The sequence below is a fragment of the Acinetobacter sp. BHS4 genome (assembly GCF_018454425.1).
GTDB classification, from domain to species: Bacteria; Pseudomonadota; Gammaproteobacteria; order Pseudomonadales; family Moraxellaceae; genus Acinetobacter; species Acinetobacter pittii.
Genome location: NZ_CP075323.1, coordinates 1,671,744 through 1,787,086, shown reverse-complemented (window position 1 = coordinate 1,787,086; position 115,343 = coordinate 1,671,744). Strand labels below are relative to the sequence as shown.

Sequence of the window (115,343 nt, the reverse complement as noted above, 5' to 3'; positions counted from 1 at the left end):
CCAGAATGGTCAAGTTCACCGTCTCCAGCAGCAAGCATATTTTCAAATAACTGACTCACTTGTTGGGCAACAGGTAAATTTAACTCTAAGGATTTAGCATAGCTAACGGCTGTATGAATGTCTTTATGCTGGTTTCGAGCTGTACCTCCTGGTTTAAAATTTCGACTTAGCATACGCTCGCCATGTTGCTGTAAAATTGGAGAATCTGCAAAACCGCCTGTGAGCGCTTGTTTGAGCTTAATAGGATCAGCTCCAGCTTTACTGGCCAGTAATAAGCCCTCGCTTACAGTTGCAATGGTAGTTGCTACAATCATTTGATTCACAAGTTTTGCGAGCATTCCGCAGCCAACCCCACCCACTAAAATTGGTCGGCCCATTGCACTTAAAATAGTTTCAGCTTGTGAAAATGTTTTAGCTTCACTACCTACCATAATAGCAAGACTTGCATTTTGGGCACCTTTTTCGCCTCCAGAGACTGGAGCATCTAAATATTTAAATCCTCTTTCTCTGCATTTTTCACTTTGTGCTTTTGCAACATCAACGGGTATTGAACTCATGACAATGACCGTACTTTCAGGTTTTAGCTGTGAAGTCGCGCCGTGTTCTTTAAACAGGATTTCATCACAGATTTTTCCATCGCTAAGCATACAGATTAGAAACTCTACATCTTTCCCGACTTGTTCAAGGTCAGAGCAAACTTGGGCACCAGCTTCTTTTAAACTATCTGCTTTAGATAAAGTTCTATTCCAAACCTTAATGTGATGGCCTGCTTTGAGTAAATGCATAGCCATCGGCAGCCCCATAATGCCTGTCCCCACAAATCCGATGGTCGCCATTATTTCATCTCCGTAGCAGTTCGAACTTTAAGTTGCTGTTGTTCTACTTTTAAACTATTCGATTTTAACTTTGCTAATAACAACAAGCCCAAACCACCCATTGCTACAAAGCCAGCAATCGCAAGGAATGCCACTGTATAGGTGCCTGTGGTGGTATATAAATATCCGGTTAAATATGGACCAGTAAAACCACTTAAATTACCCACCGAGTTAATTAATCCAATTCCAGCTGCGGCACCAACACCTGTTAGAGTTTGCCCAGGAATGGTCCAGAAAATGTTAATTGCGCTAAATACACCAATCGCAAGAAGAATAAAGCCGACAATAATTGCCCACGGTTGATTCACAATAAGAGCAATCGCAATAGCTAACGCCGCCATAAGTGCAGCACAAGCACCGTGTTTATAACGCTCTTGTTTACGGTCAGAACGGCGGCTCCATAGCACCATTCCAACAGCTGCAAATGCATATGGAATTGCGGTAAGTAAACCATTTTGAATAAGGCTAATCTGCATACCAAATGTGTTACGGAATGACTCTAAAACACTTGGTAAGAAGAAGAACATTGCATTTGAACCGGAAGTAATTCCAAAATAAACAACCGCCATAATCCAAACCAAAGGATTTTTAAATACTTGTTTAATGAGTTCACCTTTAGTTAAAGCAGCATCGGCAGATTGCTTTTTTTCTCTTTCTTCACGCTCTAATGTGGTCATTAACCATTGACGTTGCTCAACTGTTAACCACTCTGCTTCTTTTGGGTTATTAGTTAAATATTTAAGGCAAATTAGTCCTAAAATAATGGATGGGATCCCTTCCAGCACATACATCAAACGCCAGCCTTCATAGCCAATGGTATTGCCCCATTGCATGAGCCCGACTGAAATTGGTGCTCCAATAATTTGAGCAATTGGCAATCCAAGATAAAACGTGGCAAAAACACGGGCACGATATTTTGCAGGAAACCATAAGGTTAAATAAAAGATCACACCGGGAAAGAAACCTGCTTCAGCAATACCCAGTAAAAACCGTAAAACAATAAACTGCGTACCGCTATGAATAAAACCCATGAGTGCGGCAATGATTCCCCAAGTAATCATGATTCGCGCAATCCAGATTCGCGCTCCAAACCGATGAAGCAAGATATTACTTGGAACTTCTGCAATAAAATAACCTAGAAAAAATACACCTGCACCTAAACCAAAAATGGTTTGAGTAATTCCAAGTGCATCATTCATATGTAACGCAGCAAAACCAATATTGGTTCTGTCTAGGAATGCCATAATGAATAGAATAATGAGAAACGGGATAATTCGGTTCGAAATACGTTTAATTGTCTGCTCTTCGAGAGCAGTTACATTCTTGATATCTTCCATAATAAATCTCACATCAACTGGCGATCACTGCCATTAATTTTGGGTATCTTCTATATGTGCCTGAATCACGCTTTCAAAATTTTCGTCTGCTTGGAAACCTAAAGATTCGGCATATTCAGCTTTCACCTGAACAGGCCAACTTTGAACAATACGTTGAATGGTTTTATCTTCTTGCCATTGCACCAAATCAGTTGCTTGTTTGCCTGCAACTTTTTCAAGAGCCTCAAGCATTTCGTTAACGGTGACTGTTAATCCCGGTAGAGGAATAATTCGGTTATCTTGAAGTACATCTGAAGAAATTGACGCAGCTTTAATCATTGATTCAACACAACGTCGTGGTGAAGTAACAAAAACAGGTGTATCTGACTGGACTGGGCAAACAGCTGTTTCACCTTTTAACGGTTCGCGGATGATTGAACTAAAAAATGTTGATGCAGCTTTATTAGGTTTACCTGGACGAACCACAATAGTCGGTAATCTTAAAATACGGCCATCAATAAAGCCTTTTCTTGAGTAATCTGAGACCAGCAATTCTCCTACTGCTTTTTGCATGCCGTAAGAAGACTTTGGTGTAACCACTGTCTCATCTGTCACAACTTCTGGTAATTGGCCACCAAATACAGCACAGCCGCTAGCAAAAATAACTCGAGGCGTGGTTTGTTTCTTTCTTAATTCTTCTAATAAATTTAAGAGTCCATACAAATTAACATCCATACCTAAATCAAAATCGGCCTCTGCTGCTGAGCTCACCACAGCAGCCAAATGCCAAACGACATCAATATTTTCTGTAATATGAGCAACTGTAGTTTTATCGGTAATATCACCGACAATCACTTCAACTCTTGGATCTTGCGGTAAATCATCGCCAGCAAATGCATCAAACAGAATAATTTTATCGATGGGTTCAGGTTTATTGTCATCTAAAGTCAAACTGCCAGATTTTAAGATCTCTTTAGCAATTTGTTTTCCAATAAAACCTGTTCCACCAGTGATTAGCACATTCATACAGAGGTCCTTTCCTAGTTTTTATTCACTTAAAAACTTTTGTAATTGTCGTGAATTAAACGATAAGGACTCCTTTCAATAATTTCCAATGAATAATTTCTAAATATTGATAACTTTTTAATATCAGTTTTATATTTATAAACTTACTAAACAAAGTAGGTTTTTCTTTTAATTTTAAAGCCTCAAATCTCATCATGGTTTGAGGCTCGGCCGTTTATTTACGTTTCGCATTTTTAAGCAAGATATTAATAAATGCCGATGCAATATCAGAAACTGGTTCATTTTTACGCGTCAAAATACCATAATCCTGTGCATCTAAAATTAGATCTGTTTCTAAAATCTGTAATTGCCCTTCTTTTACCTGATCAATCACCATCGCTTCGGGCAACATCCCCACCATAGGTGCCCCTTTTAATATCTGTAAGAAGGTCTGCATCGACATGGTATTGACTGTATTTAAGGGAATTTTGACTTTTGCTCGGGCAAATGCGCCTTCCATACGTTGTCGAATTGGCGTGCCTTTAGGATAGAGTACCCATGGCCAATTTAATAATTCTTCTAATGTACAAAACTTTTTCTTGGCACATGGATGAGCATTATTAACAACAATACAAAACGGCTCCGGGCCTAAAGGTTGGAAATCAAAAAACTGGCTTTGCGTCACATCTGTAAAACGACCAATAGCTAAATCTAAAGTATGCTCACTTAGCATTTCCATTAAATGGTCACTGGTTTGCTCAACAACATCAATAGAAAGTAACGGCCATTGTTTTTTAATCTCAATAATTGAATTTGGTATCACCACCGCGGTTGCTGCAAAAATACCACCTACTTTTAAAAATCCGTGACCGCCTAACCGTAAAATTTCAATATCTTCGACAAAATGCTTTGCATCATTTAACACACGCTGCGCATATCGAATTACATGTTCGCCCAACGCCGTGACTGGCATATTTCGAGGCAGACGTTCAAAAACAGGAAAGCCCAATAAACCTTCTATTTCCTTTAGCATTTTACTCACCGCGGGCTGACTTAGGTTCATCTGCTCGGCGGCCAAATGCATGTTATTGGTTCTAGCCAAAGTTTCTAATAGCACTAAATGTTTAAATTTCAACCAATTATTTAAGCTTGTATAAGTCAAATCCGCCATTTTCAAAAATCCCTTTCGATAACTTTTCGTTATTAATAATTAAATTATTACGATTGGTGTTTATTAAATAAGAAACATATCATGATTTCAAATAAAAGAAGGATGCTTTGAATGAACTTTACGTTAAATTCCCAGAACTCATTACCAGACGACGCTACCCAAGGATGTTTAATTGGTCGCGCGTGGATTCCAAATCAAATTTCCGGCCCATCTCCGATTCTTTTAAAAGGTGATCAGGTTTTTGATATTTCTGAAAAGTTCCACACTATTTCCCAGCTACTTGAGAGTTCAGATCCTTTAAAAGCTTTAGCTGAAATTGAAGGAAAATTAGTTGGCTCAATTGATGAGTTGTTTGCCAATACTGTCGCCGAGCCAGATACAAACAAGGCATATTTTTTAGCCCCTATTGACCTGCAAGTGATTAAAGCAGCTGGTGTCACCTTTGCAGCAAGCATGTTAGAGCGTGTGATTGAAGAACAAGCGGGCGGCGATGCACAAAAAGCTCAATCAATCCGTGAAGTTGTACAAGGCGTAATTGGCGATAATTTAAAAACAATTGAACCCGGCTCTGAAAAAGCGCTACAACTTAAAGAATATTTAATTGAACAAAAAATGTGGTCTCAATATCTTGAGGTGGGTATTGGTACCGACGCTGAAATTTTTACCAAAGCACCTGTTTTAGCAGCTGTGGGAACAGGCCAAAATATTGGTATTCACCCAAAGTCTGAGTGGAATAATCCAGAACCAGAAGTCGTTTTGGTTGCAAATAGCCTCGGTAAAATTTTAGGTGCGACTTTAGGTAACGATGTGAATTTACGAGACTTTGAAGGTCGAAGCGCCCTACTGTTGAGTAAAGCCAAAGATAACAACGCATCTTGTGCAATCGGTCCGTTTATTCGTCTTTTTGACTCTACCTTTAGTTTAAATGATATCCGCGCTTGTGATGTTGAACTGCAAATTCAGGGTACAGATAACTTTGTGCTCAATGGCATTAGTTCTATGTCTCAAATTAGTCGTGATCCCGAAGATTTAATTCAACAAACCCTCAATGAAAACCACCAATATCCAGACGGTTTTGTTTTGTTTTTAGGTACTTTATTTGCCCCCACCCAAGACCGTGAGCAAGCTGGGGCTGGCTTTACCCATAAAGTTGGAGATGTGGTCCGTATTCATTCACCTAAACTCGGCACATTATACAACACGGTCATGACCAGTGACAAAGCAACACCGTGGAATTTTGGAATAAATGCTTTGATGCGTAATTTAAAGCAACGTGAATTACTATAGTTTTCACGTATTATCGATCGTTTGAATTGCAAAATTCATCTCGTGAATAAACTAAATTTCAAAAAGTATGAGTGAAAGGATCAAAAAATGAATGATCAAAATAAACGGATTTTTTTACGTAGCCAAGAATGGTTTGATGATCCTGAACATGCCGATATGACAGCACTTTATGTTGAGCGTTACATGAATTATGGGTTGACCCGCACCGAACTACAGTCGGGTCGTCCAATTATTGGTATCGCACAAACGGGGAGTGATTTAACCCCATGTAACCGTCACCACAAAGAGCTTGCCGAACGGGTTAAAGCAGGTATTCGAGATGCGGGTGGTATTCCCATGGAATTCCCTGTCCACCCGATTGCAGAACAAACCCGTCGTCCAACTGCTGCACTTGACCGCAACTTAGCCTATTTAGGTTTAGTCGAAATCTTACATGGTTACCCACTTGATGGCGTGGTGCTAACCACAGGTTGTGACAAAACTACTCCTGCCTGTTTAATGGCAGCCGCAACAACAGATTTACCAGCCATTGTTTTATCTGGCGGGCCAATGCTAGATGGTCACTTTAAGGGTGAATTAATTGGCTCAGGCACGGTGCTTTGGCATGCAAGAAATTTACTTGCCACGGGTGAAATTGACTATGAAGGGTTCATGGAAATGACCACTTCAGCATCGCCTTCGGTCGGACATTGCAACACCATGGGCACAGCACTTTCCATGAATGCTTTGGCAGAAGCTTTAGGTATGTCTTTACCGACATGTGCAAGTATTCCGGCGCCGTATCGTGAACGTGGGCAAATGGCCTATATGACCGGTAAAAGAATATGTGAAATGGTTTTAGAAGATTTACGTCCATCTAAAATCATGAACAAACAATCATTTGAAAATGCCATAGCAGTAGCTTCAGCATTAGGCGCGTCGAGTAACTGCCCTCCTCATTTAATTGCAATTGCTCGTCATATGGGGATTGAGCTGAGTTTAGAAGACTGGCAACGCGTTGGAGAAAATATTCCGCTCATTGTGAACTGCATGCCTGCGGGTAAATATTTGGGTGAAGGTTTTCACCTTGCTGGCGGTGTTCCTGCTGTTTTACATGAATTACAAAAAGCGGGCGTTTTACATGAAAACTGTGCATCAGTCAGCGGCAAAACGATGGGAGAAATTGCTAAAAATGCAAAAACTTCAAATGCAGATGTCATTTTTCCATATGAGCAACCATTAAAACATGGTGCAGGTTTTATTGTGTTGAGTGGCAATTTCTTTGACAGTGCAATTATGAAAATGTCTGTTGTTGGTGAGGCATTTAAGAAAACATATTTATCTGACCCAAATAGTGAAAATAGCTTTGAAGCACGTGCAATCGTTTTTGAAGGACCCGAAGACTACCACGCACGAATTAATGATCCAGCCTTAGACATTGATGAGCATTGTATTTTGGTCATTCGAGGCGCTGGAACAGTTGGCTATCCGGGTAGTGCGGAAGTTGTAAATATGGCCCCACCCGCAGAATTAATTAAAAAAGGAATTGACTCTCTGCCTTGCCTAGGCGACGGCCGTCAAAGTGGAACATCTGCTAGCCCTTCTATCCTAAATATGTCACCTGAAGCTGCGGTAGGGGGCGGCATTGCTTTATTAAAAACCAATGATCGTTTGCGCATCGATCTAAATAAACGCTCCGTAAATGTCCTCATTTCAGACGAAGAGTTAGAAAAACGCCGTCAGGAATGGAAACCCACTGTCTCTACATCTCAAACGCCTTGGCAAGAAATGTATCGCAACATGGTAGGTCAATTATCTACTGGCGGTTGTTTAGAGCCTGCAACGTTATATATGCGTGTGATCAATCAAAATAACCTGCCACGGCATTCTCATTAATTTCAGGATTCTATTATGACCATTATCGGACACAACTTTATTGACGGTTCACGTAGTGCACAAAGTTCCACTTTACTAAAAAGTGTGAATGCAACAACTGGCGAAGCTTTGCCTTATGAGTTTCACCATGCAACCGAACAAGAAGTCAATCAGGCCTGTGAAGCGGCCAGTCAAGCGTTTAAGACTTATCGCCATACTTCACCTGAACAGCGTGCTACTTTTTTAGAAAATATTGCCGATGAACTTGATGCCTTGGGTACAGATTTTCTTGAGATTGTCTCACAAGAAACCGCTTTGCCGCTGGCACGTTTGCAAGGTGAACGTGGCCGTACCAGTGGACAAATGCGTTTATTTGCCAAAGTGCTGCGCCGTGGCGACTTTTTAGGTGCTCGTATTGATACCGCTTTACCCGAGCGTCAGCCTTTACCGCGCCCAGACTTGCGCCAGATTAAAATCGGTGTAGGCCCTGTGGCAGTCTTTGGGGCAAGTAATTTCCCCTTAGCATTCTCAACTGCGGGTGGTGACACTGCTTCGGCACTGGCAGCAGGTTGCTCTGTAGTGGTGAAAGCCCATAGTGGACATATGGCCACAGCAGACTTTGTAGCTCAGGCTATTGAGCGTGCCGTAGAAAAATCAAATATGCCAAAAGGCGTATTTAACATGATCTATGGTAATGGCGTGGGTGAGCCACTAGTGAAACATCCTTTAATACAGGCTGTAGGTTTTACAGGTTCACTTCGTGGTGGTCGTGCTTTATGTGACATGGCCGCAGCCCGTCCACAACCGATTCCCGTATTTGCTGAAATGAGCAGTATTAACCCGATGCTGATGTTGCCAGAAGCCTTAAAAAACCGTGGTGAAAAGATTGCACAGGATTTGGCAGATTCAGTGGTTTTAGGCTGTGGTCAGTTTTGTACCAATCCGGGTTTAGTCTTGGGAATTAAATCAGCCGAGTTTACTCAGCTCATTAGCAATCTAACCGAAATTATGGGTGGCAAACCTGCACAAACTATGCTGAATGCCGGAACCTTAAAAAGCTATACCGCTGGTCTTGAGCACTTAACCCAGCATCAAGGCATTGAACATTTGGCAGGTCAAACCCAGCAAGGCAATCAAGCACAACCTCAACTTTTTAAAGCGGATGTTGAACTCTTATTAGCAGGCGACCAACTTTTACAAGAAGAAATCTTTGGGCCAACCACAGTCATCATTGAAGTTGAAGATAAAGCCCAACTCATTCAGGCCTTACAAAGCATGAATGGTCAGCTGACCGCGACTTTAATTGCCGATGAGGCAGACTTAATCGAGTTTGCAGATGTGGTTCCTGTGCTAGAGGAAAAAGCTGGACGATTACTTATAAATGGTTATCCAACGGGTGTTGAAGTTTGTGATGCCATGGTGCATGGCGGACCATATCCAGCGACTTCAGATGCAAGAGGAACTTCTGTTGGAACCTTGGCAATTGACCGTTACTTACGCCCTGTGTGTTACCAAAACTATCCGCAAAGCTTATTGCCAGAAGCTTTAAAAGATAGCAACCCATTACAGATTTTAAGACTTGTGAATGGTGAGATGACCAGAGAAGCGATCTAATCAATTAAAAAAAGAGCCCCCTAGTGGGTCTCTTTTTTAATTTCTACATCCAGAGCTTATAGATAGAATAGAATCCCCTAAATCAACTTGGTTTGTAATTGATATTTTTTAAAAATAAATCAACTGCATATTCAACCCAAGTACTAATTTCATTCTCTGATATTAAATAATCAGGATGTGTCAGACATTTTAGATGAGCATCACTTCTTAATAACGATAAAAATATATTCGCTGCAATTTCCGAAGAAGAAGTTAATTCAATTTCGCCCTGTTTAACGGATTTTTCTAGATATCCTGCAATGATATTTGCTAGACGCTGTGGACCCAATTCAAAGAATTTTTCAGATAACTCTGGGAATCTTACCGCTTCTGCAATACAGACCCTAAAAAAAGCCAAACCTGAATGCGATAATATAAAACACAGATAGGTCTTCCCGATTTCAGTTAGTGCTGAGCGTAAATTGTCGGCTTTTGTTTCAACTAAAATAATTTGTTTTTGCATGTTGGTACATTGACGTTCAATCACCGCTGCAAACATCGCTTCTTTATTTTTATAGCACCCATACATCGTTGCTTTTGAAACACCCGCTTCCTTTTGAATCATGTCTGTCGTTGTTCCACTAAAACCGTGAATCAAAAAAAACTTGGTTGCCGCATCCAGAATTTTTTGATCTTTTTCATGAGCTTTAGTTGAAACTGACATATTGACCTTATAAAAATTTTAGCGATTTCATTCTAAGTGTAACTCATCGAAAAGTTCAAAATCGAGAATTGACGGAAATTTAATTAAAGAGTAGAGTACCGATCGGTACAGTACAGTAAATATCTACTCCGTGCAATGAATTGATGTTTAAGATTTAAGGTAAAAAATGAATACAAAGCCACTCATCGGTTTAGCAGGTGCAATATTTGCTGCAATGACTGTTGAATTTAATAACCGAATCACCAGCATTACCTTAGTCGACATTCGTGGCGCGATGGGAATTAGTGTTGACTCTGGCTATTGGGTCAACAGTATTTACGCAAGTGCCATGATTATTGGCATGATCCTGTCTACGAGTTGGGCAGTCATTTTTTCTATGCGCAGAGTTCTGCTTTTTGCTATAGGACTTTGCCTTTTTTCTAGCGTTTTAATTCCTTTTAGTCCAAATATCGAAATCTTTTATTTATTGCGTGGCTTACAAGGGCTCGCCAATGGTTTAACTATTCCTTTGCTCATGGCCTGTGCGCTTAGATTTTTAGGACCTGACATTCGGCTATGGGGTCTCGCCTGCTATGCATTAACTGCGACGTTCTTTCCCAACTTAAGTGCTGCACTCTCTGCGTTTTATTTAGATGTAATTGGCTGGAAAATGATATTTTTCCAAACCATTCCTTTTTGTGCGCTAAGCGCTGCACTGGTTTATTTTGGTATTCCTCAAGATCCATTGAATTATTCAAGAATAAAAACTTACGATTGGATGGGTGCCATTTTAGCGATTATTAGCTTAGCGAGCCTGAGCACCATGTTGTTGCATGGCAATCATTTAGATTGGTTCCATTCTCAATTAATTTGTGTATTGGCCTTAATCAGTGCGATTACTTTACCTTGGTTTTTCATACATGAATGGCGTTATCCGTCACCATTAATTAAACCGCAAATGCTCGAAATCCGAAATTTTGCTTATGCTGTTTTCGCACTCTTTTGCTTTGTCATTATTGGTATGTCTACCAGTACATTACCACTCAATTACTTAAGTGCTGTACATGGCTATAAACCCACTCAGACCATGTGGATTGGCTTACAAATTGCGGCATTGCAATTTATCTATATTCCTATTGTTGTTAAGCTTCTAAATCAAGCTTGGGTGGATAGCCGATACGTACACGGGTTTGGTTTACTTCTGGTCATTGCGGGTTGCCTAGGTGCAAGTCAACTTGATACCACATGGAATCAAGACCAATTTTATTTTTGGCATGCAATCTCATGTCTGGGACAAACCTGTGTCGTGCTCTCGCTCTTAATGATGGGTACAAACAGTGTTCACCCAACCATGGCAATTTATGCATCCCCTATGATTAATACCCCGCGTGCTATTAGCGGTGTACTGGGTGTGTGTATTTTGGACTGGGTCAATCGAGTTCGCGGTGAATACCATTCAACACGACTGATTGAAAATACTGCTCAACATGTTTTCCAAAATATTCAAGGCCCTGTTATTAACCCACTTACTCCACCTGTGCTCACCGCAAATGGTGCAGATCGTGTTTCAGGTGGTTTATCTGCCCTAAATTCTGCGATTCAAGCGCAACAATCAGTTTTAGTTATTAGCGATCAATATCTCATCTTAGCTGGCCTTACCGCTATTTTGTTCATCGTGATGTTGATTTTGCCAGTTCGAACTTATCCGCCACGTATTGCTCTCATTAAGTTAATGAATAGTCATAACTCAGGAAAATCTTTATGAGTACTCTCGAAGCCCAAGACACCACCCATACCGAACCACCCAAGTTAACCAAGGTGCAATTTCTCAAAAAGCATTGGGTTATGGCTATTGCGTTTATTATTGTCTTAGCATCTATTTTATGGGTTTTAAAACTTATATTTTTACCCTCTTCGGTTGTTGAAACAGACGATGCACGTGTAGATGTAGAGTACTCAACCATTGCCCCTAAAGTGTCGGGCAATATTGAGAAAATTTACATTAAAGATCACCAGACCGTAAAAAAAGGCCAACTTTTAGCACGGATTGATGCACGTGATTATCAAGCTGCTTTGGCTGAGGCTGAATCTAATTATGCAAAAGCGCAAGCTGACCTGAGTGAAGCAATGCTCGCAGTGGATAGACAACCCACTGTTATTCGAGAAACTGAAGCACAGCTGAGAAAAGTAGAAGCTGGAATTAAACTCACAAAAGATAATACGGCGCGTTATGAGCAACTACAGGCACTTGGAGCGGAATCTCGATTAATTACACAGCAATCTAAGACTACTTTGACTGAACAATATGCTGACTTAGACAGCAGTAAAGAAAAAGTGATTGATGCACAGTATCAGCTCAACCAATACAAGATTCAGGTACAAGCCAAACAAGCAGCCCTTAAACAAGCCCAAGCGGCGCTTGATAAAGCAAAACTGAATTTGAGCTATACAGAGGTTCGTGCACCTATTGACGGAATGATTGGTCAAAAGTCAGCTAATGTAGGTAACTTTGTGAGTGCTGGTAATCCACTCATGGTGGTTGTTCCTTTAGATCAGGTTTATGTTGAAGCCAACTTCCGTGAAATTGAATTAAAGAAGATCAAGATCGGACAACCAGTTAATGTCTATGTAGATGCTTATAACGTTGAATTAAAAGGTGTGGTAGACAGCTTTTCTCCTTCTACTGGCGCATTTTTTTCTCCGATCTCGGCGACTAACGCGACTGGTAACTTTACCAAGATTGTTCAGCGCCTTCCTTTACGAATTAAGCTTATTGAAAATCAAAAAGACGTTAAATTATTACGCCCAGGTTTATCGGTTTTAGTCTCTATTGATACGATTAAATAGTTCGTCTAAATCTTGGAATATGAGAGAAAAAAGAGACCTTTTATGGTCTCTTTTTTAATTAATCCAGATTCATGGCAACCGCTCTGGTTGCTTTACGCTTTCGCGTGACGAACAACCCACAAACAACCACAAGCGAAGTTACACCTAAAGATAAAGTCGTTTCATAACTATATGCTGGCGAGAAGAACATATAAGCCAACACACTTAAAATAATAATAATCACAAACCAAGTCAGCCATGGGAATAACCACATTTTAAATGGTATTTCCGCTCCAGCTGCCTCGAGCTTATGTCTTAAACGTAGTTGTGAGAATGCAATAACTAAGTACACCAGTAAAGCAATTGACCCTGTGCTTGAAAGCAATAAGCCAAATACTTTTCCGGGGAATACATAGTTAATGACACAACACACTAAACCAATGAAAGTTGAAGAAAACACTGCAATTGCAGGTACACCTGCATAATTGATTTTAGTTACTGCTTGAGGCGCCTCACTACGAGTGCCCAAACGAAATAGCATACGAGAGGACGTATAAATCGCAGCATTCATACAACTCGCAACGGCGATAAATACGACCGTATCAATGATGAGTTTAGTGCCCGGTACGTTTAAGCTCATTAAAACGTATTGGAATGTCCCGTACTTTTGTAAGTCCGGTGAACGCCAATCGACAAGTGAAACAGCAATAAACATTGAGACCACAAAGAAAAGAATAATACGATACAACACCAAATTGGTGGCACGTCTGATTTTCTGTTTAGGGTTTGATGATTCCGCTGCTGCAATTGAGACAATTTCTACACCAAAGAATGAAAATGCCGTAATTAAAATGGCAGATAAAATGCCTCCCATACCGTGCGGCATAAAACCGGCGTTATTGTATAAATTGGCAACGCCGCTAACATTTTTAGCTAAAGGCCAAATACCTGAAATTGCCAAAATACCAATAATAATGAAACCGATAATGGCCACCACTTTGACCAAAGAAAACCAGAACTCAAACTCACCAAAACTTTTGGTACTAAAAAAGTTAGCCAAGCTTAAGAACACAATAAAACAGAACGCATAGATAGAAACAGAAACGTTCGGAAACCATGAATGTAAAATTTCAGCACCTGCAATGGCTTCAACTGGAATCGCAAGCACCCAAAACCACCAATATAACCAACCAATGGTAAAGCCTGCCCAAGGGCCAATCGCTTTACGGGCATATGTAGAAAATGAACCAGTGTCTGGTTCTAAAACGGCCATCTCACCCAACATTCGCATGACCAGAAATACCATAATGCTGGTAATCAGGTATGCAAGAATCACCGCTGGGCCAGCCTTAGCAATTGCAGAAGATGAACCGACAAATAAACCTGCACCAATAACACCGCCAATACTAATCATTGTGATATGGCGATTTGAAAGTCCTTCGCCTAATTTTTTTGTTGTATCATTATTCATATTTCAATCCTTAAAAATATATCTATAAAAACAATCTATTACATGTTTAAAATCCTACGGTAATGAAAAAGGGAAAACCTGATGTTTTCCCCTTGTTGCAATAATTAATTTAAAGTTGGCATTGAAAATTGTTTTGCTTCACGGACCTGAGCAGACGGCCAACGTTGCGTAATGGTTTTACGGCGTGTGTAGAAACGGACACCATCTGGACCATAAGCATGTAAATCACCGAATAATGAACGCTTCCAACCACCAAAGCTATGGTAAGCAACAGGTACCGGTAAAGGCACATTAATACCAACCATACCAACTTGAATATGACTGCTAAAATAGCGTGCTGCTTCCCCATCACGGGTATAGATACAAGTACCATTGCCATATTCATGGTCATTAATCAGTTGCATCGCTTCTTGCATGGTATTCACACGCATAACTTGCAACACAGGACCAAAAATCTCTTGCTGATAACTGGTCATATTTGGTGTGACTTGGTCAATTAAAGTGGGCCCCACAAAGAAACCTTTTTCGTAGCCTGCCGGTTTTGCATCACGACCATCTACCACAATTTTTGCGCCTTGCTGTTCTGCACTTTGAATATAGGCTTGTACCTTGTCTTTATGTGCTTGAGTAATCAATGGGCCAAAATCATTGCTTGCATCTGCATAGTTGCCGAACTTCAATTTTTTCATTTCTTGAGTCAGCTTATCAATCACGACATCGGCAACTTCATCACCAATGGCAACTGCTACTGACAATGCCATACAACGTTCACCAGAAGAACCAAAAGCTGCGCCTAGCAATGAAGTTACCACGTTATCAATATCGGCATCCGGCATAATAATCGCATGATTTTTTGCACCGCCTAATGCTTGGCAACGTTTGCCCGTAGATGTTGCAGTACGGTAAATATATTCAGCAATTGGTGTTGAACCCACAAAGCTAACCGCCTGAATACGAGGATGATGCAATAAGGCATCTACCGCTTCTTTATCACCATTCACCACGTTAAACACGCCGTCAGGTAAACCCGCCTGCTTTAATAATTCTGCAAGGTATAAAACCACAGAAGGTGCTTTTTCAGAAGGTTTTAAAATAAAGCAGTTACCGCAAACCAGTGCCATTGGGAACATCCATAAAGCTACCATGGCTGGGAAGTTAAACGGTGTAATGCCAGCCACAACACCTAACGGTTGGAACTCGCTCCATGAGTCGATATCTGGACCGACATTTTTTGAATATTCCCCTTTTAAAAGCTCTGGTGCACCGCAAGCATATTCAACGTTTTCAATACCACGTTGTAATTCGCCTTGAGCATCATGAGAAATTTTACCGTGCTCTTGTCCAATCAAAGCACAAATCTTTTCAGCATTTTGTTCTAATAGTTGTTTGAACTTAAACATGACACGCGCACGTTTAATGACTGGTGTATCGCGCCATGCAGGAAATGCTTGCTCGGCTACCTGAACTGCCTCATTTACGGTTTGAGCATCTGCAATTTCGACTTCTTTACTAATTTCACCCGTCGCAGGATTGTAAACTGGCTGTTTTCTTGCCGTTTTAGATACAATTCTTCCTTGAATGAAATGCCCTAGCACTTTTTTGGCTTGTTCACTATGCGTACTATTTTCAGTCGAAACTTCTTCATAGCTAAAATCTTCTAGGCCATTTGTCATTGTTGTTACTCCTTACTACAATTAGTTTTCAGATCAAACTGTATTTTTCATTTAGTTTTTAAAGAACATCTATAACGCTACCAATGCTCTTAAAATGTCTATAAGCCTTAATTCAATTGATAAAGTGCATCGCCCACGGCATTCATTAAGCGGTCAATATCAGCCTCAGTGCTGTTAAACATTGGACCGAACTGAAGCGTGTCGCCTCCAAAGCGAACATAGAACCCTTCTTTCCAAAGTTTCATACCAAGCTCGAAGCCTCGGATGGTGGCGTCGCCATCACGTGGTGCTAACTGCAAAGCACCAATTAAGCCACAGTTACGAATATCTAAAATATGCGGTGAGCCTTTTAAGCCATGCAGCATTTTTTCAAAAGTTGGTGCTAACGCCGCAGATTGAGCTAACAGGTTTTTCTTTTCTAAAACCTCAAGCGCAGCTAAAGCAGCCGCACAAGCAACCGGATGTGCCGAATAGGTATAGCCGTGGGTAAATTCAATGGCATGTTCCGGCAAGTCTTGTTGCATAAAGGCAGAGTAAATTTCATGGCTTGCCACCACGCCACCTAAAGGTATGGCACCATTGGTCACCTGTTTCGCAAAGTTCAAAATATCTGGTGTTACCCCAAAATACTCTGCTCCCGTCCATGTTCCTAAACGGCCAAAACCTGTAATTACTTCATCAAAAATTAACAAGATGTCATGCTGATCACAGATCTCTCTTAAACGCTGTAAATAGCCCGTTGGCGGTACAATACAACCCGCCGAACCAGAAACAGGCTCCACAATGACGGCTGCAATATTTGAAGCATCGTGTAGCTCAATTAACTTAAGCATTTCATTGGCAAGTTCTATCCCACCTGTTTCTGCACAGCCTTTGGTAAAAGTTAAATTCGGCTGCAAGGTATGCGGTAAATGGTCTACATCCATAAGCTGACCAAACATTTTACGGTTGCCACCAATACCGCCTAAGCTTGTTCCAGCAACGTTTACACCATGATAGCCACGGGCACGACCAATCAATTTTGTTTTGCTCGGTTTACCTTTAATACGCCAATATGCACGCGCCATTTTAATAGACGTATCTGCCGACTCTGACCCCGAGTTTGTAAAGAAAACATGTTGTAATTTTTCAGGCATGTGCTGAACAATTTTATCTGCCAGCTTAAAAGAAAGCGGATGACCAAACTGAAAAGCTGGCGAGTAATCGAGCTGACCTAATTGTGCACTTACAGCTTGTTGAATTTCAGGCAAGGTATGACCAGCACCACAAGTCCATAGGCCGGAGAGTGAATCGAATATTTCACGTCCTGAATCATCAATTAAGTACGACCCTTTTGCACCCACAATCATACGCGGATCTTTAGCAAAGTTTCGATTTGCTGAGAAAGGCATCCAGTGTGCCTGATAATTTATATGCATATTATTATTGGTTTGAACCGCATCCAAGGTATGCTCAGAGTCGCTAAATTTATCCGTATCAAACATAACCATTCCTGTTTATTTTCAAATTATGGTTTGAGTGTACATAGCGTGATAAGTTTGATAAATTCAAATTATCTTGAGTTTAGATTTAAAAAAACAAAACTAAATGAAACCTAAAAAGTTGAATCAAGTCACTGATTTTGATATTAAATTACTAAAAATATTTAAAACAGTTTGTGACTGTCATAGCTTCACATCTGCCGAAAGTATTTTAGGTATTAGCCGCTCTGCAATCAGTTTGCATATGAGTGATTTAGAAAATCGTTTGGGCATTCGACTATGCCAACGTGGTCGCGCAGGTTTTGCCCTGACCGACGAAGGACGGGAAATTTTAGAATATATAGAAGTGCTTACGGCAGCGATTGAAGACTTCCGCTCTAAAGTTAACCAAATGCATAACCGCCTTAAGGGTGAGTTTAATATCGGGATTATTAACAATCTTGTGACGATGCCTAGAGGCTATATCACCAATACGTTGACACAACTTGCAGAGGAACATGCTGAGGTTATTATTAATATTAGTATGAGTACTTTGTCAGATATTGAATGCCGTGTGCTCGATAACCGTTTACATGCAGGTGTTATTCCACTTGTTACGCCTTTGTCTGGTCTAGACTATTTCGATTTATATAGCGAAAGTTCATTTTTGTACTGCGGCAAAAATCATCCCTTGTTTAGCCAGTGCAGCAATATGAATCTAGATGAGTTAAAAACATGGCAAGCGGTTCTCCCTAATTATGCCATCACACCAGAAGCGGCAAAGTTGCATCAGCTTTTAGACTGTAAAGCGACAGCAAGTGACCGTGAAGGCATCGCATTTCTGATTTTAACTGGAAAATTCTTGGGTTTTTTACCCGACCACTATGCAAAAAAATGGGTTGAAGATGGTTTTATGCAAGCTGTTTCAAAGGAGAAAATGTATTACAGCACCCCTATATGCTTAATTACTCATAAGGGTAAAAACCACAATAATATTTTAAAAACTTTTATGGAGATGCTTGAGAAGCGGATTGTTGGGGGTTAAAAATCTTTGTTTTTTAATTTATTGAGCTCAAACATTGCATTTTTATATTCAAGGTATGCTTTTTCACTGATTAGAACCACAGCATCTTTCTCTTTTCGTGTAATTTTTACGGCGTAACCTAACAGCACTCTTTCCATGACTTTTGAAAATTGTGATCTTGCATTTGCATAATTAATTTGTTCCACAATATTAGTCCTAATCAGATAAAAGAAAGCCACTTTTGATATTAAAGTGGCTGTTGTTACATTAAAAATTGTATCGACCTAATAAATTGATTCGAGATAATTTCCCTTCTAAATCTGAAAATGTTTCTCTCTTTCCATAGGTATATTCAACGCCAAGATCGACTTTCTCAACAGGCGTCCAAAATAAATTGACGCTTGCATTGATTAGCCTTTTATTTTGATCAGGGTTATTTTCTGAAAAATTTGAATCTTTATAGATAAGGCTACCAGCGGATAAAGACGAGCGTAAATTTTCATTCCATTTGCGCAGATACCCTAACTCAATAGAATCAAATTCACTTAAATACATCCGATTTTGATCAAAGTAGAACGCATCATTATCTTTTGAATAAAGCATGTAACGGTTATCGCCAGCGATGTGATAATAATTAAACACAACTAAGTCATTTTCAGAAAGCTTATACTTTGTGCCTAATCCAGCCCCCCAAGCAAGTTTAGTTTGCTCTTCATTCCTGTCAGAAACTGCTCGATTTTCATGAAGCATGCCGTGCAATTGAACCAAGAAATCTGGATTCTTAAATTCATATCGCATAGTTAATGCAGGAAAACGGCTTCCACCTTCTACATTTTTATTTTCAACATCACCACCTTCCAAAGCGACTAATAATTTTTGTTTGGCATCAACGATGTGCTGATAACGGATTTGGATATTACGCTGAGTTCCAGTACCCATTGCTCCTGTAAAATCAACCAAACTTGGAGCTGTATCACTATTCACAAAAGGTGAAGTCGTCTGACCAATTAACCAATTTTCTAGTGAAATATAAGCGTGTCTAACCCGAACCGAACCATTACCGTTATCTCCACCACTTCCCATGAAATCGGCTTCTAGCTTTCCAACCAAGTCTCCTTTCGAGGTGGGCTTAACGATATCCACCCCTACACGTGAAGTCGCGGCAGAAACATTTAATGATTTGCTTGTTGAGTTTGAATTGTCTAATGGTATTGATCCTGTCTTATTCGCAATTGAACGCGTTGAACCTTCAAAATCATATGCAGTATCAACACGTATATTTCCATAAAATTTAATTTTAGTCTGTTCAGCCGAAACAGGCTTGTCAGTGTTTGATGTTTTGTTTTGACTCAATTCAGGTGCTTTATTCAATCCGCTATTTTGATTTAAATTCTGCCTCTCCATGAGATAATCTATTTGCTGTTGTAGTTTAATTATTTTTTCATTTAGCGCTGAGTTATCTTCGCTTTCAGCTTTGGCTTGCTGCAAAGTCATACTCATTAATAATGATAAAGAAATTATCCCTTTATATTTCATGTCCTTTTCCTTTAGACGAAATCACATAGACCGAATTGAAATTTCCTATTTTTCAATCAGTAAAATAATGATTATTGAATTAACTTTAGATAGGCTAACGAAGCTCAATCATTGACTTCGCTAGTTCCCTTTGTGTTTGAATGGTTTTGAATAACCTTATTCCGGTAATTCACATCCTTTTTGTTTTAAGCTGTTAATCACCCAACTACGATCATTTTCACCTACGGCGATTTGCTCTAATTGCTTTTGTTCAGCGGTATGTTTGGCGCTTGCTTTCAGATAAACTTCTTCAACTTCTGCATAAGGCACGCTTAAAAGTCCATCTTCATCACCTAAAATCAAGTCTCCAGGTTCAACCACCATTCCATTAATCGCGATAGGAACATTAATTTCCCCAGGTCCGTCTTTATAAGGTCCTCGATGTGAAATTCCTGCCGCAAAAAGTGGAAAATCTCCCTCTCCAATGACAACCGAATCACGAATAGCGCCATTAATAACGATGCCAGCTATACCTTTCTTAATGGCATACGCAACCATCATCTCTCCAATTAATGCATTGGTTAGATCGCCACCAGCATCAACCACAATGACATCTCCTGGTTGGGCGATATCAATAGCATAGTGCAACATCAAGTTGTCACCCGGACGAGCCTTAACTGTAATGGCAGGCCCACAAAGATATCCCTTTTTATGCATTGGTCTTAATTGAGCCCCACCTGAAGTCATTCGATTCATTGAGTCACTGACATTAGCGACTGGTAGATCTCGATATTGCTCAATCCATTTTTGCTCAACTTTTCTGTCGTTTTTTAGCACTCTAAAACCAATTGCCATAACTTTTCCCTTAGATCAGTTTTCTTGTGCAAATTAATATGACAGCATTTTTTTGAAATGTCATTTCATTTTTAATTAAATTTAAACTAAAATTTACTCAATTTTTAAATTTAATTTTTGCTATTGACTATTTTTTTGAAATGACGTTTTAATAATATGGATTATTAAGGACGTATTTTGCTCGAAATACTTAAATGGAGTGTAAGTCAAAATGAAACGTAAAGTTCTTATCACGGGGCCAACATTAACTTCAGATGCGTTACTGTATGCTCAGTCCCATGATATTCAGTTGATTCCAACTGAACCCTACATGGCAAAAGATGAAATGGAAAAACTCATCCATGATGAACAACCTGATGCAATCATTGTTCGAACAGGCAAACTTTCTAGAGATATGATTTTTGCTTCTGATAATTTAAAAGTGATTGCAAAACATGGTGTTGGGTTTGACACAATCGACACTCAAGCTGCTGCTGAACGAAAAATTCCTGTCACTATTGCAGTAGGCGCGAATGCACAATCTGTTGCCGAACACGCTTTTGCACTCATGTTTAATGTTGCTCGACAAGTCACATGGTTAGACCAACGTATTCGAGAAGGTCATTGGGACAAAGCAAGTGCAAATGGTGTGGAGCTTTATGGTAAAACACTGGGCTTAATTGGTTTAGGGGCAATCGGTAGCATACTCATGAAGTTAGTGGCTCCCTTAAACATGAAAGTAAAAGTATATGATCCGTTTTTACAAAATTTGCCAGAGCTCGATTATGTAGAACAGGAACACGACTTTGAAAAACTTTTAGAAACCAGTGACATTATTAGCCTACATTGCCCACTTACAGCAGAGAATAGACACTTATTTTCACATGTCCAATTTGAAAAGATGAAACGCTCAAGCATCTTAATCAATACAGCACGTGGTGAATTAATTGATCAAGCTGCATTAGTTGATGCATTAAAAAATAATAAAATTGCTGGTGCAGGTTTAGATACCTTTTCTTCAGAACCACCAGAAAAAGATAATCCACTATGGGAATTACCTAACTTGGTTGTGACTCCCCACATAGGAGCAAACACAACAGATTCGCGTAATCGCGTCGGTCTTTTAGCACTTGAACAGATTGTGAGTATTTGGGATGGCCAATTACTAAACCCACGAGCTATCGCTAACTGGAAGTTACTCAATAGCTAATCATGGAACTCAATTGTTTCTAAGCTTTTAGATGCGAGAACAATTAAAATACTGAATATAAAAAAGGATTTTTTTATGTCTACAGAATATTCTCAAGTAAGTGCGATTGAACGCGAAACGATGCGCAAGGTGGCGTGGCGATTACTGCCTTTTTTAACACTTTGTTATGTCATCGCTATTATTGATCGTGGAAATATTGGTATGGCTTCATTACAAATGAATGAAGACCTTGGATTAACAGCTACTGCTTTTGGTTTTGCCAGTAGCTTATTTTTCTTTGCATATTTTCTATTTGAAGTGCCCAGCAACCTCGCCATGCAAAAATTTGGAGCAAAAGTATGGATTGCTCGAATTATGGTGACGTGGGGAGTGATTACAGCCGCAACAGCATTCGTTGAAAGCTCCACATCATTATATATTATGCGATTCTTACTCGGCGCTGCCGAAGCAGGCTTTTTCCCTGGTGTAATTTTATATTTAACCTATTGGTTGCCTGCAAACTATAGAGCCAGAATGGTTGCAATATTTATGGTGGCAATTCCAGGTGCAAACTTTATCGGTTCACCACTATCGGGACTTTTATTATCGCTAGATGGCTGGATGGGCATGCGTGGGTGGCATTGGCTATTTATTTTAGAAGGTATCCCAGCCATTTTATTAGGTATTGCCTGCCTATTTGCACTCACAGATCGACCAGAACAAGCAAAATGGCTCAATAGCGAACAAAAAGCTTGGTTAGTTGAAAGATTACAGTTTGAACGCCAACAAAAAACCCCAATTGGCCATATTTCACTATGGCAACTTTTAAAGAATAAATATATTTGGTCTATGATCATTATTTATTCTGGTGCTTCTGCTGCTGGAAGTACAATGAGTGTTTGGGCACCACAATTAATTAAATCATTTGGTTTGAGTAATTTAGAAATCGGTTTAGTAAATGCGATTCCTTATGGCTTAGCTTCTATTGCAATGATTTTTTGGGGTCGTAGTTCTGATCGTAAAAATGAACGCCGTTGGCATACAGCAATCACACTATTGATGATCTCATTTGGTTTATTAATTGCTTTGTTCACGTCTTCACTTATTGGCACAATCTTTTTACTCAGTATCGTATTAATTGGTGCTTATTCTATGAAAGGTCCTTTCTGGGCTTTAGCATCATCATGGATGTCACCGACTACAACGGCGGCAGGTCTAGCAGCCATTGGTGCATGTGCTAACCTGATTGGTGGCGGCATGATGGTAAATATCTATGGCGCAATTCATGATGCAACAGGAAGCCACGCTATTGCCTTACTTCCACTTGCAGCCTTAAATCTCGTGTCGGCTATCATGGTTTTCGTTATGTCTAGAAAGAAAGCTGTTTTGTTTAGCCAACCACAAAGTACTTCATAAACAACATACATAAAAAGGGGCTAACGATTTAGCCCCTTTTTTATATCTACAATATTAGAATTAATTACGAATACTCTTACCACCTAAACTTTTCGTTAAATCATCTGCAATTTTGAAGAAAAAATCCCCCACAGATTTTGCAATTTCCGCAGTAAAACGACTTGATGGTCCCGAAACGACTAATGCTCCAACTACATCATTTTGAGCGTCAAATACTGGCAATGCCATTGAAGCAGCATGTGGCTCCGTTACACCCGTTGAATAAAAAGGTTCAGTTCTTGCTAAAACTTGTTCGTGTGTTGATCGCAATGCTTGAGCGCCTGCTGCCCCATCCATTGGTCGAACTTCGCCCGGCTGAATATGAACACGCAGTCGATGGGTAGAGTTCACTCTATATTGGCAAAGACGATATGCCCCATGTTTAACGTAAAATGAAGCAGTTTCACCAGTTTCATCAACAAGTTGCTGTAAACACGGCACCACATGTCTTTCTAGATCTAAAGCATCTTGATAAATTGTATTTAAACGCATAACTTCGCTGGCAAGCGTATATCTGCCATCCGAAAGACGGTTAACAAAACCAAAATCTTCTAGCGAAACGATTAAGCGCATGATGGTTGCTTTATTTAATTCTGTTCGTTCTGCGAGTTCTGCTAGGGTTAAAGATTTATCACCTATTCTAAAAGCAGTTAACAAAGTTAAAAGGCGATCAGCCGATGCATTTCCGCTTGTTGCTGGGTGAGGTTTAATTTTAACCATGTTTTTCCTACAATAGCTTGATATCAATTTTAATGTATAGAATTAGGTTTTTAACTTTACCATATTTCTTATATTTTAATTCTATCTCTCGACAGCAACTTCTTTCATTTATCAAAGTACTTAAAATATGAAGTATAGCCTCATTATTAGTATGCTTTACGACTAACAATGAGAGCTATATTAATTTCAATTTTAAGCGTGTATTACGCTTCTATCTTTTTGGCTTTACTACTTGAATAGATAAAATATAAAGCAATCCCTAAGCAGATTAGCGCTCCTAAACGATACGGTGAAAAAGAGAGCATTTCATTACCAAACCAGCCAAAGTTATCAATCAAGATACTCATCAAAAGTTGCCCAAAAATTACCGCTACCGTAGCAACCGCAGCTCCAATTCTTTGCACAGCCAATACCATAATGACAATATAAGGCACTCCACACATAGCACCTAACAACTGCCATTTAGGAACATCCAACAAGGTTAAGGTTTGTTTTGGTTCAAAGTAAAAAATAAGGAGTGCTGTAATTAAAGCACCGACTGAGAAAGTCAAAAAAGCACTACGGAATACACCAACTTTTGTTCCAAGTTGACCATTAATTGCGGCTTGCACACTCAGTAAAGCACCACCAATGATAGCGAGAAGAATCATTAAAATTGTCATGCGGGTCTCCTATGCTTTTGCGACAAGTACAAGTGCAGCAACAATAAAGATGAGTGCCAATATTCGTTTACGGTCAACCTTTCGACGCGGAGTCCCCAACAAACCATAGTGGTCGATAATCAGACTTTTAGACACCTGACCCGCTAAAATGCCTATCATCGTCATGGCAATGCCAATAATTGGAGTGGTAATGGTCAAAATAATGACGTAAGCAGGACCCAAAACGCCACCCAGTAATTGCCAAGATGGAAGTGTAAAAAATGAAGGACTATTACGTGGACTAAAAAACAGCATGAGTAAAAAGGTAAGTGCTGCACCCACACCAAAAATACTAAAGGTGGCCCATAACTCACCTACTTCCTTTCCTAACGGTCCTAAAAGCCCTGCTTCGACCGATAGCCCCATCCCCCCTAAAATGGTTAGGAGTAGTAATAGAATTTGCATCTATATTGCCTCATCTGTATCTAGGCAACGAATACTAAGATAGCCAATTCATCAGAAAAACAGCATAATCCATGAATCACTTTTGCAGAAATTGCACAAATGAATTTAACAAATTCGATTGATATCCGCACGCTTCGCTTCTTTATTAGTGTTTACAATGCTCAAAACTTCTCGAATGTAGCACGTAAAGAAGATGTTTCTGCCTCCATGATTTCTCGAACCATTCAACAACTTGAAGATGCGTTGGGGCAACAACTTTTCTACCGAAATACGCGAGCAATTACTCCGACCGAATCGGGCAAATTATTTTTTGAATATGCAAAAAGAATTACTGAACAATTTGAAGAAGCTCAAAAAGCTTTACAAGATAAAACTATAGAGCCATCGGGACTCGTCCGCATTAATGCCCCTGTGTTTTTTGGTCAACGGCATATTGCGCCGTGGTTGGCGGGTTTATCAGAGCGTTATCCAAGACTTTTAATAGAATTGATTCAAACCGATGAATTTATAGATCCGTTACGCGAAAGCACTGATTTAATATTTCGGATTGGAACGCTAACTGATTCATCATTTCATGCACGTATTTTTGCTACACAAAAATATCATTTAGCAGCATCTCCTCAGTATGTTGCCAAATACGGTACGCTTGATCAGCCGACAGAACTTAATCAACACAAATGCCTAGTCTATAAAGGCTTTGAAGGTCCTAACCGTTGGTTAGTGCGGAAGCCTGCTGAAGAATGGGTACATTATCCAATTACCCCCTTACTTTCTTCAAACAATGCCGAGAGCTTAATGACAGCTGCGCTTCATGGCATGGGGATTGTTTTATTTCCTGATTGGTTGATTGGCGAAGCTTTAAAACAAGGTGACTTAATAAAGCTTTTACCTGAATATGAAGTCGCGATTAAATCACAGCCCCAGCATATTGCAGCCATTTATCCAAATGTCCGTCATCCACCACTTAATATTAGAGCAGTGATAGATTATTTTTCAGAAATCTATGGAGGCACACCGTATTGGCAGAATTAATTTTTTCTTTATAAGAAATCTTAAAGACTAAGATGTATCAATATTTTCCTATTCGTATACGAAAACTATGAGGATTTACATCCGTAATTTTAATCGTATATAGATATTTAAGCTGTTCTTGCTCTTTTCTCATATCAATTTCAACTATCCCATCAGCTTTCTCACCAGTTATATCAACCTTATAAGAGTAAGCTGGTCGCTTAGGACTAGAATAATGGTCCGACCCAAAACTACGGATACTATAACTTTTAATTTCTCCAAATTTCTCACTTATAGTTTTATCTGTATATATCACTGATTCAACTCTTTGAATATTTCCCTTATTGTTAACAACTAAATACCCACCACTAAAAATAAGAAAAACTATAGTTAGTAAAGCAATGTACCGTTTTTTCTTTAAATCTTTAAATTCTATAAACATGTATTTTTATCAATCTTTAAGAAAAAGTATTCTATCAAAATTTCAAGAACTTATATTAATTTTTAAGAATTTACTTAATCCTTATTAGTATTTGAAAGCTAATTTTATTTTTCATAAATTTCACTCATTAAAAGCCCTCCATTAGAGGGCCAGCTCAAAACTACTTAAGTAAACTTACAATATTGCTCCAACCCATCTTATGAGCCAAATCTAAAGGAGTCATTGATTTATTATTCACTTCCAATTTATTAGTATTCAAACTTAAAAGTTCTTGAACAAATAAATAATTCCCCGCTATAACTTCACGATGTAATAATTGATTACCACTTTCATCTTTTTCAGTAATGATTGTAGGATCTGTATTTATAATATTTATGAACTGATCCAAAATATTCTTACACATGGGATGTTCGTCTAGATTTTCGGGACAATTTTTCTGGTCATAAACTAGAAAAATTTCATCAGGATTACCAAAATCAATCCCCCACGCCTCGTCATATTCTTTACGACCTGATGTATTTAAAGTCTTACGATATTCTTGAATCGTAAACGCACCATGAACAGTGCCATTAGATAAGAACATCCAATCGACTATAGACTCAAATTGAAGCCTTACTGTTTCACCAGCTTGCACATTATCAATAATATAAGGTTCGTTTAACAAAGTTCCTGAAATTATACTGCCATCAAAATCAACTTGATCAATCCACATATACTCAATTAAAGGTTGATTTTTATCTTCAAGGTTTTCTTGGATAAATGCACATTTCACATAAGCCAGTTCTAAAGCTGGAACAATCCGTCGATATTCCCAATAAAGTTCACGCCAAAAATATTTAAATGTACTTATAGCACTCTCAAAAGCTAGAATCATTTCTGGAGATTCATTTTTATGCAATTTATTCATATAACCCATATTACAGTTAATTAATATTAAACTTTCTTATAATAACACTATGATAAATTTAAATATCTTTAAATTTCTTAACTATGACACCAATGTTCAAAGATAAAAAGACCAAGACTAAATAAAAGTAAGCCTCTTGAACCGTAAGAAGTTCGGCAAATTAAAATTACCTTTAAAAAAACCCACCGAAGTGGGTTCAATTGCAATCTGTAAAAGTGGTTAATTACATTTAATCGTCTTATTGAAAGTCTTATAGGTACCTGTTGTAATTACTTGAGCTGTATAAATATGTTGGCTATGAGTTTGATGATTATTATTTATTTCACTAAAGCCTTTACCAGCACAAATGGTTTCAGCTTTTTTGTTTACTTTGTTTTCCATTGCTTCATTAGAACCTAAAATATTAGAAGTGGTTTGAATCATATAGTTTCCATTTTCAAGTTTAGTAGCTTGAGCTGGAAACATTTGTGCACAACCAGTCAAAGAAAGAGTAGAAGCTGCAAGAAGAGTTAGCATAAGATATTTATTCATAATTTCTTAGTTCGTTGAATTAAAAAACAAAAAAGACAAAATATATTTTTAAATTTTAACAGTCAACAACAAAATAAATAAAAACCACTACAATAAAAAGCCCACCTTCCGATGAGCTTTTTATTTAATTAAAATTAACGATATGTATTAGGCGTTAAATTCTGCTAATACAAAGTTTTTTACTATTTCATCGAAATTTGGTTTTAGAAGAGTTGGCTTGCTATCTTTTATAGTTTTATACCAATAACTCGCTGCAACTCCCATACTAATCAAAGCTAACAATTTCATTGCTCACCTCACTTATTGGGAAGAGTGAAACTTAAAGTATCATTCGCGTTTGTAGCGTTCCAACTCGTTTTAGGGAGGTTTCTGTATATTTTTTAAGCACTATGTAATAAATAAAGCCCATATCTTTGTGAGCTTTCTTTAACAACAATAATAAATCAGTACTCAATAAATTCATGTAATGAATTTATAAAATGCACAAAGTTATCTGCTAGATACAGAACCTTTCTTTTACCCTCATTCATTCCAAAATCATAGAATTCATCATGTAAAACAAGCACAATCTTAGGTTGATCTTTGATCCAAGGAAATCTGTAATCGAAACAAATAAAATTTCCACCAGGTGTAGCTCCAAAGCTAATTAACTTTCCCTCATAGTCATCATCGCCTTCGGGAAATTGCATCCCTTCTATTCTAGGTTCATGCAAGTATCCTCCTAACTCTACTGTACTGATATTTAGCTCACCGTCAGTATCAACATAGTTAAAGCTAGAAATTTCAGGATAGATGCCATCATGTTGAGAAATAAGTTCAACATATTCTGGCGGAAATACTACCTCTAAGGTAGCTGCAAAATTTTCAATAATTTCTTTATTAATTGTGCCATTTGGATACTGATCCCCAATATCTTGTAGCATTTGATGGTTCTCCACTATTTAAAAAATTTGCCTAATATTCTTAAGTGTTATAACTCACACAGTGCTTTATTTGTACTTTAGAGCACTTTTTTGTAAGTAATTTTCCCAATTCTTCATTAAGCGATTAATATTTTCTGCATAAGAATACAATGATGGATTATATCCATCTGTAGGAGGCATATATTTAATAAAACTATCCATTTCGGCTGGACAGTCAAAATCTGTGTAAATACTTTCCACCTCATCTAATGGATCTTCAAAGTTTTCTCGATTAATCCAGAGCCAACTAAGAATTACATATAACCATTTTTGACTAATGTTCTCATATTCATCTTCTTTAAAGTTAGGACATAGTTCATTAATGAAGACAGTAATGTCATTTGATTCACTCGGGATAAGGAATGACAACTCAAGTTCAGCGTTAGTATAGTTTTCCGTTAATAAACTATTCTCTGCTTTTTTTATTGGTATTTCTAAAGTAAGAAGATTATTTTCATAGCCCCATTTGATATCACACCATGAAAGGTTCACCTTTTCATTAATAAAATCAGCAGGTATTGGAAACAACTTCATCTCTTTGTGTCTCGTTTGTTAATAAAAAGACTATAATTCTACTATGTGCAAAATCTTAATAAGTAATAGTTTATTGATTATCAAGCATATATTTAAAAATATTATAACAATTTCAAACTCAGTCTTTTAGCCTCGGCTTCATCACCATACCACCACACTGATATATCTTTGACTTTAGCTGACATTTCTTCATTAGGACCTAGATCACTTTCTAATGAATAGTAGTCCCCATTTTGATATCTCGGCATAATTGTACTATTTATAAATAAATCATAGGCTTGTTGATAGCAATGTGGACATGAAGGTAAAGAGTTTAAAAACCTTTTAGTCTTATTCTCAATATAATTACGATAAAGAGAACCACCATTAACAGCATATTCTGGCAACTCTTCATTTAAAATAGGATCATTACGTCCAGTTATCCAAACAATCGTATTACAATTTGCACATTGCGCCCCCATCGCCTCCGATGGGTGGTAATGATTTGGTCGAATAAACAAAATACCATTTCGTTCAAATCCTTTCTGGTACCATACTCCTATACCCAATTGACTAGCTGCTACCTGATGTAAAGATCTCACAGGTACTCCTTTTAGAATTCATTTTTAGAAGAAAAGATAGAATAAAAACATAAAGCAACTACCAAGTCCTATTGCTATCCATGATATTAGTTTAGATATAAATCTATCTTCTTTAAAAAAGAATGGTAAAACCCATTTATTGATGTCTATTTCTCTTAGCCAAAATAAATACCAAGGAAAAGTTAAGGCGAATATAAGAGAACTTGTGAACATAGCAACAGATGAAGGTCTCTTGTAAAATTCAGACTTACTCATTTTAAAAAACATTACCCAAAAAATTACTTCTAGAGCGCATAGCAAGACACATAAATAAATATAAAACTTACTCTTCAGATTAGTGATAAAAATTGGAGTTAGTGTCCAGAATGGAAAAACGAGTCCAAATCCAAGTCTAAAACCATATAAATCATCATGAATTTCAAATAGAAAGAACCGTAGAGGTATTATTACATAATAAAGAGCAAAAAATATAAGGCTTAAAAACTTAACTCGATTAAGAGTGTTTGAGTCAAGGTCTGCAACAATAGGTTTAGATATTAAATATCCAAAAAAATAATTAGCATAGAAACTAATTAGATAAATAAATAGGGAAGAATATGACTCATAGTCAAAAACACTATACAAGAATAAAGATAAAATCCAAAGCAATCCAAAAATAAGGAAATTTTTAGCAATAATAAAAAATGGAGATTTGGTTCTAAGAACTGATGGCTCAATCATAATTTGCACTGCGGTATACCCCATCTATACATAGCCATTTCTAAGTAATGACTATAATTAATTCAAATTTATCAATATATTCGGTAGATATATAAATTCATGCCATTGTATCCTCCTGTACCCCCATCTGTTTGCAACCAAACTTTTGAGTGGGTTGATTCAGCTACAAAAAATTTATCTGTATCGTTTCAAGCAAATCATCACTTATCACTTCAAATTCTTTATTTTTTGCTGAATGAGTGTTCATTAAAGGATGATTTAAAGATATTTCATCTAATTTATCTAATGCACGTAATTTATTAATCACATGAATTTCAAGTGGCAATAAAGTGAATGGAGGGTTAATAAATTTTGGAGGATACTTACGTAAATCATTATCTATTAATTCTTCGCAGTGTAAATTTGCTATATCTATGAGTAATGGTTCTAAAAATACTGTGTCACATGACCAATTATTTATCAAATCTTTAAATTTTCCATCTATCTTTGATTCTAATGTAAATTCTTCATTAATCCATTTGTAATAAGCCCATAATGAAAAATAGTCATAACTTAAAGGGAAATCAGATAGAAATTTTTGTTGTAAACAAAACTCCACTTGGCGCGCTAATTTCTTTGCTAAATTTTTATTATTCAATAGAATTGCCCAAAAAAGTAGTGCAGAAAATTCTGAAAAATACTTCTTTAACTCATGTACATTCATTTTATCTAAAGGTTTTATTTTAAAATCATTTAATTGTAATGCTCTTCCCACCTCTGCATACATCAAGGCAAGATTTAAACTATTTAAAGCATCCATATCAGCCTTATTATTTTCAATTTTTAAGAATGCCAATTGGGCATAAGATATAGACATACTAACTATATGATGAGGAAAAAGTATATCTTCCCCATCTAAGGTATCTAGTATGTATTTTTGATCAAATTTTAATGAATGAATTAAACTTACAATACTATATTTTTTATAACATTTTAATAATTTATTTAATTCTCTTATTTCTTTCATCAGGCAATCTCAATAGGTTTCACAATATAAGAAAATATTTCTTAAGAATATTTAACTTAATAATTATAAATTTAAAAACCAATATTTCGGAATAAAATTATTTAAAATTCATAAGATAGTTTTAATATATATCTTGTAAAACTTTTTACAAATAAAGTTGTATTATTTCTAATTTAGCTAGAAAGCAATAATCTTCCTGTTGTTAACTCATCGAATAAAGTAGGATCTTCATCACCTCGAATTGTGCCTTGAGACGAATATGAACCTAATCTCTTTCTGTATCGAATTAAGTACTCAAATAGTGTTCCAAATCTTTTTACTGTATTGCTATTTTCATCCCACTCATAAACAATATCATTAATATCCTTTGTATACATGAAGAAAATATTAGCATGTTCATTCTCACCACAAATCTCAAAATATTGTTCTTCAGCTAAATCTAATTTCTCACCACCCTCTCTATAATTGATAGCAAGTTCTTCATCAGCCATTAAATTTTTTTGCCTTTGTATATTAAATCCCGCATTTCTATAATATCTGTATATGTAAAAATCATCACCAAAAATCAACCCTCCTGAACATTTACCCATAGTTGTTAGCAACTCTTTCAATTGACCATGCACAGAAATATTATTTAATTTCTCAATTTCAGCGATTTCTTGTTCTGAATATCCATTAACCTTTTCTAATTTTTCAATAAAATAATTTTTTTCAGCTTTAATAGAAGAAAGCATAGTCACCAAATTACTCATATAAAGTACCTTATAGATTGGGAAGCCTTAAAATAGATCTATAAATATTCACAACTTAGTATACCAAATTAAAAACTTTTACACATAATTACCATTCTCATCCAGCTCGTCTTTTGGCCTATTATGATAATCAGAAATTAAAAAACTAAAATAATCCATCATATTAGCCATAATGCTTCTTGAAAAATTCAAGTCCATATAAATTCCATATTTTATCTTTTTATGTACATCAAAAAATGTTTGCATAATTATACTAAAGAAATCCAACCAATCATCATCAACATTTTTATTTCTGTTATTGGTTATAGTTATTGATAAAATTTCATTTCTTTTTTCTGAAAAAATACCGATCAAATACCCTCTTAAATAATCATGAAATGCTGACAAATTCCTTCCAAATTGTTTTGTATTTGGATGAATATCATTCAAATATTCTCGATTATTTCCATATATTTTATCACCAAAAAAATCATAAACTTCTTGAATTCCTTCAAAATCAGATATATCAAAGCAAACTTTAATAACTTGCTTACTTGTAATATCTTGCTCAGTAAAAAAATGACATGAGTCATCTTTCATTTTAATATTCTGCACAATAAAACTCCAACACTATGAAAAGATTAACGTAGTTTTCATTCATACTTTTCACTGCGGTATATCCAATCTATACATAGCCACTCCTATGTTAAATTAACAACTATATTTTTGAAAAGTTAATTCATATAGACTCAATAATTAATATTTCCAAGTTGTTTTTTAAATATTTTTAATGCTTCATGTCTAGTTTTTTGTGTATATCTTTTTGTCATACTTGCTATTTTATTAAGTATTAAGATTATTTCATCAGAAATATACTCGGATTTTTTATTCAATAGGTTTAGAGCTAATATTGTCCAATATTCTGAAGTACTATCTGATAGAGCAAAAATAAGTATTTCTCTAATTTGTTCAAAAGAATAGACTTCAGCAATATTATCAACTTCTTTATTTTCAAGTATTAATAAACCATCCCTCACATCTTGCATTAAAATCCCCTCAATTATTTGTTTAGTTTTCATAGTCTACAGTTATAACTTTAAATTAATCTCTAACCTTTAGTGAGTAAAATTTAGAATTAAACATTATCAAATATTACCCCAAAAAACCTCCCTACTACCACATCCCTTTCCTCCAAACTTTTTGAGCTTAAAATCTGGAACATCAAGCCATCAATTAAGTTTAAAACCATGTTAGCACTTGGTTTTAACGCATGGGTGTCCAAACTAAAAACCAAATCAAAAAGTTCTTTAAGCAGCCATTTTCTATATTCAAGCGCTATACGGTAGGCTTGCGGGTAAATCTGTTTAGTTTCAAAAATGGCTTTGAGTAATAGATAGTACAGGCTATTAAAATTGACATGTAAAACAATAATCTCTTTGAGTTTATCGTTTGAGGTTCGGTAACGGCTTGAGTAGATAATTGCCAGCACTTCTTCTTTGAGTTTGCTTTTTTGAAAGGATACGCACATTTCAATAAGTCGCTGTTTTGAGTGAAAGTAGTTATAAAAAGTGGCTTTAGGAATTTTGGATTTTTTGACAATTAAGTCCACACCCGCATTGTGAAGTCCATAGAGATTGAACAACTCTATTGCTGTATGGATAACCTGTAATTTTTTGGAAGATCTTTCTAAAGTTGGCATCGTTTTACCGTTGTAAATTCTTGTTGTTGCTAAAAGAGATTAAAAAGCCTGTGCCTTTTCTGGGAGAAAAAAAGGCACAGCAAAGCCGTAAAGACTGTGCTTGGCACATCTCAAGTTTTATTGTTGCTAAGTTTTAGACGTAATGATTTAAAGCCTGAAAAGCCTATAGCTCATCAAACTGCTTTAAAGTGATTTAAGTTGTGTCGAGATAGTTTTTGACAGTGACTGCCAATAATTTATGAATGTGCATAGCCAACTCCTTCTATTGGGAGTTCTGCCAAAACATTATAAATTATGGTGGCAGAACGGAAGCGGGTTGACGGACTGGTTTCAACTCCAGCACACTCGAAAGTGTCCCACTCCCGTCCTACCGCTACGGGAGGGAACGAGGTGTGCACACAAGACTACTCCTCAGAAGAAATAATCCTGATGTGGTTGAAATAGCGGTCCGTCAAAACCGACTGGCAATGTAGGCCAGCCCGCAAATGGTAATCTTCAATATTTGAGCTGTCAATGTGAAATTGGCTAGAAATTATTTAATTAAATTATTGTTTTTCATAGTATTAGATACTTTAACTAAACAACTTATACAGTAATACTGAACAGCGCTTTGCAAAATGAGGCCTGTCAATATGCCCCATTTTGGTTAAGCCTTTCTATTTACTATTTTTTTATTTAAAAATTCCAAGCCATAGATAAGGTTGCCTTCAACGGTTCACCGGGTTGTACCCATTCATCTGTATAACTTGAAACGTAATAATCTTTATCAAAGACATTATCAACATTCAACTGTACTCTTAAATCTGGGCGTACTTGCATATATCCACCGACATTAACCACTGTAAACTCAGGCAAACTTGTTCCATTATCGATATAGTTAGCACTACGTTTACCAAAGTAATTGATGTTGCCTACTAAGCCAGCTGCCCTTCCAAATAATTCAAACTGATAATCTGCGTTTAAGTTTGCAGTGTGCTTAGGAATATTTTTTAGGCGAGCGCCTTTCGCATCGACTTCACTTTCTAAAACAGAAGCTTTCGTTAAAGTATAATTCGCGCCCACATTCAAATGATCGCTAAACTTGTGCTTTAACTCAATTTCAACACCATGACTTTGGACGCGACCACTATCTACATAACTGTCGGTTATACCTTCAGTCAGCAAGTGTTGTTTATCTAAATCAAAATAAGTTAAACCAAACCAGCTTTGCGGTAAAAATTGGTATTTTGTCCCAATTTCCCAGCTCTTGGTTTTTTCTGGGTCATACAGTCGATTCTCTTTATTAAGGCCAGTATTTAACTCAAAAGATTTCCCCCAATTACTATAGAAAGAAAGCTTTGTTGTAGGTTGATAGTTCAATCCAACACGTGGACTCAAGGGTGTAAATTTTTGCTGAGCCGATATTCCTGTTCTGTAGTCATCAATTTGTTGCTCAAGGCGATTAAAACGCCCTCCAAGCAACAAATTCCATTGATCATTCAAAAAAATCTGGTCTTGTAAGTTCAGTCCCAGCATATTTTGAATTTCTTTGGTATTTTTGGTTGTTCTGGTCAGAGCTAAAATATTTTGTCCGTAAACTGGATTATAAATATTAATCGGGCTAGATGTACCGACTGCATTACGAAGCTGAATTTGGTCAATGGTATAGTGCCCAGCTTCAATGTTTGCGACTACTTCGTGCCGAATTGTTCCTGTATTTAGTTTCCCGCGTAAAATCGACTGGAACTGAAATGTATCTGTTTCAAATTGACGATAACGTCTAAATCGGTTTGCAGTTTGACCATCTGCTGAAATACTCGAAATTTCAGTAGAGGTTCCTTCACGCTCACCATGACCATAGCTTAAAGCAGTCGTGTTATTCCAGTTTTCATTAAATTGATGATTTAACCGTAACTGGTACAGTTGGTCTTTAACCTTAATGTCTCCATCTGAAGGCTCACCCAAAAAGGTCTTTTTGTTGACAACAAATGCCCCGTTTACCATTGGAACACCACGATCAAACACGCCTTGATGTTCAGAAAATTCTGTATCTAAATTAAGCTGTGTCTGATCCGAAATTTTCCATGCAAGTTGTGGAGCAATAAAATAATGTTGACTGTCGACATGGTCTCTGAAACTCTGATTATTTTCATAAGCCAGTCCAAGCCTATAGGCAACAGCATCATTTAATGCGCCTGTGCTATCTAATGAAGCTCGATATTCTTCTAATGTACTACCACTTAAGCTTACTTCATTTTTTGGCGTCCATTCTGGTTGTTTGGTGGTAATGTTCATAATGCCACCTATAGCTCCTTGCCCATACATGGCTGCCATAGGTCCTTTTAAAAAATTGATTGCCTGAACATTCACCATATCTCTTGCAGTATGAATACCACTTAAAGAACTCAAACCATTACGTAAATAGTTTGTTCCCATGTTGGGGTCAGTACTAAAACCACGAAAAGAATAGTTATCCCAAAAACCACCACCATAACTGTCTTGATACACCACACCATTAACTAAAGCTAATGCATCACTCACACGTTGAATATTATTATTTTTAATATCTTGAGCCGATACATGAGACTTAGTAAATGGAACATCTAACAAACTATGATCAAATTGGGTTAATGCTATTGAAGAATTAGAATTTTCGCTGCTATGTTCGGCCTTAACCGTAATTTTTTCCAACTCGGCAATCTGGTTTTCAAGTTGGCTTTGTGCCATGACTGACGTAGAAAATTGAGCAAATAAAATGCTCCACGCGAGTGGATGAAATAAAAATTTAGACATGACAAACTCTGTTTAGTAATTAAATAGGAACAGATACGTACCTAGTAATGAATTAAGCAAAACAAAGTTGTTTAGGAGGAGCTCGCCCTTGCGGTGAAAGAAATAAGCGTCTTAAATAAAATAATATATAACTTAGCGTTGCCAGCATAATGAAGCGAACAACGATACCAATTGCAAACAAGGTTAACTTGAAGCCATCAATAGTCGCAATGTGGCTATAGAGATAACAAAAATTACAGCTTAAGCTTAAGTCGTGCTGAACGTTTTTGTTTAAGAGCTTTTTATGAGAATCATTTTTTATATGGTGAGATAAATGTGGTTCAGACTGCATACTTGAATGATTCATCATTTCACTAATTTGTTCACATACCATTTGCTGATGCATTTCGCTGGGCAATAGGCTTTGCCAGAACACGAGGTTCTGTAGCAATATTGCTAGTAAGCCGATTAAAAGCCCAAACCGATACATGAAAAATTAGTCTCACCAAAGTGCTGTGAAAAATAGCATATTTTTTAATATATTCAGCAATCTTCGACTCTCATCTTCATTGTTTTTAAAAATTGTGAATAATTTTGTACTTCTACACAAAAGATAACTTGCTCTCTTTCATTTTTCATATATGATTGAGCAATCACTCAATTAACATGTTTATATATGGCTCGTCCTCGTAGTGAAGATAAACGTAATGCAATTTTAAGTGCTGCTATCGAAACATTGGCAGAGCTTGGCGAGCGTGCGTCTACCTCAAAAATTGCCAAAGTTGCTGGCGTGGCAGAAGGTACTTTATTTACCTATTTTAGTAATAAAGAAGAACTGCTGAACCAGTTATATCTTTCGCTAAAGGCTGAGTTACGTCAGGTGATGATGCTTAGTTACCCTGCTGATTCTGACCTACAAACACAAATGTCGCACATTTGGCAAAGCTATTTGGACTGGAGTTTAGAAGCTCCCCTTAAACGTAAAGTGATGGCGCAGCTTTCGACCTCAGAACAAATTACTGAGCAAAGTAAACAAATTGGTATGCAAACCTTTTGTGATTTTACTCAAAACATTCAAGAACGTATTAATGACGGAAAATTAAGAGATTATCCGCCGTTATTTATTGCTTCAATTTTAGGTGCGCTTGCCGAAGTTACACTCAATTTTATTGCCCAAGACCCTACTCAAGCCGAGCGTTATCGCAAATCTGGTTTTGAAGCCTTTTGGCATGCAGTTTCAATATAGATAAAAGTAAGGATGCACGGCGTCCTTATTTTTGAACGAATTAATGAGTGAGTAAATACTCATTTAAATAATCAAAATAAGCACTTAGCCCAAGTTCTTATTTGTACATATAGGTTGGTTCCAATAAGGAAAAACAAAATGACTATTTCAAACACAACAGACTTGCCTGCTCCCTTAATGCCATCACAGCAACACAATGGCAAATTTAGAAATACGCGTCCTAACCAACACCAGCCTTCTTTTGGTAAAACGCTTCAACTCATGTGGAAGTTTCTATTTAACAAACCTAAAGACACTGTTCCAAACAAAGCAATTCCAGTTTTAAGTTTGTCAAAAGAACAGCTTTTAAGTGCGCCTGACCGTTCTCTATTTCGTTTGGGCCACTCAACTATCTTGTTAAAACTTCAAAATGAGTTTTGGTTAACCGACCCTGTTTTTTCAGAGCGTGCATCACCTTTTCAATGGCTTGGACCAAAACGTTTCCATCAGCCCCCAATTAGCATTGCCGAATTACCATCCATTAAAGGCGTGATTTTGTCGCATAACCACTACGACCATCTCGACTACCATGCAGTCATGCAGCTTAACCATAAAGTTGAGCATTTCTTAACTCCGCTTGGTGTGGGTGACACACTCATTAAATGGGGAATTCCAGCAGAAAAGGTTCAACAACTCGACTGGTGGGATACCGCACAGGTAGATGGACTAAAATTGGTGGCTACCCCTGCCCATCATTTTTCAGGCCGTGGGATGGGCGATAGCAATGCGACACTTTGGGCATCGTGGGTGATTATTGATAATGATTTACGTGTATTTTTTAGCGGTGACACGGGATATTTTGACGGGTTTAAAGAGATTGGACATCGTTATGGACCTTTCGATCTGACCATGTTAGAAACTGGCGCTTACGACCCCGAATGGCCTGATGTTCACATGCAGCCAGAGCAAACTTTACAAGCGCATATCGATTTAAAAGGTCGTCATTTGTTGCCTGTGCACAATGGGACTTTTGATTTGGCACTTCATGCTTGGGATGATCCATTTGAACGTATCGTGGCTTTGGCTCAACAAAATGAGTTAGCGATTAGCACACCGCAAATGGGTGAACTTTTAAACTTAAATGAGCCGAATGTTGAGAATTATTGGTGGCGTTCGTAAGTTTGAAGAAATTATTTGGAGAGTAAAAGAATGCTTTTACTCTCCAATTTTAAAATTTTAACTTGTGTGGTGTGCCTTCCACGGAAACTTAATTGTGCACAAAACAAAAACCAGAAATAAAAATTGGGAAATATACATATAGTTAAGCAAGTCTCGCCCCACTTTTAATGTAATCCAAGTGTTGTGAATGACATCACTAAATATAATAAGAAAAGTTAGAATTAAGCCGATACGAGGTCTATAAAATAGAAGAATTGCTGCAAGTGGATCAATAAACGTTAAAGATGTCCAATAAATACAAGTAAATAAAGGCGCATTGTTATAGTCCCAAAACAAACCATGGATCAAAACTGTTTGTAAATGGTTGAACCCTGCACCGATAAGGCAAAGTGCATAAATACATCTAATAATAAATTCAGTTTTCAAAACAACTCTCTTATTCATTCATCATGCTATGTAAAAAATATTTTTATTTGGATAAAGCTATTCAATATTTTAATTGCAACAATCTACATAAATATAATTTAAAAGACTCTAAAAATAAATGATAAATGGCTATCCCCTTTCATCAATCTTACTTATAAGTTGTGAACTATTTGATTAAGCATCTATTAGACATTCATACGATTAAAAGAACTCAATAAAATATTTTTTATAAATTATTAAAATTTTTTTATTTAATAAAATTTAAATTATTCAGTTAGATATATTCACAATTAACACTTTTAAATAGCTCGCTTAAAACTAGGACTGGTTTTGTCTTAGTTTTATTATTGACTTAAAACGCAGACTGCATTAGTCTGTGTTTTTAATTGATCAATTATGAAATTAAATGGCTTATATCACTAGTAGCGTTGAGTATGCGATTCACTGTCTTCTTTTTCTTGTGAACAATGAAGATAAACCTTTGAGTAGTAAGGACCTTGCTGAATTACAAGGAGTCTCTCCAAGTTTTATGGCCAAGATTTTTCCTAAACTTGAAAAGGCAGGACTTGTGGTCGCACAAGAAGGTGTTCGTGGTGGATATTTACTCGCCCGATCTGCTCACGAAATCAGTTTTTTAGATATCGTGAATGCAATTGAAGGTGAAAAACCACTTTTTGAGTGCCAAGAAGTGCGTGGTAAATGTGCAGTCTTTAACAATGCCCCGCCAGATTGGGCAACCAGTGGTGTATGTGCAGTACATGCTGTCATGCTACAAGCCGAAAAAGCTATGCGAGACGCTTTAGGTGCTCATACACTTGGCGATATTGCAGACCGTTTTGGCCGTTATGCCCCCGACGTATTTTTTAGTGATGTAAATGGTTGGATCAATGAACGCATTGAAGGAAGAACAGCAAAAATGCGGAAAAATAAAATATCGCGGGATACTCCCGACTAATGAGCTAATAAGCCCCAAATACTAAAGTAAAACATCCCTAATCTGTTTTAAACGCCTTCTCAGATTTTTTCGGACAATCAGAGAATGGATTCGCTCACCCAAAATTTTGTGATGAGCTGGAATGTGTTGTCCGAAAAATTGATCAAAAGGATAATCAAATGAGTAAGCGTATTGTTATTGCAGGTTCTGGCTTTGCTGGTTTATGGGCGGCACTCGCTGCACAAAGAGCAATTCACTTGGCTTCACAAGAACAAAACATTGAGGTGCTGATGGTTTCCCCTAGTCCAAATGTTGGGATTCGTCCTCGCCTTTATGAAGCCGTGCTTGAAAACATGAACCCTGATATTTCAGAGTTATTAAGTGTGGTTGGGGTTAAATTTCTGGCAGGTTGGGTAAATAAAATTGATGGCGACCAACAGACAATCGAAGTTTCAACCACCGATGGCAACAAACAAACCTTAAGCTATGACCGTTTTATTCTGGCAACAGGAAGTACTACGTTTATGCCACCGATACCGGGTCTAAAAGAATATGGATTTAGCGTAAGCACTCTAGAAGATGCTGAAAAACTAGATCAGCACCTTAAAAACTTAGCAAATAAACCTGCAAATGCAGCGCGTAATACGGTGGTCGTTGCAGGTGGTGGTCTTACCGGGTTAGAAACTGTTACCGAAATGCCTGAACGTCTGCGTAGCATTTTAGGTGAAACTGATGCCCGTGTAGTTTTAGTGGATTCCTCAACAGAAATTGGCGCGGCGATGGGTGACCAAGCTGCGGCTGTCATTCGAGAAGCCCTTAACGAGCTAGGTGTTGAAGGTAAAGCTGGGCTACGAGTTACGGCGTTAGATGCATCAGGTGTAACGCTTTCTAACGGAGAAAAAATTGAAACAGAAACCGTGATCTGGACTGCCGGTATGCGGGCCAACCCACTTGCCTCTCAAATTGCTGGTGAAAAAGATAATTTGGGCCGTTTGATTGGGGATGCTTATTTACATGCACCTGAAGCAAAAAACATTTTTGTGACTGGCGACACTGTAAAAGTTCCAACCGATGATTTGGGTAATTTTAACGTGATGTCGTGTCAGCATGCTATGAGCTTAGGCCGTGTGGCGGGTTATAACGCTGCGGCAGAATTGGTTGATTTACCCCTTTATCCATACAGCCAACCAAAATATGTAACTTGTGTTGACTTAGGTCCTTGGGGTGCACTTTATACCGAAGGTTGGGATCGACAAGTTCAATTTGTGCGTGAAGAAGCGAAAAAAATTAAACAGGAAATTAATACTGTCTGGATTTATCCACCAGTTGCAGACCGTGAAGCAGTTTTTGCAATAGCAAACCCTGATTTTGTGATTGTTCCTTAAGGTTAATTTTTACACGAATTCATTTATTTAAAACCCTAAAAGCAAGCCCATCGCTGGTTCTACTTTTAGGGTTTTATATTTGAATCATTAAATTACGACTTTTCTAGCTCTTCTATTATCGCTAAAGCCGTCTTTTTAGCTGAAAAAGGGTTTTGACCTGTAATTAATTTGCCGTCTTGAACGACGTATGGTGCAAAAGGAATAAAAGCTTTTTCATAACGAGCGCCATATTCTTTCGCTAACTCTTCGGCATTGTACGGCACTTTTTTTGCCACCCCTGCCAAAACCTCTTCACTCCATGCAAAGCCTGTTAATTTTTTGCCTGTTATAAGTCGTTCACCATTTGAAAGTCTGACATTGAACAAGCCACAATAGCCATGACAAACACTCGAAACAATGCCGCCTTTTTCATAAATGTTTTTGGTGATTTCTTGCAATTCAGGGTTATCTAAAAAATCCCACATCACCCCATGGCCACCTGTGTAATAGATCACGTCATAGTCTTGCCAATTAATATCGGAAGGCTTAAAGGTATTTGCCAGCAGTGTAATAAAAGCCTGATCTTTTTCTCGGTCTTTAACAGATTTATCTGCCACTAAAGGCACAAGCGATTTTGGTTCAATTGGAGTTTTTCCACCATTTGGACTCACAATATCTTGCACATAACCTTGTTTTTCAAACTCATCATAGGCATGGGTAAGTTCACCTAACCACAGTCCTGTTTGTTGATCTACATCCTTATAGCGTGAAACATTGGTCACGACATGTAATATGCGTTTAGACATTTTCTCACCTCATTTTCATATTTATAATTCTATTCTTTCGTCTATCAAAGCATAGAAAGTTGTTACTGAAAGTGTGTGCTTGGTAAAGTTATGAACCTTGCTTTTATGTTACTATAAGTCTAAAGTTAGCTTGAATGTCAAGAGAGTATGTAGCTATGAATATTAGCGAGTTATCGAAATTAAGTGGTTTAAGTACCCCTACTATTCGTTATTACGAGCAAATTAAACTCTTGCCTAAAGCAAAAAGAAAATCGAATGGCTATCGTGAATATACTGATAACGATTTGAAACAACTTTCTTTAATCCAGCAAGCTCAACAAGTCGGGTTTTCTTTAGCAGAAATTAAAGCATTTTTGCCATCGAAAGTTGTCGCTTGGGACCATGATGCTCTCATTCAAACGATTGAAACCAAAATTCAGGAAATAGAAATTTTAGAACAAAAGCTAAAAGTCAGTAAGCAAAACTTACATACCATGATTGAAGCTATTAATAACAAACCAGATGAAATTACATGTGAGCAAAATGCAGAACGTCTGATGAATCTCTATTTTGACAACGCAAAAACACCATAATTTCAATTAGAGTTAATCGCTCTCGCGTTGTATAGATGGGTACTGGTATCAACTAAGTAACCACAGCATTTAAGTGTCATTTTATAAATCTAAAAAAACGAATTACGGACCCACCCTGTAATTCGTTTTTTCATACAAATACTATAGAAAAAAATCAGCCAATCTTTTGATAGTAAAAACCTTATTCGGGACCATCAATAAATGTGCTGTTTTAATAAATGCTTTATTAATTAATGACCAGTGGACCAGAACCCGGTAGTTCAGTCACTAGCTTATAACCCATCAGTTTTGCAGGTGTGTATGTACCACCCTTAACGGTATTTTTGAGTAAATAATTCACCACAGTCAGTGAGCCATTTACGGTAAGGCTATAAGCGTTTTCCGTTTGGATGCGGGCGGTTTTGATTTCTCCACGTGAATTTCTTGCTTCACCCCAAACATAGGTGGGTACTTTTGCGCGGAGTTCCTCATTTGGCCCAACAACCGTTTTTTCAATACGCGATTTAATAAACTTCTGTACAGCATTTAGTTTTAATACTGGACGTAAATAGTTCATCATTTTCGCACCCATAATCATTTTGGGAAATGCAGGTACAAATACTTCAATGTTTGGAATACCTGTTGTATAGAAAGCTGTAGATACGTCTCCCCACGGAACACTCATGGCACTTTTTTTACCATCACCAAAATCAATGGTACGCACATAATGGGCTAATGGAACGGTAGTAATTTTTCCGTTTTTACGAATTTTTCCGCCTTCAGCCATGCCTTCTGTACTTGTTTTGGCTGTATCTGGAGAAAACCCTGTTCTAGAGTCAAAGCCAAGCGCTAAATGGGTGGCATCTGGCAATGCTTCTTTCAGTGCAGCGGCAACACAATCTGTCGGGATCACATCGAAACCGACACCCGGACAAAGCACAACATCGGCTTTTTCAGCTTGGCTGTTAAGTGACTGTGCCAATTCAAATACGGCGATTTCACCAGTAATATCTAGATAGTGAGCACCAGCCTTTATACAAGCTTCCATCATGGGTTTTGATGTTGCTGAAAATGGCCCTGCACAGTGCATCACCAAGTTAAAGCCTTGGAGTTGTTCACTTACCGCATCTACGTTATCAAGCCCAAAAGCTTTATAGTCGAGCCCCAACTCTTGAGCAAGTGCAGCAACTTTCGCTTTATTACGACCAGCCAAAGTTGGTTTTAGACCTTGGCGTACAGCTTCACGAGCGATTAACTCGCCCGTGTAGCCATTTGCTCCATAAATTATCCAGTTTGAATCGTTAGGATTTGTCATAACACAACTCACTTATTAAGAAGCAAATGAATAGTCACGCATGCCTTTTTTGTATTGGCGGGTACGGCATGACATCGCTGATTGTTGCAAAATTAAAGCCCAAGCTGGTGAAACATTTGGTTTTGTTTTTTTACCAGAGCTTAAATTACGTAACTGGAATTTGACCACCGCCATATTGGCAAGTGAAGCAAGTGTTTTGTTCTTCCAAGTAATCGGTTTTAATTCAGGAGTAAGATTCTGGCCTTGTTTCCAAGCATTTGGCAAATTAGGTTCAATCGCTAAAGCTGTGGCAATACCGACCATATCTACACCACTTTCAATCACTTTCTCTGCCACTTGTTTACGACGTATGCCACCTGTCACCATAACAGGCATTTTGGCAACTTTACGAATTTCTTGTGCAAATTCTAAAAAGTAAGCTTCACGAGCAAGTGTACGGCCATCACGTGCTTGACCTTGCATGGCAGGTGCTTCATAGCTACCGCCTGAAAGTTCAACCAAATCTACAGCGTGTTCATTTAGCATTTTAACCACTTGTTGAGCATCTTCAGCACTAAATCCACCGCGTTGGAAATCGGCTGAGTTCAGTTTTACTGCAACAGTGAACGTAGGCGAAACGACTTTACGAACTGCTTCCACAATCTCAATTAAAATACGAGCGCGATTTTCTAAAGAACCACCCCACTGATCTTGGTGTTTATTGCTGAGTGGTGAAAGAAACTGGCTTAATAAGTAACCATGTGCTGCATGAATTTCTACACCAGTAAACCCTGCTTTTTCACCTAAACGCGCCGTGTTTGCAAAACGCTGAATCACCTCGGCAATCATAGATTCAGTCATTTCAATTGGCGTATTAAAGCGATTTGACATTTTGCCAAGATCAAGTGAAATAGCCGATGGCGCCCAAGTCTGCTGACCAAGGTTCGCTTGCATTTGACGCCCCGGATGGTTAATTTGAAGCCAAATCTGAGCGCCTTTTGAACGACCAATTTGTGCCCATTTTTTAAAAGTATCCAGATGCTTTTCATCTTCAAGCACTACGCCGCCCGGTCCAGTCATCGCTCGGCGGTCTACCATCACATTTCCAGTAATAATTAGACCTACGCCACCATTTGCCCAAGCCTGATATAAACGCATTAATTCTTCTGATGGTGCATGATTTAAATCAGCCATATTTTCTTCCATTGCCGCTTTAGCAATACGGTTAAGAACATATGAACTATTTGGGAATACTAATTTTTCGAACACTTTCATTGGAATGACCTCATTCAGAATGGCTTTACTCTAAGATTAAAGCTAACTTTAATGTCAATATCTTTTCTTATTTCTATATTGAATCAATTGAGTTCATTATTTTTATATAAAAAAGAGGCACTCAATGTGCCTCTTTTTAAAAGATTAAAGCTTGAAATTATTCGCGAATAAATGCCAATAAGTCAGCGTTAATCACTTCATGGTTTACAGTTAACATGCCGTGAGAAAAACCTGGGTAGATTTTGAGTTGGCTATTTGGGAGTAACTCAGCAGATTTTACGCCAGAAGTTTTATAAGGTACGATCTGGTCGTCATCGCCATGCAACACCAAAACAGGAATGGTGATTTTCTTTAAATCTTCGGTGAAGTCAGTTTGTGAGAATGCCACAATACCATCGTAATGCGCTTTTGCACTGCCCGTCATACCCTGACGCCACCAGTTAGCAATAATACCTTCAGATGGTTTCGCATCTGGTCGGTTAAAACCATAGAACGGGCCAGATGGAAGATCTCGGAAAAATTGCGCACGGTTTGTGAGAACCTGATTTTGCAGATCATCAAAAACTTCTTTTGGTAAACCTTCAGGATTATTTTCAGTTTTAACCATCAGTGGCGGAACGGCACTCACAAGAACAGCTTTCTTAACATTTTCCTGACCATGACGCGCAATATAGTGAGCTACTTCACCGCCACCTGTTGAGTGGCCAATATGAATTGCATTTTTAATATTCAGATGTTTAACTACTTCTGCAACGTCATCTGCGTAGTGGTCCATATCGTGACCATCCCACACCTGATTTGAACGTCCATGCCCCCGTCTATCATGAGCAACTACACGAAAACCTTCTTTAAGGAAAAAAAGCAACTGTGTGTCCCAATCATCTGAACTTAAAGGCCATCCATGATGAAAAAATAAAACTTGGGCATCACGTGGTCCCCAATCTTTATAGAAAATTTCTACGCCGTCTTTTGTGGTTACATATCCCATCTTTGTTCTCCTGGTGAAAAACTGCTTGTTGATTCGTTATAAAGGATTGAATATTTATACTAATCTTAAAGTTAACTTTAAGGTCAACTATATTAATCATCTTTTAAAAATAAAATTTATATGAAGACGCTCATCAAGTTTGTATCTTTTTAATCTTCAATTGTTTTTATTTTATTTCTTTTAAATGTCAAAGATTTGACATATCAAAATTAAAGCCTTGACTTTAAAGTTAGCTTTAAACTTATAGTGCCCATATTGGCTATTAATTAACACGTCTTGATAAAGACACGGTAGCTACTCGGTCAATTAATGTAAAGGTGAACTCCAATGAATATAAAACAACAATTTACTGAGGTTGAATTTGGGCAACAAAAAGTCAAAGTACCCAAAGGTGGTTATTATGACCGCTTTAGAATGAATCCTGACCTAGACAAAGTGGCTCAAGATCCAGCTGCTGGCAATATCGACTTTTTCCGCAATATTCCTAAAAAAATCGTGGAATCCCGAGTAGGTCCTGTTTGGGCACCCAACTTTTATTATCGTAGTGCAAATGTTCAGTTGTTAATGCTTGCTCCGATTAAGCAAATTAAAGCAAAACTTCCCGCTGCTTTAACGCCGTTACAACCATTTCCGGGCTATGGTTTGGTCGCCGTCACATTCTTTACCTATTCAGTTTGTGACAATGACCCTTATAACGAAGTATCGATTGCGATTATCGTACGTCAACCTAATGCTCGTGGTTCACATATTGCAGAGTTAATGAAATCGATGCGTCAACGTCATTTTTATGCGCATGTTTTAGCTTTGCCTGTTGATACTGAAATCGCCAGAGTCCGTGGTGTATATGGTTACCAACTACCAAAATGGTTAACTAAAATTGATGTCGACATTAATTCAAAAGAAGCTCAAGCCAATATTTTTGATCTTAATGGAAAACTAGATTTAAGTTTAAAAACTGCTGTTCCTACTTTAAAACATGTCGATTCTGAAACACATATTAATAAAGCAACCATGCTACATGTAGTTGATGGGAAGTGGCATCAAACCGAATTTCAGTCCAACATTCTTTCTTTTGCGCAAAAGCTTTTTCCAAAGAATGTTCAACTCGAGAAAAATGAGGGGCCTTTAACTACGTTGCTAAATGAATTAGGAGCTTCAAAAATTTTACGCTTAGATGTTATTGAGGATGCTCAGGTGGCCCTTAATTTGCCTACTCCACTATAGGTTTATTATTCGAAATATCAAAAAGAGACCAATTTATGGTCTCTTTTTATTTTTAGATTGCTTTTCTGGTAATTTCACAATTCAGGAGTCATAAAAAATAGCATGTTTAAAAAAATGTAACATCCAAATCTGTGATAAATCAGAGGTTGATATCTCTTCTAGTACTGAGTTTTATACTTTTACGAAAATAGTTAGATGAAAATAATGGTAAATGAAAAGGTTGATTAAACGTCGCTCTCAATCTCCATGCAATAATATATAATTTAAAACAATGATTGGATTAAAAAAACCTATTACAAAATAATGAAAAAACATTTAAATACAATGTATTAAAATAAAAAATGTATACATTACCCTTCAAAAAATCATCTTATTAAACTATCGATTAAATTTAGCTTTGTTTCAATTTTGATATTAATAAGAAAACTTGATAGTAAGGGATATTTACTGTGAATCAGACTCAACATCACACCACGGAAGTTGCAATTTTAGGTGCAGGCCCAGTTGGGTTAACAATTGCAAATTATTTAAGTAAACAAGGTGTACAAGTTACTGTTATTGAACAACTAGACCAACTCATTGATTATCCAAGAGCGATTGGTATTGATGATGAATCATTACGCACGATTCAGTCAGTAGGTTTAATCAAACAAGTTTTACCGCACACTACCCCTAATCATGCTATGCGGTTTTTGACCCCTAAAGGTCGCTGTTTTGCGGATATTCAGCCTATGACTCGCGAATTTGGCTGGCCACGTCGTAATGCATTTATCCAACCCCAAGTTGACCGTGTTTTACTGGAAGGTTTAGAAGCCTATCCAACCACAGAGGTGCGTTTTTCACGTCAATTAAATAGCTTCTCTCAAGACAAAGACCATGTAACGTTAAATTTAACGACTAAAGATCAAAAGCAGGAAACTGTTCAAGCGCAGTATTTAATTGCTTGCGATGGTGGAAATTCATTTGTACGCCGTACACTTAACATTAATTTTGAGGGTGAAACTGCTCCAAACCAATGGATTGTTATTGACCTTGCCAACGATCCACTGGCGACGCCTCATGTATATTTATGCTGTGATCCAGTACGTCCTTATGTATCGGCTGCTTTACCACATGGTATTCGTCGTTTTGAGTTTATGGTAATGCCTGGAGAGACTCAGGAAGAATTGAGTAAACCCGAAAATATTAATCGTTTATTGAGTAAAGTTTTACCTCATACGGACAATATCGAAGTGATACGTCAACGTGTTTATACACACAATGCACGCATTGCAGACCGTTTTCGTGTAGACCGTATTTTATTAGCTGGAGATGCAGCACATATTATGCCTGTATGGCAAGGTCAAGGTTACAATAGTGGCATGCGTGATGCTTTTAATCTTGCTTGGAAAATGGCATTAGTCATTAAAAAAATTGCAAAGCCAGAGATTCTAGACAGTTACCAATTAGAAAGAAAAGACCACGCTCAGGCCATGATTAATTTATCTGTTTTGGCAGGACATGTTCTTGCTCCACCAAAGAAATGGCAAGGTGTTGTTCGTGACGGTATTGCTTATGTATTAAATTACATACAACCGATAAAACGTTATTTGTTTGAAATGCGTTTTAAACCCATGCCGAAATATCATCAAGGCATATTGGCACCTTTTCCAGAAAAGAATACACCTGTCGGCAAGATGTTCATCCAGCCTCATGTTCAGCTTGAAAATAAAGACAAAGTTTTACTCGACGAAGTGATTGGTAATAACTTTGCCATTCTTGCTTGGGGAGTTAATCCTACTTGGGGGATCTCACCAAATAGTATGAAAAAATGGGCTAAATTAGGTATTAAATTTATTCAAGTCATACCTGCGATTCAGTTAGACGCTCCGAATCGACCTTCTGACGAACATGTAATTACTATTGGTGATGTAGACACTGAAATTCGCTCTTGGTTTAGCCAAACAAATCAATCTATGGTGATTTTAAGACCTGACCGTTTTATTGCAGGTCTCGCTATTCCTCAAACTGTAAATAGTATAAGTGAAGAACTGTTCCAAAAAATGCATTTGATCAACTAAGTATAATTAAGCCATTCTTTAGAATGGCTTTTTAAAAATGCAAAATTTAGATGAAACTGTTTTTTAAGTACATCCAAAATTAAATCTATAGCTTTGTTTACATGGTCTTTGCGATAAGAAACGTGTAGACCTATCATTGGTAAAGGTTCTACCGTCTTTTTAACTACAATTTTATCCCCTAATAATGGGATAACATACTGAGGAACGAGACTCCAACCAATTTCCATTCCAACTAAATTAACATTGAGTAAAATGTTGGTTGAATGCTGCACAATATGAATATTAAGTTTAGATTTTTTAAAAAAACCATCAATAATTCGATAAAGCTCAGGTGAAGCTTCTTCATTACACATCACAAAATTATGATGCTCAAAACTTTTTATACTAATGCGTTCTTGCTGTGCTTCTGGCGAGTTTTTAGGAATAATTAAAGTGAGTGGCTCTTGGAAGATTTGAATAGAAACCAGTTCATCTGTATTTGCACCATAACGCGTAAAAGCAATATCTATTTCCCCCTTCTTCAGTGCCTGTAGTTGAGCATCATCAGTTAAACTTTGAAAATCAATTTTAAGCTCTGGGAAATGCGCTCTAATATTCGGCATGATATAAGGAAAAACTTTCATCTCAGCGACTGGAACAAAGCCAATATTTAATTGTTCTTGTTCAACTTTTGCAGTTTGTCTAGCCAAGCTAATGGCTTTCTCGGTGTGTTCTAAAATAATAAGCGCTTCTTTAAAAAAAACTTCCCCTGCTTTTGTAAGCTCGACTTTTCGTTTGCTGCGTATAAAAAGCTGAACACCAACTTCATCTTCTAAGTCTTTAATCTGTTGACTGAGCGAAGGCTGTACCGTATGCATTCGTAATGCTGCTTTCGTAAAATTTAGCTCTTCAGCGACCGCAACAAAATAGCGTAAGTGACGTAATTCCATGTCATATCCCAATTTTTGTCTTTGTATCTCGATTACATAGCCAACGATATAAAAATAAAGTCATTATCGTTAGCCATGCACATAACTGGTAAGTTTTCTCATAGCCTATATGGGCAATAATAAATCCTACCATAAGCGAACCAATCGCCATCCCTAAATCAAATAAAGTAAAAAAGGTTGAAACCGCATACCCAATTCTGTTTTTCTCGACCGTTTGTATAGCCATGGTTTGAAAAACAGGAAAAAGTGAGCCATACCCCGCACCGATTAAAGCAGCAGCAAACCAATATTCCCACTGGGTCTGCATTTGACTCACCAAGAACAATCCTACCGAAAAAAGAATAAACGAAGGATAAACGACTGAGTTAGCCCCTCTTTTATCGTATGAATAACCAACCCAAGGACGCGCCATAATCATTGATATTGCAAAAACAATAAAAAATACACTTGTTGCAGGGAGTAAGTTTTTAGTTTCACTATAGATACTTATAAAGCTCATGATGCTTGAATAAGCCATTGCAACGAATAATGCAATCAAACCAATAGGAATTACTTTTCTTTCAATAATATCGTTTAAACTAATTTTCTTCTTTGCTTGTACCCACTGCCTATCTTGTAACGATGTCACTGGTATAAGAAAGCAAAAAACTAAACCCATACATACAATTAAAGTGAGAAGAATAAATAGGTTATAAAAACTAGTGTAACGTAGGGTAGCTAGTGCAATCATTGGCCCAAATACAACCGCTAAATTTGTAGACATGACGAAATATCCCATGCCTTCGCCTTTCCTCTGCTCTGGGATGAATTCATTCACAATAGGTACGGTGACCGTAGTTAAAATACTAAACCAGATTCCATGCACGAACCGGATCATCAGTAATATCCATAGTTGATTTACACATAAATAACCAAGGGCCAAAAATGCAAACAGTAATGCTGAACCTCGCAACACTGTTTTTTCGCCGAAACGTTCAATGATCAAACCAGCAAAAGGACGAATGGCAATCGATGAAATCAAAAATAAAGTTAATGCCAAACCTGCCTGACTAATTGAACCTGATAATTCTTTTAAAATATAAAGGGGTAATATGGTGAGCAAAGCATAGTAATAAATGAATAAAAAAAGGTTGTTTAATACACAAAGGATAAATGAACGATTCCAAAGCTTTTGCTGGGCATCTGGGTACATTACTCTTACTCAATTAAGGTTCTTTTTAAAACACGAAGTAAATTCAGCTGACATTTACAATGATTGATTTGTTTTTAAGCTTGCAGTGAATAGGTTTGAGGTTTCTTGAATAGTTTCATAAATGAAAAAAGCTCCGAAAATATGAGCCTTTTTCATTGTTCTATTTGAGTTATTTAGTCTGCTGATGTAATCGACGAATCACCAAAAGCATCAGTAATGCTGAAATGACAATTCCAGGAATAGCAGCGGAAATAACACCTGTAGCACCACTTCCCATAGCAAGTAACTGACCAGCAATTGCAGGACCCAACATTGCACCAATACGGCCAACTGCTGCAGCACTACCTACGCCAGTTGCCCGGATTTCAGTCGGGTACACAATACTTCCAAAAGCATATAAAACGCCTTGACCACCAATGGTAAATGTTCCCATTAAGGCTGCGGCTGCATACATTGCAGTTAAATTTCCAGCTCCATTTAAACTAAATAAACCAGCTAAAATACCTATGTACATAAGTATAATCACATAAGCTTTATTCCAGCGGTCAATCAAGATACCCAATACAACTGTACCAATGGCAGCTCCCATTTGGAAAAATACTTGAGCTAAGCTGCCCTGTTGACGAGAGAATCCTAACTCCATAAATAGAGACGGTAACCAACTCAACATGATGTAGACAATCATCAAGGTAAAGAAATAGCTTGCCCACAGTAATAAGGTCTGCGAAGCATAATTATTTTGAAAAAGGTTTTTAAAAGAGCTTTGTATATGTGTAATCGATTTATCTTGAAATCTCGTTTGTAAAAACTCTCGAGATTCTGGTAAAAATTTGATCATAAGAGGAATCACAAGCAATGGAACAATTCCTCCTACATAAAAAATCGTTTGCCAGTGACCGCTTACATCATAGGCTGCTAGCAAAGATACTAAGATAGCTCCTATTGGCATACCACAATACATTAGGCCAACGGCACGACCACGATTTTCGTTAGAAACAGCTTCTGAAACAAGAGCAATCAAATTCGGCATTGCAGCTCCTAAACCAGCTCCAGCAAGAAAGCGTACCAATAGCAAAGTATAGAAAGTATTTACCCAGACTGTAAAAAGGGTAAATACAGCAAAAATAGCCACAGCTCCGATCAATACCATCTTACGACCAATACGATCGGCATAACGTCCACCAATTAACGCGCCTGGTAGTAAACCCAATATTCCTGCACTAAAAAAAATACCGAGTTGAGAGCTATTTAAACCAAAGGATTCTCGAATACCAACAGCCGCAATACCAGCTGCCTGTATATCAATTCCCTCAATCACAGCGATTAGAAAACAAATGGCGATCGTAATAATAGAGTGCTTTTTTCCTGCACGGTTCATAGAAAAATCCTTTTCTATCAGTTTGAAAAATCACAGCACATCATTTATTAATCACTTTGATTTCGACATTAGCCTTAAGTTTTATTTATTCGTAAAAACAAAAAATAAAAAAATTGTATTTTCTTTAATATATTTTATTCTTAGACAATTCATTTATAGTTAAGCATAAAAATTAAATTAAATTTCAATTACTTATTAACAAATTAGCAAGCTTTTTAAATTTATATATCTAAAAAACATATTAATCTCGATGAAACAAAACTGTTTTTTCAATAGTTAAAAGTTATTATACAGTTCAAATTAAGTATTAATGCTTTCAATTTTTATGTGATATCTATAATCAGGCATAAAAAAACCGTCATATAATCATGACGGTTTTTCTTTTCAACGTTAAATAGGTCTTTAGTATAACGACTTTATTTAAATTAATTTTCGCAATTCAATTGAGACATCTAGCAATTTCTCTTTATCAAAGGCGATAGAACTAGAAACTATTTTTTTCAAATACCGAACATCTCGTGCCTGATTAACTGCAATACCAGCAACAACAATGCCTTGATCTAATCCAAATAAGGTAAATCCCACTTTTTGATTTTCTTGCGGATTCATATTGCCTCGAATATGCCACTCTTTTGCCGACATATCTCCAACAAATTGAAAGTTCAGGTCATATTGGTCGGTCCAAAACCATGATGGATTTACTTTAGGATGCTCTACCTGCATAACATGACGAGCAAAAGTACCCGCTTGGTTATTAGCATTTTCCCAAGTTTCTATACGAATATAATGACCATTATTACGTAGTTGTGTTGCTACATCACCAGCAGCATAAATATCTGGATGGGAAGTCTGACAATTTTCATTCACTTTAATAGCAAAATCTACGTCTAAACCAGCGTCTACGGCCAATTGGGCATTTGGTACAATTCCAATGCCATAAACAACAGCATCGGCAATGATCTCTTCACCACTTTCCAATAGAATGACAATTTCTTCGCCGCGCAGTTCGGTATCAGCAATTTTCACATTGAGTCGAATATCAACACCTCGACTACGGTGCTGATCAAGTAAAAATTCACTAATTATGGCTGGCGAGCGCCCCATAATCATTGGGCTTTGTTCTAGCACAGTTACATGACAGTCTCTAAAACGAGCACTAGACGCTAACTCTAAACCAATAACTCCACCGCCCACCAATACAATCCGATTCTTTGGCTGAAAAACTGGAATTAAAGCTTGTGAATCGTCTAGATTCCGTAGGGTATAAACCTTTTTACCCAACCCATCCAAAACCGGAAGACGGCGAGGTGAACCACCAGTTGCCAATAATAACTTGTCATAATAGACATGTTCACCATTTTCCAAAATCACTTGATATTGTTCAGGTACAATCTTTACAACGGCATTACCTTTAATAAACTCAACACCTAGGTCTTCTAGTTTCTGTTGAGACAGAATCTCAATTTTAGTCTGTTCAGGTCTGAGAATCATATCTTTAGACAAAGGCGGACGCTCATAAGGTAAATGGGGTTCATCACCTATTAAAATAATTCGACCTTCATATTTGTTAGCACGTAATTCTAAAATAGCACTTGCACCAGCTTGCCCGGCACCAATAATGACAATAGTTTGAATATTCATTGCTTACCCTTTATTTCAGCTCGGCAGAGACTATGCCAAAGCCAGCAATCCATTCACTGATTGGTTCATAGCAATGTAAGGTCATTTCATAATCACCCACTGTGTGTAGTGCAGCAAAAGCAGCCATCCAAGTTCGGACTTCTTGTCCCCCGCGCCCACCTTCACATCGTATTTCGTCTTCAGTCATCGCTTCAAGCGCAGCAAAGTCTGCATTTTTGAATTTTTCCAATAACCGCTCGTCCCACTCTGGATTAAGTGGAACAGATACGCTCTTGTCACCTGCCGCTAAACGCTGTCCAACTGAAATGATTTTGGCCTGACGTGTATTACGAGCTTCAACAGTTGGGTTACGTCCGGCAATTAGAAACTCTTCAACTTCTGGTGGTGCAGAGCCCATTTGAGGAGTGGGTGGATCATGTGAAAGTCCACCTGTGCCCAAAATTAATATACGTTCATTTTTTAGATTAATTGAGTTGATGAAAGCCCCAACCGCTCGTCCTAAAGCAATAGTTCGTTTTGTCGTAGGCATTGGCGCAGCAGCACCATTAATAAATATTGGAATGGTTGGATAGCGATTAAGTTGGCCGTTACATAAAAAATGCAGCGGTTGGGTTACACCATGATCCGCTTGCATACGATATGAATAAGCAACATCTACACCTTCATCAAGTACACGTCGAATTAAACCCAATGCTGTGTTTTCTGGCACATTGAGCTCACCCGGACCATAATTCCAGTCACCTGCTGCTGTTGCACGGACACCCACACAGAAACTCGGCATTAGATCATAAAAGAAGCCGTTAAAATGATCTGGTCCAAAGGCAATTATTAAAGTTGGGTCGTATGCTTTGACCTCTGCAGCGAGCTTTTCAAACGTCTTACGTACCGTATGTTCTTGGTGTTGTTCTGCTGGAGACGCAAATTCCATTAGCGGGCTATGAGAAGCGCAAATAAGTTTAACAGTCATGATTAGCTCCGAAATAAGACAGTTTTTAGCTGTCTTATTAGTCCATTAATATCGGATTAAAATTAAGCATCAAAAAAACCAGCGTTCGCTTGGCGTAAGCCACGAATACCCAAACCACAGTCTGCGTTAATGAAAACACCCGATAATGGTCGGTTATTTTGACGAGATGCGAGTAATACATAAGAGCCCGTCATATCTTCAGGTTCTGGTAAAAATTTCAGTGGCATGCCTTGCCCAATTTTTTCTGGGTCACGTGCATCAAGAAGCCCTAGATTTTCTTGCCCAAGCGAAGCAGCGCCCTTTACATTGACATTCATACCAGAGGGAGAAACCGCATTCACGCGGATTTTAGGTGCTAATTCATAGGCCAGTTCACGCACTAAACCTACACCAGCATGTTTTGAGGCAGTATAAATTGGCCCACCACCAGATGAATAAAAAGCCGAGTTCGATAAGGTAAAAATCATCGAACCTTCGGTTTTAAGTAGCTCGTCTAAAGCAGCTTTGGCACCCAACAAATAGCCTTTTGTATTGATGCCCATAATTTCATCAAAAGCAGTATTTAACTGTTCACCGCTCATGTTGACGATGTCAGCATAATGATCCCAAATACCAGCGTTCCCAATGAAACAGTCTAGTTTTCCAAAGCGTTCTACAGTAGCTTGCACGGCACGAACGTTATCTTCAAAACTAGCCACATCTCCTGTCATTGCTACAATTTTGTCACCATAGCGTGCGATCAATTCATCTACTTTTGATTGAGACCGTTGCAATACACCCACATGGGCGCCCTCTTGTAAAAAGCGCTCAACCAATGCAAGTCCTAGTCCTGAACCACCACCAGTAATCAGTGCGACTTCACCCTCTAGCCAGCCCATCATTACGCTCCCATCATTTCAACATAAAGTGCGCCGTCTTCAATTACCACTGGAAATGTCTGAATTGGATCGGTCGCTGGTACACATTGTGGTACACCTGTTTTTAAACAAAAGCGTGATGCATGGAGTGGGCATTCAACCGTACCATCATCTTCTAAGTAGCCTTCAGACATGGAGGCATTACCATGACTGCATTTATCATTCATGGCAAAAAACTCACCGTTAAAGTTAAACACTGCAACTGCTGCAATATCCCCGACATTACAATCAACTTTTAGGGCTTCGCCTTCATCTAACTCATCAATCTGACAAACGAAAATCTTACTCATTAGAAAAACACCGTAATATTGTGGGAAGTCAAAGTTGCTTGATCGAGGGTGATATCGCGTTTAGCAATTTTCCAGCCTAAGCTACTGCTATCGTCTTTTTGAATCAGATCAACCCGTTTACCCACATAAATCAACACATCTTTTTCTTTCTGCGAGCGATAAAGCAAATAATTACTAAAAACTTGATATTCATTTGCTTGCGCAGTTGCTTCGACCCGAATATTAGTAATCAAATGACGAGTACGTGATGGAGGTTCTTCGGACCACGACATCCCTGTTTCTAATTTTGCTACACGGCGCTCTAACACAAATTTGTCATCGTGATAAATCCATGTGGACGGTGGTGCAATACATTTACGACGATCGCGAGTTTGCGCATTTGTCGTTGTTTTGAGCGTATATAAAACATCTTCGCTTAAAATATCCAACCAATCTCGAAACTTCCAATCATCTAACAATTGTGCTTCTGCATATAAAAACTGACTAATGTCGTGATGCAGTTCTAATCCGATAGAACGCCACACTGGCTGTGGCTTCAATGAGTCAACGATCTGGTTCATTTCACAAGCTCCTTCTTGTCTTTTTTAACTGCTTTTTTCAAAAGTTCTTGTTCATAAGCCTCATCTGCACGTTGCACATCTTCCCATTTTTCATGCATCAATAGGTTTGCCCAGTGGCGATACATGCCACGCGCTGCTGTTTCAGAGAAAACATGATTGGTAATACCCGGAATACCATCCTCACGGTATTTTTCGTTGCCAAGACCCATTTCCATAATGAGCTTGCTTTTACGCGCTTTATAACCACGTAACACTTTCTGGATCTCAATCCAGTTTTCACCATCATCTGCTTCAGCAAAACCAGCTGGGCCAAATGCTCGACAAGCATTCAACTCCATCGCTTCTTTGATGTGCTGTGGTGCTGCTTTATCTGTAATACAAAAAGCCCAAACTTCGGTTTTATCTGGTCCACGTGGATGCCAAATACGCATCGTCGTCATACCATTCAACCAAGACAAAGTTGGGAACATGGTGTTATGTCCAGCCAAGCGTAAAGCACGTGTGTCGCCCAAACGCTCTTTGGTTTCTTCATAGGTTTCACGGAAGTAATCTGCTACTTGGCCATCTACCCAGAAATTGGCATCTGGTTTTTCAGTCAGGAAGAAACCGGAACCATGACCGCGTTGTCCATATTGCACACAGCTTTCTGCTGTTTCCCAAACTGGTCGTGCAGTTTGTGCGCTACCTAATGCTTTAGATGCATCATCATTTGGTTTACCACCTAGAACTTGTACTGCTGAGGCATGCGAGTACGGCGCGTGGTATTGATCAGAAGCAAACTGTTCTGCTGCAAATTTCCAGTTACAGTTAATCTCCCATTTATGAATGCCACCAATAACTTCTGAACCCCCTTCACGGCGGTCAATCATTGCATCGAGATACCAAGCAATATCACCCATATAGTCGAGTAATTCAGGTGTGTCATCAGCCCAGCATCCAAAAACCAAACCTTTGTAGCTAGCAACACGTGGAACTTCTTGCAATCCCCATTTCTCTTTACAAGCACCATGTGGGAAGGCAACACCTTCTAATGGAATATCTTTAAGCGCACCATCAATCCCATAAGACCAGCCATGATATGGACAAGTAAATGCACGTGTATTACCACAATCAGCGTAGCTGACTCGCATAGAACGATGACGACATTGATTTAATAACGCCTTGATAGAACCATCTTTTTGGCGAGTAACAATAATGGGATCTTCACCCATATATGTGTTGAAAAAGTCCCCTGATTTTGGAATTTGGCTTTCGTGGCAAAGAAATAGCCAGCAACGTCCAAAAATACGTTCTAACTCCAATTCGTATAATTGTGGGTCTGTGTAAATAGATGGCGAGATACGTCCATTTTGTGCGTCGACTAAAGCATCGATTTCACACACTTCAATTTTTCCATTCATGAGAAGCACTCCTGCTGCCGCCAAAAAAAGCACAACATAAAATTCAGTTTGAATGGATAATGATTTTTTAAATGTTTTAAGTGAAATATTTTATTTGTTTCAAATTAGACTTTTTATGAATTATTCATTATAGATTTTAAATATTAAAATTAAGTTCGACTGATACTGATCAGTGGTTTTATAAACGGATTTATGGTTTTCAAGCATTTAGCATATTTTATTAACTATCCAACGTTAATAATAGGATTTTGGGATCACAACTGATATGGAATTACGTCATCTACGCTACTTTGTAATGGTGGCTGAAGAACTCAACTTTAGTAAAGCTGCACTTCGCCTCTACACAGCTCAACCATCATTAAGTCAACAAATTAAAGACCTTGAGGATGAGGTTGGCGTTACATTACTACATCGCACTAAACGTAAAGTTGAACTCACTGAAGAAGGTAGTGTATTTCTTGAACAAGCCCGTCTGACTTTAGCTCAAGCGGACAAAGCAATTGCTATGGCTCGTCAAGTTTCAAAATTAAAAAAACAACAACTGACCATTGGTTTTGTCCCAGTAGTAGAAATGAAAGTTTTCCCGTGTGTTCTTCCAAGTTTACGCATACAAAATCCAAACTTAAAAATTGAATTACGGAGCATGAATAATACTGAACAAATGGAAGCCTTAAAGAAAGGTGAAATTGACATCGCCTTTATGAGAGATAACTTAAATAACGATGAAATTCAGAGTCAGTTTGTATTACGTGAACCTCTAATGCTATTGCTTCCTCGAGATCACCCACTTGCTCAGTACGAGCGTATTCCAGTGAAGCTTTTAAATAATATTGATTTTATTATCCCATCGTCAGAACAGTCGTCGATTTTACATAATACAATTCTTAATTTTGCTGAACTTCATAAAATTAAATTTAATATTGTGCAAACTGCTCATAATATTTTATTTAACATTAATTCAATAGGGATGGGATTAGGTTGCGGAATCTTGCCTAGCTATATAGAGCCGCTCACTTTAAATAATATTGTCACTAGACCTGTTGATGTCGATCTACCTTTTTTAGATTTATTTGTAAGCTATCGCAAAGACGCAGAATCTTCTGGAGTTAAAGAATTCATGGATTTATTAAGTAAAGTTTTTTACTTAAATATTAACCAGATCTAACTTATCTTATTTAATACAAAAGTCTAAGATAAAATGACAGGGCTCAGCAAAAAACCAAAATTTTTAATTTAAATACAGGAAGAATAATAATTTATCCTTCCTGTATTTTTTTATATTTTATTTCACATCATGTACTGCTAAATATTGTTTAATAATCTGGTTAAATTCTTGTGCTCTTTCAACTTGTGACCAATGACCACATTGACTAAAAATATGAGCATCAGCATAAGGTACAATATTCAAAATATCCCATGTACGAGATACAGGAATAACTACATCTTGCACACCATGAATGAGTAGTACAGGAACTTGAATCTCTTTCATCTTTTCAAAATCAAGCGGGAATTCAAAGCGGTCACGGTCTCGTGCACCAACAACATCCATCAATCGATCTGATGCGTAGTCATTTTTTGCTGAGTCAAAACGAACTTTAACCAATTCATCTGTGATTAAAGACTTATCGACCACAAACATTTCTAAAGTTTTACGGATACCAGCTTCTGTCAATTCAGGATTAGCATGTGCTTTAAGTGCTGCCGTCTGCTTAGCACCACCCGTTCCCATTGATACAATACCCAGTACACGCTCTGGGTAATCCAATATAAACTGGAATGCTAACCAACCTCCTAAAGAATTACCTACTAACCAGGTTTTTTCAATTCCTAAAGCATCTAATACACGGACTGCATGATCTACCCATGCACGGATACCGTAAGCTGTGCCTTCTGCAACAACAGTTTGTCCATAACCAATCGAATCAATTGCGATACAACGTCCTTGCTCAGCAATTTGTGGTAAGTTCAACCACCAGTTTGCTGCTGCTGAAACACCCGTACCAGAACCATGTAAAAATAAAATTGGAGTACCTTTTCCAAGTTCATGATAATGAGTAAGCTCGCCTGCTGCTGTTTCAATCCATTTATCTTCCAAACCAAAAAATGGATCTGTTTTATATTCGGGGATTTGTACTGTTCCCATGTTATTCCTCTTACAATCTGTACAGCCCAACCCAAGATTAGGCCGATTTAATACGCCAAATTTCAAATGTTTTACTCACCTATATTACCCGTTCAGCAAGCCCAAACTTATAGTTGTTTATGATGAGGTGATATAAAATAAGTATTAATAAACCAATGTTATTTAAAGAAATTTTTAAAACCTATAGCTATAGGTTGTCGCAATACGATTTTCTTGCAAATCACTCTTTTGGCCAGCAATATTGTCAAAATTGACATCTATATACATCCACTGGAATCCCAAACCTTTTAACTTCCCTTCTGGCAATACGTAATTCAGAATAAAGTTGAATTCATCTTCTTTGCCTTTGCCTGTTAATGCACTTGATTCATATGCTGAATCGACACCCCAGCCATGCCAATATTTGGCAGTAGTTTTCAATCCTTTAATGCCTAGTTCACTAAAATCGTAGCTATAGGTTATACCAACGGATTTCTCATCTTTACGGATAAAACTCGCAACTGACCAGTTATCTAAATAAGGCTGTGGTACCCAACCTGCAAGTGTTGGAAAATACGGAGCGCCTGTTGCTGCACTCGGATTACTACCATAGTCGCCAAACATTTGCTGATAAGACAAACCTACGCTGTGCGAGCCATAAGTTAAGGTTGAGCCTACAGACAATGCCTGATTATCAATATCACCATACAAGGCATCTCCCGACTCTGCATTGTCGAAAAAACGTATGTGTGAATCGACTTTTAACTTGTCATAATTATTTTTATAGTTCACACCCAAGTAATTTTGACGATAGATATTCGTCACATCGCCATAAAAGTAACTTGCAGACCAGTTTTTATTTAATTGGTAATCTATGCCCGCAACATACATCCCATCAGTTTTACCATCATTATTTAATGCTTTAGGCCATAGACCAAAATCCATTGGCTGATTTTCATAACGGGCATTGATACTATCCAAATAACCTAACGTTAATTTGGTGTTTTTAATATCTTTTGACTCTAGCCATACGCCATTATAAGTGGTCAATAATTGACGTGATGGATCAAAATGAATTACTGGTGTTACAGATAAAATTTCACCAATTCGTAATTCAGTTTGGCTGATTTTCGCTTTAAGAGTTGCTCCTATTTTACCAAACTGGCGCTCTTGTTTTCCTGTGCCTGTACCAGAAATTCCACTGTACGGCAGAACCCAATCGGCATTATGGTCACGACCATCCAGACGCACAGCATACTGTGCCAACACATCAACACCAAGTTGTAATGCTCCAAACTCTGCATAGCCCGATTTTGCATCCAGTGTCGCAGCTTGTGACCAACTACCCCAGTTTTTTGCAGGGGTGTCATCATACTGGCGATCTAAATAGAAGTTTTTAAATTTCAGCTGAACCTGACTATCTTCAACAAAGCCAGCATATGTGCCAGTAGCTCCTATTGTTGCTATTGCGCAAGCCATTGCGATCCATAACGTTTGACGACGCATTGCGTACTTCCTTTCAATCAATCCATGAAAACAAGCACTATCATGCTCAACTCTTTTTTTATGAAAAATTCGACTAGAGTATTAAGATATTTTTCTTTTTAAACTCAATGCTTTAAAAAATGTTACTTTTCCAGTAATAAGGATTTTTAACAGATCATTAAAAACGATTAATCATTACCTAAAAACCAGAATAAATATTTGTTATATATCTATTTTTTATTAAAATATCTTTATTTGAATTTGCTATTTTTAATTTTCTAATCGTTTTTTTATTTAAATAGAAACTCATCCAATCAAAAATGATGTCCATCCATTTATAGAAAATAACACTTATATCCAAGTTATTTCATCTAGATCAAATCATTAGATGTAAAAAAGCACTCTCGTGGAGTGCTCTTTTTCATTTGTAAAAAACTTATGCGCTCATTACTTTCGCTTTTGACATGGTCAAGGCAAGATCTTCAATCATATCCTCCTGTCCCCCAACCGTACCACGGCGACCAAGCTCTAATAAAATTTCACGTGCAGAGACACCATATTTAGCTTCAGCACGTTTTGCAAACAACAAGAAAGAAGAATATACACCTGCATAACCTAATGTTGCTGCATCACGATCGGCACGAATTGGATTTAGCATCATTGGTATCACAAGATCTTCTGCAATATCCTGTACTTTAAACAAGTCTACGCCTGTTTCTATTTGCATACGATTTGCAACCGCAATAAATAATTCAAGCGGCGTATTGCCTGCTCCTGCTCCTAGACCAGCTGCCGCCAAGTCGACTCGAATTGCACCAGCTTCAACCGCAGCAACAGTATTGGCAACGCCCATACCCAAGTTATGGTGACCATGGAAACCTAACTCAATATTGCTATCAAGTTCTTGGCGGAGTAACCCAATCCGATCGGTAACATCTTGTGGCAACATGTACCCAGCTGAGTCTGTAACATAAATACAGTTAGCACCGTAAGACACCATTTTTTTTGCTTCTTGTAGCAAATGTTGTGGCGATGCCATATGAGCTAACATTAAAAAGCCTACTGTATCCATTCCCAATTTACGGGCAGCAGTAATATGCTGTTCAGATACATCTGCTTCTGTACAGTGTGTTGCAACACGAATGGTTGAAACACCAATTTCATGTGCCATTTTCAAATGATCAACTGTTCCAATGCCAGGCAATAACAACGCTGACACTTTGGCATTTTTCATGCGTGGCACGACGGCAGATAAATACTCTTCATCTGTTGCAGCAGCGAAACCGTAATTAACGGAACTACCCCCTAAGCCATCACCATGAGTTACTTCAATTAAAGGTACTCCCGCCTCATCTAACGCACTTGAAATGGCAATCATTTGCTCAACTGTAGTTTGATGGCGTTGAGGATGCATACCATCACGTAAAGTCATATCATGCACAATAATCTTAGACATACGGTTTCTCCTTAAACAACTTCAGCTTTTTGATTAGATAAAACACGTTCTGCAAACATTTCTGCAGTACGTGCAGCTGCCGCAGTCATAATGTCAAGATTACCTGCATATTTCGGTAAATAATCGCCTAGGCCTTCTACTTCAAGAAATATAGAAACACGATTACCATCAAATACAGGGCCATTCACCAGTTTGTAGCCCGGAACATATTTTTGGACTTCTTTGATCATGGCATTGACTGATTCCGTAATTGCAACTTGGTCAGGCTCTCCTTCAACTAAACAATGTACTGTGTCACGCATCATTAATGGTGGTTCAGCTGGGTTAATAATAATGATGGCTTTACCTTGTTTGGCACCACCAACCTTTTCAATTGCACCAGCCGTAGTACGAGTAAATTCATCAATATTTTTACGCGTACCTGGGCCAACCGATTTTGTTGATACAGTCGCAATGATTTCAGCATAGTTAACTGTCTGTACTCTTGAAATCGCTGCGACCATTGGAATAGTTGCTTGCCCACCGCAAGTCACCATATTGACGTTAGGGACTTCACCTGCGTCTAGCAGAGCTTCTAAGTTCACTGGCGGCACACAAAATGGACCAATTGCCGCAGGCGTTAAATCAATCATTAACACGCCAAGCTCATTAAGCTTACGGCTATTCTCTGCATGTACATAAGCAGAAGTCGCATCAAAAGCAATTTTGATATCATCTTCAAGTACATGAGGTAATAAACCATCAACTCCATCCGATGTAGTCTTTAAACCCATTTTTGCAGCACGGGCCAAGCCTTCAGAAGTAGGATCAATCCCTATCATCCATACAGGTTCTAGCACTTCACTACGCTGTAATTTATACAACAAATCTGTTCCAATATTTCCCGGACCGATTAAGGCACATTTGATCTTATTCATTTCCCTATCCTTTATTCAGTAGCAAAGCATGCGGTAACTGAGTCGAAGCCTTCAATTTTTACTACGAACTCATCTCCGGCATGAGCTACAACCATTGGACCCAATGCCCCTGTTAAAACAATATCTCCAGCCTGTAACGGGCGCCCGCGACGTACCATTTCATCGGCCAACCAAATAGCTGCATTCAACGGGTTGGCCAAACAAGCTTTACCCACGCCCTCTGAGACAATTTCACTACTACGAGTCATGACCATTTTGCAGTTCACTAAATCAAGTTGATCAAGCTGTACTGGACGCGAACCTAAAACAAAAGCCGCACTAGAAGCGTTGTCAGCAACAGTGTCAATTAATGAGATTTTCCAGTTCTCAATACGGCTATCGACGACTTCAATAGCAGGCAAGGCATAGTCTGTAGCACTAATAATGTCTGCATATGTATGTCTGGTTTGGGTTAAATCATGTTTGAGTACAAGCGCAATTTCAGCTTCAACTTTTGGCTGAATTAATTTACTTATTGGAATTACATCACCATCACCGTATGCCATATCGGCAAATAGCATTCCAAAATCAGGCTGATCCACCCCAAGCTGAGCTTGTACGGCTTTTGAAGTCAATCCAATTTTACGACCTACTAAACGGCGCCCTTCCGAGAGTGCACGTACAGTATTGATTTCCTGTACTGCATAAGCGATATCCACACTTGCCTGTTCACCACCGAGTTCAGCACGTATTGGAACAATCGCAGTTTGTGATAGTTCAGCCTGCCTTAAAGCCAAAGCAACTGAATCGACAACAGCAGAATTTGACATCAATATTTCCTTAAACTGCAAAATTGAATGTTTACTGCGTACGAAAGGTATAGAACGGAATACGAAGTTCAGGCAAAGTTAGAAACAACAAATCCCTTGTATTTTCCGAGACAGCTACCTACGGGAACGTACATATAAAACACAGCTTAAGAATGGGAAAATCCCTAATTAAATGCCAATACTTATTTTGTTTCATATAATAGTTTTTATTTATAATCAACCCCAAAATGCTGTTTAAAAATTTAATGCTAAGTAACTATAATAATTTTATTAATCAATATATTTTTTTAGAGGTTAGAAAAATACTAATTTTCAGATTTTATATATTACACTAGATAGTCTCACGTTTAGTTATTGTTGAAGATGCTTAAGTAGTCCTTAATTTACCTACTGCAATTCATTTTAAAATATAAATAAAAAGTCCATCTTAACTACGTTTAAAAGTTTGGATTTACTAATATCTTTCAAGCGTAGTTAATCAGACAATATTAATAAACTTAACTTAGAACACCTTTTTTACAGACACTGTAAATGTCGAATCAATCGGATTTGAAATTGGCGCGTCTGGTTCACCATTACTATACTTTTTATAAAACCCATCTTTATCCCAAGCTTTGGTATAGGCTAGTCCTGTAGTCCAACCCTCACCTAAATCTTTAATCAGCTCGACTTTCATATCTTGAAAGTTAGCTTTCGAGAAATTTTTAATTCTTTCATAGCCATAGTGAGCACCAAAAGTCCAAGACTCATTAATAGGCTGAGTAAAAGTTAAATCTAAATAAGTTGTTCCTCGTGAACGTTTACCCTCAGGTCCCTCCGTCGTATCTGAGTTATAGCCTGCATAATCTGGGGTATAGGTAATATAATATTTAAGAGTCAAAGGCCCATAACCAATTTGAGGCACAATTTCGCCATAGTTATAACTGGTACTTCCCGTTTCAGGCGTACTTTTAGCTCCCGGATAGTAGTAATAAAAAACCGTCATTCCAGCCGAAAACTTATCAAAAGTTTTTATATAACCTGTGTAAAAATCCCACTCAACTGAAGCATCACGAAGATAGTTAGAACTTACATTTGAAGCCCAAGTCCCCACAAATAATCCATTCGGATTTGCATAATCTAGACCAATTTGTAAAGCAGGCTTGCCCCAAGTTTGTTGAAAACCACGTGAAATATATTGACTTGCGAAGGTTACATTAGCACTGTATGGAGAAATTTGTTCTTGTTCATTTAATTGTTCAGCATGTACAACACCAGTAGACATAATAAGAGAAGCTATCCCTAAAATTTTTCTCATCTAATAATCCTTTTAAATATTACGTATAGGTTTAAAGTTTTAAAATAACATGATAATTCAATTTAAAACGTATTAAAAAGTTATAAATTCAAATTTCTGGACACTTCTTCTTCGCTATAGATCTCTTCAATACAATCTAAGATTTTAGGAATATATGAACTTTGGTCCATATTGCGCATCGATAGAGAAATGGGACTATAGGCTTCTAAGTCTAAAATATTTAAATAAGTTAGATTCTTCATTCCAATATCACAGGCGCTTTCCGGAATAATACAAATACCCTCCCCAGATGCCACTAAGCCAAGTGCCATATGAATTTCTCGGACTTCAGTTAGTTTGGCGGGAACAAGACCTAATTTGGTAAACAAAGCTTGAATAGTGGTCGAAAAATTCGGTTTAGGTGTTGTGGGATAAGAAAAAATTGTTTCATTGATAATTTGAGATAAATAAATTCCTGATTCTTGGAACTCACTTAAAGGATGTTTTTTATGGATAGCGAGTTTTAATTTTTCTTTACGAAGTAGAAGTCGCTTAATGGCAGGATCACTAATCGGCAATCGGCCAAAACCTAAATCAATTTTTCCTAACTTTAAGGCTTCGACCTGATCCCGTGTACCACATTCAATAAGCTCGACATGAATGTCAGGATTTTTTTGTCTAAATAGATAAATGACCTGCGGTAATCGCCCGTAAAGAAGCGAACTCACATAGCCAACTTTAACAACATTCTCGACCAGCTTCATTTTTTTAGCCATAGAAGCTGCTTGAGCCGTATGCGTTAGAATTTGTACTGCATGTTGGTAAAAAAACAGCCCAGCTTCTGTCACTTTTAAGGGACGTGAGCCTTTCACAAATAGATCAATTCCTAACTCTTCCTCTAGTTTCTTGATTTGACGCGTGAGTGGTGGCTGAGCAATAAAAAGCTTCTCAGCGGCTTTAGTCAGACTTTGTTCTTCAACAACGGTAACAAAATAACGTAGATGTCTTAATTCCATTAATATACCTTTTTAGTATCTTAAAATACCGTTCTATATCTATTTTAGGCTATTACATTCTTCTATGGTATGTAAACAAGTTTGAAATAGTTGAAACTTCATGTATAGAACCATAGAAACCATACTTGTGGATATTCCAACTATCCGTCCTCACCAGCTGTCTGTGACTACAATGCGTACTCAGACTTTGGTGCTCGTTAAAATTACGACCACGGATGGTATTGTAGGTTGGGGTGAAGCGACCACCATTGGTGGACTGAACTATGGTGAAGAAAGTCCTGAAAGTGTCAAAGCCAATATTGATACTTACTTTGCACCATTACTCGCATCAGTTAAAGATTTAAATGTTGCTCAAACACTAAAACTGATTCGTAAGAATATTAATGGTAACCGTTTCGCGAAATGTGCCATTCAGACTGCTCTACTTGATATTCAGGCAAAACGTTTAGGCGTGCCATTAAGTGAAGTTTTAGGTGGCCGTCTGCGTAATAGTTTACCTGTACTTTGGACGCTCGCGTCTGGTGACACAGAAAAAGATATTGCTGAAGCTCGAAAAATGATTGAGTTAAAACGTCATAACACGTTCAAACTCAAAATTGGTTCACGCCCTTTGCAACACGATGTTGATCATGTAATTGCAATTAAAAAAGCACTCGGTGCAGATATTAGTGTACGCGTTGACGTAAATCGTGCATGGTCAGAGCTGGAATGTATTCAAGGTATTCAACAGCTACAAGATGGCGGGATTGATTTAATTGAACAGCCTTGTGCTATTCAAAATACTGAAGCACTTGCGCGTTTAACACAGCGTTTTGATGTCGCAATCATGGCGGATGAAGCTTTAACTGGTCCTGACAGCGCATACCGTATTGCAAAAAGTCATGGTGCAGATGTATTTGCCGTGAAAATTGAACAATCAGGTGGTCTGATCGAGGCATGTGAAGTTGCCAAGATTGCAGGTTTAGCAGGAATCGATCTTTATGGCGGCACTATGCTTGAAGGCCCTGTAGGTAGCATTGCTTCTGCTCATGCATTTGCAACCTTTGAAACATTAGCGTTTGGTACTGAATTATTTGGTCCGTTATTGCTTACCGAAGAAATTTTGAAAGAACCGCTGCGTTACGAAAACTTTGAATTGCACTTGCCAACGGCTCCGGGCTTAGGCATTGAAATTGATGAAGATAAAGTCGGGAAGTTACGTCGTTAAGGCAACAGGATAAGGAGTTTCCCATGTTATTTCATGTACGTATGGATGTGCATATTCCACTTGATATGCCAGCCGACAAAGCAAATGAAATTAAGGCCGTTGAAAAAGCCTATTCGCAAGACTTACAACGTCAAGGTAAATGGCGTCACATCTGGCGAATTACAGGCCAGTACTCAAACATCAGTATTTTTGATGTCGAGAGCAATGAAGAGTTGCACAACATTTTACAAGGATTACCACTTTATCCTTATATGAACATTGAAGTGATGGCACTTAATCGCCACCCTTCTTCTGTTCGTGATGATGATTCGTAAACCAAAAAAATTTTTTAAATGTGATCTCTGAAGTCCATTTAAAAACCAAGCAGATTATTCAGAAGGTAACAAGGAACATGGCGGCAATTATTCGCTAGCAAGACAAAATGCCCGCAGCGCTGCCACCCAAAACCGTATTGCATACTTAAGGAGTTTTAGTATGAACCGTCAACAAATTGATGCGCTTGTAAAACAAATGAATGTCGACACTGCAAAAGGCGAAGTTGATGCACGTGTTCAACAAATTGTAGTGCGCCTTCTCGGGGATTTATTTCAAGCCATTGAAGATTTAGACATCCAACCATCAGAAGTATGGAAAGGTTTGGAATATTTCACAGATGCTGGTCAAGCAAACGAACTTGGTCTTTTGGCAGCTGGCTTAGGTTTAGAGCATTATCTTGATTTACGTGCAGATGAAGCTGATGCCAAAGCTGGTGTTACGGGTGGCACACCACGTACCATCGAAGGCCCACTTTATGTAGCTGGCGCGCCTGAATCTGTTGGTTTTGCACGTATGGATGATGGTACAGAATCTGGCAAAATTGATACCTTAATTATTGAAGGTACTGTAACTGATACTGATGGCAATATCATTGAAAATGCTAAAGTTGAAGTATGGCATGCTAACAGTTTAGGTAACTATTCATTCTTTGATAAGTCTCAATCTGACTTCAACTTACGTCGTACCATTTTGACTGATGCTGATGGTAAATATGTTGCATTAACCACTATGCCTGTAGGTTATGGTTGCCCGCCAGAAGGTACAACTCAGGCCCTTCTTAACAAATTAGGCCGTCATGGTAACCGTCCATCTCACGTTCATTACTTCGTTTCTGCACCGGGTTACCGCAAGCTGACTACTCAATTCAACATTGAGGGTGATGAGTACTTATGGGATGACTTTGCTTTCGCAACCCGTGATGGCTTAGTTGCAACAGCAGTTGATGTAACTGACCCAGCTGAAATTCAACGCCGTGGTTTAGATCACGCTTTCAAACACATCACATTTAACATTGAACTTGTTAAAGATGCCGCTGCTGCTCCTTCAACTGAAGTTGAACGTCGTCGCGCTAGTGCTTAATTGAAAATATATGTGAGTTAAAAGTTCGCTTTTGACTCACAAAATTTATTCCATTTATTACTACCATTAAGAATTTAAATAAATTTTTAGCGGTAGTAATACATCACGTTACCTCATGCTCTAAGGTTTCTCACATGATTGACAAAAGTAAGTCCTCACTAAGCGAGGTTCTATCGCAGATTAAAGATGGCGCGACCATCCTGATTGGTGGTTTTGGTACCGCAGGACAACCCGCTGAACTCATTGACGGACTAATTGAAGTGGGTATTAAAGATTTAACAATTGTCAGCAATAATGCCGGTAATGGTGATTACGGTCTGGCTAAACTGCTTAAAGCTGGTTCGGTTAAAAAAGTGATTTGTTCTTTCCCACGTCAGTCAGACTCTTATGTGTTTGATGAACTTTACCGTGCCGGAAAGGTTGAGCTTGAAGTCGTACCACAAGGTAATCTGGCATGTCGTATTCAGGCAGCTGGTATGGGCCTAGGTGCTGTATTTACTCCAACAGGCTTTGGAACACTTTTGGCCGAAGGTAAAGAGACCCGTGAGATTGATGGGAAAGATTACGTACTTGAGTATCCGATCAAGGCTGACTTTGCCTTGATTAAAGCTTACAAGGGCGACCGCTGGGGCAATCTGGTTTACCGTAAATCTGCACGTAACTTTGGCCCGATTATGGCGATGGCTGCTGATGTCACCATTGCTCAGGTCTCTGAAGTGGTTGAACTTGGTGGATTAGACCCAGAGCACATCATCACCCCAGGTATCTTTGTACAGCACGTTGTGCAAGTAGCGCCAGCACAGTAAGCAATAAGGAGAAATAACATGAGCTACCAGAAACTCAGCCGTGACCAGATTGCACAACGTGTGGCACAAGATATTCCAGATGGTGCCTATGTGAACTTGGGCATTGGTTTACCAACCAAGATTGCCAGCTACTTGCCTGACGATAAAGATATTTTTCTTCATTCTGAAAATGGCCTGTTGGCATTTGGCCCGCCACCGGCAGCAGGTGAAGAAGACCCTGAACTGATTAATGCGGGTAAAGAGTTTGTGACCATGCTTGAAGGCGGCAGCTTTTTCCATCATGGTGATTCTTTTGCGATGATGCGTGGTGGTCACCTTGATATTGCAGTGCTTGGCGCGTTTCAGGTGGCAGCGAATGGCGACTTGGCAAACTGGCACACGGGTGCTCCCGATGCGATTCCTGCCGTAGGTGGTGCGATGGATTTGGCGGTTGGTGCCAAGAAAGTATTTATCACCACAGACCATGTGACCAAACAAGGTGAGCCAAAGATTGTCGCTGAGCTGACTTATCCGGTGACGGGTAAGCACTGTGTTGACCGTATTTACACGGATCTTTGTGTGATTGATGTGACTAAAGATGGTTTAAAGGTGATTGAGAAAGTTGAAGGTCTTAGCTTTGATGAGTTACAGGCTTTAACCGGTGCGACTTTGATTGATGCGACTCAAGGTTAAGGTTTACACAGCATAACCAATGCTACTACCGTCATTGCCTGTAAATGATAGTGGTCTTCGAAAGCCCTTTGTATAGGCAACACCTTACTTTTTAAGGATAAAAAGTAACAAAAATCCTTTGTTACTCAGACACAACATCCCTGTTGTGCTGAGCAACGAGGCGACATCCATGTCGCCACCGCGAAACACTGAATGGAACTCTTTGAATACGGTTCTTGCTTATTAATTTGGATTTTACCGTAATTCGCTATTGTGACAGGCGACATGGATGTCGCCCGTTGGACAGGGAGGCATGGAAGCTTCCTCTGTTCAACAAAGGTTTTTGGTTACTTTTTTAAAAAAGTGACAAGAATTAGCTACTGGCATTTGACTCAACACGATAAGACTCTGTCATGACTACTTTTAACTTAGTAACCATGATGATCGCCAGCAAAATCTGGAAAAGTCTAACAATGTGGCAATGACAGCAACAGATTTCAAAATGGAAATGTAAGAATGAAAAACGCTTATATCATCGATGCCATCCGTACTCCATTCGGCCGTTATGCCGGTGGCCTTGCACCCGTCCGTGCCGATGACCTTGGTGCTGTGCCGATTAAAGCGCTCATGCAGCGTAACCCAGATGTAGATTGGGAACAGGTCGATGATGTGATCTATGGCTGTGCCAACCAAGCCGGTGAAGACAACCGTAATGTTGGCCGTATGTCAGCACTGCTTGCAGGTTTGCCGTATCAGGTGCCAGCAACCACCATTAACCGTTTGTGTGGTTCTTCACTTGATGCGATTGCTATTGCTGCCCGTGCCATTAAAGCAGGTGAAGCAAACTTGGTGATTGCAGGTGGTGTGGAAAGCATGAGCCGTGCACCCTATGTGATGGGTAAGTCTGACAGTGCTTTTGGCCGTAGCCAGAAGATTGAAGACACCACCATGGGTTGGCGTTTCATTAACCCAAAACTTAAAGAATTGTATGGTGTAGACACCATGCCCCAGACTGCCGAAAACGTCGCTGAACAGTTTAACGTTAATCGTGCAGATCAGGACCAGTTTGCCTTGGTGAGCCAACAACGCACCGCAAGCGCGCAAGCCAAAGGCTTTTTTTCTAAAGAAATCGTGGCAGTTGAAATCCCTCAGCGTAAGGGTGATGCTGTTGTGATTGATACCGATGAACATCCACGTGCATCAACCACGCTTGAAGCTTTAAGCAAACTTAAACCTGTGGTTAAAGCAGAGGGTTCTGTGACTGCGGGGAATGCTTCAGGCATCAACGATGGCGCAGCAGCTCTACTGATTGCATCTGACGAAGCAGTTCAGGCTTATAACCTAAAACCGCGTGCCAAGATTATTGCTTCAACAGCAGTAGGTGTAGAACCACGCATTATGGGCTTTGCTCCAGCACCAGCCATTAAAAAATTACTTAAACAAGCCAATCTGACTTTAGATCAGATGGATGTAATTGAGCTGAACGAAGCTTTTGCTGCACAAGCTTTGGCTGTGACCCGTGATTTAGGTTTGCCAGATGATTCTCACAAGGTGAATCCAAATGGTGGTGCCATTGCTTTGGGCCATCCACTTGGTGCATCAGGTGCACGTCTTGTGACCACAGCCCTAAACCAGCTTGAACAGACAGGTGGTCATTATGCCTTGTGTTCAATGTGTATTGGTGTGGGTCAAGGCATCGCATTGATTATTGAACGTGTTGAAGCACTTTAAGGAGAAACAAATGCCATCTTTTCAATCTGCCGATGCACAAATTAACTATCAAACTTTTGGTGAACCGTCTTCCCCTGCTCTGGTGTTTTCCAACTCTTTGGGCACCAATTATGGTATGTGGCAAAAACAGTTTAATGAGTTAAAAGATCAATTTTTTGTGATTTGCTATGACACACGTGGTCACGGTTCATCCTCTACACCTGACGGTCCATACACTGTAGAACAATTAGGTGAAGATGTTGTCCGCTTACTGGATCATCTGAATATTAGCAAAGCTGCTTTTTGTGGTATTTCTATGGGTGGTTTAACCGGTCAATGGCTAGCGATTCATTACCCTGATCGTTTTAGTCATGTAGTTGTTGCAAATACTGCCGCTAAAATTGGACAAGAACAGGCATGGCTTGACCGTGCAAAATTAGTACGTGAACAAGGTTTACAACCGATCGCAGCTAAAGCAGCTTCGCGATGGTTTACAGATCCCTTTATCCAAAGTCATGCTTCAATCGTCAACAACCTATGTAACGACTTAAGTGCTGGCAGCGCAATGGGTTATGCCAATTGTTGTGAGGCTTTGGCTAAAGCGGATGTCCGTGAACAGTTAAAAGACATTAAAATTTCTGTATTGGTGATTGCTGGAACTCAAGATCCTGTAACGACTGTTGCAGATGGTGAGTTTATGCAGCAACGCATTCCACAATCAAAACTTGCAGAAATAGATGCCTCTCATATTTCCAATGTAGAGCAACCAGAAGCTTTTAATAAAATCTTAAAAGATTTTTTATTAGGTTAATTTAATGATTCAAAAAAAATGGCCTATAAAGGCCATTTTTTTATATCTCGTAGAAACTTAATATCGAATCATCACCGATTTTAATTCGGTGTAATCTTCAATAAATGCATCTGAAAACTCTCTGCCAATTCCTGAAGCTTTAACGCCACCAAATGGAACTGATGGATCTAAGAACGTATGCATATTGACCCACAAGGTTCCTGCTTCAATTTTAGGAATTAAACGGAAAGCTTTAGATAAGTCATTTGTCCAAATACTTGCGGTTAAACCAAAACGAGACTGATTCATAAGTTGAATAAGTTCTTCATCAGTGTCGAACGGCATTACACCGACTATCGGACCAAAGGTTTCTTCTGAAAATAAAGGATCGTCCGTATTTTTGAAGGAAATTAAAGTCGGCTGTACAAAATATCCTGTCTGATCTAGAGCCTCACCACCGGCAATAATCTGGTTGTTGGCTTTAGCCATATCTAAATAATGTTTCACTTTATTAAAATGTGGCTGATTAGAGAGTGGACCAAACATATTTCCCTCATCCATAGCCGATCCAATTTTGAAACTAGAAAGTGCTTTCGAGAGTTTCTCGACCAGTTCATCATATTTTGCACGGTGTACAAAAAAACGCTCTGGGGATGCGCAAACTTGACCTTGATGTACAAAAGTTGCTTGCAACAAAGTCGGTAAAATCTCATCAATATTTGCATCGGCCAAAACAGCTATGGCATTTTTACCACCCAGCTCCAGACTTACACGGGTTAAATCACTGCTCATTGCAAGTTTACCAATCGCAATGCCTGTTGGTACTGAACCTGTAAACGAGACTTTCTTAACGAGCGGCGACTCAATTAAATATTGTCCTGTATCGCCCTTACCCGTAACCACATTAATCACACCTGCCGGAATACCTGCCTCGATGGCAAGTTCGGCTAAACGCAATAAAGATAAGCTGGCAAACTCACTTGGTTTAAGCACAATGGTACAGCCAGTTGTTAAAGCTGAACCGATTTTCCATACACCAATCATGAGTGAAAAATTCCAAGGCACAATACCTGCAACTACCCCCACTGGTTGTCTTAAAGTAAAGGCTGTATATTTTTCACCTTGCATAGAAGGAATAGACGGTTGCATGGTTTGACCATTAATTTTGGTTGCCCACCCTGCAAAATACCTTAAGAAAATAACGGATTGTGCGACTTCAAGATGACGGGAAATATTAATAAGTTTTCCAGTAGACAACGATTCGAGCTGTGCAAGTTCTTCACCATATTGCTCGATTAAATCGGCTAGCTTGTTCAGTTTAACACCACGTTCATACGGCGTAGTTTCAGCCCAAGCATTTTGAAAAGCATGTTCAGCACTTTTCACCGCATTTTCGACATCTTGTTGACTACCAATACTAATTTGAGCAACAACTTGTTCAGTCGATGGATTCACAATATCCACTTTATCTAAAAGCTCGGCAGCAACTAACTTTCCATCAATAAAATGTCCATGTTGACGTGCCATAAATTGTTGCACGCTTTGTAAAATCTGAACTTCACTCATTTTTATTTCTCTCAATTCATTTAAAAGGATTTATTAATAGATGTATTGCAAAATTAACTGCATATAGACATTGGTTTTGTCATCGTAGTTTTGAGTACCGCCACTATAGATATCGTGTTTTGGTTTATAGAGTCCCACTAAAGGAATAACATTGAATTTTTTATTAACCGACCAGACCGAAAAAACATCCAGCTCATGTCCGTCTACATTAGTTAAAGACTTATTTACTGTTTTGAACTTATAGGCCAAAGCACCCAACATAAAATTTTCTTTCAAGTTCATCATGTAAGAGACTTGATGAATATCTGCATTTTTATTGAATGGGCCTGCATAGTTTCCGGCGACTTCGCCCTGAAACCATGTGCCAAAGCCGACTGTATTTCCATAAAACATAGGGTCGTATTGGTCTGAAAAATGGCTAAAACGGTAGCCTAATGAGGGTGTATATTTTGAAGATAAGAAGTTATAGTTCAGCGCTAAGTAGCCAGCATTTTCGTGGCCATCTTTTTTATCTTGAACCACAAACTCAGTTTTAACTTGCAGCTCTGGCAAAGGTTGATAATTCAAACGTAAAGCATAATTTTTTAGATCTTCGCGTCCTGAAACGTGTTCAGCATCTTCAAGGTCTAATACATTTAAGTAAGTGAACCCAACGCCCTTATCTTTAAGCTGATACATCAGATCAGTCACAAACAGTTCAGGTGAAAATTGTGCTTTGTTATTTGATTTTAAATAAGCCAACTTTAGGGTTGTATTCTCTTGCGGTTTGTATTGAAGCAAACTTGTAAAATCAAAGCTTCGACGAGCTGCTAAATAATATGCCCCGCCCCGATCTAATGTGCCATCCGCAGGTGTTTTACCGAGGTTTAACGCATCACCTGCAATGAAAAACCCATCACCAATCATGATATTTTGTCGACCGATACTTAAGTCATAAGTCGTCAACTCATCTTTATTTGTGCCATCTTTAAAACCAATGATCCATTCATTCACATCCGTTTTACGTTCTTTACCATTACTATTTTGGCCTGCGTCACCATCACCAAATGTTGCCGAGCTAATGCCACTTAAGCTTGCATAGAGCTGATTGTTTTTAAAGGTATATTGTCCTTTAGCACCATATTTAAGGTGGCCTTCTTGCCAATTGATTCTTTCATCATCTAGGTTTTCGCCGTTATAGCTTTTACCGCTACTAAAAGCCCCAAAAGTTGCTTCAAAAGTCGGTTTAATTTCAAGCTCACCAGCATGCACAGTTGAAAAAAATGAGACAAAGAGAGTCCCTCTCATAACCTGAGAAAATAAATTTTTCATTGAGAAATTCCTTTTTTTGCGAACGACTTACCCATGCTCAGCTATGGGTAACTAACTAGTTACCCATTCTGGCTTATTCACATTTTTAGTGATGGTCGTGCTGTGTGTTTTGCTCTTCTTCACCCAAGTTTAAAGTCGGGGTGTTGTCAAAGAAGTTCCAAGGTTTGATGAGTGTATTCACCCATTCTGTTGGCATGATTGGCCACTCTTCAGCACGTGCCACATGGGTTGTACCTGTTGTCATCCAAACCACGAGGTCTTTATTTTCAATATTTTCATTGTTGCCAATGAATTGTCCTAACCCTGTGTCATGAGTCGAACGGTTTGAATATTTCCCTTCAGGATAGCGTTCATCTGGATTGTATTGAGTCACCCAAATTTGCTTATCCATAAAGTTCAAACGTTTAAATAACCATTCATCTTTAGAAAAATTGGCTCCTTTTGCCACAGGGTGTGTTCCACCTGCAAATGGAATTAATTGGTAAGAAACTGGATTACCTAATTTATTTTCCTTGTTGAAATTCGTGAGTAAGCGAATCGTAGATGGGTCAAATTTTTCAGCCGCATTTTGCTCATTCGTAATGACTTTACTATCAATTTGCATTGAGCTTGTACGAACACCGCCTTTGTCATTGGCTTTCACCACTGGGTCCATATGCATAAAGCTGTTGTTTTCCCCATCTACATCCATGTCTAAGCGGAAGTTATAGATGTGCTGATGCGTTGTACCCACAATATTATGGTCAATTAAAGTTCCATATTTGGTGTCTTCTTTGGCAGTACTGTCATGCATGGTGCGTGCTTTAACACCTTTAACAGCTTCAATACCCGTTGCACCCGCATTAATTCCAATTACACCATTTTGGGAAAATACCCAGTCAAACATGTAATCGTAGTTTCCAACTGTACTAATCCAGCGCACGACAAGTTCACGGCGTGCTTCACTGGCATCCTGATTGCCAAAAATTTCGTGATGTTTATATTCAGGTCCTGCATAACGTTCAAACACAGCAATGGCATTTGGAATCACTTGTGGCTGGCCTTTATAGTCTGCAATCACGGCATCAAGTAAAACAGCGTTGTCGGGTGCATCTGTTCCCGGAAGAATAGATGAGGTAAGTGTTCCCATACCATATTCGCCAGAGTCTAAATAAGATTTGAAGTACCAACCGATATCAGGGTCACCATATGGAACCACCATTCCACCCAAGTTACCTTCATACATGACTTTACGCTTTACACCTTTATCTTTATAGGTCACCGTTGAAAGCTGTAAGCCAACACGAGAATCTAACGCTACATGCAAACACCAGTTGCCCCAATGTATGGTTTGACCTGTAATGCTAAAGTTTTTGCCCTCAGGTTCAGTAATATTGAGTGGTTTTAGCTTACTTGCTACGGGCTTATTCGACATATAAGGTCGATTTGCCATTGGCACAGGAATGATCGCACCTTCTTCAATCTTGATAATTTTTTCTTTATCTAAATCGACTACAGCAACTAAATTTTCAATTGGATGCGCCCAATAATTACCATCGCCTACATCGAGGTAAGCGACGACTTTTAATATATTGAGTTGTTTATCCAGACCATCTTTACCGCCAAAATATCCAACAGTTAGCGGTGTAGCAATCACTTTCTTCACATCGGTAATACCGCGTTTCCGTAAAGCTTCCTGATATTCTTTACTCGTTTCAATTACACGTTGTACAGCTTCAAAATTATCGAGCAACACCATTCCATGAGTGTCTTTAAGTACATTCCATTTTGTGACTTGTTGAGTGTTAAGATTAACTTCACCTTCAATCGCTTGACTCCCCTTTAACAAAATAAATGAGGCAATACGATCTTCTTTAAATTCTTTGTGATTAATAAAGTAATCCCAAACTTTTGCTTTTTCAGGCTCTTTAAGCTTTAACTCGGCAAAACGCATATTTTTATAGGCATATTTCGAGCGGTTAATCACATCAAATGTCTTTTTAATTTCATCGGAATTTAAGCTATTGAGTGGATGAAACGTATTTTCAATTTTAAAGGTTTGATCTAACCCAGACTGGAAAACTTCATTAAAAAAATCTTTTCCAATAACTGGTTTACCATCTTTGACTAATAAAGGGACACTGAGTTTAAAAGGTTTGCCATTTATCAAAACCTGATCTGAATTGGGTTTGGCCCGAACCACCATAGAGCCTTTGGTGATCATATAAGTATTAGTAAAATCGTCTTTGACAACTTTAGCACCTTGCTCACTCATATTTTGATAAAGTGAGACCATTTCGGCCTTTCCACCATGAGCAAACGCTTGAGTATTGAGTCCCCAAAAGCTTGCAGCGATTGATAAGTTAAGTGCCAGTATTTTTTGTATATCATTCAATAATCGTTGTTTACGCATTGGTTTCATCCTTTTCATCTATCCCTGAACTATCTGAATCAGACAGTTAAAATGCACTTTCCTGTGAGTGAAATTAATTAGATTAACTTAATAGTTTTATGCTTATTAAGCTTATCTAGCCTGCTCTAATGAATTTAATTTCAACACAGTTACATAGGGCTAGCTTGTTCAAGAATGACGTCGAACTTGTCTAAAAATGACATTGAGAGATGAAAGTTTTAAACCGAGATACCCTCTCTAAATTCTTTAGGAGAAATACCATAAGTCTTTTTAAAGATCTTTGAGAAATGCGCCCCATCCCAAAAACCCCACTTCAAGGCAATTTGGGTAATTGAGCTTTGTTTATTTCTTTTATCAAGCAAATCTGCTTTGACTTTTTCTAGGCGTTTGAGCTGTATATATTTGTTAATCGATAATTTTTCTTGAAGAAATAAACGGTAGAGATGACGTAGCGACACCCCAATGTGCTCTGCAATTAATTTAGGTGTTAAATCGGGTTTTGCTAAGTTTTCTATAATATAGCGCTCGGCTTTTTCCATTAGATTATTTGAGCTATTTATATTTTTATAATTAATTGTGGGTTTGATTAAGGCAATCAGCGCATCTTCAAAAGCATTGCCATCTTCGGTTGCATACCAAAGTTTGATATTTTCAGCAGACATATTTTTCAAAATATTCTTGAGTAAAAAACCACTCATATTTTGCGTAATGAGCTTTCCAAAATATTCAGTACTAATATTTTCTTTCAGTAATTTTTCACGCGACAGGTGCACTGAAATCTGACTTACCAAACCTTGCGGATACATCGAAATGGTTTCGACTGGATCGACCAACACAATATCGCCTTCATTTAGGCTTAAAGTTTCATTTTTATACTCGAGCAGCATTTTTCCCGAATACTGCAAAATCAAAAAGCAAAAACGATTATTCACTCGATCGATTTCATCGGCTTTTCGGACAATTTTATTTGCATTGTTTTTGATAAAAGCTATTTCGGTATCACCCAATAAAAAGCACTGAACTTCACCAATGAATAAATTACGGGTTCCGTCAAAATCGGTTTCAAAATTGCCGCACACACTTTTAATATGGTGCGTCCATGTGAGTAATGCATCGCTTACATATTGGTTCATCCCTTACCTCTCTATACACGTGCCACCGCTCAAGATTTTGCGTTTGTGGTGGTACACTGTCTTGGCTTTTTGCAATCTTGTTTTATTGATAAACAAATTGTGTGCCAAAAATTCCTTATCCTTGGAATTGTTTTGATGATAGTCAGCTAGATGTGAAGAAGCTGATAAATCAATTTAATTTATCAGCTTAAGGGGACTTATGCTACTCCTGCAAAATCTCTCAGCATGGTAATAAAAATATCCTTTTGCTCATCAGAATACTTTTTAAACACCTCATTTTGATGGCTATCGGCAATATCAAACAAATACTGCGCCGTTTGTTTACCTTTCTCGGTCAGTGCGTATAAATTATCGTGATCAACCAGCAATCCTTCAAATTTTAAAATTTCGGCCGACCTCTCAACCTCTTGCATTGGCATGGCAATATCTCGTGGTAAATCTTCTTTACTTGAAGCAGTACCACTTGCCAAAACCAGCAAGAGCCGTGATTCACTGGTACGGAAACCCGAAGCCATTTGCTTAGGAATATAGTCAGTCTGATAAGCTTTAAAAGCACGACTCATCAAGTAGCAGACATTATTATATAAATGTCCATAATGTGTTTGGTCTACACCGCTCTGTTCAGTTTGTTTAACTTGAAGGCTCGGATGCGGCATGACACAAGAATATGCGCCTTGATGGTAGACCAACGGGCTTCGGCCTTGGTCATGGAAACGAACCACTTTGCCAACAATAATCCAGTGGTCACCACCTTCAATCACTTGATAACGTTCGCACTCAAACACTACAGAACAATTTTCTAAAATGGGAGCGCTTCCTGCACCAAGTTGAAAATTGGTGTCTGCAAATTTATCAATATTGCGTCTCGAAAACTTATTAGACAGCTCAATTTGCGTGCCTGATAAAATATTGACTGCAAAATGTGTTGCTTCTTCAAATACTGAAAAACTTGACGATTTTTTATCAATGCTCCACAAAATAAGCGGTGGATCGAGTGACACCGAGTTAAAACTATTTGCGGTTACACCGACTTTCTCACCTTGTGCATTTTGTGCGGTAACAATGGTAACGCCTGTTGCAAAATTTCCTAATGCTCGTCGGAACTGTAATGGATCGACCGTAAACTCATCTATTTGTTGTAATACATTCATCATCTTTCTCCTAAACCTTCTCTTACATCCATATAAATCGCGAGAGCATTAGATATCTAAAACTAATCTCGGTGTTTTAGAGCGTGAACAGCACACCAATATTTGCTCATTGCTGGCCTTTTCTTCATCAGTAAAATAAACATCTCGATGATCGGGTTCGCCTTCAATTACATCGCACATACAGGTTCCGCATACGCCTTGCTCACAAGACATTTCAATCTCGATGCCTTCTTTAGCCAATGCCTGCAAAATGGTTTCACCTGCTTCAACCATAATGATTTTTCCACTACGCTCAGCCACCACCTCAAATGAATCTCCAGAAGTATCAGTTTCAACTTGGAAATATTCTTTGTGGATTTGCTGTTCAGGAAAATCGTGAGTCGTGGCAAGATTAATCACCCAGTCCATAAAACCGACTGGACCACAGGTGTAAATATGGCTTTCCGAGTCAATATCTTTAATGGCAGATTCAAAAAATGCTCGGTGGCTTGCACCTTCAGATTTAAAATGGAAGGTTGTATATTTTGCTAACTCGCCATTTTTAATTTCATCAACAAAAGCACAGTGTTCAGGGCTAGCACCACAGTAGTGAAGCTCAAATGATTCACCTTCGTGTGCAAGTTGATAAGCCATCGTGATTAACGGCGTAATCCCGATACCACCGCCAATCAATACACTGTGTTTGGCTTTTAAAAGTGGAAATAAATTTTTTGGCTCGCTCACCTGAATTTGCATACCATCTTTAATTTCATCAAAAGCCGAAACTGAGCCACCACGTGATTCAGGGTCACGTAAAATTCCAAGGCGAAACTTACCTTCGTCATTTGGATTTTGGCAAAGTGAATACTGGCGTACCATGCCATTTGGTAAGTGCACATCAATATGCGCACCCGCTTCAACCTTTGGTAATGTTGCAGAAGTTGCAGATTCAAATTCCATGACTGCAATATTTCCACCTTCCACATGGCGATTTTTAACGACAACATCATAAAGTGTAGTCATGATTTAACTCCCTTTTCATGGTTAAGCGATTGGCTTAACGCATGAATAAACCACCGTTAATATCCCATGTTGCACCAGTCACAAACCCCGCATTTGGACTCGCGAGCAACCCACAAGTTTCAGCAATAAAATGCATACTTCCTAAGGCTTTAACCGGAATATTCTGGATAAACTGTTCCATTTTTTCGTCTGACACCACGCTATGAACGATTGGTGATTCCATTGGACCCGGTGCAACCGCATTGACCGTCACCCCTTTTGCCGCAAACTCTTTGGCAAAAATTTTGGTTAACGTCACAATGGCACCTTTGGTTGCCGCATAGTGTGCACCCGTTGCAGTACCGCCATTTTGTCCTGCTAACGACGCCATATTAATGATGCGTCCATAACCCTTTTTAGCCATATATTGACCAATAATTTGGCAAGCTTGAAAAGTGCCGCGTTGGTTGACTTGGGTCACCCAATCAAAATCGGCTGCGGTAATTTCTAATACGGGCGTTGCTTTGGTGACGGTGGCATTGTTAATCAACACATCAAGTTTAGAAAATTTCTTTTCAATCCATTGCACTGCTGCATGAAAATCTGCTTCGACAGAAATATCTAATTTCAAGGGGAACATATTTTGTGCATATTGACTTTGTGCCTTAGCATTTTCGGCTTTTTCAAGCGTACTCGCTGACAAAATCACTTGATGGCCTTGGCTCGCAAAATATTCAGCAATCACATTACCGAGTCCAGAAGCAGCACCTGTCACTAAAACAACTTGTTTCATGTTACCGCTCCTAAAGAATGTAGCTAATACCAGCTAAGGTATCGGTTGAGTTAACCAAGTTAATGATTTTACGGTTAATCTTAAAACCTGTGGCCGCATCACGAGTCAAATGGTAAGTAATATCTGCTGTGTAATGCTTGAGGTTTTCTTTACGAAATTCACGTAAGTTTTGAGCACAGCGTAAAACGATTTCATCATCTTGGTCTTGAATGACTCGTACACGAGAAATGCTACGCACAGTATTTGCTTTAGGCGCTGTAGAAATCGCTTCACCATTTTCAAGACGCTGTACACGTAAAGTACGCATATGATTATCGTCATAGGCATAATTTAAGTTGTTTTCGTAGTCTGTGAGGTTCGGGTCAATTGGAATGATATAAACCCCTTTTTCATTCCATAAATTAAGCCATTCACGGTACTCACTGTGGTCTAACATATCTGCTTCAGCCCAGATGAAAGCAGTGACTTCATTTAATAATTGCAGATTCATATTCATTGCTCTCTCCTTAAGCTGTCATCATCTTTTTCCACTGCTGATATGCTGCACGCATACCTGTTTCAGCACTGACATCACTTTTTAATCCATCTTCAGTTTTAACTTCGCCCGGTAAACCGCGGTTGAGCATGATCCATAAATCATTACCGGCATTGGCACCATGTTGTACGCGTTCCCAAGCCTCAGAGTCATCTGGCGTACCAAAACCAAATGGGCCTTGGAAATGTTCATGCAAACGTAAGCGATATTGATTGGCAATTTGTGGACCACCATCCATCGTAATCACCGAATGATGAATTTCTGTTTCAGCAACTGAAATTGGCTGTAACACACGGAAGAACGCCATCGAGCATGCAATATTCGGGAATAAATTTAAGTTAAAGCCAGAACCACCGACTGCACGAACAATACGGCGTACTTCTAACTCTTCATGGCCTTCGTCACGCAAAGCTTGAGCCAAGTCTTCAAAGCGCTCTTGAATTGGTCGCTCCATAAGCTCTTCGTCTAGATCAACCAGTTCAGGAATCATCACCATAACACTGTGACCATTACCTAAGTCTTCAACAAAGCCCGGTTGGTTTTCGAAGTTAAAGAGTTCCTCGGTTTTTTCATCGACAGAACTTAAGAATGACTTATGTACCAACGGGAAGTGATATGCATCGGTGGTATTTTCAAGCTGGATTTTCCAGTTACCCGGGAAGCGGAAACGGTGTTCGCCCAACACTTTAATTGGATAACCCGCGCCTTGTTTCATAAACAGGTCAATCCATTTTTTTGCAGGTCCAAGGAACTCTTCAAGAGGCTGAATATCTTCTTTAAATGAAGCGAAGATCATGCCGTTATATTCTTCTACACGTAGACTCACCAACGGTAATTCTGACTTATCTAAACAATCGCCGTAACTTTCTGGAGATGGCACACCGCGTAAACTACCATCAAGTGCATAACTCCAACCGTGGTACGGACATACAAAACTATTGGTTTTTCCTTTTTTATGTTCACATACGGTTGCTGCACGGTGACGACAACGGTTTAAAAGTACATGGACTTTCTTTTTACGGTCACGCACTGCAACAACAGGCTGTTTACCAATGTTAATCGTTTTATAGCTTCCACCTTCTGGAATTTCGCTGGCATGTGCAACCCACACCCAAGTGCTATAAAAGATTTTTTCCATTTCTTCATCAAAAATGCGTTCATCTTTATAAAGAGAAGTATGGGCACGGTCACTTTGAACCAAAGCATCGTAATCAGTGCCAATGTTATGCGTCGGGATAATACTGTTCATATCAATAGTCCTTTTAAATATGTCCTGGGTCATTCCTGGGAAGGTACTGGCAATTCGGCTTCACTGTGCCAATGCGATACGGGACGACTGAAAATATTCTGTGTTTGGAAGTGTTTAATTTTCCATGTTCCATCTGCTTGCTTTTGAAACTTCACGTTGAGCTTTGCTGTATTCAGATGACTACGACCATCTTTAAACGTTGAAGTCTGCAACATCAGCCATGAAGCATTTGCATCATTTTGATTTACATGAATTTGTTCTGAATTCACAAAGTGTGCATTTATAACAAAGTGAGATTCTTTTTGGATATAGCTTTTAAACATGTCGTAAATCGACTGCCAAGAATCATAACGGCCAAAGGATTTGGCATATTTCTCGCCAATACCTTCCCAAATACAGTCCTGATCAAAAAGATTCATCAGCTCATCAAGATCTGTATTTGCATTAAGCTCATCACAGATTTCCATATAACGGTTCAGACAATTACGAATGGCGTTGTGCGCTTCTAACTGTTCTAGTCGCTCTAAGATTTCTGCAAAATTCACTTTGTCAGTCATTACGGTCGCCTTAACGTTGAATAATCAATTCACGCCCAACACGAGCTTCAACTTTGCAATATTTCCAAAGTTTGTATGGACCTTCACCCACCATAGTCGTTCTAAACAAGTTACAAGCCGCGTGTACGGTTTCAATATCCGGAACATCTGCAAGCAAGTAGGTTGTCCAAGGCCAACCTGCACTTGGGCCAACCATGCTTTGGTCATCATCAAGATTTCCAAAAACATGCACGCCCGGTAAATCATGAATGCCATTCCACATTTCACCAAACGCTGCCCAAACCGCTTTTGCTTCAGCTGGCTCTGCGTCAAAAAAGTTTTGGTTAATACCCATGCAGAACAAAACGCGTAATGATTTTTTAGCTTCCATTTCAATATCCTATTAAAAATTAAACTTATAAATAACCTGGGGTTGGTTTTAACCCGAAACTGATTGAGCCTGCATTTTGTAAAGTCGCATCGCCCATAAAGGCATGCTGAGTCACCACGTTGGTGTCATTCACAAAACGGCTAAATGGATTGTTGGTATAAATCGCTGTCATGCCCGCAAGCATTTGCATTTTTCGGGTGACTTTGGCGCAAACTCGCGCTGCATGGGTACATGCCAGACGCATATCGCTAATTTGTTCAGCAGTTGCTTCACGACCAGCAATAATTTCATTCCAGACAATATCCATGGTTTGATAAAACCAAGATTTTGCAGCCTGAAATTCTGCATCTGCCTGAGCAAACTCATATTGAGTCACTGGGCGGTTGGCAATTTCTGAACCGCCTGTAATGGATGCTTTACCCGGCGCCAGTTTTTCAAATTCTTCTAATGCGGCAGCTGCAACCCCAATACCCACCACGGTTAATACTTGAGTCGCTAAAGAAAGCGACGGATATTTAAAAAATGGTTCGCTTAGTTTTGAAGGTTCACCACGTACAAAGGTCCATTTCTTTTCGACTAATACGTCTTCAATGACTAAATCATGGCTTCCCGTACCTTTTAGGCCAACGGTGTCCCAAGTCATTTCGATTTTAGCTTTTTTTGCAGGCATCACTGCCATGCGAGGTAAGCCTTGCATTTCATTATTTTTAAGCGGTGAAATTCCTACACCAACAATGTCAGCTCCCATACAGCCACTTGAGAATTTCCAACGTCCACGAACCACTACACCTTCATCAGTAATTTCAGCTGGTTGTGGTGGGAAAATACCTCCAGCAAATACAACATCTGGCCCGTTTTGATACAACTCTTTAAGCGTTTCTTCCGGCAAACTTCCTAAATAGGCAGGGCTCATACCGAAACTTGCCACCCAACCGACTGAACCATCAGCTTTAGATAAAGTTTCGATTAACTCGCAAAACTGCCGTGGAGACCATTCTTCACCGCCAAAACGTTTAGGCACCAAGGCACGATAAACACCAATCTGTTTAAGTTTTTCGATAATGTCTTGGCTCACATACGCCTGATTATCAAATTCACCTGTACAGGCACGCTCACGAATTTCTTGACACAAAGCGTCTAAGTCAACTGCTTTGTCTTGAGAAGCAAACTCCATTTTAGACAACTTATTCATCATCTAACTCCTTGTAATTTATTGCATTGCATCAACACAAAATTTAGCTATAGCGCATAATTGCTCATCTTTTTGATGCTTTGATACGATCTGTAAGCCCACTGGTAAACCTTCACTGGTTTCAAGTGGCACTGAAATGGCTGGATGTCCAGATAAATTAAATGGTCGAACTAAACCTGTAAGATTCAAAAATGCAACTGTGTTTTCAGCTTCAGAAACTTTCGGTGGAATTTGCGGAAGTGTCGGTAGAACCAATGCATCATATTTTTCTAATAGTGCATCGAGCTCTTGAGTGAGCTGCGCTTTCACAACTTCAGCTTGCTTTACTTGCTCTAAAGTGGTGTGTGCCGCTTTTAATAAACGACCATTTACATCAGAACCAATTAAGCCCGTTTGAGTTAATTCGCCAAAAGCTTGCCAATTTTCATAATTAATAATCTGCATGCCTGCATCATAAGCAGCTTCAAAATGTTCAACTTTTTCTGAAGTGGTCTGTAAATTGGCTTTTTGAAGTGCTTGATGAATACAGTTCCAAACAACTTCATCTGCGCTTACATCTAAAACAGCAATTTTTGGTGCACTAGTAAATTCAGTAGGTTTGAAAGTTGGATCAATAATTTGCATGGCCTTTTCAATCATCTCGACTGAATTTGCAAAAGGACCAACGCAATCTAAAGAACTTGACGGCGGATATACACCTTTTCTGCTCACGCGACCAAAAGTCGGTTTTAAACCAAAAACTCCGCAGCACGCAGCAGGCATACGAATAGAGCCACCCGTGTCTGTGCCTAGAGTAAAGTCAGCTTGTTTAGAAGCAACTGCCGCAGCCGAACCACTTGAAGATCCGCCTGGGATAAGTTCAGGATATTTAGGATTGATGGGTGTACCAAAAGCGTGATTAATGCCTGTAATACCAAAAGCCAATTCGTGCAAATTTGTTTTCGCAATAATTTCACAATCTGCTTTTAGAATATTTTTAACTACTTCAGCATCATCTTGAGCAGGTTCAGCATTTAATAAAGCTCGACTGCCAGCAATGGTTTTTAGACCTTGAATATCAATTGTGTCTTTCACCATGACCTTGAGCTTGCCACTTCCTTTGTGCACGCTTTGGCTAACAATATTCATTCACTTTTCCATGTATTTTTATTGATTAATTAAAATATCGGAAAATTTAATGGAATTGTCAAGTATTTTTTATAATTTGTTCTCAAGGAAATATGCAAAATTTTGTTTATAATAGGATTACCCTTTTTTCACTAAGTTATTGCTTAGCTATGCTTGATCATTTAGAACAATTTCTTCCTAATAAAGAACCGTCGAGTATTCAAAATTTCCCTTTTTTTTGGGTTTCCCAAGTGAATGGAAAGTATTCACAACTGATTGAAAAATCAATAAAAAAGCTAGGTATTGATAATACACGCCGTAAAATTATTTTAAGCACTAATGCCCTTGGGGAAGCCAGTATCACCGACATCGCCAATCTTTCTACTTTAAAGTTAACGACGGCAACCAAAGCGGTATATCGCTTAGTAGAAGATGGAATTGTCGAGGTCTACTCTTCTACTTCAGATGAACGCATCTCGATGGTGAAATTAACTCCCAAAGGTATTGAGCTGGTTGAACAGATTAATCAGATTAGTGTGGTTACCTTGGCAGGCATCCTGAATGCTTTTTCAGAAGACGAGCTACATAATTTAAATAACCAGTTAAAGAAATTATTTGACCTAATGCCATCCAGTTAAATATTTCTCATTATGATAAATTAGCTTTCTTAGAGCAGTTAAAAATTTCTTTTTCTTTAGCTGCTCTTTCGTTAAAACAATAAAAATAAATAAAATCAATTTTTTATATCACAAACTTATCTATATATAATTACTTAACATACTTTTTAGGTATTCTAACATACTTAATAAGTAATGGAATTTTACATATAAAAAGAAAATAATAATTCCATGATCTTAAAAATCCCATTAACTCCTAATTGGGTTTAGACGCACTCTTCCGGTCTGTACGAGACCAAATTACTCATTTCTAGCCTATTTATTATTCTTATCTAAAAGGGGGAAATATCAAAAACTTCAGAGGAATAATAAAAGTTAGATATCAATTTCTTTAAGCGTTTTATACATAAGGATTAAGTGTATGAACCAAAGTAATATCGCTGTTGAAAGGACACAAAAGAAAAGCAATGCTTATGCATGGTATGTGGTCATACTTTGTATGTTGGCATATATATTTTCATTTATTGACCGCCAAATTCTGGCACTGATGATTGAACCCATTAAAGCAGATCTCCAACTTTCAGATACTCAATTTAGCTTATTACATGGCCTCGCCTTCTCACTGTTTTACGCCGTTATGGGTTTACCCTTAGCCTACATCGCCGATCGTTTTTCACGACCAAAACTGATTTCAATCGGGATTATTGTTTGGAGTCTAGCAACGGCAACTTGTGGTTTAAGTAAAAACTTTATTCAACTGTTCTTAAGCCGTATGGCGGTCGGTGTTGGTGAAGCGGCTTTATCTCCAGCGGCTTATTCAATGTTTAGCGACATGTTTAGTAAGGACAAACTAGGACGTGCTGTCGGGATTTATTCAATTGGCGCTTTTTTGGGTGGAGGTATTGCCTTCTTAGTTGGCGGTTATGTCATTAACCTGCTTAAAGGTGTGACACTCATTGAAGTTCCTTTATTAGGGGCCCTTAAAGCATGGCAGATTGCCTTTTTAGTAGTGGGTTTACCTGGCATCATTATTGGTTTGCTGTTTATTTTGACCGTTAAAGACCCTGCACGTAAAGGCCAACAGCTCAACCAAAATGGACAAGTTGACCAAGTTAAATTCACACAATGTCTTCAGTTTATTAAAAAACATTCGAAAACATTTGCTTGTCATTATTTAGGTTTTACCTTTTATGCAATGGCACTCTATAGCCTAACTAGCTGGACACCTGCATTTTATATTCGTAAGTTTCAACTCGCGCCGACTGAAACAGGCTATATGCTCGGTACGATTCTGTTAGTCGCAAATACATTAGGCGTATTTTGTGCAGGCTGGCTAAATGACTGGTTTATTAAAAAAGGTCGCCAAGATGCGCCGATGTTCACGGGTGTGATTGGTATTGTTGGCCTGATTATTCCAATTGCATTTTTTACCCAAACAGATCAGCTTTGGCTTTCAGTTAGCTTACTGATTCCTGCAATGTTCTTTGCATCTTTCCCTCTAGTGATTTCAGCAACTGCTTTGCAAATGTTAGCCCCGAACCAATTTAGAGCACGCCTTTCTGCCCTCTTCCTTTTGGTGAGTAACTTAATTGGGCTCGGCATTGGTACAACATTGGTGGCCATTATCACAGATAAAGTTTTTGGTAGTCCGTTAATGGTGGGTTCTTCTTTATCTATTGTAGGTGGTCTGTCGTGTGTACTGGCTCTAATTCTGCTTTTTAAAGGCTGCAAATTCTTTAGTGAAAGCATGAAGGTTGAAAAATTAAATTAATAGGTTTCACCAATTGCAAAAATGTACTCTCTAACTAAACGCTTAGAGAGTACCAAAATACTCAAAATTGCGTAGTGCCGAGGATTGGCATACATCTGGAAAATGGATTATGGAATTATTTCACCGTTTTAAACCACACACTTTAGCTGTTGCCACTTTATTACTGATGTGTAGCAACTCATGGGCCGCAAATCCAAATCAGCAAACTGAAGATGAATGGAAATTCACTTTAAAAAACGCCTATATCAACCGTGATTTTGATAATGATGCCTTAAAAGATACTGGCAGTTGGTCTCAGGCAGCGTCTTTATTTTATAAATCGAAAATGCATGACACTCCGTTAGTCATAGCAGACAAGCCAATCACAATTGGGGCCGATGCATCGGTTCAATACGCCGTGCGCTTGAGTTCAGACAAACATGTCGCTGACACAGTTTTGCCTTTTAATAAAGAAACGCAATCTCAGGCTTCAGACTATTTAAAATACGGCGCGACCTTAAAACTCGGCTATGACAAAACACTTTTAAGTGTCGGTGAACTCTGGCTCGATTTACCTGTAACGGCAGTCGATGCTAGTCGTCAGTTACTCACTTCGTATTGGGGAACTAACTTAAAGTCACAACTTTCAGATCAACTCTATGCTGAAATTGGCCGAGTGGAAAAAGTGTCGCCACGAAATGAAGAAGACTTTAAAAAGTTTTCTTTCACATCAAATGGAATTACTAAAGAATCTGATGGCCTGAACTACATAGATCTGCGCTATCAATTCACGCCGTCACTCAAGGGTGAATATTACTTCGGTAATTTGGAAGACCTCTACAACAAACACTATGTAGGGTTTGAGCATAATTGGAAACAACCTAATTTCGCTCTTACGTCTAAGTTTAAATACTTCAATGCACAAGATGATGGCAACACTTTTGATATTGATGCGCAAAACATCGGGGTACTAGAAACGCTCAAAGTAAAAAACCATACCTTTGGTTTGGGTTACCAACAAATTATTGGAGAGTCGGCTTACCCGCTACCGGATGGCTTCTTACCAGAAACCTATTTCATTAACTGGAATGCCACTGGCTTCTTTAAAGAAGATGAAAAGTCTTACCATGTCATGTACGGCTACGACTTTAAAGACTATGTGCCGGGCCTAAATGCGATGGTGAAATATGTTTACGGCAATGACTTTAAAGCAGCCAATGGTGAAAAGAACCATGAAACCGAGTCTAATGTGATTTTAAACTATGCATTTCAACAGCCATTCTTAAAAGGCGTGGCTCTGCAATATATTCGTATTGATTACAATGTAAAACACGGCAATGACTTTGGTGAAGACCGTTTATTTGTTAATTACACCAAAAAGTTCTAAATAAATATTACCCCCTAATTTTAGGGGGTAATGTTTATCCTAATTTATTGACCAACTTTAAAGGCAAAACCTTCATGGCAATACTCATGGGTAACCACGGCCACTGTGGCACATAAGCTTTTACAGGTTGCTTTTCGATCGCTTTGACCAAAGCTTTACATCCTGTTTTGGCATCTACTTCAAAAGGTAAATGTTTAGCACCTTCATTCATTTCAGTGCGAATGTAACCTGGGAAAATGGTTGAGACTTTAATTGGTGTATCCAGTAATTCAGCACGAATACCTTCGGCCAAGTGAGCGACCGCAGCTTTACTTGCTGCATAGGTCGATAAATGTTTTGGTAATCCACGCATCGCACTCATGGATGACATCACCACCAAATGACCTGCATTTTGCGCTCTAAAAATTTCAATCGCTGCCTCACACTGTGCTAAAGCAGAGATAAAGTTTGTTTCAGCCGTGGCTCTGTTAATTTCAAAATTACCTTTACCAATACGGCGGCCATTGCCGACTCCCGCATTTACAATAATTCGGTCTAAATAGCCAAATTCTTGTTTAAAAGCGCGAAATACTTCAAAAACCTGATCGTAATTAGTTACATCCAGACTTTTTGCAATTACTTTTATACCGTACTCATTTTCAAGTTCAGTTTTTAAATCTTCCAATCTGTCTAAACGGCGTGCACAAATCGCCAAGTTATAACCTTTGGCTGCAAATTCATGCGCCATACCAGCGCCTAAACCAGAACTTGCACCTGTAATTAAAATTGTCTTTGCCATGCTTTTATCCTTATTTTTAAATCCATGTCAGTAAATCTGGACGCTCAGCTTTTATAAAATGATGTTCATTTAAACTTAAAACCTGAGCTTCATTTCCAACCAACCGCAAAGTTGTGAGACTTGTATTAGCAATTGCCCAATTCAAGGCAAAAGTTCGATTGGGGCTAAGTTCAAGCAGTTTGCCAATTGCTACAGAAATCACACCACCAGATGTAAAAACAATTGCATAACGAGGTTTGGTTTTTGCTAACTCATCACAAAGTTGCTGCAATGCTGTTTCGACTCTTTCTTTAAAATGCGGCCAAGACTCATCATATTCATGATGAAAATCTCCATCTGTCCATCGTCCAATAGCGCCTTCAAATATTTTGGCCAGATACGCGCGAGGATTCTGTTCTTGTGCTACGTCAGCTTTTAACAACTCAGGCTGTTCAAAACGTGGCTCATAACGTGCAAAAACCTGTTGGTGGTTAAACTCATTCCATAAATTATTATGATGAATTACTGTATCTGGGAAGCATTCATTAAGTGCAAGTTGTGCGGTTTGTTCATGACGCTGCATGGTTCCTGCAACCACATAAGGTTGTTCTTTCAATATTTGCTTAAAATATTGTCCTAATAACGTCGCTTGAGCCTCACCATTTTCAGACAGTTCATCATAGTTACTTTTACCAAATGATGCCTGCCCATGTCTTACCAGATAAATTGTGGTCATTTTCTTAAAATACCCTGTATTTTCTGTAGAGATTGCTGAGCAAATTCAGATTCTTGCAATTTTTGTTGCGCGATAAGTTTTAAAGCTCGAATATGTAGCGCATGAATGACAATCCAGAAATCTTTAAAAGCAGGATTTCGAGTTTGTTTATGGTAATAGCGATAATAGATTTGCTGGGCAATCACTGCTAAACGGAAAACACCGAAGACTTCATAAAAAGCCCAGTTTTGAGGCTCCAGACCTGTTTTTTTCAAATAATATTCAACGACTTCTTTACGAGAGAACATTCCCTTTAGATGAGTAGGCTGACGGCGCGTCGATCTAAAAATCATATTATCCGTAGGTTCGACCCAATAGGCCAAAGCGCTACCCAAATCCATTAATGGATCACCCAAAGTCGCCATTTCCCAATCCAATACACCAATCACTTCTGTTGGATGCTCTGGATCTAAAATCACATTATCAAAACGCCAATCATTGTGAATAATACAAGTCGTAGAGTCTTGAGGGATATTATCGTTTAGCCATTTTCGAACATATTTAAATGAAGGAACGTTAATAGTACGGACTTTTTCATAGCGTTTATCCCAACCTTCAACTTGTCTACGGCAATATCCTGTTCCTTTACCTAGTTCAGCTAAAGGCGTGTTCTCATAAGGAACTTGATGCAGCTCAATGAGCTTATCAATAACGTTTACACAAAGTTGATGAACATCTTCTTCATTAAAACCAAGCTCAGGCGGTAATTTTGCACGAGGAATAATTCCTTCAATGCGTTCCATTACATAAAAATCACAGCCAATGACCGACTCATCCTGACAAAGTGCTACCATTTTAGGAAGCACCGGATAATAAGGCGCAAGATTTTTCTGCACCATATATTCACGGGCCATATCGTGGGCCGATTTCGCTTTTGTTCCTTTTGGGGGACGTCGCAAAATTAAATCGGTATTTTCATATTTTAAACGATAAGTCCAATTCGACGCCCCGCCCGTATATTGAGTAACGACCGCTGGGCCAACCAACTCAACACCTTGGTTTTTTAACCAGTTTTCAACTGCCCCAATATCAAGCTCTTCACCTTCACGTACTTCACCGCCTACATCAATTACCGACATATTCACTTCCTTTAAACTTATACTTTCTTATGACGACCATAACCACGTTTGGCCAACTCTAATTTGGCAATCATGCCTTTATGTACTTCATCTGGACCATCAGCTAAACGTAAACTGCGTGCTTGGGCAAAGAAGCCCGTTAATGGCGTATCTCTTGAAACGCCTGCACCGCCATGTAGCTGAATCGCCATGTCGACTACTTTTTCTAAAACACTCGGAGCGACCACTTTAATTGCAGATATTTCTGTTAAAGCAGCCATATTTCCTAAAGTATCCATTTTATAAGCAGCATACAAGGTTAAAAGTCTGGCTTGATCTATGGCGACTCGAGCATCAGCCACGCGTTCGAGGTTTCCGCCAAGTTTTAGAATTTCTTTGCCAAACGCCGTTCTAGACATGCCTCTATCAATCATAAGCTCTAAAGCTTTTTCAGCAGCTCCAATACAGCGCATGCAATGGTGAATACGCCCTGGCCCTAAACGACCTTGTGCAATTTCGAAGCCTTGCCCCGCTCCACCAATAAAGTTTTCAATAGGCACTCGAACATTATTAAAGTGAACCTCACCATGTCCATGCGGCGCATCGTAGTCACCAAACACAGATAACATCCGTTGAATTTCGACACCTGCGGTATCAATCGGTACTAAAACCATGGAGTGTTGATGATGGCGGTCTTTGGTTTCATCTGGGGTATGCGCCATAAAAATAATGACTTTAGCATTTGGGTCACCTAAACCAGACGACCACCATTTTTTGCCATTTAAAACAATTTCATTACCGTCGATGAGTGCAGTCGCTTGCATATTGGTTGCATCGCTTGACGCAACATCGGGTTCAGTCATACAAAAAACAGAACGAATTTTTCCGTCCAGTAAAGGCTGTAACCATTGCTGTTTTTGCTGTTCACTACCATAGCGCCATAACAATTCCATATTTCCTGTGTCTGGTGCATTACAGTTAAAAACGGTAGGTGCCAATAAGCTGCGGCCAGTCAATTCAGCAATATGCGCATATTCTTGAACAGTTAACCCAGCACCCAACTTTTCATCGGGTAAAAACATATTCCAAAGACCGGCTTGTTTAGCTTTAGTTTTCAGAGTTTCTAACAGTTCAGGCCACTGCCATTTTTTCCAGTTTCCATCTGGATTTAGCTCATGAACCTCTTCCCAAAATTTTGCTTCGACTGGTTCTATTTCTTCTAAAATAAATTTTCTTGTTCGCTCAGCAAAATCTTGAGCTTTCTTTGAAAGTTCAAACATTCTTTTTTCCTTCACATCATTATCTGGTCTTTACATCAACATAACTTGAAACTTAATATGAATGAAATGATTTTATTAAATAACACCTCATGAATAATATTCATAACCTGCATGGCCTAGACTTAAGTTTTTTTCACCGAATCGATATCAATTTATATCCGCTTTTTATCGCGATTTATGAACAAAAAAGTATTTCGAATGCCGCAAGTAGCCTTAATATTACGCAGTCAGCGGCAAGTCATGCTTTGCAGCGTTTACGTCAGCAACTTGAAGATGATGTGTTTACACGAGTAGGCAATAAAATGTCTGCCACTCCTTTTGCCGAGCAGATTTACCCAACGGTGAAACAAGCACTTTTAACCATCCAAAATATTAGCCAGCAAAAACATGTCTTTGATCCAACAAGCTTAAAAAACTTAAAAATCGCCGTGCATGATGAGATTGAGCCAATTATTCTTCCAAGACTGGCTCAACATTTTCAAAATATTAATTTAGATTTGCAGTTTGTGAGTATGAAACTAGATCGAAAACATATTATGGCGGACTTGGCGACACAACAGCTCGATTTCGTGATTGACCTAGAACAATATTTATCTCCAAAAATTACCTTTGATCATTTGGTAACAGACGAGTTTGTCATTTGCAGTCAACTTAAAGAAGTCGACTTATCTCGTTATATTAATGGACGACACATTGGTGTTTCGTCACGCCGTACAGGCGCTTTACTTGAAGATATTTATTTAAACCAACACCAAAAAATTTCAAGAAATATATTTATGCGCTGTCAAAACTACTCAACAGCGTTACAAGTTTTAGGAGCCCAAGCCGATGCAATACTTACGATGCCTCGAATGATTTTACAGCATTTGTCTTATAGTCCTGAAATTTGTCTACATTCTCTGCCTTTTGAGATAACCAATATTAAAATGGGTATGTTTTGGCACGAAGATTTAAGGGATAATTTAAGACATCAATTTTTGCGACATGAAATTATTAAACTTTTTCATTAAAGCAAATTGATCTACTAAGCTTCTATCGTACAAGGATCAGTAATGAGTAAAGATGAACGGATAATCCAGAATCAGGACAACAAAAAAACGATTCGTCATGAAGATTACATTGCTGGTATTGGTAAAGGCATGGCGATTTTAGATAGCTTTAGTAGTAATCAACATCGTTTAAACATTTCTATGGCTGCTGAAAAAACTGGGCTTACCCGAGCAGCAGCAAGACGTCATTTATTAACTTTAGAATATTTAGGGTATCTTGAGTCAGATGGTCACTATTACTATTTAACTCCGAAAGTTCTTAAATTTTCAGGAGCTTATTTAGGTGCAGCCCAGCTTCCGAAAGTATCTCAGCCTTTATTAAATCTTCTAACTAACCAAACTTCTCTCATTTATTCGGTGATGGTACTTGATGGTTATGAAGCCATTACCATTGCTCGTAGTGCGGCCCACCAACAAACTGACCGTGTAAATCCATACGGCTTACATTTGGGTAACCGCTTACCTGCTCATGCGACATCTGCGGGTAAAATTTTACTGGCACATTTAAGCCAAGAAGAACAATTAGACTGGCTCCAAAAATATCCTCTTCAGCGTTTAACTAAATATACGCATGTGGAAAATGATAAATTTCTAGAGTTACTACAAGAGATTCGAGAACAAGATTGGTGTTATTCGCGTGAAGAACACGAATTAGGAGTTCATGCGCTCGCCGTACCGATTTATGGGCAAGACTTTAAAGTGGTTGCAGCTTTAAATATTGTTTCTCCAACTATGAAAACAACTGAAGAATATTTAATTCAACATATTCTGCCGCTATTGCAAGAGACTTCGCGGGATTTAAGACAAGTTCTTTAAATCTTGCTTAGGCTATTTTGATAGGGTAAATTTTGTTATTGCTTAGGCTATTTACAGCATAAAAAGATCCAAAGTAAATGCTTAGGCTATTTCTAGAAGTAGTTGAAAGGAATTTTCAAATAACGAATGCCGTTTGATTCTGGTTCCGGAAAGTTTCCACCGTTCATATTAATTTGAATTGAAGGCAGAATTAATTTTGGCATTGCCAAAGTAGCATCTCTTTCTTGACGCATTTTGATGAATGAGTCCTTGGAAACTCGTCGATTTAAATGAATATTGCTTTGCTTTTGAGTTTTTATATCTGTTTGACAGATATATTTATCACGGCCTTCGGGCTTATAGTCATGGCATAAGAACATACGCATGTCGTCGGGAAGTATATAAAGTTTTTGTACCGAATCATAAAGCTCAGCAGCACTTCCTTTAGGAAAGTCACATCTGGCCGAACCATAATCAGGCATAAATAAAGTATCACCTACAAAAACAGCATCGGCAATCACATAGCTTAAGCAAGCTGGCGTATGCCCTGGTGTAGGAATGTTATAGGCTTCTATCTCCCCTATTTTAAAATGTTCATAATCTTCAAACAAATAATCAAACGGCTGATTTTCATTAAATTTCTTAAAATCAAAATTATAGATAGCCGAAAATGTTTCTTGTACTATCGAGATTTTTTGACTAATCGCAATTGTACCGCCCAATTTAGATTTTAAATATTGAGCCGCAGTCATATGGTCGGCATGTACATGGGTTTCTAAAATCCATTGTACTTTGAAGTTTTGCGCCAAGACATAATCGATAATCAGATCAGCATGAGTTGTTTTTGTAGTGGCCGATGCGGCATCGTAATCAAGCACGCTATCAATAATCGCGCATTGAAGAGTCGCTAAATCTGCAACAACATAGCTAAAAGTATTGGTGTTTTCATCAAAAAAATCTTTTACTAAAGGTTGTTGCATAGGCTTAATTTCCTTTATTTAAAATTCGGTAAATAAACATTCCTAATAACATTGCGACAATAAAATAAAGCGCTTCAAAATGTCCTAATCCAATCAGAGTTAAAGCGGGCGCTGGACATATACCTGCTATTCCCCAGCCTATACCGAAAATAAAAGCACCCACAATTAACCTTTGGTCAATCTGTGTATTCGTTGGTAATTGAATTTGTTCATTAAAGAGTGTTTTAGGAGTTTTTATAGCTTTTTGAAATGGAATAAATGCCACAGCAATAGCACCTAACATTACAAACATTAAGCTAATATCCCATTGTCCAAAAATATCTAGAAACCCTAAAACCTTTGCAGGGTTAGACATACCAGAAATCATTAACCCCAATGAAAACAAACCACCAAATATAAAAGCAAAGATATTTTTCATAAGATTACCCCAACACATGGCGAATGATATAAACCGTTAACATGCCGGCAAACATAAAAACTGCTGTTGCTATTATTGAGCGTTTTGATAACCTGCTCATTCCACAAATGCCATGACCGCTTGTACATCCAGAGCCTAACCGTGTTCCAAAGCCTACAAGTACACCTGCTAGAATAAGTGCAAATGTATTAGCTTTAATTTCAATTTCAGGTTGATAAAAATAACCATATATGAAAGGTGTAATCACGAGTCCCGCAATAAACCAGAATGCCGAACTCTTAAAGGTGTCTTTAGTAGGATTGATGACTTGAGCAAGCAAACCACTGATTCCGGCTATACGGCCATTTATATATAAATACCCAACTGTTGCGATGCCTAGTAATAAACCACCAAAAAAGGCATAGACAATATTTGACATATAACCACTCTTAATAATATATGTTTTTATAATCTGTATTATACGCTGATTCTTTTAGAAATACTTAATATAAAACTTTTAAGTTTATAATTCTTCTTAACAAGAAAAAGCCCCAAGATTTTGGGGCTTTTATCATTAAATTAGATCTTTAATGCCTAACTGTTCAGGCAGTTTTTCCATTACTTTGTTCAATCTATTATTTGCTGGAGAGATACAACCTGTGTAATGGCTTAATTTAGTTTCTGTGCCATTAGGTTGAATCCAAGTAATGTAATAGCTAGACATGTCGGTCGCTGTTTGCTGGCAACCCGCAGTTTTTGATTGTGTACCTGTTTCAGGGCGATAAGTTTTTAGATCATCTGCAAGTTTTTTATAATCTTTTACGCTACCTTGAATTTCTTTAACGCCTATAGCCTTAGTGTATTGTTTACCTTCAAAGCGAATTAAACCTGTAGGTGTTACTTCTACAGAATAAATCGGACATGCGCCAAAACATGGGCTAGAAGCATAGCGAATTGTCTCTTGTGTATTCGGTGCTTGCTGAACAGAAGCACAACCCATCAAAGCTAAACCAGATAAAGTTGCAAGAACCAAAAATCTCATTACATCACCTATTATTATCAAGTGGCTTTAATTTATCAAATCATACACTTCTTGTCATTAAACACTATTTTTTGTGATTTTCTTGGGCCTTATTTTTACTTAGGCTATTTTATATAAACACATAAAAAAAGGCCCATCTTGCGATGAGCCTTAAGCCATAAAAGCTTAAATTCCTGAAATACAAATTATTACTGGGTAGTAATAACCTGCGTCGACCATTCTAGCGCAACACCATAAATTATATAAATATAATATAAGTATATATTTACGCTCGTTTTTCCAACAAAAAAACCTGATTTATAAGATTAAAAGCTCAATAATGTTTATTTTTAATTAAAATTCACAATGTTAAGTTAAACAAAACTTAATAAAAGTTAAGCTTTTATTTATAGGTAAAACATCCTAAGAAACTGATCAATAGTTAAGCTACACCTAGCGTTCAGGATGAAATGGCCATAAAGCTATTTTAAGTTTAGCAACAACATCAAGCACTTTTTTACTATTTGGTAAAGCTATCTAGTTAAAAATATAGAAATTACTTTTATCGTTTTATACAAAAAATATATTAAATATAAAGACAAAAGAGAAATACTCTCTTTTGCCTAACTTAATTATTGTTCTAAACTATAAGCGATCACATAATCACCATGATCAGGTGATTGACGTGCTCCACCTGCGGTAACAACCACATACTGTTTACCTGTTTTAGGTGAAACATAGCTTATAGGTGTTCCTTGGCTACCTACTGGCATGCGTGATTTCCACAGTTCTTTACCTGTAGATGAATCAAATGCACGTAAGTAGTAATCTTGTGTAGCAGCAAAGAAAACCAAACCACCTTGAGTTGCCATCGGCCCGCCAATTGTTGGCATACCGATCGGTGCTTTTAAGCCCATCTTAATTCCCATAGGCCCAGTATCTTCTACTGTACCTAATGGTACCTGCCATGCAACCTGACGAGTTTTCAAATCAATCGCAGTCATGGTACCAAATGGCGGTTTTTGACAAGGAATACTTAGTGCTGACATAAAGCGGTTTTTATTCACTTTATATGGTGTACCTTTCATTGGTACAGCACCCATACCTGTATTTACCTTCTCTCCACCATTCGCCTGAATCTTAATATCTTCAGGAGTTTGCTCCATCAATTGAATCCATAAGCCAAGGCGCATATCGTTCACGAACATATAACGATGAGTCGGGTCAAAAGCGATGCTACCCCAGTTCATACCGCCCAAAGAGCCTGGGAAGCTTAATGAAACATCAGTACCCGGTGCAGTAAACAGGCCTTCGTAACGCATTGACTTGAAGTTAATACGACACATTAGTTGATCGAATGGCGTTGCACCCCACATATCCGACTCAGTTAAAGTCTGATTACCAATTTGAGGCATTTCAACAGAACGTGGTTGAGTTGCACTGTATTGTTCACCCGGAATATTGGCAGGTTTAACTGGCTGTTCAATTACTTTAGTAAGCGGTTGACCTGTTACACGGTCAAGCACAAAGAATTGACCTGATTTGGTTCCAATCACAACAGCTGGTTTAGTCGTACCATCTTTTAATGGGAAATCAACCAAACTCGGTTGCATTGGTAAGTCAAAGTCCCATAAATCGTTATGAACAGTTTGATATACCCACTTCTCTTTACCTGTTGTCGCATCAAGTGCTAACACAGAAGTATTGTATTTATGATCCAATGGATTACGGTTACCACCCCAAATGTCGACAGATGAACTGCCCATAGGTAAGAATACCGTATTCATTTGCGGATCATATGACATTGCAGCCCATGAGTTTGCCGAACTACGTTTATAGGTTTCACCCGGTTTAAGAACATAGTTCGGGTTTGGATTGCGCGGGTCAAATGCCCAACGAAGTTTACCCGTAATCACGTCATAACCACGAATAACACCACCCGGCATATCTGCGGCTACGTTGTCGGCAATACGGCTACCCACCACAATAGTTGTTCCAGCAATAGTCGGTGCAGAAGTCACTTCAAAACGTGGAGCTTTTGTTCCAGCACCAAGACCTTCTAGCAAATCAACCGTTCCATTTACACCAAAATCAGCACAGCGCTGACCGTTATCTGCATTCACTGCAATTAAACGACCATCAGGTGTATTAGTATATACACGGCGTGGACATGCTGTATTGGTTGCAACCGCAGTTACTGCATTTGCACCAGCTAAAGTTGGTTGTACAAGCGGTTTAGTTGAATCAAAGTATGCAACACCGCGGCAACGTTCCCAAGCATCGGCTGTAGAGTTCACCTCAGCTTTCCAGAGTTGCTTGCCCGAGTCGGCATCTATCGCAAAAATGTTGTTATGTGGTGTACATAAAAACACTTTATTTCCAACTTGTAGCGGGGTCATTTGGTCTTCAGCCCCATTACCGCTACCCGTTGTAAAGTCGCCCGTTCTAAAGCGCCAAGCTTCTTTTAATTTATGAACGTTATCTCGGTTAATTTGATCGAGAGCAACAAAGCGGCTACCACCTGCATCATTACCATAATTTTCCCAATTTACCTGTTTTTTTGCAGGATCAACTGGTACTAGAGGTAGTTTTTCACCTGAACTTGCTACTGTTGGATGCGGTTGGAACATTTGATAGAGCGCAATAAACATACCTACAACAACTAATCCACCTACCGCATAGGATGAAGATGCCAAGCTCGTTTGAAATTGGTAACGTCGAATTGAAGGCAAAGTAAATAGCAAGGCAGCAAAAAGACCAGCAGGAAACATTAAGCGCGAAAATAACGGCCAAAATTCCCATCCAGCATCAACAAATGACCAAATTACGGTACCAACAAAAACAGCCGCAAAAATCCAGACACCTAGTGCTTTTTTACGGAAAATACTAAGTGCCGAAATGGTTATAAAAAGTCCTGAGATAAGGAAATACCAAGAACCGCCGAGTGATACTAGTTTTCCGCCACCTACGATATAAAAAACACCAGTAGCCAACAAAACTAGACCTAATATAAAACACCATATTTTGAATAAGATATGAAACTTAGAATCTGACTCAGACATAGATCCTACTCCACATATACTGAACCCGAATAGTTCAAGCATTTGGGCCAGTTAAACTATGTCTAACCAGCCATCAATATTGTTAAAAATTGACTTTCACACTAAGACCAGCCACCCAAGCATCATCAACTTCTTTTACACCAGCAGGTTGATGAATATATTGAATGTTTGGACGTAACATGACGGCCGGAGACCATTGATAGGTATAGTTCAACTCGACATTTAGCTCGTCGTCTTGAATTGGAATATAGTCAGATGCAAACGGATCATAGCTGTAATATCCACGACTTTCATTTGTTGCGATCTGTTTATCTTTAGCACGGTCATTAACTACATAATTGGCTATACCAAAACCAATCGAATCATTTGGACGGCTATCAAATGGCCCCTTATACCAAAGAGCAAGTTGTTGCGTACTTTGAACAAAAGTCGTTGCCTTATCATTTACAACGCCATTAAAACTTACATATAAACCGCGTTTCGGATCTTCGCCTTTATTCGTCAGTTGTTGTTGTGCATTAATCCAGAAACTTTGTTTCCCGTCATGCACTTTACCGGCAGTTTTAATATCATTTGCTTCGGCGGTTGAATACAGTGCACCTACTTTATATTCACCCGGCAAGCCATTAAAGGCAGCAAGTTTTGGTTTCCATGCAAGTTCAACTGGTATGGTGGCGCCCTTCACATTGTTCATATCCAGATTAAAACCATCACTATTTGATTCGGTTTTAATGTTGTCTGGATTGACCTCATACACACCCAATCCCAAAGTCCATTCAGGCGCAAACTGATATTTAACGTTTGTCGCCCAAACACCTACTGGTGAGTTATACCAAATTGAACCGATTGATTTTCCTAACTGCCCACCGCAGAGCAATAAGTTCTGAAATTCACATTGAGAACTATTAAAGTCCTCTGACATTCCCATACGACCAAATTTGACCTGTACAGTATTATCAACAAAGCCCTTTTTCACCCATGCTTGAGACAGACGCCAGATTTTACCGCGACCATAAATCTCTTGAGCATTACCCAATTGGCTAGAACGTGGGTCTTTAATACGCTCGAGAGTTAATGCATTACCATCACGTTTGGTCACGACTAGGCTTGCTGTTGTATCTTTCCATCCAGCAATTTTTTCTAAATCTAGGTTTGCACCTAAAGAAAGTTGTGCAGCATTTTCAAAAGTATTGCTGTCGTTGTAACCACCATCTAAATTTGTAGCACTTTGGCTCATAATAGAAGCTGTAAATTTATAGCCCTGCTGCTCTAATTGCTGGCGTTTTCCATTCCAGTCACCTAGCAACCATTGACGGTCTTGTGACCAAGGCTCATTCGCGAGCGCAAATTGGCTACCTAATACAGCGAGCGTTAAAACACTCAATTTCATTAAATTTGGCATTTCAAGTCCCTTTTATCATTTCTATATTTCTATGCTGCGCCTCATATGAGGCGCTTTCCTTATTGTTATTTAACACTTGTAAAACCAAGCTCAGATGTTGCGCCAAAACGATCAGTAATATTCGCTGTAATTGAGGCAACTTTTACAGACGGCTTCCAATTCGCTTTTGCGATCCCTTGTGCATCTGTAGCAACAGTTATTGCTCCTAAATATTGCTCAGCTTCTTTTGATGACGCATTTTGATTACCAAAAAATTCAACTTGATAGCGTTGATTTGGCAAGCCATTGACTTCTACAGCAATTGAACCTTTATTTGCAGTTAATTTAGGAGCTTTAATACCCTGATTAGGTTGAGCATTACAGCCTTGTTCATTTGGCTGAGTACATGTTTTTTGTTGTTTAGATGGGTCAACAACCACACCACCACCACGAGAACCTACAAATCCTGCATGCTCAAGTGCAGGCACAGCAAATACAATTGCACCCAAACGCTGATCTGGTACGCATGAACCGCCAGCTTCGCAACGTTTAATATCTTTACCATTGTCCCAAATCAGGTTTTTAGTCAATGTAATTTTTGCGTTTGCATCTTTTTCAGAACGGATGGCTACACCAATACGATTACCATGTACTTTATTGCTATCAAGAATATTGCCATCACCCGTCATGTTGAAACCAATCGAGTTATTGGTCATTTCGTTGTAGGCAATATAGTTACGCTTACCCCAGTTGATCTGTAAGCCATCTGAATAGTTTTCGAATTTATTACCAACTACCGCATTATCATTACCCCACAAAATTTCAATACCTTGTGATGGTTCTGGGTTTGCTTTGGTTGAAACAAAATGGTTATTCGCAATTAAGTTAAACGCAGCACCACGTGTCAGCTCTAGACCATCACCATTGTCTTGGAAAATATTGTCTAAAACTTTGTTGTTATTGGTGGTGGTTGCGGTTGGGTTACCTTGACCATCATCACCAGTGAGCATGACACCAGCACCGCCGTAGTTATTACTAATACGGTTATGTTGGATGAGGTTATTGCTCGAGCGGTTAATCAATACCCCAATACAGAAGCGATGAATGTCTAAACCTTTTAAAGTGACATTGTTGACGTCACGTAGTACCAACCCCGGTAAAGTCATAGTACGTACATTGGTGCCGTACTGCTCAGGGTTTGCACCTGGACAAGCTTTTGCACCTTCGCCTTTAATATAGTTTGAACCATCTATCGCGATGTATTCGCCAGTTTTATCCCACTGTGTACCAATGATTTTAACTGGAGCTTTAATTTCTGGAAGTGCGCTGTTTAATTTAATCGCATAAGGTGCTTTGCCTACTGCTTGAATTAAAATGTCGCTAGCTTCGCTTGGGTTTGCATTGGCTTGTTCAATGGCCCAGCGTAAAGAGCCTTTATTGCTATCGTCTTGATAACGATCAACAACATAAGTTTGTGCTGCCACTACTCCTGAAACCATCAAACCTAATGCAAGAGTAGTTAAACGTAATGTATTCATTTCATCATATCCTTATGATTTATGGGTTTGTTGGTTGAACGGTTTGTAAAATCTGTTTGAGCTTGGTCACATCAATTTGACCTGGTGCAGAAGCCTGACCAATCATGCCAAAGCTATAACTTCCGCCCATGTTGGCAGTCGCAACACGAGAAATCGTACCTAATTGTCCCATTGACATCGTCAATAAAGGTTTATTGGTTTGCTGGCTTACTTTTAAAGTTGCGTTCATTAAAGTGAAAACGTCTTGTTTAGATTTAGGCATTACAGCAATTTTGAGAATATCTGCGCCCATTTGATCTTGTTTTAACAAGCGTTTTTCAATTTCATCTTGGCTTGGTGTTTTTTGGAAGTCATGATTAGACATGACAATCAGCACTTTCTTTTGATGTGCTTTTTGAACAATTTCTGAAACTACTTTTTGATCACGGAACATTTCAACATCTAACCAGTCCATGAACGGATTCTTTAAGTAAGCCTGATAAGTCTTACCATAATCCACATCACTAATTTCAAGCTGGCCACCTTCGTTTTTGGTACGAATTGTGGCGATCATTGGCTTATTGCCTAAAATCTTTTTTAACTCATGCCCCAAAGCAATCACTTGTTTTGTATCACTCGCAAAACTGAGTAAATCGATACGAAACTCTGCCAAATCAGCATCTGCTGTATTTGCAATGACCTGAGCTTGTGCCAAAGCTTGTTCTTTGGTTTTTGCGGTAATCGGAACAATCGTTTTAACGGCTGTAGCGGCAGGTTGTGTTTGAGCGGCTAAAGCAACAGGCTCAGCATTCACCTGTGCTGTAAAAAATGGAAGTGCAAGCAAACTTAAGCTTAATAATGTTTTCATGTTCATATGGTTCATCCTTAAAAAGGCTACACGCATCCTTGAATAATCAGGTGTAGCCTTAGGTGTTTCTTAAATATCAAAAAATACAGTTTCGTCATCGCCTTGAATGCGAATATCAAAGCGGTAAACAACTTCACCATTTTCTTCAAAACGTTTTGCAATAAGTGTTTGGCGACGTGGTGCCCATTCAATGCTATTTAGAATCGGGTCGTTGGCATTTGCCTCTGCTTCATCGTCAAAATAAACTCGTGTATGAAGACCTAAGTTAATACCGCGAGCGAAAATGACTAATGCAATATGAGGTGCTTGAGTTGAACCTTTACGGCCTGCTGTCGCGCCCGGCTTAATTGTATTAAAGCTCCAAACACCCGTTTCAAAGTCTGCACCTGTACGGCCCCAACCTTGAAATGCAGGATCAGCTTTTTGCTCACGCGTATCTGCCTGACTTGGATAAATACCATTCGCATCGGCTTGCCAAATTTCGATCAGCACATCGCGTAGCGGTAAACCTAATCCGTCAAACACTTGGCCTTCAAGACGAATACGCTCACCTTTGGTCTGATCTTGTACTAACTGGTTATTAAAGTTGTTTTCAAACACTTCAATATTTGCTTGTTGTGGCAATAAGCCAATGTGAACGTAAGGTCCACCTGTTTGAGATGGAGTTTCTTTTAGTTCCTGAAAATTCCAGTTATTCATGCTCGTGCTCCCGATTAAGTCAATTCGTTTTCGAAGTAAGTCGCTCGACGGCCACGTAAAGTGATGTCAAAACGGTAACAACGACTATCAGCTTCGATAAAGTTGTTTTTATCTTCTAATGCAATCAAGGCACGACGTTGATCTTCAGAAGGAATCGTTTTTAAGATCGGGCAAGTGTCAATGAGCGTATCGCCTTCAAAATAAAACTGCGAAATTAGGCGCTGAGCCCAACCATCAGCAATTAAAGAGAAATGAATATGTGCAGGACGCCATTCATTAATACGGTTACGCCATGGGTATGGACCCGGTTTAATGGTACGGAAAATATAAAAACCGTTTTCATCAGTTAAGGTACGACCACAACCACCAAAGTTAGGATCCATTGCACCAATAAACTTGTCGTTTGGATGACGGTAACGACCAGAAGCGTTGGCCTGCCATACTTCTAGAAGTGCATTTTTTACAGGACGACCAAATTGGTCACGAACATAGCCATGAACAATGACACGCTCACCAATTGGCAAACCATCTTTGGCATAGTTCAAAATCAAATCGTTATCTTTTGGGCCAAACAGATTTGAAGAAAAATGTGGTGCAGTAACTTCAGTTAAAGTCTCATTAATTGAGATCAATGCATTTTTTGGCGAACGTAATACACTTGTTTTATAACCTGGCGTATACGCTGGTGGATGATCATCTGTATTACGTTGGGCGTAAGCACCCCAGCTATGTTGTGACATCTTTATCTCCTTAATCCTGTTCTTTCGCTGCAATTGGGTTTACCTCTATCCCCAACTCTTTAAAGACTTCTTCAGCCATATGCATTGCAGCGTTTGCAGCAGGTAAACCTGCATAGAGTGAACTGTGTAAGATCAGCTCTTTTAAATCTTCTTTAGTTACACCATTGTTAAAGCAAGCACGTAAATGCATGCGTAGTTCGTCTTCACGACCAAGCGCTAATAAAATTGCGATAGTGACTAAACTACGTGTATGACGCGGTAAGCCCGGACGAGACCACACCTCACCCCATGCATAACGGCTAATAAAATTTTGAAAATCTTGGTTAAAGTCATTCAGATTTTGCAAAGACCGACCAACATGCTTTTCACCCAAAACTTCAGTCCGCACCTCAATGCCTTGTTTATAGCGTTGTTCATCATTCATTGTGATAGACCTCTATTAAGTTGCATCGGTATGCGCAACAATTGATTTAACAAATACAGCAACAGCCGCAGCAGTCGCTGGAATTAGTAATAAACTAAGAATGGCGGTAAACGACCAATCATTGCCGAGTAGTACAGCCCCAATCCAAGCACCAAATACCGCACCGAAGCGTCCAATACCAGTCATCCAAGACACGCCAGTTGCACGGCACTGCGTTGGATAGAAACGAGCGCTTAACGCAGGCATTGAAGATTGCGCACCGTTAATTGCGATACCCGCACAAAGCACCAATACTGCAAGTAATGTTGAGTTTCCTAAGCTTTGACCAACAGCAATCGCAAATAGACCTGCAGCAAAGTAGAAAATAGCAATCACTCGGTTCGGATTGAATTTGTCCATTGCCCAACCAATAAACAAGGCACTTACCACACCACCGAACTGGAACAATCCACCGATAAATGCAGCACGCTCCATTGAGGCACCTGTTTCACGCATAAGCGTTGGTAACCAGCTTGTAAGCAAGTAAACAACCACGAGCCCCATGAAATAGGTCAACCAAAGCAAAAGTGTTCCTTTCGCATATGGTTTAGAAAACATAATTCCAAAGACATTTTTCTTTTGAGCTGTCTCGGTTTTCTCTTCAGGTACGTGAAATGCAGTCGCATTTTGGATCTGAGCTGGCGCAATATGATTTAAGATTTTGCGTACTTTTTCAGGATTCTTACCTTTCACAATTAAAAAGCGGTAAGACTCAGGTAAAACCAAAATCACTAAAATCATTAAGATCAAAGGTGACCAGCCACCAAGTAAAAATAGACTGTGCCAACCATAGGTCGGGATCAGCCAACTACTGATAAAACCACCGGTTGCCATACCTAAGTTATAACCACAGAACATACAGGTCACGAGTAATGAACGAATACGTGTTGGGCAGTATTCAGAAAATAATGTGGTAGCATTTGGCATCGCTGCACCAAGTCCAATACCTGTCAAAAAGCGTAAAACGACAAGGCTATCTAAGTTGGTTGCATAAGCAGATGCCAAGGTAAACCCACCAAATACAAGCATCGAAAAAGCCAGTACGATTTTGCGACCAAAACGGTCAGCTGTCGGACCAGAAACCAAAGCTCCAATAATCATTCCACCAAGTGCAGCACTCATCACTGGTCCTAACTGAGAGCGATCAACTCCCCAGTCTTGTGCCAAAGCTGGTGCAATAAAACCCATTGCAGCTGTATCGATACCGTCAGTAAAAATAATTAAGAAACAGATGATTGCGATCATCCATTGATACTTACTGAGTGGAGCATCATTAATTAATGCTTGAGCATCGATACTTTTATTTGGTGCAGCGTAATCCTGAGACGCCATATTTGCCTCCTTAAGGCCAATTCCTTTTAAATCACTAAGCTATTAGATTTGCTGAATAAACCTAGTCAATTCCTGAGTAAATCTTTGCGGTTGCTCAATATTAGAAAGATGAGATGCTTCCAATTTAGCAATCTGACTATTGTTGATAGCGTGCTGCATAAACTCAGCATCTGTTACTGTAGTCACCGGATCTTCTGTTCCCGCAACCAGCAGTACCGGAATTTGGATTTGTGCAATTTCATCTCTTAAATCGGCATACGCTAAAGCACGACATGCATTTGCATAACCTTGTGCCGGTGTGTTTGCAAGACTTTGAATCGTCGTCTGCGCAACAACATTATGTTGATAGTCAAATTTTTCACTGAACCAGCGGGTATGCGTGGTTTTAACTAACTCAGCTAAACCATTTTGTTCTACCGAGTCAGCACGACTCAACCAAGCCTCCGCCTGACCAATTTTGGCTGCCGAGTTCGCAACAGTAATACTTAAAAAGCGCTCTGGATGATGAATACCCAACCAAAGCCCAGTAATTCCACCCATTGAAATGCCACAAAAATGAGCTTTTTCAACACTCAAGGCATTTAAAATATCAACCACATCTTCAGCTAAGTTTTGCAATGTGGTGTCACTAATTACATCACTTTCACCATGACCACGTGTGTCGTATGTAATGACATTAAAATGACTTTTTAATTCACTTACCTGTGACTGCCACATACCATGGTCTGTGCCTAATGAATTAGAGAACACAAGCACAGGAGCATCTTTTAAACCGTCAATATAAACAGCTAGCTGTTTTCCTTGGCGATTGCTAATAGTCTGTTTCACTTTGGCTCTCCTTGTGCTTCTTGCAAAACTGCATCAATCTGTTGCTGAATATTGCCTAAATAGTTTTCCGGTTTGAAAATATCCCGTATTTCTGCTTGGCTAAACTGTCCTTTCACTTCGTCTAGTTGGCTAACAACATCAAACAAATGCTGGTTTTGTGCTACCGCTGTTTTACATGCAGCTTCAACTAAATGATGAGCATTTAAACGTCCAATTTTTGGAGCAAGTGCCATCATTACAGCTTCTGCCATAATCAATCCATTCGTACATTCAAGATTCTGTTGCATATGCTGAGCATTAACTTCAAAACCTTGTAAGACTTCACCAGTACGAGTTAATGCTCCAGCACAAAGCTGAAAGATTTCTGGAACTGCTAACCATTCTGCATGCCATGCACCTAAGCTACGCTCATGTTCCTGTACCATACTTTGATAGATGCTAGACATAAGTGCCGGTACACGATTCGCCGCAGCTAATACGGATGCTGCTGCGACTGGATTACGCTTATGAGGCATAGTCGATGAACCACCACGCCCCTTGGCGGTTGGCTCAAACAACTCTGCAATTTCAGTTTGCATCATCAGTGACCAATCCCGTGCCATCTTGCCCGTATTCCCGACAATCATGCCAAGCACACTTGCAATTTCTACAATACGATCACGCTCACCATGCCATGTGCTTGTCGGTACAGTCAGATTCAGTTGCTTCGCAAATGCATTAACCACAAGTGAACCTTGATCTTGCAAAGAAGCTAATGAACCCACAGCACCACCTAACTGAGCAGTCAGTACACGTGACTTCATAGCTTGAATACGGTCTAAATCACGTTTAAATGCAGAAGCCCAACGAGCAAGTTTATGCCCCAAAGTAATGGGTAAAGCTTGCTGTAACCATGTACGCCCAATCATGACTTGATGGCGATATTGCTTGGCTTGCTGTAATGCAGTCGCATAGCATTGTTGAAGTTGAGCTTCCACAATGTTCAACGCATCACGACATTGCAAAATACAAGCTGTGTCTAAAATATCCTGACTCGTTGCACCCCAATGCACATAACGCGAAGCATCTTCATCAACATCTTTAACAATTGCCGTAAGCTGCTTTACAAATGGAATTGCGATATTACCAGCTAAGCCTGTTGCTAAAGCCAACGCTGGAAAATCAAACTTTTCTATTGCCTGCTCAGCTACTTGGGCAATGGTATTAGCCGCATTTTGAGGAATCACGCCAACTTTTGCCTGTGCTTGAGCTAACGCAACTTCAACCTGAATCATATATGTGATTAAAGATGAGTCACTAAAGATGTCAGTGACGTCTTTTTGATAAAACAAGCTGGCATATAACTGGCTCATGATTAGACTCTCTCAATAATCAATGCGATGCCTTGCCCTACACCAATACACATTGAACACATAGCGTAACGACCACCTGTCTGTTCAAGTTGGTTCAAGGCTGTCGTCACGAGGCGTGCACCTGATGCACCCAGTGGATGGCCCAAAGCAATGGCACCACCATTTGGATTTACCTTGTCAGAATCATCTGGCAAACCTAAATCACGGGTCACTGCCAAAGCTTGTGCAGCAAAAGCTTCATTGAGCTCAATTACATCCATCTGATCTAAAGTCAGGTTGGCTTGTTTAAGTAATTTCTTAATCGCTGGTGCCGGAGCAAAGCCCATAATGCGTGGTTCTACACCCACTGCTGTTGAAGCAATGATCTTGGCACGTGGTTTTAGATTGTAAGCTTGAACTGCCTCATCAGAAGCAATCAGTAGAGCTGCTGCACCATCATTAATACCTGAAGCATTACCCGCTGTTACTGTGCCATCTGCTTTAACCACAGGTTTAAGTTTGCTCAAACCTTCAAGGGTGGTTGATGCACGTGGATGTTCATCGGTATCAATCACAACAGCATCACCCTTACGCTGAGGGATTTCAACTGCCACGATTTCTTTAGAAAAAAAGCCTTTGGCTTGCGCGCTTGCGGTGCGTTGTTGGCTCACCAAGGCAAACTGGTCCTGATCTGCACGATTAACGTTAAACTGTTCAGCGACGTTTTCGGCAGTCTGGGGCATGGTATCTACACCATACAATTCTTTAAGTTTAGGGTTAATGAAACGCCAACCCATGGTGGTGTCTTCAATCTTCTGGCTACGGCCAAAAGCACTGTCAGACTTACCCATCACATAAGGCGCACGGCTCATGCTTTCTACACCACCGGCAATCACCAAGTTTGCTTCACCTGCCTTAATGGCACGGGCTGCAATGGCAATGGCATCGAGTGAAGAACCGCATAAACGGTTAATAGTCGTTGCTGGTACCTGATACGGTAAACCCGCAAGCAGTGCTGACATACGACCAACATTACGGTTGTCTTCACCGGCTTGGTTGGCACAGCCATAGATCACATCATCGACCTGTTCCCAATCTACATTCGGGTTACGCTGCATGAGTGCTTTAATCGGCACAGCACCCAGGTCATCGGCACGGACAGGAGCAAGGCCACCGGCGTAACGGCCGAATGGAGTACGGATGGCATCGATGATATAAGCATTTTTTAATGTCATTTCCCTACTTCCTTACCCTTGAGTCGCATCAATCAAAGTTGCACCGGTTAAAGCCTGTAAATCATCAAAGCTAAGACCTTCAACTTTCTCAATCACCTTCAAACCATCTTGGGTCACATCAATCACACAAAGATCCGTGTAAATACGGTCAACACATTTCTTGCCTGTCACCGGATAGCTCAGCTCAGCCACAATCTTCGGTTCACCTTGTTTGGTCACATGGTCTGTGGTGATAAATACTTTTTTAGCACCCACAGCCAAATCCATCGCACCACCTACCGCAGGAATCGCATCCGGTGCTCCCGTGTGCCAGTTTGCCAAGTCACCATTCGCAGCAACCTGAAATGCACCGAGTACTGCAATATCAAGGTGACCACCACGCATCATCGCAAAAGAATCACCATGATGGAAAAAGCTGCCGCCTTCAAGCATGGTCACAAACTCTTTACCCGCATTAATCAGTTCAGGGTCTTCTTCACCTGCTGCCGGTGG

The 115,343-nt window shown here is 38.8% G+C and carries 112 protein-coding genes (2 of these 112 cut by a window edge); 29 read left to right on the top strand and 83 right to left on the bottom strand.

Annotation, left to right across the window (positions count from 1 at the left end):
- The 4 genes from KIP84_RS08500 to KIP84_RS08485 form a co-directional block, all read right to left on the bottom strand.
- Positions 1-836: the 5' portion of an NAD(P)-dependent oxidoreductase gene (locus KIP84_RS08500; protein WP_213689726.1), read on the bottom strand. The gene continues 37 nt to the left of window position 1, outside the view; the window shows 836 of its 873 coding nt (coding positions 1-836); it begins with the start codon at positions 834-836; the stop codon falls past the left edge of the window.
- Entirely contained in the window at positions 836-2,212 is a 1,377-nt protein-coding gene (locus KIP84_RS08495) for an MFS transporter (protein ID WP_213689725.1), read from the bottom strand. The genes KIP84_RS08500 and KIP84_RS08495 overlap by 1 nt, the downstream gene beginning before the upstream one ends.
- A gap of 33 nt (positions 2,213-2,245) precedes the next feature.
- Positions 2,246-3,217: a D-erythronate dehydrogenase gene (gene denD / locus KIP84_RS08490; RefSeq protein WP_213689724.1), complete on the bottom strand. Its 972-nt coding sequence runs from the start codon at positions 3,215-3,217 to the stop codon at positions 2,246-2,248.
- A gap of 214 nt (positions 3,218-3,431) precedes the next feature.
- The gene (locus KIP84_RS08485) at positions 3,432-4,367 is read right to left on the bottom strand and encodes a LysR family transcriptional regulator (protein ID WP_013197805.1); all 936 of its coding nucleotides are present in this window, start codon (positions 4,365-4,367) and stop codon (positions 3,432-3,434) included.
- A 111-nt stretch (positions 4,368-4,478) separates the two neighbouring features.
- On the opposite strand from KIP84_RS08485, the gene KIP84_RS08480 reads away from it, so the two are divergent.
- The 3 genes from KIP84_RS08480 (at position 4,479) to KIP84_RS08470 (ending at position 9,122) form a co-directional block, all read left to right on the top strand.
- The gene (locus KIP84_RS08480) at positions 4,479-5,654 is read left to right on the top strand and encodes a fumarylacetoacetate hydrolase family protein (RefSeq protein WP_213689723.1); all 1,176 of its coding nucleotides are present in this window, start codon (positions 4,479-4,481) and stop codon (positions 5,652-5,654) included.
- Positions 5,655-5,741: 87 nt separating this feature from the next.
- Positions 5,742-7,529: an IlvD/Edd family dehydratase gene (locus KIP84_RS08475; RefSeq protein WP_213689722.1), complete on the top strand. Its 1,788-nt coding sequence runs from the start codon at positions 5,742-5,744 to the stop codon at positions 7,527-7,529.
- Between the two features lie 15 nt (positions 7,530-7,544).
- On the top strand, positions 7,545-9,122 hold the full coding sequence (locus tag KIP84_RS08470) for an aldehyde dehydrogenase (NADP(+)) (protein ID WP_213689721.1): 1,578 nt from the start codon (positions 7,545-7,547) through the stop codon (positions 9,120-9,122).
- An 82-nt stretch (positions 9,123-9,204) separates the two neighbouring features.
- Here KIP84_RS08470 and KIP84_RS08465 read toward each other — a convergent pair whose 3' ends face one another.
- Positions 9,205-9,825 carry a TetR/AcrR family transcriptional regulator gene (locus KIP84_RS08465; protein WP_213689720.1) on the bottom strand — a complete coding sequence of 207 codons (621 nt, stop codon included), beginning with the start codon at positions 9,823-9,825 and terminating at the stop codon, positions 9,205-9,207.
- 166 nt (positions 9,826-9,991) lie between these two features.
- Here KIP84_RS08465 and KIP84_RS08460 point away from each other — a divergent pair, with 166 nt between their 5' ends.
- Both KIP84_RS08460 and KIP84_RS08455 read left to right on the top strand, forming a co-directional pair.
- Positions 9,992-11,569, top strand: coding sequence for an MFS transporter (locus KIP84_RS08460; protein WP_161282191.1), 1,578 nt, complete (start codon positions 9,992-9,994; stop codon positions 11,567-11,569).
- Positions 11,566-12,651: an HlyD family secretion protein gene (locus tag KIP84_RS08455; RefSeq protein WP_213689719.1), complete on the top strand. Its 1,086-nt coding sequence runs from the start codon at positions 11,566-11,568 to the stop codon at positions 12,649-12,651. Before KIP84_RS08460 ends, KIP84_RS08455 begins: the two co-directional genes overlap by 4 nt.
- 58 nt (positions 12,652-12,709) lie before the next feature.
- Here the strand turns inward: KIP84_RS08455 and KIP84_RS08450 are convergent, their stop codons facing one another.
- The 3 genes from KIP84_RS08450 to KIP84_RS08440 all read right to left on the bottom strand — a co-directional run bounded on the left by KIP84_RS08450 (position 12,710) and on the right by KIP84_RS08440 (position 17,264).
- Complete coding sequence (locus tag KIP84_RS08450) at positions 12,710-14,101, bottom strand: amino acid permease (RefSeq protein WP_005075928.1); 1,392 nt, start codon at positions 14,099-14,101, stop codon at positions 12,710-12,712.
- 104 nt (positions 14,102-14,205) lie between these two features.
- Complete coding sequence (locus tag KIP84_RS08445) at positions 14,206-15,774, bottom strand: CoA-acylating methylmalonate-semialdehyde dehydrogenase (protein WP_000181286.1); 1,569 nt, start codon at positions 15,772-15,774, stop codon at positions 14,206-14,208.
- A 107-nt stretch (positions 15,775-15,881) separates the two neighbouring features.
- Entirely contained in the window at positions 15,882-17,264 is a 1,383-nt protein-coding gene (locus tag KIP84_RS08440) for an aspartate aminotransferase family protein (protein WP_213689718.1), read from the bottom strand.
- 97 nt (positions 17,265-17,361) lie between these two features.
- On the opposite strand from KIP84_RS08440, the gene KIP84_RS08435 reads away from it, so the two are divergent.
- Complete coding sequence (locus KIP84_RS08435) at positions 17,362-18,279, top strand: LysR family transcriptional regulator (protein ID WP_133480327.1); 918 nt, start codon at positions 17,362-17,364, stop codon at positions 18,277-18,279.
- On the opposite strand, the gene KIP84_RS08430 is transcribed toward KIP84_RS08435, so the two are convergent.
- The 3 genes from KIP84_RS08430 to KIP84_RS08420 form a co-directional block, all read right to left on the bottom strand.
- Positions 18,276-18,464, bottom strand: a complete 189-nt coding sequence (locus tag KIP84_RS08430) for a type II toxin-antitoxin system Phd/YefM family antitoxin (protein WP_000435195.1) — start codon at positions 18,462-18,464, stop codon at positions 18,276-18,278. The genes KIP84_RS08435 and KIP84_RS08430 overlap by 4 nt on opposite strands.
- Before the next feature lie 61 nt (positions 18,465-18,525).
- Positions 18,526-19,794 (bottom strand): DcaP family trimeric outer membrane transporter, encoded by a 1,269-nt coding sequence (locus KIP84_RS08425; protein ID WP_213689717.1) that lies wholly within the window; start codon positions 19,792-19,794, stop codon positions 18,526-18,528.
- A 156-nt stretch (positions 19,795-19,950) separates the two neighbouring features.
- A complete protein-coding gene (locus KIP84_RS08420) occupies positions 19,951-20,628 on the bottom strand; it encodes an RraA family protein (protein ID WP_213689716.1) in 678 nt (225 codons plus the stop codon).
- A gap of 211 nt (positions 20,629-20,839) precedes the next feature.
- Between KIP84_RS08420 and KIP84_RS08415 the strand changes: the two genes are divergently transcribed.
- Together KIP84_RS08415 and KIP84_RS08410 are read left to right on the top strand one after the other, a co-directional pair.
- On the top strand, positions 20,840-21,817 hold the full coding sequence (locus tag KIP84_RS08415) for a hydroxyacid dehydrogenase (RefSeq protein WP_213689715.1): 978 nt from the start codon (positions 20,840-20,842) through the stop codon (positions 21,815-21,817).
- A gap of 75 nt (positions 21,818-21,892) precedes the next feature.
- Positions 21,893-23,212: an MFS transporter gene (locus KIP84_RS08410; protein ID WP_032006243.1), complete on the top strand. Its 1,320-nt coding sequence runs from the start codon at positions 21,893-21,895 to the stop codon at positions 23,210-23,212.
- Positions 23,213-23,272: 60 nt separating this feature from the next.
- On the opposite strand, the gene KIP84_RS08405 is transcribed toward KIP84_RS08410, so the two are convergent.
- The 3 genes from KIP84_RS08405 to KIP84_RS08395 all read right to left on the bottom strand — a co-directional run bounded on the left by KIP84_RS08405 (position 23,273) and on the right by KIP84_RS08395 (position 25,077).
- Positions 23,273-23,971 carry a helix-turn-helix domain-containing protein gene (locus KIP84_RS08405; protein WP_002113797.1) on the bottom strand — a complete coding sequence of 233 codons (699 nt, stop codon included), beginning with the start codon at positions 23,969-23,971 and terminating at the stop codon, positions 23,273-23,275.
- Between the two features lie 203 nt (positions 23,972-24,174).
- On the bottom strand, positions 24,175-24,633 hold the full coding sequence (locus KIP84_RS08400) for a DMT family transporter (protein WP_213689714.1): 459 nt from the start codon (positions 24,631-24,633) through the stop codon (positions 24,175-24,177).
- Positions 24,634-24,642: 9 nt separating this feature from the next.
- Positions 24,643-25,077, bottom strand: a complete 435-nt coding sequence (locus KIP84_RS08395) for a DMT family transporter (RefSeq protein ID WP_017386104.1) — start codon at positions 25,075-25,077, stop codon at positions 24,643-24,645.
- A gap of 99 nt (positions 25,078-25,176) precedes the next feature.
- Here KIP84_RS08395 and KIP84_RS08390 point away from each other — a divergent pair, with 99 nt between their 5' ends.
- Positions 25,177-26,109, top strand: a complete 933-nt coding sequence (locus KIP84_RS08390) for a LysR family transcriptional regulator (protein WP_213689713.1) — start codon at positions 25,177-25,179, stop codon at positions 26,107-26,109.
- A 37-nt stretch (positions 26,110-26,146) separates the two neighbouring features.
- Here KIP84_RS08390 and KIP84_RS08385 read toward each other — a convergent pair whose 3' ends face one another.
- The 15 genes from KIP84_RS08385 to KIP84_RS08315 form a co-directional block, all read right to left on the bottom strand.
- Positions 26,147-26,530 carry a hypothetical protein gene (locus tag KIP84_RS08385; protein WP_213689712.1) on the bottom strand — a complete coding sequence of 128 codons (384 nt, stop codon included), beginning with the start codon at positions 26,528-26,530 and terminating at the stop codon, positions 26,147-26,149.
- A gap of 160 nt (positions 26,531-26,690) precedes the next feature.
- The gene (locus tag KIP84_RS08380; RefSeq protein WP_081310076.1) at positions 26,691-27,404 is read right to left on the bottom strand and encodes a DUF2314 domain-containing protein; all 714 of its coding nucleotides are present in this window, start codon (positions 27,402-27,404) and stop codon (positions 26,691-26,693) included.
- A gap of 252 nt (positions 27,405-27,656) precedes the next feature.
- Entirely contained in the window at positions 27,657-27,968 is a 312-nt protein-coding gene (locus tag KIP84_RS08375; protein ID WP_213689711.1) for a hypothetical protein, read from the bottom strand.
- A 147-nt stretch (positions 27,969-28,115) separates the two neighbouring features.
- On the bottom strand, positions 28,116-28,256 hold the full coding sequence (locus tag KIP84_RS08370; RefSeq protein ID WP_032003705.1) for a hypothetical protein: 141 nt from the start codon (positions 28,254-28,256) through the stop codon (positions 28,116-28,118).
- Between the two features lie 155 nt (positions 28,257-28,411).
- Positions 28,412-28,891, bottom strand: coding sequence for an SMI1/KNR4 family protein (locus tag KIP84_RS08365; RefSeq protein ID WP_213689710.1), 480 nt, complete (start codon positions 28,889-28,891; stop codon positions 28,412-28,414).
- A 66-nt stretch (positions 28,892-28,957) separates the two neighbouring features.
- Positions 28,958-29,464: a DUF2247 family protein gene (locus KIP84_RS08360; RefSeq protein ID WP_213689709.1), complete on the bottom strand. Its 507-nt coding sequence runs from the start codon at positions 29,462-29,464 to the stop codon at positions 28,958-28,960.
- A gap of 101 nt (positions 29,465-29,565) precedes the next feature.
- Positions 29,566-30,045 carry a hypothetical protein gene (locus KIP84_RS08355; RefSeq protein ID WP_032003709.1) on the bottom strand — a complete coding sequence of 160 codons (480 nt, stop codon included), beginning with the start codon at positions 30,043-30,045 and terminating at the stop codon, positions 29,566-29,568.
- A gap of 24 nt (positions 30,046-30,069) precedes the next feature.
- Positions 30,070-30,774 (bottom strand): hypothetical protein, encoded by a 705-nt coding sequence (locus KIP84_RS08350; protein WP_213689831.1) that lies wholly within the window; start codon positions 30,772-30,774, stop codon positions 30,070-30,072.
- Positions 30,775-30,928: 154 nt separating this feature from the next.
- On the bottom strand, positions 30,929-31,771 hold the full coding sequence (locus KIP84_RS08345; protein ID WP_213689708.1) for a hypothetical protein: 843 nt from the start codon (positions 31,769-31,771) through the stop codon (positions 30,929-30,931).
- Between the two features lie 173 nt (positions 31,772-31,944).
- Complete coding sequence (locus KIP84_RS08340) at positions 31,945-32,523, bottom strand: hypothetical protein (RefSeq protein ID WP_213689707.1); 579 nt, start codon at positions 32,521-32,523, stop codon at positions 31,945-31,947.
- Between the two features lie 78 nt (positions 32,524-32,601).
- Positions 32,602-33,117, bottom strand: a complete 516-nt coding sequence (locus KIP84_RS08335; RefSeq protein ID WP_213689706.1) for a hypothetical protein — start codon at positions 33,115-33,117, stop codon at positions 32,602-32,604.
- A gap of 134 nt (positions 33,118-33,251) precedes the next feature.
- On the bottom strand, positions 33,252-33,581 hold the full coding sequence (locus KIP84_RS08330) for a hypothetical protein (protein WP_228143158.1): 330 nt from the start codon (positions 33,579-33,581) through the stop codon (positions 33,252-33,254).
- Between the two features lie 56 nt (positions 33,582-33,637).
- Positions 33,638-34,201, bottom strand: coding sequence for a TetR/AcrR family transcriptional regulator (locus tag KIP84_RS08325; protein WP_213689705.1), 564 nt, complete (start codon positions 34,199-34,201; stop codon positions 33,638-33,640).
- A 675-nt stretch (positions 34,202-34,876) separates the two neighbouring features.
- Positions 34,877-36,973: a TonB-dependent receptor gene (locus KIP84_RS08320; protein ID WP_213689704.1), complete on the bottom strand. Its 2,097-nt coding sequence runs from the start codon at positions 36,971-36,973 to the stop codon at positions 34,877-34,879.
- Positions 36,974-37,025: 52 nt separating this feature from the next.
- Positions 37,026-37,442, bottom strand: a complete 417-nt coding sequence (locus KIP84_RS08315; RefSeq protein WP_213689703.1) for a DUF2946 domain-containing protein — start codon at positions 37,440-37,442, stop codon at positions 37,026-37,028.
- A gap of 186 nt (positions 37,443-37,628) precedes the next feature.
- On the opposite strand from KIP84_RS08315, the gene KIP84_RS08310 reads away from it, so the two are divergent.
- Positions 37,629-38,198, top strand: coding sequence for a TetR/AcrR family transcriptional regulator (locus KIP84_RS08310; RefSeq protein WP_213689702.1), 570 nt, complete (start codon positions 37,629-37,631; stop codon positions 38,196-38,198).
- Between the two features lie 138 nt (positions 38,199-38,336).
- The gene (locus KIP84_RS08305; protein ID WP_199993341.1) at positions 38,337-39,356 is read left to right on the top strand and encodes an MBL fold metallo-hydrolase; all 1,020 of its coding nucleotides are present in this window, start codon (positions 38,337-38,339) and stop codon (positions 39,354-39,356) included.
- 57 nt (positions 39,357-39,413) lie between these two features.
- Here the strand turns inward: KIP84_RS08305 and KIP84_RS08300 are convergent, their stop codons facing one another.
- Complete coding sequence (locus tag KIP84_RS08300; protein ID WP_213689829.1) at positions 39,414-39,782, bottom strand: hypothetical protein; 369 nt, start codon at positions 39,780-39,782, stop codon at positions 39,414-39,416.
- Positions 39,783-40,188: 406 nt separating this feature from the next.
- Between KIP84_RS08300 and KIP84_RS08295 the strand changes: the two genes are divergently transcribed.
- On the top strand, positions 40,189-40,737 hold the full coding sequence (locus tag KIP84_RS08295; RefSeq protein ID WP_213689701.1) for an Rrf2 family transcriptional regulator: 549 nt from the start codon (positions 40,189-40,191) through the stop codon (positions 40,735-40,737).
- 158 nt (positions 40,738-40,895) lie between these two features.
- Positions 40,896-42,101 carry an FAD-dependent oxidoreductase gene (locus KIP84_RS08290; RefSeq protein ID WP_213689700.1) on the top strand — a complete coding sequence of 402 codons (1,206 nt, stop codon included), beginning with the start codon at positions 40,896-40,898 and terminating at the stop codon, positions 42,099-42,101.
- Between the two features lie 92 nt (positions 42,102-42,193).
- Here KIP84_RS08290 and KIP84_RS08285 read toward each other — a convergent pair whose 3' ends face one another.
- Positions 42,194-42,886 (bottom strand): type 1 glutamine amidotransferase domain-containing protein, encoded by a 693-nt coding sequence (locus KIP84_RS08285; protein ID WP_032006266.1) that lies wholly within the window; start codon positions 42,884-42,886, stop codon positions 42,194-42,196.
- Positions 42,887-43,041: 155 nt separating this feature from the next.
- Between KIP84_RS08285 and KIP84_RS08280 the strand changes: the two genes are divergently transcribed.
- Positions 43,042-43,458 carry a MerR family transcriptional regulator gene (locus KIP84_RS08280; protein ID WP_002113932.1) on the top strand — a complete coding sequence of 139 codons (417 nt, stop codon included), beginning with the start codon at positions 43,042-43,044 and terminating at the stop codon, positions 43,456-43,458.
- A 226-nt stretch (positions 43,459-43,684) separates the two neighbouring features.
- Here the strand turns inward: KIP84_RS08280 and KIP84_RS08275 are convergent, their stop codons facing one another.
- The 3 genes from KIP84_RS08275 to KIP84_RS08265 form a co-directional block, all read right to left on the bottom strand.
- Positions 43,685-44,752, bottom strand: a complete 1,068-nt coding sequence (locus tag KIP84_RS08275) for a saccharopine dehydrogenase NADP-binding domain-containing protein (protein ID WP_213689699.1) — start codon at positions 44,750-44,752, stop codon at positions 43,685-43,687.
- 15 nt (positions 44,753-44,767) lie between these two features.
- Complete coding sequence (locus tag KIP84_RS08270) at positions 44,768-46,006, bottom strand: NADH:flavin oxidoreductase/NADH oxidase family protein (RefSeq protein WP_213689698.1); 1,239 nt, start codon at positions 46,004-46,006, stop codon at positions 44,768-44,770.
- Between the two features lie 157 nt (positions 46,007-46,163).
- Positions 46,164-46,994, bottom strand: a complete 831-nt coding sequence (locus tag KIP84_RS08265) for an alpha/beta hydrolase (protein WP_068562990.1) — start codon at positions 46,992-46,994, stop codon at positions 46,164-46,166.
- Positions 46,995-47,321: 327 nt separating this feature from the next.
- Here KIP84_RS08265 and KIP84_RS08260 point away from each other — a divergent pair, with 327 nt between their 5' ends.
- Together KIP84_RS08260 and KIP84_RS08255 are read left to right on the top strand one after the other, a co-directional pair.
- Positions 47,322-48,218 (top strand): acetoacetate decarboxylase, encoded by an 897-nt coding sequence (locus KIP84_RS08260; protein ID WP_213689697.1) that lies wholly within the window; start codon positions 47,322-47,324, stop codon positions 48,216-48,218.
- A gap of 449 nt (positions 48,219-48,667) precedes the next feature.
- Positions 48,668-50,278 (top strand): bifunctional 3-(3-hydroxy-phenyl)propionate/3-hydroxycinnamic acid hydroxylase, encoded by a 1,611-nt coding sequence (locus KIP84_RS08255; protein WP_068562988.1) that lies wholly within the window; start codon positions 48,668-48,670, stop codon positions 50,276-50,278.
- On the opposite strand, the gene KIP84_RS08250 is transcribed toward KIP84_RS08255, so the two are convergent.
- The 9 genes from KIP84_RS08250 to hcaE all read right to left on the bottom strand — a co-directional run bounded on the left by KIP84_RS08250 (position 50,275) and on the right by hcaE (position 59,552).
- Positions 50,275-51,207, bottom strand: coding sequence for a LysR substrate-binding domain-containing protein (locus tag KIP84_RS08250; protein ID WP_213689696.1), 933 nt, complete (start codon positions 51,205-51,207; stop codon positions 50,275-50,277). The two genes, KIP84_RS08255 and KIP84_RS08250, sit on opposite strands and share 4 nt — an antisense overlap.
- A gap of 1 nt (position 51,208) precedes the next feature.
- Positions 51,209-52,399, bottom strand: coding sequence for an MFS transporter (locus tag KIP84_RS08245; RefSeq protein WP_069123453.1), 1,191 nt, complete (start codon positions 52,397-52,399; stop codon positions 51,209-51,211).
- 169 nt (positions 52,400-52,568) lie between these two features.
- The gene (gene mhpT / locus KIP84_RS08240; RefSeq protein WP_068562985.1) at positions 52,569-53,777 is read right to left on the bottom strand and encodes a 3-(3-hydroxy-phenyl)propionate transporter MhpT; all 1,209 of its coding nucleotides are present in this window, start codon (positions 53,775-53,777) and stop codon (positions 52,569-52,571) included.
- A gap of 420 nt (positions 53,778-54,197) precedes the next feature.
- Positions 54,198-55,418 carry a 3-phenylpropionate/cinnamic acid dioxygenase ferredoxin--NAD(+) reductase subunit gene (hcaD, locus tag KIP84_RS08235; protein WP_174725266.1) on the bottom strand — a complete coding sequence of 407 codons (1,221 nt, stop codon included), beginning with the start codon at positions 55,416-55,418 and terminating at the stop codon, positions 54,198-54,200.
- Positions 55,419-55,428: 10 nt separating this feature from the next.
- Complete coding sequence (locus KIP84_RS08230; RefSeq protein WP_213689695.1) at positions 55,429-56,385, bottom strand: 3-carboxyethylcatechol 2,3-dioxygenase; 957 nt, start codon at positions 56,383-56,385, stop codon at positions 55,429-55,431.
- A 62-nt stretch (positions 56,386-56,447) separates the two neighbouring features.
- Positions 56,448-57,263 carry a 3-phenylpropionate-dihydrodiol/cinnamic acid-dihydrodiol dehydrogenase gene (gene hcaB / locus KIP84_RS08225; RefSeq protein ID WP_068563023.1) on the bottom strand — a complete coding sequence of 272 codons (816 nt, stop codon included), beginning with the start codon at positions 57,261-57,263 and terminating at the stop codon, positions 56,448-56,450.
- Between the two features lie 2 nt (positions 57,264-57,265).
- Positions 57,266-57,592: a 3-phenylpropionate/cinnamic acid dioxygenase ferredoxin subunit gene (gene hcaC / locus KIP84_RS08220; protein WP_068562982.1), complete on the bottom strand. Its 327-nt coding sequence runs from the start codon at positions 57,590-57,592 to the stop codon at positions 57,266-57,268.
- Positions 57,592-58,152, bottom strand: a complete 561-nt coding sequence (gene hcaF / locus KIP84_RS08215; RefSeq protein ID WP_068562981.1) for a 3-phenylpropionate/cinnamic acid dioxygenase subunit beta — start codon at positions 58,150-58,152, stop codon at positions 57,592-57,594. Before hcaF ends, hcaC begins: the two co-directional genes overlap by 1 nt.
- Positions 58,149-59,552, bottom strand: coding sequence for a 3-phenylpropionate/cinnamic acid dioxygenase subunit alpha (gene hcaE, locus KIP84_RS08210; RefSeq protein ID WP_068562980.1), 1,404 nt, complete (start codon positions 59,550-59,552; stop codon positions 58,149-58,151). Before hcaE ends, hcaF begins: the two co-directional genes overlap by 4 nt.
- 265 nt (positions 59,553-59,817) lie before the next feature.
- Here hcaE and hcaR point away from each other — a divergent pair, with 265 nt between their 5' ends.
- Positions 59,818-60,717 carry a DNA-binding transcriptional regulator HcaR gene (hcaR, locus tag KIP84_RS08205; RefSeq protein WP_068562979.1) on the top strand — a complete coding sequence of 300 codons (900 nt, stop codon included), beginning with the start codon at positions 59,818-59,820 and terminating at the stop codon, positions 60,715-60,717.
- 117 nt (positions 60,718-60,834) lie between these two features.
- On the opposite strand, the gene KIP84_RS08200 is transcribed toward hcaR, so the two are convergent.
- From KIP84_RS08200 to KIP84_RS08170, 7 genes are all read right to left on the bottom strand, one after another.
- A complete protein-coding gene (locus KIP84_RS08200) occupies positions 60,835-61,695 on the bottom strand; it encodes an alpha/beta fold hydrolase (RefSeq protein ID WP_068562978.1) in 861 nt (286 codons plus the stop codon).
- Positions 61,696-61,869: 174 nt separating this feature from the next.
- On the bottom strand, positions 61,870-63,180 hold the full coding sequence (locus KIP84_RS08195; protein ID WP_068562977.1) for an OprD family outer membrane porin: 1,311 nt from the start codon (positions 63,178-63,180) through the stop codon (positions 61,870-61,872).
- A gap of 415 nt (positions 63,181-63,595) precedes the next feature.
- Positions 63,596-64,615 (bottom strand): 4-hydroxy-2-oxovalerate aldolase, encoded by a 1,020-nt coding sequence (dmpG, locus tag KIP84_RS08190; protein WP_063098926.1) that lies wholly within the window; start codon positions 64,613-64,615, stop codon positions 63,596-63,598.
- An 11-nt stretch (positions 64,616-64,626) separates the two neighbouring features.
- Positions 64,627-65,532, bottom strand: a complete 906-nt coding sequence (locus tag KIP84_RS08185; protein WP_063098927.1) for an acetaldehyde dehydrogenase (acetylating) — start codon at positions 65,530-65,532, stop codon at positions 64,627-64,629.
- Between the two features lie 11 nt (positions 65,533-65,543).
- On the bottom strand, positions 65,544-66,341 hold the full coding sequence (locus KIP84_RS08180) for a fumarylacetoacetate hydrolase family protein (protein WP_060466466.1): 798 nt from the start codon (positions 66,339-66,341) through the stop codon (positions 65,544-65,546).
- A gap of 502 nt (positions 66,342-66,843) precedes the next feature.
- Positions 66,844-67,638, bottom strand: a complete 795-nt coding sequence (locus tag KIP84_RS08175; protein ID WP_213689694.1) for a TorF family putative porin — start codon at positions 67,636-67,638, stop codon at positions 66,844-66,846.
- 80 nt (positions 67,639-67,718) lie between these two features.
- Complete coding sequence (locus tag KIP84_RS08170) at positions 67,719-68,633, bottom strand: LysR family transcriptional regulator (RefSeq protein WP_017386078.1); 915 nt, start codon at positions 68,631-68,633, stop codon at positions 67,719-67,721.
- Between the two features lie 100 nt (positions 68,634-68,733).
- On the opposite strand from KIP84_RS08170, the gene KIP84_RS08165 reads away from it, so the two are divergent.
- The 7 genes from KIP84_RS08165 (at position 68,734) to pcaD (KIP84_RS08135) (ending at position 75,213) form a co-directional block, all read left to right on the top strand.
- Positions 68,734-69,840 carry a muconate/chloromuconate family cycloisomerase gene (locus tag KIP84_RS08165; protein ID WP_068562975.1) on the top strand — a complete coding sequence of 369 codons (1,107 nt, stop codon included), beginning with the start codon at positions 68,734-68,736 and terminating at the stop codon, positions 69,838-69,840.
- Between the two features lie 23 nt (positions 69,841-69,863).
- A complete protein-coding gene (gene catC / locus KIP84_RS08160; protein WP_000897236.1) occupies positions 69,864-70,154 on the top strand; it encodes a muconolactone Delta-isomerase in 291 nt (96 codons plus the stop codon).
- Positions 70,155-70,314: 160 nt separating this feature from the next.
- Positions 70,315-71,235 carry a catechol 1,2-dioxygenase gene (gene catA / locus KIP84_RS08155; RefSeq protein ID WP_002113693.1) on the top strand — a complete coding sequence of 307 codons (921 nt, stop codon included), beginning with the start codon at positions 70,315-70,317 and terminating at the stop codon, positions 71,233-71,235.
- 134 nt (positions 71,236-71,369) lie between these two features.
- Positions 71,370-72,041, top strand: a complete 672-nt coding sequence (locus tag KIP84_RS08150) for a 3-oxoacid CoA-transferase subunit A (RefSeq protein ID WP_068562973.1) — start codon at positions 71,370-71,372, stop codon at positions 72,039-72,041.
- An 18-nt stretch (positions 72,042-72,059) separates the two neighbouring features.
- Positions 72,060-72,713 carry a 3-oxoacid CoA-transferase subunit B gene (locus tag KIP84_RS08145; RefSeq protein ID WP_068562972.1) on the top strand — a complete coding sequence of 218 codons (654 nt, stop codon included), beginning with the start codon at positions 72,060-72,062 and terminating at the stop codon, positions 72,711-72,713.
- Positions 72,714-73,208: 495 nt separating this feature from the next.
- Positions 73,209-74,423, top strand: coding sequence for a 3-oxoadipyl-CoA thiolase (pcaF, locus tag KIP84_RS08140; protein WP_202744034.1), 1,215 nt, complete (start codon positions 73,209-73,211; stop codon positions 74,421-74,423).
- 10 nt (positions 74,424-74,433) lie between these two features.
- Positions 74,434-75,213 (top strand): 3-oxoadipate enol-lactonase, encoded by a 780-nt coding sequence (pcaD, locus tag KIP84_RS08135; RefSeq protein WP_213689693.1) that lies wholly within the window; start codon positions 74,434-74,436, stop codon positions 75,211-75,213.
- A 57-nt stretch (positions 75,214-75,270) separates the two neighbouring features.
- Here the strand turns inward: pcaD (KIP84_RS08135) and KIP84_RS08130 are convergent, their stop codons facing one another.
- The 13 genes from KIP84_RS08130 to KIP84_RS08070 all read right to left on the bottom strand — a co-directional run bounded on the left by KIP84_RS08130 (position 75,271) and on the right by KIP84_RS08070 (position 89,550).
- Complete coding sequence (locus KIP84_RS08130) at positions 75,271-76,758, bottom strand: NAD-dependent phenylacetaldehyde dehydrogenase (RefSeq protein ID WP_213689692.1); 1,488 nt, start codon at positions 76,756-76,758, stop codon at positions 75,271-75,273.
- Between the two features lie 33 nt (positions 76,759-76,791).
- Positions 76,792-78,009, bottom strand: coding sequence for a hypothetical protein (locus KIP84_RS08125; protein WP_213689828.1), 1,218 nt, complete (start codon positions 78,007-78,009; stop codon positions 76,792-76,794).
- Positions 78,010-78,154: 145 nt separating this feature from the next.
- Positions 78,155-80,470: a primary-amine oxidase gene (gene tynA / locus KIP84_RS08120; protein WP_213689691.1), complete on the bottom strand. Its 2,316-nt coding sequence runs from the start codon at positions 80,468-80,470 to the stop codon at positions 78,155-78,157.
- 209 nt (positions 80,471-80,679) lie between these two features.
- The gene (gene feaR, locus KIP84_RS08115) at positions 80,680-81,594 is read right to left on the bottom strand and encodes a transcriptional regulator FeaR (protein WP_005305971.1); all 915 of its coding nucleotides are present in this window, start codon (positions 81,592-81,594) and stop codon (positions 80,680-80,682) included.
- Positions 81,595-81,791: 197 nt separating this feature from the next.
- Complete coding sequence (locus tag KIP84_RS08110) at positions 81,792-82,748, bottom strand: p-hydroxyphenylacetate 3-hydroxylase reductase component (RefSeq protein ID WP_213689690.1); 957 nt, start codon at positions 82,746-82,748, stop codon at positions 81,792-81,794.
- Positions 82,749-82,793: 45 nt separating this feature from the next.
- Positions 82,794-83,747 carry a PDR/VanB family oxidoreductase gene (locus tag KIP84_RS08105; protein ID WP_144734473.1) on the bottom strand — a complete coding sequence of 318 codons (954 nt, stop codon included), beginning with the start codon at positions 83,745-83,747 and terminating at the stop codon, positions 82,794-82,796.
- A gap of 34 nt (positions 83,748-83,781) precedes the next feature.
- Positions 83,782-84,519: an SDR family oxidoreductase gene (locus tag KIP84_RS08100; RefSeq protein ID WP_213689689.1), complete on the bottom strand. Its 738-nt coding sequence runs from the start codon at positions 84,517-84,519 to the stop codon at positions 83,782-83,784.
- Between the two features lie 10 nt (positions 84,520-84,529).
- Positions 84,530-85,015 carry an aromatic-ring-hydroxylating dioxygenase subunit beta gene (locus tag KIP84_RS08095; RefSeq protein WP_002120925.1) on the bottom strand — a complete coding sequence of 162 codons (486 nt, stop codon included), beginning with the start codon at positions 85,013-85,015 and terminating at the stop codon, positions 84,530-84,532.
- A gap of 10 nt (positions 85,016-85,025) precedes the next feature.
- Positions 85,026-86,303, bottom strand: a complete 1,278-nt coding sequence (locus KIP84_RS08090; RefSeq protein ID WP_005046772.1) for an aromatic ring-hydroxylating dioxygenase subunit alpha — start codon at positions 86,301-86,303, stop codon at positions 85,026-85,028.
- Positions 86,304-86,332: 29 nt separating this feature from the next.
- Positions 86,333-86,860 (bottom strand): nuclear transport factor 2 family protein, encoded by a 528-nt coding sequence (locus tag KIP84_RS08085; protein WP_213689688.1) that lies wholly within the window; start codon positions 86,858-86,860, stop codon positions 86,333-86,335.
- Positions 86,861-86,870: 10 nt separating this feature from the next.
- Entirely contained in the window at positions 86,871-87,230 is a 360-nt protein-coding gene (locus tag KIP84_RS08080; protein WP_044100129.1) for a hypothetical protein, read from the bottom strand.
- A 25-nt stretch (positions 87,231-87,255) separates the two neighbouring features.
- The gene (locus KIP84_RS08075) at positions 87,256-88,404 is read right to left on the bottom strand and encodes an acyl-CoA dehydrogenase family protein (protein WP_213689827.1); all 1,149 of its coding nucleotides are present in this window, start codon (positions 88,402-88,404) and stop codon (positions 87,256-87,258) included.
- A 36-nt stretch (positions 88,405-88,440) separates the two neighbouring features.
- The gene (locus KIP84_RS08070; RefSeq protein ID WP_213689687.1) at positions 88,441-89,550 is read right to left on the bottom strand and encodes an amidase; all 1,110 of its coding nucleotides are present in this window, start codon (positions 89,548-89,550) and stop codon (positions 88,441-88,443) included.
- A 149-nt stretch (positions 89,551-89,699) separates the two neighbouring features.
- On the opposite strand from KIP84_RS08070, the gene KIP84_RS08065 reads away from it, so the two are divergent.
- The 3 genes from KIP84_RS08065 (at position 89,700) to KIP84_RS08055 (ending at position 93,283) form a co-directional block, all read left to right on the top strand.
- Positions 89,700-90,167, top strand: a complete 468-nt coding sequence (locus KIP84_RS08065) for a MarR family transcriptional regulator (RefSeq protein WP_075383091.1) — start codon at positions 89,700-89,702, stop codon at positions 90,165-90,167.
- A gap of 400 nt (positions 90,168-90,567) precedes the next feature.
- Positions 90,568-91,917, top strand: coding sequence for an MFS transporter (locus KIP84_RS08060; RefSeq protein ID WP_199977609.1), 1,350 nt, complete (start codon positions 90,568-90,570; stop codon positions 91,915-91,917).
- Positions 91,918-92,026: 109 nt separating this feature from the next.
- A complete protein-coding gene (locus tag KIP84_RS08055; protein WP_213689686.1) occupies positions 92,027-93,283 on the top strand; it encodes an OprD family outer membrane porin in 1,257 nt (418 codons plus the stop codon).
- A 34-nt stretch (positions 93,284-93,317) separates the two neighbouring features.
- Here the strand turns inward: KIP84_RS08055 and KIP84_RS08050 are convergent, their stop codons facing one another.
- The 4 genes from KIP84_RS08050 to KIP84_RS08035 are packed head-to-tail and all read right to left on the bottom strand — an operon-like array spanning position 93,318 to position 97,153.
- A complete protein-coding gene (locus tag KIP84_RS08050; RefSeq protein ID WP_068931056.1) occupies positions 93,318-94,061 on the bottom strand; it encodes an SDR family oxidoreductase in 744 nt (247 codons plus the stop codon).
- A gap of 16 nt (positions 94,062-94,077) precedes the next feature.
- Positions 94,078-94,776, bottom strand: a complete 699-nt coding sequence (locus KIP84_RS08045) for a histidine phosphatase family protein (protein WP_017481016.1) — start codon at positions 94,774-94,776, stop codon at positions 94,078-94,080.
- On the bottom strand, positions 94,773-95,894 hold the full coding sequence (locus KIP84_RS08040; RefSeq protein WP_199977614.1) for a phosphotransferase family protein: 1,122 nt from the start codon (positions 95,892-95,894) through the stop codon (positions 94,773-94,775). Before KIP84_RS08040 ends, KIP84_RS08045 begins: the two co-directional genes overlap by 4 nt.
- A gap of 17 nt (positions 95,895-95,911) precedes the next feature.
- The gene (locus KIP84_RS08035; protein WP_206217892.1) at positions 95,912-97,153 is read right to left on the bottom strand and encodes an acyl-CoA dehydrogenase family protein; all 1,242 of its coding nucleotides are present in this window, start codon (positions 97,151-97,153) and stop codon (positions 95,912-95,914) included.
- Positions 97,154-97,242: 89 nt separating this feature from the next.
- Between KIP84_RS08035 and KIP84_RS08030 the strand changes: the two genes are divergently transcribed.
- Positions 97,243-98,163 (top strand): LysR family transcriptional regulator, encoded by a 921-nt coding sequence (locus KIP84_RS08030; RefSeq protein ID WP_213689685.1) that lies wholly within the window; start codon positions 97,243-97,245, stop codon positions 98,161-98,163.
- A gap of 42 nt (positions 98,164-98,205) precedes the next feature.
- Positions 98,206-99,018, top strand: a complete 813-nt coding sequence (pcaU, locus tag KIP84_RS08025; RefSeq protein WP_002120879.1) for an IclR family transcriptional regulator PcaU — start codon at positions 98,206-98,208, stop codon at positions 99,016-99,018.
- Between the two features lie 92 nt (positions 99,019-99,110).
- Here the strand turns inward: pcaU and KIP84_RS08020 are convergent, their stop codons facing one another.
- The 16 genes from KIP84_RS08020 to KIP84_RS07945 all read right to left on the bottom strand — a co-directional run.
- Positions 99,111-99,977: an MBL fold metallo-hydrolase gene (locus KIP84_RS08020; RefSeq protein ID WP_213689684.1), complete on the bottom strand. Its 867-nt coding sequence runs from the start codon at positions 99,975-99,977 to the stop codon at positions 99,111-99,113.
- Between the two features lie 4 nt (positions 99,978-99,981).
- Positions 99,982-100,395, bottom strand: coding sequence for a DUF6691 family protein (locus tag KIP84_RS08015; RefSeq protein ID WP_213689683.1), 414 nt, complete (start codon positions 100,393-100,395; stop codon positions 99,982-99,984).
- 4 nt (positions 100,396-100,399) lie between these two features.
- Positions 100,400-100,813 (bottom strand): YeeE/YedE family protein, encoded by a 414-nt coding sequence (locus tag KIP84_RS08010; protein ID WP_213689682.1) that lies wholly within the window; start codon positions 100,811-100,813, stop codon positions 100,400-100,402.
- 135 nt (positions 100,814-100,948) lie between these two features.
- Positions 100,949-101,407 carry a DUF6438 domain-containing protein gene (locus KIP84_RS08005; RefSeq protein ID WP_014206923.1) on the bottom strand — a complete coding sequence of 153 codons (459 nt, stop codon included), beginning with the start codon at positions 101,405-101,407 and terminating at the stop codon, positions 100,949-100,951.
- Between the two features lie 620 nt (positions 101,408-102,027).
- The gene (locus KIP84_RS08000; RefSeq protein ID WP_213689681.1) at positions 102,028-104,457 is read right to left on the bottom strand and encodes a glucose/quinate/shikimate family membrane-bound PQQ-dependent dehydrogenase; all 2,430 of its coding nucleotides are present in this window, start codon (positions 104,455-104,457) and stop codon (positions 102,028-102,030) included.
- A gap of 82 nt (positions 104,458-104,539) precedes the next feature.
- The gene (locus tag KIP84_RS07995; protein ID WP_213689680.1) at positions 104,540-105,859 is read right to left on the bottom strand and encodes a carbohydrate porin; all 1,320 of its coding nucleotides are present in this window, start codon (positions 105,857-105,859) and stop codon (positions 104,540-104,542) included.
- Between the two features lie 65 nt (positions 105,860-105,924).
- The gene (locus KIP84_RS07990; protein ID WP_213689679.1) at positions 105,925-107,376 is read right to left on the bottom strand and encodes a right-handed parallel beta-helix repeat-containing protein; all 1,452 of its coding nucleotides are present in this window, start codon (positions 107,374-107,376) and stop codon (positions 105,925-105,927) included.
- A 19-nt stretch (positions 107,377-107,395) separates the two neighbouring features.
- On the bottom strand, positions 107,396-108,223 hold the full coding sequence (gene aroD, locus KIP84_RS07985; RefSeq protein ID WP_213689826.1) for a type I 3-dehydroquinate dehydratase: 828 nt from the start codon (positions 108,221-108,223) through the stop codon (positions 107,396-107,398).
- 69 nt (positions 108,224-108,292) lie between these two features.
- The gene (pcaG, locus tag KIP84_RS07980; RefSeq protein ID WP_002121089.1) at positions 108,293-108,922 is read right to left on the bottom strand and encodes a protocatechuate 3,4-dioxygenase subunit alpha; all 630 of its coding nucleotides are present in this window, start codon (positions 108,920-108,922) and stop codon (positions 108,293-108,295) included.
- 14 nt (positions 108,923-108,936) lie between these two features.
- Entirely contained in the window at positions 108,937-109,662 is a 726-nt protein-coding gene (pcaH, locus tag KIP84_RS07975) for a protocatechuate 3,4-dioxygenase subunit beta (protein ID WP_000077913.1), read from the bottom strand.
- Between the two features lie 10 nt (positions 109,663-109,672).
- Positions 109,673-110,086: a 4-carboxymuconolactone decarboxylase gene (gene pcaC / locus KIP84_RS07970; RefSeq protein WP_000997505.1), complete on the bottom strand. Its 414-nt coding sequence runs from the start codon at positions 110,084-110,086 to the stop codon at positions 109,673-109,675.
- A gap of 15 nt (positions 110,087-110,101) precedes the next feature.
- Positions 110,102-111,457, bottom strand: a complete 1,356-nt coding sequence (locus tag KIP84_RS07965; RefSeq protein WP_032006318.1) for an MFS transporter — start codon at positions 111,455-111,457, stop codon at positions 110,102-110,104.
- A gap of 42 nt (positions 111,458-111,499) precedes the next feature.
- Complete coding sequence (gene pcaD / locus KIP84_RS07960) at positions 111,500-112,285, bottom strand: 3-oxoadipate enol-lactonase (protein ID WP_213689678.1); 786 nt, start codon at positions 112,283-112,285, stop codon at positions 111,500-111,502.
- The gene (locus KIP84_RS07955; protein WP_213689677.1) at positions 112,282-113,637 is read right to left on the bottom strand and encodes a 3-carboxy-cis,cis-muconate cycloisomerase; all 1,356 of its coding nucleotides are present in this window, start codon (positions 113,635-113,637) and stop codon (positions 112,282-112,284) included. Before KIP84_RS07955 ends, pcaD (KIP84_RS07960) begins: the two co-directional genes overlap by 4 nt.
- A 2-nt stretch (positions 113,638-113,639) precedes the next feature.
- On the bottom strand, positions 113,640-114,851 hold the full coding sequence (gene pcaF, locus KIP84_RS07950) for a 3-oxoadipyl-CoA thiolase (RefSeq protein WP_213689676.1): 1,212 nt from the start codon (positions 114,849-114,851) through the stop codon (positions 113,640-113,642).
- Positions 114,852-114,863: 12 nt separating this feature from the next.
- A protein-coding gene (locus KIP84_RS07945) for a 3-oxoacid CoA-transferase subunit B (RefSeq protein WP_213689675.1) crosses the window boundary here: on the bottom strand, positions 114,864-115,343 show its 3' portion. It continues 174 nt past the right edge of the window; 480 of the gene's 654 nt are visible here — the last part of the coding sequence; its start codon lies off the right edge, out of view; it ends in the stop codon at positions 114,864-114,866.

Excerpts from the sequence above, each read along its gene's own strand:
- KIP84_RS08450 (WP_005075928.1), bottom strand. The coding sequence starts at position 14,101 with ATGAATAATGATACAACAAAAAAATTAGGCGAAGGACTTTCAAATCGC.
- KIP84_RS08320 (WP_213689704.1), bottom strand. The coding sequence starts at position 36,973 with ATGTCTAAATTTTTATTTCATCCACTCGCGTGGAGCATTTTATTTGCT.
- KIP84_RS08400 (WP_213689714.1), bottom strand. The coding sequence starts at position 24,633 with ATGACAATTTTAATGATTCTTCTCGCTATCATTGGTGGTGCTTTACTG.
- KIP84_RS08170 (WP_017386078.1), bottom strand. The coding sequence starts at position 68,633 with ATGGAATTAAGACATCTACGTTATTTTGTTACCGTTGTTGAAGAACAA.
- KIP84_RS08370 (WP_032003705.1), bottom strand. The coding sequence starts at position 28,256 with ATGAAATTGTTAGCTTTGATTAGTATGGGAGTTGCAGCGAGTTATTGG.
- KIP84_RS08265 (WP_068562990.1), bottom strand. The coding sequence starts at position 46,994 with ATGGGATATGTAACCACAAAAGACGGCGTAGAAATTTTCTATAAAGAT.
- KIP84_RS08405 (WP_002113797.1), bottom strand. The coding sequence starts at position 23,971 with ATGGTTAAAATTAAACCTCACCCAGCAACAAGCGGAAATGCATCGGCT.
- pcaG (WP_002121089.1), bottom strand. The coding sequence starts at position 108,922 with ATGAATAACTGGAATTTTCAGGAACTAAAAGAAACTCCATCTCAAACA.
- aroD (WP_213689826.1), bottom strand. The coding sequence starts at position 108,223 with ATGAAAACATTATTAAGCTTAAGTTTGCTTGCACTTCCATTTTTTACA.
- KIP84_RS08390 (WP_213689713.1), top strand. The coding sequence starts at position 25,177 with ATGAATTTAACAAATTCGATTGATATCCGCACGCTTCGCTTCTTTATT.
- KIP84_RS08330 (WP_228143158.1), bottom strand. The coding sequence starts at position 33,581 with ATGAAAACTAAACAAATAATTGAGGGGATTTTAATGCAAGATGTGAGG.
- KIP84_RS08275 (WP_213689699.1), bottom strand. The coding sequence starts at position 44,752 with ATGACAAATCCTAACGATTCAAACTGGATAATTTATGGAGCAAATGGC.
- KIP84_RS08175 (WP_213689694.1), bottom strand. The coding sequence starts at position 67,638 with ATGAGAAAAATTTTAGGGATAGCTTCTCTTATTATGTCTACTGGTGTT.
- KIP84_RS08050 (WP_068931056.1), bottom strand. The coding sequence starts at position 94,061 with ATGGCAAAGACAATTTTAATTACAGGTGCAAGTTCTGGTTTAGGCGCT.
- KIP84_RS08195 (WP_068562977.1), bottom strand. The coding sequence starts at position 63,180 with ATGCGTCGTCAAACGTTATGGATCGCAATGGCTTGCGCAATAGCAACA.
- KIP84_RS08070 (WP_213689687.1), bottom strand. The coding sequence starts at position 89,550 with ATGAATATTGTTAGCCAAAGCGTGCACAAAGGAAGTGGCAAGCTCAAG.
- KIP84_RS08315 (WP_213689703.1), bottom strand. The coding sequence starts at position 37,442 with ATGTATCGGTTTGGGCTTTTAATCGGCTTACTAGCAATATTGCTACAG.
- hcaB (WP_068563023.1), bottom strand. The coding sequence starts at position 57,263 with ATGGGCTGGCTAGAGGGTGAAGTCGCACTGATTACTGGTGGTGGTTCA.
- pcaH (WP_000077913.1), bottom strand. The coding sequence starts at position 109,662 with ATGTCACAACATAGCTGGGGTGCTTACGCCCAACGTAATACAGATGAT.
- pcaF (WP_213689676.1), bottom strand. The coding sequence starts at position 114,851 with ATGACATTAAAAAATGCTTATATCATCGATGCCATCCGTACTCCATTC.
- KIP84_RS08475 (WP_213689722.1), top strand. The coding sequence starts at position 5,742 with ATGAATGATCAAAATAAACGGATTTTTTTACGTAGCCAAGAATGGTTT.
- KIP84_RS08295 (WP_213689701.1), top strand. The coding sequence starts at position 40,189 with ATGGCTTATATCACTAGTAGCGTTGAGTATGCGATTCACTGTCTTCTT.
- KIP84_RS08150 (WP_068562973.1), top strand. The coding sequence starts at position 71,370 with ATGATTGACAAAAGTAAGTCCTCACTAAGCGAGGTTCTATCGCAGATT.
- KIP84_RS08165 (WP_068562975.1), top strand. The coding sequence starts at position 68,734 with ATGTATAGAACCATAGAAACCATACTTGTGGATATTCCAACTATCCGT.
- KIP84_RS08010 (WP_213689682.1), bottom strand. The coding sequence starts at position 100,813 with ATGTCAAATATTGTCTATGCCTTTTTTGGTGGTTTATTACTAGGCATC.
- denD (WP_213689724.1), bottom strand. The coding sequence starts at position 3,217 with ATGAATGTGCTAATCACTGGTGGAACAGGTTTTATTGGAAAACAAATT.
- pcaF (WP_202744034.1), top strand. The coding sequence starts at position 73,209 with ATGAAAAACGCTTATATCATCGATGCCATCCGTACTCCATTCGGCCGT.
- KIP84_RS08030 (WP_213689685.1), top strand. The coding sequence starts at position 97,243 with ATGAATAATATTCATAACCTGCATGGCCTAGACTTAAGTTTTTTTCAC.
- KIP84_RS08285 (WP_032006266.1), bottom strand. The coding sequence starts at position 42,886 with ATGTCTAAACGCATATTACATGTCGTGACCAATGTTTCACGCTATAAG.
- KIP84_RS08455 (WP_213689719.1), top strand. The coding sequence starts at position 11,566 with ATGAGTACTCTCGAAGCCCAAGACACCACCCATACCGAACCACCCAAG.
- KIP84_RS08250 (WP_213689696.1), bottom strand. The coding sequence starts at position 51,207 with ATGGAATTACGTCACTTACGCTATTTTGTTGCGGTCGCTGAAGAGCTA.
- KIP84_RS07995 (WP_213689680.1), bottom strand. The coding sequence starts at position 105,859 with ATGCCAAATTTAATGAAATTGAGTGTTTTAACGCTCGCTGTATTAGGT.
- KIP84_RS08415 (WP_213689715.1), top strand. The coding sequence starts at position 20,840 with ATGAAACGTAAAGTTCTTATCACGGGGCCAACATTAACTTCAGATGCG.
- pcaU (WP_002120879.1), top strand. The coding sequence starts at position 98,206 with ATGAGTAAAGATGAACGGATAATCCAGAATCAGGACAACAAAAAAACG.
- KIP84_RS08435 (WP_133480327.1), top strand. The coding sequence starts at position 17,362 with ATGAAACCTAAAAAGTTGAATCAAGTCACTGATTTTGATATTAAATTA.
- KIP84_RS08000 (WP_213689681.1), bottom strand. The coding sequence starts at position 104,457 with ATGTCTGAGTCAGATTCTAAGTTTCATATCTTATTCAAAATATGGTGT.
- feaR (WP_005305971.1), bottom strand. The coding sequence starts at position 81,594 with ATGAACCAATATGTAAGCGATGCATTACTCACATGGACGCACCATATT.
- pcaD (WP_213689693.1), top strand. The coding sequence starts at position 74,434 with ATGCCATCTTTTCAATCTGCCGATGCACAAATTAACTATCAAACTTTT.
- KIP84_RS08045 (WP_017481016.1), bottom strand. The coding sequence starts at position 94,776 with ATGACCACAATTTATCTGGTAAGACATGGGCAGGCATCATTTGGTAAA.
- hcaF (WP_068562981.1), bottom strand. The coding sequence starts at position 58,152 with ATGAACCAGATCGTTGACTCATTGAAGCCACAGCCAGTGTGGCGTTCT.
- KIP84_RS08230 (WP_213689695.1), bottom strand. The coding sequence starts at position 56,385 with ATGACTGTTAAACTTATTTGCGCTTCTCATAGCCCGCTAATGGAATTT.
- KIP84_RS07990 (WP_213689679.1), bottom strand. The coding sequence starts at position 107,376 with ATGAATACATTACGTTTAACTACTCTTGCATTAGGTTTGATGGTTTCA.
- KIP84_RS08290 (WP_213689700.1), top strand. The coding sequence starts at position 40,896 with ATGAGTAAGCGTATTGTTATTGCAGGTTCTGGCTTTGCTGGTTTATGG.
- KIP84_RS08055 (WP_213689686.1), top strand. The coding sequence starts at position 92,027 with ATGGAATTATTTCACCGTTTTAAACCACACACTTTAGCTGTTGCCACT.
- KIP84_RS08130 (WP_213689692.1), bottom strand. The coding sequence starts at position 76,758 with ATGAGTGAAGTTCAGATTTTACAAAGCGTGCAACAATTTATGGCACGT.
- catA (WP_002113693.1), top strand. The coding sequence starts at position 70,315 with ATGAACCGTCAACAAATTGATGCGCTTGTAAAACAAATGAATGTCGAC.
- KIP84_RS08325 (WP_213689705.1), bottom strand. The coding sequence starts at position 34,201 with ATGCCAACTTTAGAAAGATCTTCCAAAAAATTACAGGTTATCCATACA.
- KIP84_RS08280 (WP_002113932.1), top strand. The coding sequence starts at position 43,042 with ATGAATATTAGCGAGTTATCGAAATTAAGTGGTTTAAGTACCCCTACT.
- KIP84_RS08065 (WP_075383091.1), top strand. The coding sequence starts at position 89,700 with ATGCTTGATCATTTAGAACAATTTCTTCCTAATAAAGAACCGTCGAGT.
- KIP84_RS08420 (WP_213689716.1), bottom strand. The coding sequence starts at position 20,628 with ATGGCAATTGGTTTTAGAGTGCTAAAAAACGACAGAAAAGTTGAGCAA.
- KIP84_RS08495 (WP_213689725.1), bottom strand. The coding sequence starts at position 2,212 with ATGGAAGATATCAAGAATGTAACTGCTCTCGAAGAGCAGACAATTAAA.
- KIP84_RS08185 (WP_063098927.1), bottom strand. The coding sequence starts at position 65,532 with ATGAATAAGATCAAATGTGCCTTAATCGGTCCGGGAAATATTGGAACA.
- KIP84_RS08480 (WP_213689723.1), top strand. The coding sequence starts at position 4,479 with ATGAACTTTACGTTAAATTCCCAGAACTCATTACCAGACGACGCTACC.
- KIP84_RS08200 (WP_068562978.1), bottom strand. The coding sequence starts at position 61,695 with ATGGGAACAGTACAAATCCCCGAATATAAAACAGATCCATTTTTTGGT.
- KIP84_RS08365 (WP_213689710.1), bottom strand. The coding sequence starts at position 28,891 with ATGCTACAAGATATTGGGGATCAGTATCCAAATGGCACAATTAATAAA.
- pcaC (WP_000997505.1), bottom strand. The coding sequence starts at position 110,086 with ATGAATGATGAACAACGCTATAAACAAGGCATTGAGGTGCGGACTGAA.
- KIP84_RS08485 (WP_013197805.1), bottom strand. The coding sequence starts at position 4,367 with ATGGCGGATTTGACTTATACAAGCTTAAATAATTGGTTGAAATTTAAA.
- KIP84_RS08395 (WP_017386104.1), bottom strand. The coding sequence starts at position 25,077 with ATGCAAATTCTATTACTACTCCTAACCATTTTAGGGGGGATGGGGCTA.
- KIP84_RS08345 (WP_213689708.1), bottom strand. The coding sequence starts at position 31,771 with ATGAAAGAAATAAGAGAATTAAATAAATTATTAAAATGTTATAAAAAA.
- tynA (WP_213689691.1), bottom strand. The coding sequence starts at position 80,470 with ATGAAACCAATGCGTAAACAACGATTATTGAATGATATACAAAAAATA.
- KIP84_RS08385 (WP_213689712.1), bottom strand. The coding sequence starts at position 26,530 with ATGTTTATAGAATTTAAAGATTTAAAGAAAAAACGGTACATTGCTTTA.
- hcaE (WP_068562980.1), bottom strand. The coding sequence starts at position 59,552 with ATGAATGGAAAAATTGAAGTGTGTGAAATCGATGCTTTAGTCGACGCA.
- KIP84_RS07955 (WP_213689677.1), bottom strand. The coding sequence starts at position 113,637 with ATGAGCCAGTTATATGCCAGCTTGTTTTATCAAAAAGACGTCACTGAC.
- hcaR (WP_068562979.1), top strand. The coding sequence starts at position 59,818 with ATGGAATTACGTCATCTACGCTACTTTGTAATGGTGGCTGAAGAACTC.
- KIP84_RS08075 (WP_213689827.1), bottom strand. The coding sequence starts at position 88,404 with ATGGAGTTTGCTTCTCAAGACAAAGCAGTTGACTTAGACGCTTTGTGT.
- KIP84_RS08105 (WP_144734473.1), bottom strand. The coding sequence starts at position 83,747 with ATGACTACACTTTATGATGTTGTCGTTAAAAATCGCCATGTGGAAGGT.
- KIP84_RS08465 (WP_213689720.1), bottom strand. The coding sequence starts at position 9,825 with ATGTCAGTTTCAACTAAAGCTCATGAAAAAGATCAAAAAATTCTGGAT.
- KIP84_RS08425 (WP_213689717.1), bottom strand. The coding sequence starts at position 19,794 with ATGAAATATAAAGGGATAATTTCTTTATCATTATTAATGAGTATGACT.
- hcaD (WP_174725266.1), bottom strand. The coding sequence starts at position 55,418 with ATGAATATTCAAACTATTGTCATTATTGGTGCCGGGCAAGCTGGTGCA.
- mhpT (WP_068562985.1), bottom strand. The coding sequence starts at position 53,777 with ATGAACCGTGCAGGAAAAAAGCACTCTATTATTACGATCGCCATTTGT.
- KIP84_RS08470 (WP_213689721.1), top strand. The coding sequence starts at position 7,545 with ATGACCATTATCGGACACAACTTTATTGACGGTTCACGTAGTGCACAA.
- hcaC (WP_068562982.1), bottom strand. The coding sequence starts at position 57,592 with ATGAGTAAGATTTTCGTTTGTCAGATTGATGAGTTAGATGAAGGCGAA.
- KIP84_RS08380 (WP_081310076.1), bottom strand. The coding sequence starts at position 27,404 with ATGATTCTAGCTTTTGAGAGTGCTATAAGTACATTTAAATATTTTTGG.
- KIP84_RS07965 (WP_032006318.1), bottom strand. The coding sequence starts at position 111,457 with ATGGCGTCTCAGGATTACGCTGCACCAAATAAAAGTATCGATGCTCAA.
- KIP84_RS08270 (WP_213689698.1), bottom strand. The coding sequence starts at position 46,006 with ATGAAAGTGTTCGAAAAATTAGTATTCCCAAATAGTTCATATGTTCTT.
- dmpG (WP_063098926.1), bottom strand. The coding sequence starts at position 64,615 with ATGTCTAAGATTATTGTGCATGATATGACTTTACGTGATGGTATGCAT.
- KIP84_RS08360 (WP_213689709.1), bottom strand. The coding sequence starts at position 29,464 with ATGAAGTTGTTTCCAATACCTGCTGATTTTATTAATGAAAAGGTGAAC.
- KIP84_RS08060 (WP_199977609.1), top strand. The coding sequence starts at position 90,568 with ATGAACCAAAGTAATATCGCTGTTGAAAGGACACAAAAGAAAAGCAAT.
- KIP84_RS08410 (WP_032006243.1), top strand. The coding sequence starts at position 21,893 with ATGTCTACAGAATATTCTCAAGTAAGTGCGATTGAACGCGAAACGATG.
- KIP84_RS08260 (WP_213689697.1), top strand. The coding sequence starts at position 47,322 with ATGAATATAAAACAACAATTTACTGAGGTTGAATTTGGGCAACAAAAA.
- KIP84_RS08305 (WP_199993341.1), top strand. The coding sequence starts at position 38,337 with ATGACTATTTCAAACACAACAGACTTGCCTGCTCCCTTAATGCCATCA.
- KIP84_RS08100 (WP_213689689.1), bottom strand. The coding sequence starts at position 84,519 with ATGAAACAAGTTGTTTTAGTGACAGGTGCTGCTTCTGGACTCGGTAAT.
- KIP84_RS08310 (WP_213689702.1), top strand. The coding sequence starts at position 37,629 with ATGGCTCGTCCTCGTAGTGAAGATAAACGTAATGCAATTTTAAGTGCT.
- KIP84_RS08110 (WP_213689690.1), bottom strand. The coding sequence starts at position 82,748 with ATGATGAATGTATTACAACAAATAGATGAGTTTACGGTCGATCCATTA.
- KIP84_RS08080 (WP_044100129.1), bottom strand. The coding sequence starts at position 87,230 with ATGGAAGCTAAAAAATCATTACGCGTTTTGTTCTGCATGGGTATTAAC.
- KIP84_RS08445 (WP_000181286.1), bottom strand. The coding sequence starts at position 15,774 with ATGACAAATGGCCTAGAAGATTTTAGCTATGAAGAAGTTTCGACTGAA.
- KIP84_RS08090 (WP_005046772.1), bottom strand. The coding sequence starts at position 86,303 with ATGAACAGTATTATCCCGACGCATAACATTGGCACTGATTACGATGCT.
- KIP84_RS08085 (WP_213689688.1), bottom strand. The coding sequence starts at position 86,860 with ATGACTGACAAAGTGAATTTTGCAGAAATCTTAGAGCGACTAGAACAG.
- KIP84_RS08035 (WP_206217892.1), bottom strand. The coding sequence starts at position 97,153 with ATGTTTGAACTTTCAAAGAAAGCTCAAGATTTTGCTGAGCGAACAAGA.
- KIP84_RS08095 (WP_002120925.1), bottom strand. The coding sequence starts at position 85,015 with ATGAATATGAATCTGCAATTATTAAATGAAGTCACTGCTTTCATCTGG.
- KIP84_RS08340 (WP_213689707.1), bottom strand. The coding sequence starts at position 32,523 with ATGAGTAATTTGGTGACTATGCTTTCTTCTATTAAAGCTGAAAAAAAT.
- KIP84_RS08460 (WP_161282191.1), top strand. The coding sequence starts at position 9,992 with ATGAATACAAAGCCACTCATCGGTTTAGCAGGTGCAATATTTGCTGCA.
- KIP84_RS08040 (WP_199977614.1), bottom strand. The coding sequence starts at position 95,894 with ATGTCGGTAATTGATGTAGGCGGTGAAGTACGTGAAGGTGAAGAGCTT.
- KIP84_RS08015 (WP_213689683.1), bottom strand. The coding sequence starts at position 100,395 with ATGAAAAATATCTTTGCTTTTATATTTGGTGGTTTGTTTTCATTGGGG.
- KIP84_RS08020 (WP_213689684.1), bottom strand. The coding sequence starts at position 99,977 with ATGCAACAACCTTTAGTAAAAGATTTTTTTGATGAAAACACCAATACT.
- KIP84_RS08440 (WP_213689718.1), bottom strand. The coding sequence starts at position 17,264 with ATGGTTATGTTTGATACGGATAAATTTAGCGACTCTGAGCATACCTTG.
- KIP84_RS08180 (WP_060466466.1), bottom strand. The coding sequence starts at position 66,341 with ATGTCAAATTCTGCTGTTGTCGATTCAGTTGCTTTGGCTTTAAGGCAG.
- KIP84_RS08145 (WP_068562972.1), top strand. The coding sequence starts at position 72,060 with ATGAGCTACCAGAAACTCAGCCGTGACCAGATTGCACAACGTGTGGCA.
- catC (WP_000897236.1), top strand. The coding sequence starts at position 69,864 with ATGTTATTTCATGTACGTATGGATGTGCATATTCCACTTGATATGCCA.
- KIP84_RS08245 (WP_069123453.1), bottom strand. The coding sequence starts at position 52,399 with ATGTACCCAGATGCCCAGCAAAAGCTTTGGAATCGTTCATTTATCCTT.
- KIP84_RS08375 (WP_213689711.1), bottom strand. The coding sequence starts at position 27,968 with ATGAATAAATATCTTATGCTAACTCTTCTTGCAGCTTCTACTCTTTCT.